The following is a 115,343-nucleotide window of genomic DNA, read 5'->3' on the forward strand; positions in this document are numbered from 1 at the left end:
TGTGGTTGCTTTTCAAGAAGTCGATGACGTCAATGCCATTCAACGCATCGCTGGCGATCAATATGAAATCTTGATGTCTGATCGTTCATTGCCCAAAAACAGTAACCGACAATTCAAAGAAGTGAACCAATATACGGGCTTCGCGGTTCGTAAAGGAATCGCTCTCACTGACTACGCTGACTTTCCTCTAGAAACGAGTGCTAACAGCAAGCTTAGGTTTGCCAGCTATATGGTTGTAGAAACGGACACAAAACCAATTCATATGTTGTCAGTGCATTTAAAGGCGGGTTGCAGCGGCGCGTATAAGTCTAATCGCGACTGTTCAAGGCTCAAAGACCAAGCTCAACAACTGAATAAGTGGATACAGCAAAGAGAACGTAAAGGCGAAGACTACGCGATTCTGGGCGACTTTAACCATAACCTCTCCTATTCAAGAGATTGGATGTGGAAAGATATGACGCAAAATACCGATGCTCAGTTGGCAACACGAAAAACTCGAGCAGATTGTAAGGTACGCTCAAACCGCAATAATCACCGTACACATCAGTTTCGTTCAGTGATTGATCATATTGTGGTGAGCAAGTCCTTGAATGCTTCTCCTGCGAAACAAAAGGTATTTGAAACGCAAGATGTGCTGGACTACAAACTCAGTGACCACTGCCCAGTTTCAACGACTATTAAATAGTAGATTTTAGATAACAGCAGATTGTAGATAACTGAAAATAATAGAAACAGTAAATATAGAAAGAGGCTGAATGACTTTCGTGCTGAAAGCGAGTCAACCTCTATGCTTGGTCAGCTCAGAACGGATAACGTCAAAGCCAATGTAATCAGCTATAAGCTTGCTACTAACAGGTTTTGTTCATACGATCCGCCAGCCACATTCCCACCAGCATGCTTATCATAAACACCCACACCGTCGGGTTGCCGCCACTTAGGCTGGTTACCGCAGGGCCTGGGCAAAAGCCTGCAATCCCCCAGCCTAAGCCAAACGCTGTAGATCCAAGAATCAGCTTTCTGTCTATCAACGGATTGTTACGGCTATCTAACGGCTCGCCATTGATGGCTTTAGCGCGCTTTTTAATGACCAGATGATAAAACGGTGCAAAGACCAATAGCGCGCCACCCATGACGAATGCCAAACTAATGTCCCAGTTACCGGTAATGTCTAAGAAGCCGAGTACCTTCTCAGGATCAGCCATCCCTGAGATGATCATGCCAGAGCCAAAAAGAATACCTGCGACCAAACCGATAACGATAGTAAATGCAGCGTTTTTCATTATGCCCCCAAGCCAGTCAGATTCTTGATAAACACGGTTACGATTGCCACACCCATAAATACACAGGTCGCAACAATAGAACGTTTAGATAAACGAGCCATTCCGACAATGCCATGCCCGCTAGTACAACCGTTCGCTGTTTTAGTACCAAAGCCCACCAGAAGGCCAGCAATAATCACTAAAGCGAGATTCATCTCTTCTAACTGCGGAAGTTGGTAGCCCGTCGGAATTAATAGCCAACCACTTGCGACCATTCCCACAACAAAGGCGATACGCCAGTGTTTTTCGGTGTTTGCTGTATCCGCATCTTTACGTTCTTTGTTGCTGGTGCCAGTTGGCAATAATCGGCTGACAATGCCACTAATGCCAGCAACTCGACCAATCCCCAACATTAAAACAATGGCCGACACGCCTAACAACATGCCGCCGAAAAAAGCATCCCAAGGAATCAAACTAAGCACAAACCTCTCCTATCCACAAACATCATAAACTCATAACAACCTATAAATTAGAGTTTACTAATAAATATAAATTAGTCAATGCTAATGTACTGCGAGTATGTGCCGTTTTGTAAGTCTGGAATTAACAAGCGCCCTGCATGAAAAAAGCCCCTAGGCGTTAACCTAAGGGCTTATGATTTAATTCGGTTGTATTGGTTGTATTATGTAAGCTACTTAGTCTTGTTCTTTTCAGCTATCCACTGGGACATATACTTCGTGCTCGCCATGCTGTGGTGTTTGAGCATCGAACCAAAGAAGTTATCCAGTCGATGAGATTCAAGATCCGACTCTAACGCAATCAATCGCTCAATCAATGTGTCGCCCAGTTTATTCTGCTCGTAGTGCGCTTCAAGGATTGAATGACATCGGCTCTGTGCCTTAAGCCACTTCTCTTCATCTTTATAAAGGGCAACTGCAGCTTCAACAAATTCGTCGACATCATCAGCAACCGCACCTGGCCATTGCAGTTCTCCTTGTGGCAACATGCCTTCGCTGCCGATTTCACTGGTCACGTTCGGAGTCTGTAGCTTCATCGCATCAAGTAACTTGCCTTTAATGCCTGCGCCAAATCGTAAAGGTGCAACACACACACGAGCCTGCTCCATCACTTCTTGAGCGTCTTTCGCCCAACCTTTGATATGGAAGCCAGTTTTAGGGTTATGCAAAGCCGTCGCTTTCGGTGGCGGGTAAGATCCATAAATATGAAGTTCAGTGTCTGGCAACTGCTTGCGAATCTTCGGCCAAATCTTCTGTAACTGAAGTACGGCATCCCAGTTCGGTGCGTGTCTAAAGTTACCTATCGTCATGAAATGCTTACGTTCTTCAAAGCTTTTCGTGCTTTCAGGTAGACTGTTGAGAGCAACCATGAACGGCAAGTGATGAAGCAGTTTTGGATCGATATTGAACTCAGCTTGAAGCAGTTCCATCTCGTAGCTAGAAATGATCAACGAAAGATCACAACGCAGAATCGCAGCAATTTCACGTTTCGCTAAGTCACTGTACAAATGCGCTTTGGTCAGTTCAGTCTCTTTCTTAACCGCTTCGTGTCGAGCATTACGTAAGAACTGTAAATCTTCCGTATCCAGTAACTTAAAGGCATTCGGGCATACCTTTTCCACGCGCCAACCAAACTGCTCTTCCATCATGAAACGGTCAAACATCACGACATCGGGTTGCAGCTCTTCGATGTACTGGTCAAAGCTATCGCAATTCAACTGTATAGATTGGCTTGTGATGTCCTCTTCAGAGAGATCAATCATGTGCTCGGTTTCTTGAGCTGGCGTTGCAAATTCAACTGACCAACCTTGTCTCTTGAACAATCGTAAAAGTGACATCATATGGCTGCCAGCCGCCGATGAATTCGGTTCAGGCCAAACGTAGCCAATTGCTAAAACTTTCTTCAAAACACTTCCTAAGAAATAACAAAAGGGACTAGATTAGTCCCTAATTAAACGTTTATCGATGACGGTCGGTTTGTACCGCTGATTATAATTGGTTCTAAGAACTCAGCGATCAGATCCGCTCACCCACATTGCGAGCTATCATAAGCACTTCGTCAGCAGAGTACAGGTTTGAAATCGTGGTTTCGACCTCTGCTCCCAATGTCGACTGATACAGCTTCAGCGCAAAGTTATCCGCTCTGGTGGTCACTAAAACATGCTTTAGTGTTGAGCCTTGCTCCGCCAAATGCTGTTTTACCTGCGGCAGGGAATCTAGAATCAGCTTTTTGCCCAATCCTTTACCCTGTGCGCTTGGTAATACCGCAAGTTGTTCTAACTCTAATACAGCTTCAGGTCTAAACCCACTCTTCTGAACCCAGATGATGTAACCCACGATCTCACCTTCACTCTCTGCAACAAAGTTAAGAAAGCGTGGCGCGGCATTTAAGTTACATTGTAACCAATCTTTTGAGTTCTGTTGTCGAACAAACGTTGCTTGGTGGACTAAAGCCGCCCCATCTAGGTCGGCTTTAGTCATAAGACGTACTTTGGTTACTGTATCCATCAGCGTTATTCGCTCGCTGAATTCGGGTGTGTTTTACAGTGTAAAATGGCTCTTTCTAAAAGCTCTAACGCAGATTTGTCGGCTTCTGGAAGCTTAGCATCTGATTGACCTAGTGGTTCAACACGGCTACCCCATTTAATGTGGCCAGCACCCCACGTTAAACCCGCTCCAAATGCCGCAACAAGAATGTTGTCGTTAGGCTTAACGAAACCTTGTTCTAGCGATTCACACAATGCGATTGGCACAGTCGCTGCGGATGTGTTGCCGTAGTTTTGGATATTAACAAACGCTTTCTCGCGATCGATACCCGCCATATCACACAGAGTTTGAATGATTCGGATGTTCGCTTGGTGCGGAATCACAACGTCAATGTTGTCGGTTGAGATACCTGTGCGGCTCAATACTGTGTGTGCCGCTGCGCCCATGCCTTTCACTGCACGTTTAAAGATCTCTTTACCAACGAAATCAAAGTCCCAGTAGCCGTTATCAGCCGCAAAGCGGTCCATAGAAGTACCGAATTTTGGTACCGCTAGAATATCACGGCCTTCAGCATCACAACCGATCTGAGCTTCTTGTAAGCCAACTTGCTCTTCAGTGCGAGATAGAACCACTGCACCAGCGCCATCACCGAACAGAACTGCAGTATCACGCTTGGTCCAGTCGATGAAGAATGACAGACGCTCAGCACCGACAACGATAGCATTGCGGTAGTTACCCGCTTGAATAAGTCGAGTCGCGGTTTCAACACCGTAAATGAAGCCAGTACACGCTGCGTTAAGGTCGAAAGCCGCTGCACTTTTAATACCTAGGTTCTGTTGAACCTTAGACGCAGTATTTGGAATAAGAGAATCTGGGCTGCACGTCGCGATGATAACAAGATCGATATCTTCAGCGGTTAGGCCAGCACACGCCATTGCATGTTTCGCTGCAACAGTCGCAAGTTCAGAGGTATTTACATGACTGATACGGCGGTTTTCGATACCAGTTCGAGTTCGAATCCACTCGTCAGACGTATCAATGAAAGTGCTTAGATCATCATTGGACAGCACGGCTGGTGGCAGACACTTTCCCCAGCCAGTAATTTCGGCGTAAAATTTTGTCATCATTTACCTGTTTATTGTTTGTTTTTATTTAAGTATCGTATTCTTGTTTTAAACAGTATAAGCGTTCCGTGCGCGATTCGTAAATCGCGTTAGACACGGAGTTGCAATAAAAAGAGAAAGTTATGTCTACATTCAACACACGTTGCCCTTCTTGTAATGGCGTAAACCGCGTTCCTTCAGAAAGAATTTCAGAAAGCCCAACCTGCGGCAAATGCAAAACAGCATTGCTCGATGGTGCTCCTATCGAGGGAACGTCACTTAATTTCCAATCTATCTTGAACAGTTCACAGCCTGTGGTTGTCGATTTCTGGGCGACATGGTGCAACCCATGTGTGGGCTTTGCGCCAGTGTTCAGTGACGTCGCAAAAGAGCGTTCGGGAGATGTTCGATTCGTTAAGATTGATACTGAAGCTCAGCAACAACTTGCCGCGATGTACCAAATCAGAAGTATTCCCACGGTGATGGTGTTTAAAGACGGTAAACGTGTCGATACGATTAACGGTGCGTTACCAAAAGGCCAATTTGATCAATGGCTTAATCAAGCTCTGGCCAAATAGACCCGTATTTATATCGCTTTTAATTTAGCTTGTGCTTGAAGAAAGCGCCAAAAAATAGGTTAGAGAGCCTTGCGAAAATAAGACTCCCTAACCTACTGTAAAACAATCAGTTATATCTGTTTCTGTTAATTATACAACCATCTCGTCTTCTGCCTGTTCATTGTCTTGTTGCTTGCTAAACCCATACTGTTCTTTGATCTGATCTGCTATTTTTTCGGCAATCATAATGGTTGGTGCATTGGTATTCGCCCCCACTAATGTTGGCATCACAGAAGCATCAATGACTCTTAAGTTATCCAATCCATAGACTTTAAGATTGTTATCTACCACGGCCAGAGAATCATCATCGGTTCCCATTTTGCAGGTTCCGACTGGGTGATACTGAGTATCCGCACGATTTCGAATATCTTGCTCAATAGCCTTGTCATCATTGGCATCGACCGGATAAAAAGCATTGCCACGGATATCATCGAACGCCGAGCTCTCTAGCATTTGATACTGCTTCTTCCAGCCTTTAATCATCACGTCCATGTCTTCAGGGTGACTGAAAAATGCAGGGTCGATCTTAGGCGGATCATAGGGATCACTACTATTGAGCGTTACCGTGCCTATACTTTTCGGTCGTAGCAAGGTGACATGAGACGTAAATCCATGACTGGTATGTATTTTTCGGGCATGGTCATCAACCACAGCGACCACAAATACAAACTCTAAATCTGGCACGGCGATATGATCTTCGGAACAAAGAAAGCCTATCCCTTCTGCAAAATTGCTGCTCATCTTACCGCGGCGTTCTTTATGCCATAGCGGTAAGGCTTTGGTCATTTCAGAGGCCATTTGTAGCGAGATACCAAAAGTTTCACGCTTTTCACTGCATTTGTACGAATGGACTAAGTCGATATGGTCTTGAAGGTTCTTACCCACTCCAGACAATTCATGAACCTGTTCGATGCCATGCGTCTCTAGTTCACCTTTAGCGCCGACACCCGACAGTAACAGCAATTGGGGGGAACCAAAGGCACCAGCGGATAGAATCACTTCTTTGTTGCATTGGATCTCATAACGCTGCCCGTTAGAGCCATATTCAACGCCGACCGCATTCTTGCCTTCAAACAAGACCTTATGTGTGGTGGCTTTAGTAACGACCGTGAGATTCGATCGTGAAAGGTTTGGCGTTAAGTAAGCCTTGGCAGCACTGCATCGTTCGCCATTTAGCTGTGTTACCTGCGTCGGCATCGCCCCAAACTGAGCAGCGCCGTTAATATCCTCATTGCGACGCACACCTATCGATTCACACGCCGTTAAATAACGTTCCAACATCGGGCTTGGCGATCGAAGGTTCGCCACATTCAAAGGACCACCTTGGCCATGGTACTCATCTTGGTGAACTTCGTTATTTTCCGCTTTCTTAAAGTAAGGCAAACACGATTCATAATTCCAGCCAGTGTTACCCAAGCTTTCCCATGTGTCATAGTCGTAACGGTGCCCACGAGCATACATCATGGCATTGATAGAGCTAGAACCGCCCAGTGTCTTACCTCTCGGTTGGTAACCTTTACGACCATTCAAACCCGGTTGTTCAACGGTTTCAAAGGCCCAGTTGTTGAGTTTGGTTGGCATCATTGCCACCACGCCAACCGGAGTATGAATGAACGGGCTGCTGTCTTTACCACCCGCTTCTAATAAGCAAACCGTGATATTCGGGTCTTCAGACAGCCGCGAAGCCATGACACAACCCGCAGAACCACCGCCAACAATAATAAAATCATAACTATCCATTGGTTGCCTCCGCTATTTCTAGTGGGTGTAACTCTCGCTTCAAAATCTTGCCTGTCGCCGTCATTGGTAGCGCTTTACGAATAAACACCTTACGAGGGTATTTGTAATCCGCTAATTGCTCACGACACCAAGCTATCAGCGCCTTGCTATCAGGTTGTGTATGTTCATGAAGCACAACATGGGCATGAATTTCTTCGCCTAGACGATCATGATGTTCACCCACCACCGCGACCATTTCGACATCGGGATGACACATCAATACTTCTTCGATTTCACGCGGATACACGTTGTAACCACCACGGATGATCATGTCTTTAACGCGATCGACAATGAACAAGTTGCCGTGCTCATCGTTGCGTCCAATATCTCCGGTTAGGAACCAACCGTCTCTGATGGCTTCTGACGTGGCTTCTGGCTTTTGATAATAGCCTTTCATAACACTTGGACTCTTGATGCAGACTTCGCCCAATTCGCCCATGGCGACTGAGTTACCTTGGATGTCTGTAATCTTAATAAGGTGACCACACAAGGGTTGACCCACACTGCCAGACAAGCGGTCACCATCAATATGGTTAAAGGTCGCAACTGGCGCAGTTTCAGACAGACCATAACCTTCCAATACCGGAAGTTCGAATCGGGATTCAAATTGTCGGATAACCTCAAGAGGCATAGACGCACCACCAGACACACCAAGCCTTAAGCTATGTTTAACCTGTTCAGATCGTTTGCTTATTTCTAAACTACTAGAGGACTTTTCTCCCGCTTTTAGAAGCGCAATATACATAGTAGGAACACCCGCAAATACGCTTACTTTATGGTTAATGATCTGTTCGATCACCAGTGAAGGTTCGAAACGCGGAATCAACACCATGGTCGACCCCGTTAACACACTCGCATTCATCATCACTGTCTGGCCGAAGCTATGGAACAGAGGAAGCGTGGCCATTGTGGTGTCGCTGTACTCCAGTCGCATGAGATACTGTGACGACATCGCATTAGTTTGCATGTTGGTGTGGGAAAGCTCTGCTCCTTTTGGCTGACCTGTCGTACCTGACGTATAAAGAATCACAGCGGTATCATCACCATGGCAAGCCATAGACTCAAAAGGAATCAAAGGTTGTTCTAACCAGTCAGCGATTGATTCATGCTGCTCGTTTCTTACTGAAGTCGTGTCTGCGCCGGTTGGGATGGGCATCTCGACAAAGTGTTCACAATGGTTTGCCTGTTCGAAACCTTGTAAGCCATAGCGACCGATGGGCAGCTCTTCACTACCCTCAAAGCATAAATAGGCTTTCGCATCCGAGTCATTAAGGTGGTAAGCGATCTCTCTTGCTTTAAATAACACGTTCAAAGGCACCACGACGCAGCCTGCTTTCAGAATCCCATAATAGGCAATCGGGAAATACGTGACATTCGGACACGACAACGCGACCTTATCGCCTTTCTTGAGCTCCAGCCTCTTTAAATTAGCGGCGACGTTTCCAGAAAGTTGTTCCAACTGAGAAAAGCTGACTTCTTCCGTCCCCATTCGCAGTGCGACTTTATTTGGGAAAAGCGAAGCGCTGCGCTCCAAGTTAACAGCAAGATTGTGCATCCATGATCTCCTTATTCGGCTAAACCTAACGGTCAGATTCGCCTTAGCCGTTTTAATCGTTGTAATAAGCTTTGTCTTTATTGCTATCAGAGCCTGCACATTGGTGTGTCATGTAGATAAGAGTAGTTATTGAGCAAAATGTTTGTGACGATCCAATGTTCAGCCCACTAAATTACAACATTTTGATAACATTTCGAACAGGTTTCAAAAAGACAAAAACCGGTGATATTCGGACACGTATCTATAAGGCCTTGTAAAACCTTGCAAACATAAACCAAAAGTTTGAACAAGCTTGGGAAAGTGAGAACAAGCAACAGGCGTAAATGTAAAAAGTTCGGTTAAGATAACGATATTCAACAAGAGGCAGCTTATGGAATACACCGCAGTCTACGAACCCGATATGCAAGCATTCGGTATTCTTGATCTTCAATTGCTTCATCGTTACATGTCGCCCGCTCTCAGTATCGAAGAACTGCTAGAAGGCAGTAACATCAATGATCTTCAACTCAACACGCCAGACACGCACATTACCTTGGCGCAAAAGTTAGCGGTATTCAGCAATGCGTTAGCAAATACCAACGAAGAAGGTCTCGGGCTCAGAGTCGGCCAACAAGCACGTTTCAGTGATTTCGGTGTTTTGGGTTATGCGGTATTCAGTAGTGAAACGCTTTTAGATGCTTTGCTGATTGGATTTAAATATCTGCAGCTTGCTGGCCCTGTACTTAGAAAAACGATGTCAGTAGAAGATAACGTTGGATACTTTAGAGCCGAGCAGCTGATCGACTTGGATTCGCTGCTGCCTTTTTGCTGTGAATACTGGTTCACCGCAATTCAAAGTCTGTGTGAAGAAGTGCTGCAACAACCCTTCCCCTCACAAGTGATTCGCTTCCCTTACCCAAAACCTGAATACGGCGACCTCTACACAGAGATTTTCCGTTGCCCCGTTGAATTCAATAGTGATCGCCTTGAATGGCAGTTTGATGCAACAAGTTTGTACTCGCCTCTTCCTACCGCCAATACCATCACGCTGCAGATGTGCCTGAAATCATGTGACGACATGTTGGCAAAAGTCAGTGCCTCAACAAGCCTAAAAGAAAAAGTCTCTCAAATGCTATTAGAGAGACCCGGATGCTCCCCTTCGATAGAATCTATTTCATCAGAATTGGGGATGTCTTCTCGAACACTGCGCCGACACCTCAAAGCCGTCGATACGAGTTACCAGAAGATACTTGACCACGTTCGTTTTCACCTTTCTCGACACTACCTTTCTTCAACTCAAATGAGCATTGAAGAGATATCTGAGCGCGTTGGGTTTTCAGACAGCGCTAACTTTCGACATGCCTTTCGTAAGTGGAGTGGAAGCTCGCCCAGACAATACCGAAAAGAAGTGGTCTAACACGATTAAACGCCCTAAATTAAAATCTGATGAATACAACGAACCTCTCTCCGTCTTTCAAATTAAATAGTCGTTTGAACAACGCTTTATCGGCTATTTAACCGCAGAAAATATCGCGAAAACATGAAATATGACAACGGTATTTTAGCCAACAAACACGATAAATTTCTTTTATCTTCACGACCATTTTTATTCGTTTTACCCAATTCAGTTTCTCCCCCATAGTCGCGGAAAATTCATCGTTTCTTTCACTATTTAGAGGCTCCTGCATTGGACAACATCCAACCAACAACTCGCATAACTGTTCCTGTTATTGCATTGTCTTTTTACGCGATCGCTTCAGGCTACTTAATGAGTTCATTACCATTAATGCTGTCTGAGTATGGCTTAGACAGTAACCTATCGAGTTGGTTGGCGAGTGCCTTTTATGCAGGTCTTTTGGCGGGAACGTTATTAATTGAGCGTGCAATCGCGCGTGTCGGTCACAGAGACGCGTTCGTTATCGCACTGACCATTTTTATCGCAACGATCCTTGTATTACCGTTGGCACCACATCAATCCGTTTGGCTGTTGGCTCGTTTCGTGGCGGGTGTGTCTGTCGCAGGGATCTTTGTGATTGTAGAGTCTTGGCTAATGAGCGGGGACGAATCCCAACGTGCGAAACGTTTAGGGGTTTACATGTGTTCGCTATACGGCGGTTCTGCCGTTGGTCAGCTTGGTATTGGATACCTTGGAATTACAGGTGGCGTGCCGTTCATTGCAATGTTCACTCTTTTATTCGGTGCGGTCATTGTATTAATGTACGGCCAAGCGACACCTCCACAGATCCACGATGCAAAGTCTTTGTCTTTAAAACAGATCAGCAAATTGAGCCACAGCGCTTTAATTGGTTGCATCGTATCAGGGCTTACTCTAGGTGCTATTTACGGTTTGATGCCAGTAGAATTAGCGCAGCGTAACATTGCGCACGAAGACATCGGAGGTTTGATGGCTTTGGTAATCATGGGTGGCATGGCTGTACAGCCAATGGTGACTTGGTTATCTCACCACATCGGACAAGTATTATTGATGGCTTTGTTCTGCTTGCTAGGAGTAGCAAGTATTGCAGTGCTAACTTTGAATCGTGATTTCTACGTATTAGGTATGAGCCTATTCGTTTTGGGCATGGCAACATTTGCACTGTACCCTATTGCGATTAACTTAGGCTGTCGTAACTTAGATCCAAGCTACTTGGTTTCCGTAACTCAAATCATGCTGCTTTGCTACAGCATCGGTTCTGTTGCTGGCCCATTGATTGCTGACACCTTCATGAGTTCACAAGCAGGGTTATTCACTTATCTATTTGCGTCTCTGTTAGCGACAACAATTTACATGTTAATTGCGAGCCTAAAGCGTTCTCCACTTCAGATCGCAGGAGAGTAACCCCTGTATATAAGAAATAAAATCGACAACTCGGTATGAAAAAACATCGTTGATTAACAGTGAAATTTGGGGCTCTGAGTTATGACTTTTCGTCTAAACTAAGGGCCCTTTGTCGTTGGTCATCTGGAGGAAAGATCGACTACCAAGATCATAAAATAGAACAAAGTTAAGGTTGGAATACGTATCCTTCACCTGTAATCGTAATGATCAAACCGTCTCCGAATAACGATCTAATTTCTGATATTGCGACAATCACAGACGAGTTAGTCACTTTTTCGTTCTCCCAACCAATCTTTTTTAATTGGCCAACGCTGAATAATTCACCACGATGTCGATTCATAAATAGAATAATTTTTCGATAGGCTAACGGCAGCGTTGCTAACACATATCCATTTTCTACGTTTCGAATGAGCTTGGTGTGGAGTTCAACTATCTTACCATTGAGTTCAATTACTACGTTATTTTCAGAGTGGTTCGTTTCTAATGCAGGATAAGAGTCCATTTTTATATAATTCCCTTACTATATAGCCAGCGACAAAGTCAGATTCAGTATTTTTAATATAACGTCGCTTATAAGTGGACGTTTTAAAAATGACGATAATCAATGGAACTCGTACGGTAAAGAGATTAAATTTTTATTATTAAAATATTAACAGGATATCAATAGAGGATTATTTCTTTGCTCCATAACATAACCTTCATTTGAAACAGTTTGAATGCAGCGACAATCGAGAATCCTTCTGATCTCATAAATAGCGACAAGCACTGAGGCAGACGTGACAGCTTTACCAGCCCAACCAACACTCTTCAAAATTTGCTTGCTGACCACTTGCCCTTTATTTTGGTATAGATAGAACAATACTTTACGGTGAGGTTCTGAGAGCGTCCCAATAATCGACCCGCAACCCTGTTTTCTAACAATCTTAGTACCTGATTGAAACTCTCTATTATTTAAAACAAGTTTGGACGGCAGCACAAAATCACCTAATTCGTTGGTAAGTTGTTCCATATATACCTCGTATTGCATAAGTAGACGTATTCTTCAATGTTTACGATATTACATAATAGAGTAAAAATACTAAACTGATAAACATCTCAATACCGTACTTTTACTGCTTAGATCAATTATTACACGCTGATACTGAACATCGTCTTATATCCTCGGGTAAAATAGTAGTCGCACAAATGTCTGATTTAGATTCCAAGACCCGAAACTGCAGACCAAAGGTCTAATCCGAGGTTTGATTACGCTTGCGATATTGACTTGGCGATAAACCAAAGTGCTTTTTAAAACGATGTGAGAAGTTGTAGGGATCTTTATAACCTAAACGGTTGGCAATCATAGATACCGACCAATCTTGCTGTTTCAACAAACTGGTCGCTTTGTCCATTCTTAACTGAATCAATTTGCTGCGAGGAGAAACGTTAAACAGCGACTTGGTCACTCGATTTAGCTGTTCTTCACTGATAAACACGCGCGATGCCATACCAGAAACAGTCCACGGCAGGTGCAGACTACTTTCAATCTCATTATAGAGCGCTTGAACACGTGCTGTGGTGCTAGTCGACTTAGGTTCAAAGCCAGTCAAAGTTCGAATAATCTCGCTCATCAGCAATTTTCTAAAACTGCCTCGACCTCCAATTTCAAAATGAACTAAATTCATCAAGGACCAAATTTGTTCACACTCTCCGAAAGGTACAATACTCTGCCCTAAGCTCGCAATATGTTGCCATTGCGAGGTATCGGGCGTCAGCATCCAAGCCATTTTCCAATAGTTGTACTGAGGGTCAAGCTCGAAACGAAATGGCGTTTCCGCAGGAAGAACCACCAGCGTGCATGGCGTAATCGCTTGTACGAAGGTTTCGGTCGTCAATATACCGCCCCCTTCTTGAGTAAAAATCAGCGTATGGACATTCACAGATTCGCGTTCAACCCAATACGCGTCATACAGCTTCGCCATACCACCCATGTAGACACCACAACTTTTCATCTCTGGGATTTCTTCAACGGTCAAAAAACGTTCTTTGCAATGCTCTGCGAGAAAAACATCATCTTGCCACGTTGATTTTGGATTCATTGAATCAATGACAGATTCGCACAGGTTTTGTTGTTTTTTAAACATGTTGTTACGTCACTCAAATCACTATAGTTCTGCCATAAATCGGAGAGCTTATGACAACTAACATCAACCCTAACGCATCTATGAATAACAAGCCAGAGAGCATCTTACCTCGAATCATCAAACTTGGTTTGCCTGTTGCTTTGCAAAGTGCGCTTGTTGCTATTCTTGCCCTTGCTGACGTCTTAATGGTCAGCGATTTTGGCATGGAAGCAGCTGCTGCTGTGGGAATTGCATCAAAATGGCACTTCGTCGCTATTATGATTATGGCAGGGTTGGCCTCAGCAAACGGAACACTAGTCGCTCAATACTGGGGAAAGAATGACCCTAAAAGCGCGCGCACAGTATCATCCATCGCGATGGTATTTGGCTTAAAAGTTCTGCTGCCAGTTACTGCAATCATCACTCTTGGTTCTCAATTTTTAATGATGTTGCAAACCAGCGATCACACCGTGATTGAGCTTGGTGCTACGTACTTGTGGTATGGATTCCCTGTTCTACTTCTCACTCATATAGTCGTGGTGGTAGAAGCGAGCATGCGTTCCTCTGGTGACACAGTAACTCCGCTGTTGCTTGGTGGTGTGACTATTGCCCTCAATATTGCACTTAATTTTGTTCTCATTAAGGGTGCATTTGGTATTCCAGCAATGGGCGTTGCTGGTGCTGCACTAGCAACAACTTTAGCGCGATTGATTCAAGTGGGTTTGATGTATAGCTACATGCGTATACGTAAGCACTGGTTATTAACTACGCCAAGCTCACCACATCGTCCGTCGCTGTGGCTGTCTTACCGTCGTATTGCGTTACCCCTAACGATGAATGCCGTGCTGTGGGCAATGGGTACCATGGCATACCAAATGATCTTCGGTCACATGGGCACAACGGAACTTGCCGTGTTCTCAATGCTCGCACCGTTTGAGTCGCTGTGTTACTCAATATTCTTTGGTATATCGGTCGCGTGTTCTGTGCTGCTTGGTCACTCACTCGGTCGTGATGAGTTTGATGACGCTATGAGTATGGGACTAACATTCATTAAAGCCGTCATTGGCTTCGGCGCAGTTGTCGGATTACTACTGTTTATTAGTAAAGAGCATGTTCTAACATGGCTGAACCTTTCTACAGATGCGCTCTACCCGCTCGCTTCACCTGCAATGATGATCATGTGCTTTGCTGTCGTGATTCGCATGCTGAACATGGTGATCATCAACGGTATCATTCGCGCTGGTGGCGATAATGCGTTCTGCTTGCGTATGGATTTCATCGCGATGTGGATGGTGGGCATTCCAGTATGTGTTTACGGCGCGTTTGTCGCTGGATGGGATTTCAAATACATCTATGGTTTGATGTTGGTGGAAGAAGTGGTGAAACTGACAATTTGTTCCCATCGTTACCTAAGCCGACGCTGGATCAACAACCTGACGGTGACCTACGACGAGCCGCAAGCAGCGTAAGTTACAGTTACCTAGCTATATTGAAGCTTATACAGAAACGTATCTACATCAAAAAAGGTCTGATAAATCAGACCTTTTTTCGTTTCTTTCGAACTTACTTTTAAGCGCCAGTTACTTCTTATTCATACGAATATGGCGATTCGACACATTCGGCAGCGGCTTCTCTGGCAATTTTCGTTTTTCATGAATCAGATGTCGAATAGCTAAAATAGGATGCTTAAGTAGCATTCTTGGCCCGGCATAACGCATTACTAAACGCATTTGCTCTTTCGGATGCGGTTTATAACAATGAATTGGACACTTGTTACAGGTCGGTTTTGCTTCGCCATAAGGGCATCTATCGAGTCGTGTTTCGGCATAACGTAACAACTGCGCACACTCTTCACATAACGCGTTATTCTGACGAAGTGCACTGTGATGATTTTTACAGTAGATGTGTACCATCGCAATAACAGTTTTGTACTCCGTCGCGAGCTCACCTCTTAGAATGTTGTTATGTTTGAACATGTTTAATTACCCAGTGACAAACCGTACAGATTGAGATTAACACTTTCACTTAATACGTCTTCGACTCGCTCGAACAAAAAACCTAATTTAGTCAGCAATGCGATACTTCGAATATTATCAGAGGTAGTGATGGCAACTAAATGATCAATATCAGCATTATGCTTGGCTTCTTCAATTATCGCTTGTGCCGCTTCCAATGCAAAACCTTGCCCATAGACTTCAGGGACAAAACCATAACCAATATCATGTGACTCTAGCGTATCTCGCTTAATTAATCCGCATACACCAATTGGCGTTAAGAAGTCCTTAATTTCGACAATCAATAGACAAACACCTTTCTCTTTATGCATCTTAAGAATGTTGTTTTCGATGTATTCAACGGCCTTGGCTGGATCGCTGATCTCCTTGTCTCCAATGTAACGCAGGAAATCTTCTGAGCTATATAATCGTTGAATGAACGCCGCATCTTGAGGCGTGATCATTCTTAATCGTAAACGTCGGGTCTCGATAGCCTGCATAGTGATATTTTCCTTGCTGAGTACCATGTAAATATTGAGTTCTAGAGCTAAAATGATTATCCTCCACCGCCTAAACTAAATACAAGGCTATGCAGCAATGAACCGTAAGAAAAAAATCAATCAAATTCTAAAGAAGAAGCAAAAACAGGCGAATTCAAAACTGCATGGTAGCAACAAGCCTCGCTATATTTCTAAAGCTGACCGCGCAAAAATGGAAGCTGAAGAACAAGCTAAAGGTGCAGTCGAAGCAACTGTTGAAGCTGAAGAGACAAAAGCTGCAGAGTAAGTTAAAACTCGCAGTCCTCCTGTCTAGCTCACCAAACAGAGACAATGGACAAGAACAAAAAAAGCAGCCTCAAATTGGGCTGCTTTTTTGATCCTACCATTTTAATCGCGCTGATTAGCCTTTAAATGGCTGTACTTCCCAACGGGCAAACGGCGCTTTTGGGTTAATCCCAGCTCTACCCCAACGATCAACAGAATCAACCACTAAGATACGCTCACTCGGTACCAGCGACTTAATCAAGTTAGTTGGCTTCTTTGCGGTCACTAACCAGAGAGCATCGTCTTCCGAAAACATCGCTTTGAGCTTCGCTTTGTCTTGCTCTGTCCATTCGAGCTCTGCCTTGAACATCCGTTCTTCAACAAACAGCTGGCTACCCGAAGCAAAATCTTCCAAGCTTTCTGAAAGCAATAACACTGAATCTACATCATTATCCAGTAATACCGCCTGTTGCTTGTTAATCAGTTCTCGAACATCAAGCATCACACGCTGTAAGTTGCTATCAATCGTATCTGCTTGCGCCGGCCACAATAACTTAAAGTCATCAGCCACAATTGCCGCCATACGCGTTAGGTTAGTCGGGTTTAACCAGGCATATTTAGACACTTCACCATTCGATAACGTCAGCGCTGCAACACCTTGCGCGCGCGGTGTAATCGCTTGAGCGACATCAACCTCAACCAAGCGGATGTTACCTTGTCTCGCGTATACGAACGTAGGATCAGCTTGCCAAATCGATGTCAGCGTCAATGCAACTGTCGCCTTCTCTCCTGACTTAAGGACTATGCTTTCGCCCTTCGTTCCAAACCAGTTAGGCAAGCGATCAATACCGTATCGTTTTGGTGGAAGGTATTCAGTCGTAATGTCGGTGCCTTTGGTTAGCTCTGTCGCCAATGCATAAGTCACAGGTGTACTGGTTAGAATATCTTCTGCATTCACGTTCAGTGACAGCACAGAACCAGCCATTAACACACTACCAAGCACACTCAATTGAGCCGTTGCTTTTATTGATCTAGCGATACGATTCAGTAAACAAGTCATGATTACGCCTTTCTTACAATTCGGTATAGCGTTGCTGCTAGGAAAAACGTTGCAGAAACGATGATGATTGACGCGCCCGATGGCACTGGCAATTTAAGTTCCATTGGCAACACGGTTCCAACCAAACATGCGATGGTTGCAAGTAATGCCGAAAGCAATACAAAACTTCCCATACTTTTGGTCAGCAATCGAGCTGTCGCACCTGGGATAAGCAATAACGCACCGACTAAAACCGCGCCCACGATCTTTACGGCTGCAATTGTCACTAAGGTGATCATCATAACAAACAAGTAATCGTAAAAGCTGGTGTTGTAACCACGAACCTTGGCAATATCAGGGCTGATACAAGTTAGCAGAATACGGTTAAACGTTGGTATCAAGAGCAAAATGATGAGTGCGCAGCTGCCTGCGAGAATTGCTAAATCTTGGTCTGTTACCGTGAGAATCGAGCCAAACAGAACGTTCTCAAGCATATGAATATTAATTTTACGTGCCACGTACATCAGCAATGCCGCACCAACCGCTAAAGCGAGCGCAAGGAAAACGCCCACTAATGTATCGTATGGCACGTTGGTTCTGTTTCTTACAAAGTGAAGTAGCAAAGCAAAGATCATACAGAAGCTGAACAGACCAATGATTGGGTTCTCTGGTGGTTCGCCAAGTAAAACACCAATAGCAATACCGGTCAAAGCCGCGTGACCAACTGCTTCAGAGAAGAAAGCCAGACGCTTTGCAATGACCAAAGTACCCAGGCCACCTAGCAAAGGGCCAAGCAATAGTGCCGCGACCAAAGCATTCACCATGAATGCGTACATGAAACTGTCTGATAACCAACCCGCTTCAACGCCACTTATGGCAAGTTGTCGTAACCAATCCATTACGCAACCTCCTTCGATTTGTTCATCGCTGAACCACTACTGTAATGTTGGAATAAGCTTTCAATTTGACTTGGGTGCAGTACTTGTTCGTGCGGGCCACTATCAACCAAGAATCGATTCACAACATGTACATTGGCTTCAAGACGGCGCACTGCAGTGACATCGTGATGTACCGCAAGAATCGTACGGCCTTCATCAACACATTCACGAATGAGCGATTCAAGATAACGAACACCCTGATCGTCCATACCGGTAGTCGGTTCATCCAACACCAATAGGCTTGGGTTATCCAACAACGCTTGAGCAAACAACACACGTTGCTGCTCACCGCCCGATAACTGCCCCATACGGCGATCGCTACGAGTCGCCATCCCCACACGATCCAATTGCGCTAATGCAAGATCCAGCTGTTTGGATTTACGACGCCAAAATAGAGGAATTCGAGTTTGGTTAAGCAACACGAAATCCATTACCGTTAGAGGTAAGCTTGATTCGAAGGTCGCTTTTTGAGGAACGTAACCAATACTTGGCTTTTCAGGCCAATGAATATCGATTTGCCCAGAAAAAGGGGTAAGGCCAAGTACAGAGCGTAATAATGAAGTTTTTCCACCACCGTTTGGTCCCATGATCACATGGCAGTCACCTGCTTTAAGTTCTAGCGAAATATCATCAAGAATGACGTTATTGTCGTATTGCAGACCGAGATTATTAATTGAGATTGATGGACCTAGCATTATGCATTCCCGCTTTCAGCTTGGTTAGCCGCCGCAAATTTCATCGCTTCGATTAACGTTTCTAGGTTTTTCTTCATTTCTACTTCCACCTTGTCGTCTTCATACTCGCCGTGCGTCATGTGGGAAAATCGGTAAAGCTGTACACCTGTTTCAGCTTCAATGGTGTCAACGAAACGGTTTGGCATGTTTAGCTCGTAGAAAAGAATATCGATATCCGATGCGCGGATTTTTTCGATCGTCTCTTGCAGTTGGCTAGCACTTGGTTCAACGCCGTGTGCTGGCTCGATTACTGCCGCCACATCAACACCAAACTCTTGAAGAATGTAACCATAAGCATTGTGCGTGGTCGCCACTTTCATACCTGATGTATCGAGTTCGCCTAATGACAACATCGCATCACGCTTCATAAAGCGGAATTTTTTTGCATATTTACGAGCATTTTTACGATAAAACGCCGCGTTGTCTGGGTCGAGCTTAGATACTTCACTCGCGATGGTGTAAACCTTTTGGATGGTTGTAGAAAGTCCAACAAACGTGTGCGGGTTCACGGCGCCTTGACCCACAGACTGTCCTAATGCGGGAAGTAAAGGCACTTCTTTGTTCGCTTCGATCACCACTAAGTCATCACGTTGCGCGGCTGAGATTACTTTTAGTGCGAAGTCGTCATGGCCAATACCGTTTACCACGATCGCATCCATCTGGCTCAATCGCTTCAAATCATTGGGTTGCGGTAAGTAGTTATGCGGATTAAACCCAGCATCAACCAATGGAAGAATGTTCACTTTGTCACCCACTACTGCTTTTACATAGCTGTAGTAGGGTTGTAGGGTAATACCAACCGTCAGCTTCTCGCTGTCGACTGTGTACTCTTTTGCCAATGCATTGGGTGTTGATAGCACCGCCATTAACGACATGAACAGAGTCATAATTCGCATAGTCAATCTCTTATTATTAGTGAGCGTTTTTATAAGCCGGATTGCTTAATGAGAAGAAACATCGTGCTGAACAGTAATTTCTGATTCATTCACAACCAGTTTCCAACCTGTTGATTCTAGAGTTTGTTCATCAAACTGAGTCGGCTGGCTTGTTACACCTCCAAGAAAAATCCAGATTTCCGGAGAGACGCTGTTTGCATTCAAAATAAACGAGTCTGCAAAGCCATGTTCACTTGATGCATCGTATTCGCTTGGCGTAGAAAAGTAGTAACCACGTTCGTCCAATAACCAAGCATGAGAACCTTTTCGCTTCCAACTCTGGTCTTCAACAAAAGGCGCGACCCATTCATCTTTAAGTGACACAACACTGGGCCATTCACCATCTGAGTCCATACGCAGGTCGCGAATCTCTTCATGAGCCAAACGTAGCTCTGACAACATCGCCAAGTTTTCTTGCTCAACATCCGTCACCAAAATTTGATGATCAAGTACCGTTTTTACGTGGGATTCTGCCTGATGAAACGGGATAGTGACCGTGGCAAAGCTCAGAATGAAAACAATGATCAGCCCTACCCATTTTCCTTCTCTGCCACCCGTGTCAGCACGTACGCCTTGAATCATCATTTATCGCTGATCTCAACAACGTCGACTTCAACCGGAAACTCATGGCCTGAATCAAATACAAGGTAAAACTCAGTGTCAGGATTGGGAAATTCAACGATAGAACGTTTATCTGTCATCTCTTTTGCAATCAAGTTGTCTTCGTAATCGTACATCTCAACCGCGTAATCAATCGCTTTACTACCATCAGAGTAACCCGCTTCACAGGCCACGGTTTTGCCTTCGAACCAGCAGCTCATCAGTGGAAAGTGTGCTTGCGCAGGTAATGCAGCGAAACCAAGCGCCAATGCCAAGCATGGAGTAATTATTAATTTTAGTTTTGTTTTTATTGTCATGGTTCGTACCCTAGCCACAGTGCAAATCCTCAGAAGTAAACTGAGCGATAAAGGGCTCAAATGAGCCCTTAAGTATTTGATTGCTTAATCAGGGAGCTAGCCCCCGATATCACAGATTATTGAAGCAGAGCTTCGAACGTTAGGTGAACGTTCGCACTTGCTCTATCTGCCAATGGGTTGTCAATCAACTCACCTTTGTAGTTCGCTTTCATTACATAACGACCTGCAACCGTTGGAGTGAAAGTGATTTCGCCGTTTTCATTGCTCACAACATCAATCTGTTCTTGATGGTTACGGTAAAGCGTGCCTTCACGAGTGATCTCCGCTTTTACGTCTTTCTGAATTTCACCGTTGTAGAAAAATTGGAATGTTACTGGTTCACCCTCAATAATGTCCGAAGGGTGTGTTACTGGCTTCATTTCAAGAAGTTTGCCTTCGATTTTGAACACTGAATCCGATGGTTTACCAACAGTGATGTAGCTCTCTGCACGAGTGAAACTGGTTCGAGTTACCACGTCACGTGATTCTTTAGGAAGTACAGAGTCACGTTCAGCCTTGTTCGCTTTAATCCACTTCACGGTATCACGACGGCCAGCTTTGTATTGCGTGTAGTAAGAAGGCTCGTTGTTAATCGCAACTTTGTGCGTACCTTCTTCTTCAAAATAGAAATCGAAGATTGAACGACGCTTCCCGCGAATAACAAAGTTAGGACGCTCGCTGCGACCATCAGGCATGATGACATGAGCATTTTCGCTACCAGCAGGCTTATCAAAAACAAACGTACCATGAGACGCAGTAACGTCGAACGTTAGCCAATCACCACCTTCTTTAGATACAGTGAAGTGAGATGGCAAAATCCAACGTGGGTGAGCTTGTGCCGTTGTCGTTGCTGCTAGGCCGAATGCCATCACACCCGCTAGAGCAAGTGCTTTGATTTTTGTCTGTTTCATCATGTTCAATTCCATTATTTATAATTGTTAGCCGTGTCGCTCTATCTGAGCCTACGATGACGACTGTTTATTCTGTTCAGCTTGGTTTACTGTTCGCACTTACTAGTTAGCGATGTAGTTCAGAGTAATTTCACCCGTCTCTTCTGTAGCCTTTAACTGATAAGAAGCGTTTGAATCCGTTAGCGATACTTTTTGACGAAGATAATTACGACCACCGTGTTCACGAACAACTTCGATATGAACCGTGTAATCACCTTGTTCTAAAACTTGACCGTCATCGCTTTTACCATCCCAAGCAAAACGATATTTGCCAGCAGGACGCGTTGCCGAAGTCACAGCATCAACCAATTCACGGTCATAACGACCAACCTTTCGCCACCAGCTGCGTAAATCTTTAAGCCATTCGTCTTTACCGATCCAAAGCTCAATAGTTTTCACTGACTTTCGTTCACTGTTCTCTACCCAAACCGCCACATAAGGGCGTGCGTACATAGAGGTATCGATCTTTGGAAGTTCGAAGCTCACATCAAGTTTTGCCGTATCAGGAATCGCTTGTGCCATACCGAGACTTGGCAAAAGAGATAAAGCAAGAAGCGCCTTGCTCCAGTTCATTTTTTTCATGTTTAACAACCTTTTAAATCCGTTTAACCTTTCATTCGTTGCTCAATCCAATCCATCAATTGAATCAAGCGATTAAGGTACGGCGACAAAATAGATAGCAAGTGAGATTGCAGAGCCAAATACCGTCCATTTGATGGAGGTGTTGAGTGTTTTTTTCTTAGGTAACAATAAGCACACGCCAGTAAGCACAAAGAAGATCATCAACAGTGCAGTGATATCGATGAACCACTTCCATACTTCACCGCTGTTGCGTCCCTTGTGTAGGTCGTTCAACAGTGCGATAACGCCGTAATTGGTGATTTCGATTTCTACCATTTCAGACGTCACGTCAACGAACACAGAGGCGTTGTAGCCTGGTCCTTTGAAGTCCATAGACACTTCGCCGATGAGCAACTCACCGTCTTCAATCTCTGCGTAGATATCTAAACCTGAAGGAACGCCAGATAAGTTGGCTTCTTTAAACAGAAACGTTTCAAAGGCCGTTTCATCGGCTTTTAATCGTCCTTCTTGTATCATGAATAAATTAGTAGGAAGCGTTAACGTCGATCGTTGGATATTGGTTTGCGTTGATTCAAATAACTCAGGCCGGTTCAGGGTGATACCTGTCACTGAAAAGAAAAGAACAACGAACAGAAGCGCCATTGAAATATAAACATGAAGTCGACGAGCCCATGATTGAACCGCCCTACTTTTTAACGACATACAAACCAATACCTATAAATTTTATGGCGACAATTTAGTTGATAATCATTCGTATTGGCATTCAATTTACATTGTTTACGTTTACCGAGCGGTAGAAGAAAATTTACATAACATTACACGGGAAGTAATCGAACTGTATGCATATTCTTGCTAACTTGTATTCATGGTGCTTAGTCGCCGTTTAAAGTTCGACAAAAGCTGAAGGTCAACAAGAGCTAAACAGGTGGATTGAGCAACTTTAAGACAAAGGACGCAGTGTGCATGGATGAGTACTTACGAGGTTTTGCACTGAGATCACTATAGACATCATTGAGGTGTGTATGTGTTCAGCGATTGATGTGATGCGGTTTAGAGTAGATTAAACTTATTGATTATAAATTAGGTACAGTTACACAAGTTTAAAAGGATTTTAAAATGCGTATTATTATTTTAGCTTTTGCCATGTTGGTGACGGCTTGTACCAGCCAAATAGCAAGCAAGCAAGACCGCCTCCAAAAACACATCGGCTCAAACATAACCGATATACAAGCACTGTACCTAACTGAACGTTCGCGCCCTATCAGTTTTTGGGAATCGCGAAACTATGCTTGGGTTGAGACTAAAAAGCCTTTAGATAATGGCAATACTTTGCACGCCTTTAAAGACCCGTATCGTGATTGCACTATAAACTGGATCGCTGATAAAAGTGGTGTGATTCAAAGTGCAATTCCAATCGGTACGATGTGCAATCCTTGAGCTTAGAATGCTCACGCTTAGAACTTAGTTTTCGCTGTTTGCCCTCCCGGACAGTCAAGCGCGCAAAAGTTTAACGCAAGATATCAAAAAGGGTGCCATTTGAACGTTCAAATGGCACCCTTTTGCTTTTCTCATTTTTATGTACTATCTCTTATCTTCTGTTTACAGCTATTAGACATTTCCATTGTCGGTTACTGTTCGTAGTTGAGTTAGATATTTAATCCAACCTTTTGCTTCAGAAGAGGGTTCAATGTTATTCGCACGCTTAGCTTGAGCGAGTGCGTTATCTAAGTTTTTCAACTTATACCAAGAACGCACTTTTGCCAATGCTACGTCGGCCTGTTTATTTTTGTCTTTCACTTTGTCTAAAACAACCAACGCTCGATCATAATAACCCTGCTGAACCAAAAGCTGAGCTACATTCCAGTGGTATCGAGTGTCTTTTTTAGACGCTAACGTCCACACTTCAATCGCGTTGTCCCACTCTTTCGCTAGCTGCCAGTAAGTTGCTTGCTCCGCCAGAAGTTGAACATCACTGTTCGCACCATCTAACTTAGCGATCTCTTGAGCAGCACGCTCAGGAATGCCTCGTTTCGCATATAATTGAGCAAGCAGCCTGCGGTCTGAATCTTTTAGCTCAACACCATGCAGATCAGCCAACGCCAGCGTATTCAATGCATCACGATTACGCTCCAGTCTTAACTGGATACCAACAAGCTGACGCCACCAGTTATCTTTCTCTGGTTGAAGTTCAATGAGGCTTTCTAGTGTTGGAATAGACTGTTTCCACTGTTTTAACTGAAGCTGCGCGCCCAACTTCAACGATAGAGATGACAACTCTACTTTCGAATTGAATTTGTCTCGATTACCAATTGCAACTAGGGTTTTTGACCAGTTTTCAATTTGGTATTCAGCTTGGGCAATTCGCATCCACAGTGTGCCTTTCTTTTCCTTTTCTGGCGCTGTTTTCACTAACTCGTAATAGTGCGGAAGTGCTTGTTTGAACTGCTGATCATTCAGCAACAAATCAGCAAGCATACGCTTCGTTACCCAAGCTTGTTCATCCACCAGTAAATTAGTATCGACGGCATAAGTCAGCTGCTGAATCGCCTTATCAGTTTTACCATCTTGCCAATAAAACACCCCCAGCATGCGAGCTACATATGCTTTGTCGTATCCTTTAGAAAGCTCTAAACCTGCAAGTACTTCAATCGCCTGTTTAACCTGTTCATCTTGAGCAAGCTTATGCGCTTTTTGAACACGAATAGCAGTATATTGGGATAGCTCTTGCGCCTGTGTCGTAAGGGGCAATAATAACAAGCCCATTAATATCCATATCTGTTTCATCATTTATCCAACTTGAATTCAAAGGTAAATGTTTGACCAAATTGAGGGGTTGATTTTCCATCCACAACCTTAGGCTGATACTTGTATTTTTTCAGTGCACGTATCGCTTCACGTTCAAACATGCGACGTGGGTTGGCTTCAATCACTTCAATATCGATTGGGCGTCCTGTTTCATCTATGGTAAACGACAAACTGACAAAACCTTCAGCGCCGCGCTTCAACGCTTTAGCTGGGTAACGAGGTTCTACTCGATACAGAGGCATTGCCTGTTGGTTCGACCCAAAATCAGAAAATGTCGGTGCGTTAATCGCTAGGCCGTCAATCGATGTATTCAAATCCAATGAAGGCAGCGAAGACATCGAATTCAGAGGCGTAACTTCAGCCTGTGACTGAGACGTTTGCGCTTCCGGTGGTGGCTCTGGCATTTCTGGTTTTTCAGGGATTGCGCGTTGTCGTCTTTGGACTTCTTGTTCTTGTTCCACCATTACCATGTTGAAACTTAACGTCTCGCTATCGTCTGGTGAACGTTGATGGCCATTGTCGACCATCCAGGCCATAAAAGAAAACAGAGCTAAGCCCAATGCACCCGCTAACGGTAAAGCAAGAAATAGGCGAATCATTTATGAAGATCCTCCAAGATCATCGCTTATCAGCAGCAAGCGCAATGTTTTTAACACCTGCACCTTTCGCGGCATCCATCACTTTAACAACAGTACCGTTGTAAGCGTGTTCATCCGCTTGAATAACCAAAGAAGCATCAGGTTGTTCTAGCAACAAGTGCTCTAACGTCGCTTGTACACGTTCAACATCAACGACACGCTTATCAATGAAAATGTCATTTGCAGATGTAATCGCGACAAAGATGCCCGCATCCTTTTGGCTAACTACGTTAGAAGCTTGTGGGCGATTGACTTCTACCCCTGATTCACGAACAAATGAACTGGTCACAATAAAGAAAATAAGCATGATAAAGACAATATCAAGCATCGAAGTAAGGTCTATTTGAGCCTCTTCGTTTTTAGAATGACGTCGACCGAGTCTCATCGTTGACTCCTTAAAGATTTTTCTAATTTTAATTCTAAGCGGTTACACACTTTCGCTAAACGTGCATGGACAAACATGCCCGCTAATGCAGCAACCATACCTGCCATGGTTGGCAGCGTTGCTAACGAGATACCTGAAGCCATCAATTTAGGGTCACTGCTGCCTTGTGTCGCCATAACATCAAAAACAGAGATCATACCGGTTACAGTGCCTAGCAAACCCAACATTGGACAAATAGCGACTAACAGCTTAATAAAATTCAAGTTTTGGTTAAGCAAGATACTCGCTTGCCCTAACCAACCTTCACGAATGGCTTTGGCATGCCAAGAAGAGTGATCTTCTCTTTCATGCCATTTCGCTATCCAAGCTTGGCGTTGCTTAGGAAAGTAGAACGCAAGATAAAGCACACGTTCAACCACAAGCACCCAATACACTAGGACAACAGCCGCTAGCCACCACAAGACGAAACCGCCCTGCTCCATAAAGCTTGATAAAGACAGCAGCCAGTCACTCGTTAACCAACTCGCTGGTAATAGAGAACCCGACAAAATATCCATTACGCAGCAGTCCCAACTGGTGAAACAACAGCGTTTGATTCAACGGTCTTTTCAGCCTGCTCAGCAACAAGACCAATACCTTGTTTCTCAAGAATATTACGAATGTTTTCCGCTTGACTGCTAAGAATGTTGTGTGCCAATAGAAGAGGCATTGCAGCAACCAGACCAAGTACCGTAGTTACAAGCGCCATCGAAATACCACCCGCCATTACTTTAGGGTCGCCATTACCAAACTGTGTGATCACTTGGAATGTTTCGATCATACCCGTTACTGTACCTAGAAGGCCCAACATTGGTGCTAATGCTGCCAATAGTTTAAGCATTGATAGGCCTTTCTCTAAATGAGTCTGCTCATCAACAACCGCTTCTAAAAGTCGCAACTCTAACGCTTCTACCGTTTGGTTTTGCTCTTTGTTGTAAACTGCAAGAACACGACCTAGAGGGTTGTCACCCGCTTGCTCTGGGTTCTTAAGTTGAGCGCGAATTTTCTGGCGAGCGATAACCAAAGAAATACCTCGAACCAATGCGATGATTAAACCAATTGCCAGCAGGCCAAGAATCACTTTACCAACCACACCACCCGCTTGTAGACGGTCAGTTAGGCTTGGCGTCAGTGCTAATTGCTCGAGCATGAACCCGCGAGAAGGATCGACAACGACATTAGATATGTCACCATTCGCAAGTGAAGAAAGTGATGCTAACGTTGGACCATTTGATGGCTGTTTCAGATACGCAATTGCATCTTCACGCTGAGTGTTCCAGCTAACATAGCCTTGGTCTGTCACTAAGCCAATTGAACCTAAACGATAAGCGTCGACAGACTGTGTGTTGCCTTCGCCATTGATGAATGCAATTTGAGATTTGCTAAGCTCTGAGCTTGCTTGGATCTGTTCCACCATGCTCATCCACAAACCAGAAAGTTGTGGCATTGATGGCAGGGATTTAGCATCGATAATTTGGTCAACGGTCGCTGTGTGCTCAGCGCGATCAACGCTATTTACTGTTGAACTAAGCTCTGCACCTAGTTCTTTCGCGTTTTGACGAACGACACCGAACAACTCACCAAGGCTACCCGTTTCTAAACGCAATTTTTCTTCTAAACGAGCAAGCTTGTTTTCGTTGTCGCTGAAGGTTTGAGTAAGAACGTCTGTCGCATTTTGAACCGATGTACGTTTCGCTTCAAGCTCCGCTTTGATCGCTTTAAGTTCTTGTTCAGTCTTTTTAAAGTCAGCTTCACGAACTACGTTGTGAGAAGCTTGAGTACGGTTCTCTGATTTTGCTTTGTTAACGAGCTGAGCCGTTGAGTCGGAAGCTGAGAAAGCAGAAAATGAAAGTGACGTAATGCAAAGCAATGCTGCTAATGGTTTTAAGTTCATTACTTAACCTCCGCAACAGTTAAAGAAACAGGTAAAGTAATCAAGCTTGGGGCTGCTTGTTGGCTAGCAATATCATACGCTTTATCGAGCTCAGATTTCATAGAAGAATCAAGTTCTTGCCACTGAGCATCTGTTTGATTCCAAGCCCAGTACTGGCTGCCATTTAGGTTACGAGCAACCAAAGAGATACGACCTAAGTGCAGAACATCTGCCTCGATCGTTTTATCACTCGCCAATGCGACACGACCTTGGTACACACCAAGCTTGATGCCGTAGTCCATCTCGATTTGGTATGCCTCTAGGATGCGACGGTATTTCTCTGCATCACTGACATCAGCACGAGTCATCATTGCTTGTAGCTTTTCAACTCTTTCTAGACGCTGCTCTTTCTTAATCGGAATATCTTGCTCGACTAACTGTTGAAGGCCATCGATCATTTGATACATCAAAGGTACAACACCTTGACGTGTGTATTTGATTTCGTCGATCTGCGCTTCAATGCTCTGAGCTTCTTTGTTTTGGCTATCAACCAATGCTGCAAGATGGTCGTGATAGATTTCTAGATTCTTCACTTCTTCTTGCAGACGCTCAATCTCAGCTTGCAGCATCAAGGTCGCTTGCGAACTTTTATCAATAACCTTTTGGCTCGAAGCCGACGCGTTATTGGTCTTATTTTGAATTGATTGAGCTTGATCCAAGCTGTTTGCCATAGAAGACGTTGCAACCAAACTGATGGCAAGTGCTAGGCTAGTTTTTAAAAGATTCATAATTGTAGTCATTTACTATAGAAGAAGGTCAAATGAGTTTTATTGATAAGCAGTCTCATTATCATTAAAAGTCACTCACATTACTAGGGATATTTTACGAAATAGCAGAATCACGAAAGGGGAAAGTAGAAACCCTCCCCTTAATATTTAGGCTAACAATAGTACCCTACTAACAAATTAGTATTTTACCTGTAACGTTGCCATGTAGTTGCGGCCTTCGCCAATAACTACGTCCTCAGCAAATTGGTGACTTGAAGAAGTAGAACCACCACCCGCTAGGTATTCTTTATCAAATACGTTCTCTACTGTTAGACGCGCTACGAAATCAAGAGAGTCGTCGTACTTAAGTGTGTATGCTGCGCCCATATCAACACGAGCGTAACCATCTTTCTTGAAAGTATTCGCATCATCACCGTAACGAGAGCCTTCATAGATAAGACCAAGGTTTACATCAACTTCATTTGTTGCGGCATAAGTAGACCAAACACTTGCTGCAAATTCAGGTACATCTACTGGACGATTGCCCGCGTATGTTTCATGATTAGCAATTTCCGCATCTAAGTACATTGCAGAACCAGACATTGAGAAGCGCTCTGAAATAAAGCCTTGTGCAGCTAGTTCAGCACCACGGTGAAGTTGTTCGCCGCCTTGTGTCTTAGTCCAATCACCTGATGCAGTGTCTTCTACATCCATCGAGATGTTTTCTTGCGTAATATCGAATACTGCGCCGGATACGAATAGACGCTCATCCATTAGCTCCCACTTAGTACCTACTTCATATGATACACCTGTTGCTGCATCAAGAAGTTGACCATCGTTGGTGTAGTTACGGTTTCCGCTAGAAACAACACCTTGTGGTTCGAAGCTTTCAGAATATGAAGCGTAGATGCTACCGTTTGATACTGGGTGGTAAATCACGCCAAGCTTAGGTGCTACGTTTTCTTCTGCAACGCCAGAACTTACTTTACGATCGAAACGGGCGCCTGCAAGAACTTGCCATTCGTCGTTGATAGTAATTAGATCTTGAATGTAGAAGCCCCAAGTATCGTAAGTGCTCATCTTACCTAGCGATGTTGCTCCTACTGAAGGTACTGGTACTGTTGCATCTGGTGCATATTCACCACTGCTGAAGCGATCCATACCACGGTAGTAGCTGTAACCTAACCAGTTAGCACCGAATAGTAATTGGTGTTCTGTGCCCGCAAGATCGGCGGTTGTCGTTAGATCTACGTAAGCCGTTCTAAAACGCCATTTGTCATGACGGTAGTTACCGCCTTGAGTAACGGTACCCGTACCGTCAGGGTTCATATTTGAAAAGCTTGGGTAGCTTTCCATATCGATACGTTCGAAATCTTGGTAGTTGAAACCTGTTTTCACTGACCATGTATCAGTTAGATTAGCAGCAATATCAAAACCTACGTTTTCAACATCATTTTCAATCTGTGACCACTGCGCATCCCAGATCTGTTTATCGTTACCAACTCGGTTACCATCCAGTGTGTATAGTGCACCAGAATCTACGCTACCTTCGTCGTTCGTCTTATCGTAATGAACGGAAACCGTTACGTCTTCAGTAACATCGTAATCAACATATACACCACCAACAAAACGTTCTGTTTGTGGCTCAGTACCATCTCCGTACTTTCTCCAAGAACCGTAACTTTCTTTAGATAGAATTGCGCGGCCGCGTAACGTTTCAGCATCGTTTAATGCGCCACTTACATCTAGAGTCGTGCGAGTGTGATCATTAGAACCGATGTCTTGGCTAAGACTTACTTGTGTATCGTAAGTTGGCTTCTTGCTTACCATGTTGATCAAACCACCTGGCGCAGAAATACCGTAAAGAAGGCCAGATGGTCCTTTAAGTACTTCAACACGCTCTAACAGTTCGATTGGTTGGCGGTAGTGAGACCAGTGTTGTTGGCCATTTTTCAGGAAGCCTGAAGAGCTCTCTACCGAGAAACCACGCAGAGAAAAACGCTCACGGTTACGACTAGTACCACCAGCACTGACACTCGCGTCATTCTTAAGAACGTCACCTAAGGTTGTTGCACGCTGTTCATCGATGATTTGCTCATCAATTACTGAAACTTGTCCCGGAGTCTCTAATTGAGTCGCCTCCATGCGCATTGCTGTTGTGTTCGTGTCGGCTTTGTAGCCGTAATCTCGACCTTCAACAACCATATGTTCATCTGTTTTTACTGTTTCTGCCAGTACTGCCGGTGAAGCTAGTACCGCGCCGATCACTAAAGCCAATGGGCTCTTTGAAAACATGTCCTTTACTCCGATTTATTCTTTTATTCGAACACTTTTTATTTTGTTGTGTCCGTTGTTGTCCCGTTTCCGGTACCACTGAGTCATTTCGGAGGTGAATATAAGTGATAATTATTACCATTTGCATTAAATTTACATTCTTTGCATTCGTAAAGTTTTGTAAAGCGCTTAGAAAGACTTTGTCCTCTCCACCAGAAATTGTCGTTCAACACATCATTTAATCCTCTGACTTAATGATTCATTCACAAATAAGTGCACAACACTTTATTACAAGGTTATTTGCTCCATCAACCCAATCCCAAAACCGATAAGAAAACCTTCTATCTTATTTACTACCTTTGAAACGATGTTTTATGTATAAAAGCCTCGATAAATGTAAATAAATAGTGAATAAATTTAATTACACTTGTTTATTTTACAAATTTATCAGTGATTTTGATCACATCTATAATGCCTAAGCAATTTTTTGTTTTTCGATTTAATCAACCGACTGCTAATCTCCTGCTCACTTTGAAAAGGTGTCAAAGTTATAAATAATAAGGAGTGTTCTAAATGAATACCAAGAAACCTATGTCTCTGACTGGACGAGTTATCCTCGGTATGGTCATAGGTATATTTACGGGATTTGCCATTCAATCTCTTTTTACAGACAGCGGATTTGTTAACAACTACATCGTTAACGGACTCTTTGAAGTAGGCGGACAAATCTTTGTCGCCAGTTTGAAAATGCTTGTTGTTCCACTAGTCTTCGTTTCACTAGTGTGTGGTACAAGCTCACTGAAAGACCTATCAACTCTTGGTCGTATGGGCGGTAAGACGTTAGCACTTTATATCGGTACGACTGCCGTTGCTATCACACTGGCTCTGACTATCGGTAACTTATTCCAGCCAGGCGCAGGTGCAGATCTTACTGCTGCAAGCTCTTTCAAGTCAGCGGACGCACCATCTTTGGGTCAAGTCATCATCGACATGTTCCCTACTAACCCTATCCAGGCGATGGCTGAAGGAAAAACACTGCAAGTTATCGTTTTTGCCGTGTTGTTTGGTATTGCTATTAGTGCTGCAGGTAAGCCAGGCGAACGTATCGCTGCGGTTTTCTCAGATCTGAATGAAGTTATCATGAAGCTAGTAGCGCTACTAATGAACCTAGCTCCTTACGGTGTGTTCTTCTTAATGGCAAAACTGTTTTCAGGTCTTGGCTTAGGTGCAATTTGGAACTTAGCAGAATACTTCTTAGTGCTTGCTGGTACCCTACTTCTGCACGGTTTGGTTACCTACAGTGCGATGTTGAAAGGTTTCACCGGTTTAAGTCCTATTACGTTCTTACGTAAGATGGAAGATGCAATCATGTTTGCATTCTCAACGGCTTCTTCGAACGCAACCATTCCAGTAACAATGGAAACAGCTAAGAACCGCATGGGTGTAGACAATAAAGTAGCATCATTCACTGTACCCCTAGGTGCAACTGTGAACATGGATGGTACGGCTATCATGCAAGGTGTTGCGACAGCGTTTATCGCACAGGCATACAACATTGACCTTACTATGGGTGACTACCTGATGGTTATCCTAACGGCGACATTAGCGTCTGTTGGTACAGCGGGTGTTCCAGGTGTTGGCCTTGTTATGCTGGCGATGGTATTGAACCAAGTAGGCCTACCGCTTGAAGGTATCGCGCTTATCATGGGTGTTGACCGTCTTCTTGACATGATTCGTACAGCAGTAAACATCACAGGTGATAGTGCCGTAACGATCATCGTTGCGAAGTCTGAAGGTTCTTTCGACGAAGCTCGCTTTAACGACCCAGCAGCTGGCGAGAAAGAAGAAGAAGTTAAACTAGCACGCCAACAGGCATAATCTAGCTTCTTTGATGCTCTTGCTTTTAAGTTAAGGCGTAATTAATGGCTATGCCTTAGCTGATAAAAATAAAACGCCACTGCATCTGCAGTGGCGTTTTTTATTGTGTATTGTTTTACAGGGACGGGCAGCTAATCGGCGATTGGGAACATCAGGTTTACTCTAAGGCCTCCACTGTCTCTATTCTCAGCAGTAACGTGCCCATTCATCACGCCCATTGCTTCTTTAACAATCGCAAGGCCTAAGCCGTAACCACCGGATTGTTTATCTCTGGCTGACTCTATCCGTGTAAACGGGTCAAAAATGCCTGAAATCTTGCTATGAGGAATGCCTTCACCATCATCTTCTACACATATGACACTGTAACTTTTATCGATAACGAGTTCGCGCGTTGATATAACGATATGAGCATTCTCGCCAGCGTACTTAATAGCATTACCAACCAAATTTCCAATAACTCTTAAAAGCAGTCGCTCATCAACGTTAACCATCGGCGTAGGCATCGTTAGATCACTAACCAAAGTTTGATTCGGTTTTAAGTCGTTTTGCATCTGCGCGATCAACATCGAGCAATAGTGCTCGAGGTGCATCAGGCTAAATTTGGAATCATAACGAGAGGTTTCTAAGCGGCTAAACTCGAGTATTTCGCCCACCAGCTTATTCATCTCTTCTGTTTCGCTTTCCATACGATCTAGTAAGCCTATACTCTTCTCATCAACTTTATTACGCAATAAGTGCAATGCGAGGTTCTGCCTTGCTAATGGAGTCCTGAGTTCATGAGAGACATCTCGTATTAATCGACGCTGCTTCTCTGCGAGAGATTTGATCTCAAACGTCATGTGATCAAAATCCACTGCTAATTCATTAAATTCTCGTGTATTTGATTTCAATTCAGAGACGACTTGTACCGAGAAGTCACCTTCCGCTAAACGTCGACTCGCTTCTCGCAAACGATCCAAAGGTTGTTGTAGCCTACGCGCCATAATTAAAGAGAACAAAGACAGGATGATGAAAGCGATAAAGACCTTCATTAAGGACGAGTACAAACCAAACGACTTAGCGGGATGGAACCGGTGCGGTAATTGGATAACTAGGCTTTTACCGTCATTTAAAGGTAGGCCAAATATCGGCCGATTCACAACGGCATCCAATTGATGATCTAACGTTCTTAAGAAACGCAACTTGAATTCAAAGTGTGGGAGCATGTGCCTATGTGTGATCGGGTGATTGTCTTTTCCCAAAACAAATAGGTAATACTGCTGAGCGTTTGCCCAGTCGGCAAGTTCATCCATGTCCCCTTCTTCGATTAACACATTAGCTTGATATGCGAGGTCTAGCATCTCGTGCTTCACAGAGTCTGGGACTTTTAGTAATGCCTTCATCAAGGCCTTCTCAGCTACAGCTTGGAAAATAAAAATGCTGATAATGATAATCGTCAGGTACGAGAAAAGTTGGAATGTTAAACCATCTTTACGCTTGGCGATAAAGTCAGGACAACGCAGCAGTTTTTTACTCATGCTCCTAACGACTCTAGGTAACTGTAACCTTTACCACGAACAGTTTTAATATGTTGTTTTGACAAGCCCGCCTGCACAAGCTTTCGGCGTATATTGCTGATATGCATGTCCAAATTACGATCAAAAGGACACAGTTCTTTCTTAAGTACATGGATTTGGAGATCAGATTTGGAGACAACGATGCCATCATTTTTAACGAGATAATCGAGCAAGTCTTTTTCAGTACCGGTTAACGGTAAACGAGCCAACTGCTCGCCTAATCCCTGATTGGATGAAGCCAAAGATTGCCTCTGACGTTCAAATCCTACTCTTCGTAAGATAACCTTAATGCGAGTCAACAACTCAGGAACGTTGAAAGGTTTGGCTATGTATTGGTCTGCGCCAGCTTGATAACCATCTAACATTGAAGCGTCATCATTAAGAGCCGTCAACATGAGAATGGGCGTTGCGAAACGCTGACAAATGCGTCTTGCCACTTGTATCCCACTGAGGTTAGGTAGCATTACATCAAGCAAGACTAAATCAACGGGATGAGATTGGATAAACTCAAGCGCAGACTCACCACAATGAACGGTATCGACGTGATACCCTTCATTCTCCAACACTTCACCCAACAATTCACATAACTGAATATCATCATCAACAACTAAAACGCGCGACATCATACAAACCGATAAATAATAATAGTTTGCATTCTAATTATCGTTATTATTGATTTCAATTATAAAATGCGAGATTTCTCTTATAGTAAGAAATCTTTTTCAATCGGTACAAATTTTGAGGCAGAATCGATAAGATTTTGAGCCGTTAATCCGGGAACGCCGTATACTTCAACAGGTTTACCAAAGCGCTCTTTAATTCGTTCAACCAAGATTTCGAAATCACCATCACCTGATACCAAAACAATTGTATCAACCGTCTCGGCAAGTTCTATCGCATCTAACGCAATGCCTACATCCCAATCCCCTTTTGCGCTGCCGTCTCGGCGCTGGATAAACGGTTTTAACTTCACATTAAAGCCAACACCGCGAAGAATATGGTGAAATTGACGCTGTTTAGGATCTTGACTAGAGATAGCGTAGGCATTGGCTGCAATTACGTTACGTCCTTCCGTGGCAACATACCAAAACTGGTTATAGTCGAAGTTAGAACGGTATTTATCGCGTGTCGTATAGTAAACGTTCTGAACGTCGACCAAAATTGCTATATTTTCCATAAATTCATACCTTTAGATTTTCCGTATACCCTATTCTATTCAATTGTGAAATGCGAGTCGCTTTATTTAATAAAATGAACCTGTTGGCTATCGTTAACGTAAGTTCACCTATACCAAAGCGATCTATGCTCGATGTTCCCCGATAGAATTGGAATGTAGTGGTGTTGGATTCTACACTTTATAGAGAGAGTTGTTAGTTCGCTCTTGAGCAAAGGCTTATTAAATGGAGTTTGGCTATGCAACAACGACAGATACTCAAATCATTCTCAAACATCGTCCTACCAAGCCGATGGCGAGGAACAAGCGATTCATACAACACAAGTTGGTGGTTTTCGCTACTAACACTACTGACTATCAGTACGGTATTAATTATGAGCTTAACGATCAACTCGGCCTTTGCTTATCCTGCCTACTCTCATTCAAAAGTTTTACCACATCGAAGTGTGATTTATTTTGCTCCCACTGAAGACTCAGTGGTTAAAGACTTTTTAAACGAAGTTCTAATTAATAATTGTCAATTGGACGAGCGAGATGTCGTCGTCATGGTAATTGCAGAAAGTGGTTACACCGTTCCGACTTGGCTAAATGAAGAGTTCAATCTAAAGGCCGTTACCAACAGCTATCAGATCCCTAAAGGGTCACATACGGCTGTTTTAATAGGAAAAGACGGAAAAGAAAAACATAGATGGAATGGAAAAACAGATTGGAATTTGCTTACCAACCTCATTGACGAGATGCCAATGAGACAGCAAGAAATGCAGCGACAAAATAGCCGCTGCAGTATTTAATCCGCTTTTAGTCAACCTGAGAGCAAGTCGGCTATCTATTAACTTAATTAAGGATTGAGCCAGTTACCAGTTACCAGTTACCAGTTACCAGTTACACGCTAAACTTGTTCTTTAAACCAAGCTAGCTTTTCATGAAGTTGAGCGACACTGCCTACAACAATCAAAGCTGGGCTTTTTGCCTGACTAGCTAAATTCGCCAAGTCACTTAGCCCACCGCGAAACACCTTCTGTTCCTTACGTGTACCATTTTCAATAATGGCAACAGGCATATCAGCACGCATACCATTCTCAAACAGATTCTTTTGAATATTAGGGCTCTCTTTTAAGCCCATGTAAAACACGATGGTGTGGTTGTGTTGAGCAAGTGAACGCCAGTCAATATCTTCGCCATCCTTCTTCAGGTGGCCCGTAATAAACTGAACGCTTTGCGCATGATCTCGATGCGTCAGTGGAATACCAGCATAGGCAGTGGCACCAGCTGCAGCGGTAATGCCAGGAATGACTTCAAATTTTACGTCATTTTCGGCAAGTGTTTCACACTCCTCACCACCACGCCCAAAGATAAACGAATCTCCACCTTTAAGGCGCACTACGTGCTTATTTTCTTGCGCTTTAGTAACAAGTAGTTGGTTGATCTGATCTTGTGGTACACAGTGGTGATCTAGCTTTTTGCCCACATACAGCATTTCTGCCTCTGAGTTTGCCATAGCCAAGATATCTTTTGATACCAAACGGTCGTAAACCAAAACATCGGCTTGTTGAATAACACGCGCCGCTTTAACCGTTAATAAATCGGGATCACCTGGACCCGCACCCACTAATGAAACAAATCCTTTGTTTCCTGTATTAACATTCGATGGCGATACTTCTGACATGCTTTGCTCCGAAAGTTAGCTTGTTATATTTCAAGCTTAATTCTGTTTAGCCACCCACAGTAAAATTCTATGAGTTACCAATATCCCTACCTCTAGACTACCAGTTGTTTCGATAAAACTTCACGATTAATTCTAAACAAGATAGAAGTTTATATAACAAAACAATCTATTACGGCCCAAATAGATCATCGATTCCCTTAACATCGATGGTTATTAGGCCTCCCAATAGGCTAAGTCTTAACTTCGAAATACGATCAAAAAAGCCCCAAACATGATGCGAGGGGCTGATTAATTTTGTTTTAACTGCTAGCTCTATTCAACAGAGGTAGTCAATTACTTAGCACCTAGAGAAGGAGCAGTTCTAGCGTGTGTTAGGAACAAAGGAACACATGCTAAGAAAAGACCACCAACGATGTTACCTAGGATGGTTGGGATAAGGTTGAAGTTCAACCAAGTTGCGATACCGAAGTCAGCGCCAAGAATCATACCTAGTGGGAATAGGAACATATTTACTACTGTGTGCTCAAAGACTAGTGCGAAGAAGATGAAGATTGGGAACCACATCATCGCTACACGGCCAGACACTGTGCGCGCAGTCATGTTACCGATCACACCTAGGCATACCATTAGGTTACAGAAGATGCCGCGCACGAAACACGTGATCCACCCGTCCATGCCCATGTTTTCAAAACCTAAGCTACGACCAGTAGAAACAGCAATGAACTTTTGAGCAACTGCGTTTGGTTCAAGGGAGAAATTACCCGTTAGTGATACTGCAACAAGGAAAGCGACAATTAGAGAACCGATTAGGTTCCCAAGGCCAACAAGGCCCCAACAACGTAAAACACGACCCCAAGTAATGCCAGGGCGATTGTCGAATTTCGCTAGAGGTGCCAAGCCAAATACGCCAGTAACCAAGTCGTAACCCATCACACTTAAAATAACAAATCCGACTGGGAACACTAGTGCGCCAACAATACCAATACCTGTTTGTACGATAGTTGTAATAGCAACAACAACAGCAAGAGAAAGAATGATACCTGCCATTGTACTTCGAATCAGAAGATCACGCGTACTTGTCTTTGTTTTAGCTTCACCCACATCGATCATCGTTTGAACGAATTCAGCTGGTTTGAAATCAGGAGACATAAGGTTGTCCTTAAAAAAGTTAAAAGTAAAAATTGGATAGGAAAAGGTTCTAGTTGCCGAATTAAGGCAATACCGGGAACTAGAACCCTTGATCTATCGAATCTTGCGATTTAACTGACTAGGTCGATGTTAAACTAAGCAGCGATTTCAACCGCACCTTTAGTTACGCGAGCTTTGTACGCTTTTACGCTGAAGCTCTCATCTTCCATACACACACCAGTCGTGAGATTAAAGCGTTGCTTCTTAAGTGGGCTCGCCACCCAAAGCTCACCTTTGTGCTCAACCGTTAAACCACGAGATAAAACGTTTGATTGGAAAAACGGGTCAGTATTACTAATAGCAAACACTTCTTCGGCTTTAGTTGGGCGGAAAATAGCAACTTGCTCACCACCAACCAATGCACAAACACCGGTACCTGGAATAATATCTTCGATCTTACAAACTTTGGTAAATGCCATGATGTCGTCTCCCAATTAAACCAGTTCAACGTGAAGGATGTCGCCCTTCGCTTCTGGGTGTTTTTCTGTGAATGTTGCTGGGCGGTGTTGTTCACGGCCATCATCAACGAATACAACGTTCTCATCACGGTCATCGGCATTGATGAAGTGGGCAAAGCGCTTAAGTTGAGCTTCGTCGTTGATAGTATCAGTCCACTCACAAGCAAAGTTATCAACTAGGCCAGCGATGTCAGCTTCAAGTTGATCTTTAAGGCCAAGTTTGTCGTCAACAATGACTTCACGTAAATATTCAACACCACCTTCTAGGTTATCCATCCATACCGAAGTACGTTGCAGTGGCGCAGCCGTGCGGATGTAGAACATCATGAAACGATCGATGTATTTGATCAGCGTTTCTTGGTCTAGGTCGCTTGCTAGTAGGTCTGCGTGACGAGGCTTCATACCACCGTTACCACATACATACATGTTCCAACCAGCATCCGTTGCGATGATACCTAAGTCTTTACCTTGCGCTTCGGCACACTCACGAGTACAGCCAGATACACCAAACTTCATCTTATGAGGCGTACGGATACCTTTGTAACGGTTCTCGATCATCACGCCTAGGCCAACTGAATCTTGAACGCCGTAACGACACCAAGTTGAACCGACACATGTCTTAGCCATACGAAGTGCTTTTGCGTAAGCTTGACCCGTTTCGTAACCGGCTGCGATTAACTTCTTCCAGATTGCTGGTAAGTCATCTTTCTGAGCACCGAATAGACCGATACGTTGTGCACCAGTGATCTTCGTATATAGGTTGTATTCAGCCGCAACATCCGCAAGAACGCTTAGAGCTTGAGGCGTTACTTCGCCACCCGCCATGCGAGGGATAACCGAGTAAGTACCATCTTTCTGAATGTTACCTAAGAAGTTGTCGTTGGTATCGTGCAGTTTTACTAGCTCAGGCTTAAGGATGTGCTCACCCCAGCAAGAAGCAAGGATAGAACCCGCTAGAGGCTTACAGATTTCACAGCCGTAGCCTTTACCGTACTTCTCAAGTAGCTCGTCGAATGTTTTGATTTCTTCGATGCGGATTAGGTGGAAAAGCTCTTGGCGAGAGTAAGCAAAGTGCTCACAAACGTCATTTTTTACTTCAACACCTGCTTTAGCAAGCTCAGCATTTAGTACTGAAGTTACTAACGGGATACAACCACCACAGCCAGTACCTGCGCCTGTTACTGCTTTAATATCACCAATTGTGTGATGACCTTCAGCAACCGCTTGTGCAATCTTGCCTTTGGTTACATCGAAACAAGAACAGATAACTGCAGTTTCAGGTAGAGAATCCGCGCCAAGGGTTGGTTTTTCTGCACCCGCATGAGCAGGAAGAATCAATGCATCTGGGTGTTCTGGTAGATCGATTTCGTTCAACATAAGTTGAAGAAGATCACCATAATCAGAAGTATCCCCTACCATTACTGCACCAAGAAGCTTCTTGTTGTCTTCAGAAACGATTAGGCGTTTGTAAATTTCCTGCTCTTCGTTTTGATAAACGTAGCTCTTACAACCTGGAGTTCGACCATTTGCATCGCCGATTGAACCTACTTTTACGCCCAGAAGCTTAAGCTTCGCAGACATGTCAGCACCTTCAAATGTGCTTTCGTTACCTACAATGTGATCGACTGCAACAGTCGCCATTTTGTAACCTGGAGCCACTAGGCCATAGAAAGTTTGGTTCCAAGACGCACACTCGCCGATGGCATAGATATCTTTATCCGTTGTTTGACAGTGATCGTTGATCTCGATACCGCCACGAGGTGCAATACCCAAACCCATTTGACGAGCAAGTTTGTCCTGTGGACGAATACCAGCAGAAAATACGATGAAATCTGTTTCAAGTTCTGTTCCGTCAGCAAAACGCATTACGTTACGAGCTTCAGTGCCTTCAGGAGCAATTTCAAGCGTGTTCTTGCTTGTATGTACGTTTACGCCCATACGTTCGATTTTTTGACGAAGTTGGTTACCACCAGCTAGGTCAAGTTGCTCAGCCATCAACTTAGGAGCAAACTCAACCACATGTGTTGTCACGCCAAGTGCTTTTAGAGCGCCTGCTGCTTCAAGACCAAGTAAACCACCACCAACAACAACACCAGATTTTGAATTCTTAGCGGTTGCTTCAATAGCTTTCAGATCTTCGATGGTACGGTAAACAAAGCAGTCTTTACCTTCGTTGCCTTTAATTGGCGGAACGAAAGGGAAAGAGCCAGTAGCAAGAACAAGTTTGTCGTATTGAATTTCACGGCCAGTGCTCGAGTAAACTGTTCTTTTCTCACGATTAACGTTAATTGCACGCTCACCGATCAGCATGTTAATGCCGTGTTTCTCGTAGAAACCTTCTTTAACTAAAGAAAGTTCATCCGCAGTATGGTGTGAAAAATAAGAAGAAAGGTGTACACGATCGTACGCAACACGTGGCTCTTCACAGAACACAGTAATGTCCATGTTCGCAACATCTGTCTTCTCGACTAAATCTTCGATATAGCGATGACCTACCATCCCGTTACCGATTACGACTAGCTTCATCTTGCTCATAAGAATTCCTGAAGGTTATATATTTCTTAACTAACCGAATAATGAATTATGAAAGAAAATGAAAATATGATGTAAATCAATTACGAAATCGAACTACCCGAAAGGGGTAGAACAAAAGAGGTAGATGTGCTTAATTTTAACGCAAAGCAAACGAATAACCGTAGTTTCGATAGGGTTTAGCGGGGTTTTATATACACTTTAGTGCATCAATCATTGTGTTGTAAATTTTCACAATAGATTAGCAACAACATAATTGAATGACAATCATTTTCATTTAATTGCACAAGAAGTGTAATATGGTATGAAAGGGTTACAGCTTCATGATCAACTATGTATAAATATGAATAACTTAATGATTCGAATCACAACCGCTGTTTTCCAACACTCCCCCCACTCCATTTACATACATCTCGGTCAGTTAACAGGTGTATTTGTTTGCTTAGTAACCGTAGACATTGAGAAGAGACATTTTACAACTCAAGACGCATCACAAGGTTCTGAAACAACGAATCAAACTTGCCGTGATCTAGGTCAGTTGCCTATTTCCAAAGATGTAATGAGTCGCTTCAAACTAAGCTTGATCTGGTCTAAATCACGTACTCAGATACTGCCTTCCCTGAGTTATACACAATTTGTGACAGTGCAAACCCTCATGTATAGGTAAAGAAAACTATTCGATCTTCCTAGAAGAATGAAACAGGGAGCCGCGTGCTCGATTTCTTATTTAATAGTTCGGACATGTTATTGATTAAATTAAGCTTTCTAGATTCGGCCTTCGCCACCGATCAGGTATTTTATCTACGACATAACGTTTGAAAGCCTAACCAATTGATGTTAAACATGCAGTTTACAAAATAACAACAAGATCTTTCAATGGATCTGCCCCATTGCCTGCTGGCTAGGTACCTCTATGACAAAAAATACTCAACACCTTCAACGCTCCTCGACTGAGTTACACGAGTTTACACGTATCGACGTCTGGAACGGCTTCACACAGCTTCTTCCTCTTTCTATGTTTGTGATCGTATTTGGCCTCGCATTCGGTGTTGCTGCTGTACAGACTGGACTAGATGCATTTCCAACTATGTTAATGAGCACACTTGTTTTTGCAGGTGCTTCACAGTTTGCTACGTTGGATATGTGGGGAGCAGAAGTACCCCTTATTCCAGTTCTTATTACCGTATTCGCGATCAATGCTCGTCATCTTTTGATGGGGGCGACACTATATCCTTGGTTACGTCAACTTCCTCCGACAAAACGATATGGTGTGATGTTGATAGCTTCGGACGCAAACTGGGCAATGGCACTCCATACATTTGGGAGGAAGGAGCCCGGTTTTGGATTGCTCGTTGGTGGTGGTTTAGCACTTTGGTCGTTTTGGATCATTGGCACTTGGGTTGGCATATACTTTGGTAGCGCAATCCAAGATCCTGTCGGCCTTGGTCTCGATATGGTTATGGGTTGTTTTTTACTTTCCATGGTCGTCGTTGGACCTAAAAGTTTAAGAATTTTTACTATTTGGACCTCAGCAGCAGCATCTTCAATGTTGGCATATTGGTATTTACCTGAAAACAGCCATGTTGTAGTTGGTGCTATCTCAGGTGGAATCTTGGGAGCTTGTTGGAAGGAGAAGAAATCATGAATATCGAAACAAATGTTGGTGGTACATTATTGATAATCATTGCAATGGCATTAGTCACATTAGCAACACGCTGGGGTGGTGTGTATGTCATGTCATTTGTTCCAATTAGCGAGCGTGTTCAACGTTTTATTACAGCGATGTCAGGTTCTGTATTAGTCGCCCTTCTAACACCTCTTGCCGTAGAAGGTGACAACGGAGCTAGAGCGGCACTATTTTCTACAGCACTCGTCATGTTCGTCGTCAAAAAACCTCTACCAGCAATCGCAGCAGGAATCATTGCCGCAGCGGCAGTACGATCTTTTTAGCTGTTATCAATACTACGACACTCCCTCAAATAGCTAAGCCTTGATAACATATTTCGATGCTATCAAGGCTAGCCCCATACCTAAAAGTGACTGATATAACCCATTGAAGATAGAAAGATTAATAAACTTATCAATTTTCAGATACAAAAAAACCAGCTTTCGCTGGTTTTGAGTTGATGCTTTTTACACTGAGATATCGTAATTACCATATCTGAATAATTTGGAGCGATACATCGGGTTCGAACCGATGACCTCAACCTTGGCAAGGTTGCGCTCTACCAACTGAGCTAGTATCGCATTGTCATTCTTCTACTCTTCCCTTTGCCTAGACAAAAAGAAGAAAGAGAATGGAGGCGCCTCCCGGAGTCGAACCGAGGTCCACGGATTTGCAATCCGCTGCATAGCCACTCTGCCAAGGCGCCTTCAATGAGTGTTTTAAGAGAACTACTCTGTTGATCTCTACCAAAAGTAGCAATCAAATAGATGGTGCCCCGGGCCGGACTTGAACCGGCACAGCGCGAACGCCGAGGGATTTTAAATCCCTTGTGTCTACCAATTCCACCACCAGGGCACGCAATTCTTTATTGCGATGCCGATTACTGAAAAGTAAAACACCATCTTAATGTCAAAATGAATCAACATTACAAAATTTGGAGCGATACATCGGGTTCGAACCGATGACCTCAACCTTGGCAAGGTTGCGCTCTACCAACTGAGCTAGTATCGCATTGTCATTATTCTAATCATCCCTTTGCCTAAACAAAAAGAAGAAAGAAAATGGAGGCGCCTCCCGGAGTCGAACCGAGGTCCACGGATTTGCAATCCGCTGCATAGCCACTCTGCCAAGGCGCCTTATCAACATAAAAATATATTGAAGTGTTTAAAGAGAACCACTCTTTGTTCATCACTCTACTCTCAAGTAGAAACTAAATAGATGGTGCCCCGGGCCGGACTTGAACCGGCACAGCGCGAACGCCGAGGGATTTTAAATCCCTTGTGTCTACCAATTCCACCACCAGGGCAACGCAATTAAGCAATGCTGATTACTGAAAAGTAAAACACCATCTCTCAGCGACCTAGGCCGTGAGAACGAGGTGTACTTTAACGGATGGAAAAAATTCGTCAACAATAAATTTTATCTTTTAATTCAAGTGATTAAATATCGAACTTTACAGGCTTAAATTACTGCAGCTTGTATGGTTATTATACATAGTTCTTAAGTTTCAATGGCATCACCACAGGTGGGGAATTCAATTTATAGACTGGACATTATCGTTTGAAGTCAGTTCTTCCCACTGGTTATCTGTAGCGTAAGAAAGACAACGTCGTTTTCATGCACGTTTCACATTCAACCTCTAGAGTTTTAAGTAACTCTTATTACGAAGTGAAAATGTGAAACCACTAAAACGATACCAATATGAGCGTTATGCCGTCCTATGTAACCTCGCTTACCCTAGAGTTTTTAAACAAACTCGTTACGGGTTTGACCCTAATGGACAACGCATCATAAAGAATCAGTTTGGTAAAACCATGATTCGAGTTTTATGGAGCAGCAACAAAGATGAGGTAGTCGTGGTTATCAAGGGATCACACAGTATTTCTGACTGGCTACTCACCTTCGCATTATGGACCAGAAGCTGTAGAAGGATTGGACTGAACTATCGTGTTCATGCTGGTTTCTATCATCTCATGTTTCAAGAAAGCCAACCAAGTCGTAACGAAGATAAGCTAGGGCAAACCGTTATAGAACGTTTAGAAGCCACGCTCATACCTTTGTTAAAAGAAGGAAAAAAAATTTCCATCACCGGCCACTCATCTGGCGGCGCTATTGGTTGTGTATTTGCTGACTACCTAGACCAAAAGTATCCCGGTTGCATCAAACGAGTCGTCACGTTTGGCCAGCCTGCAATTGGTGATTGGAGCTTTAAAAAGAACTACCGTTTAAGCAAGAAAACTTACCGCATCTGTTGTGACATAGACATTGTAACCTTCATGCCGCCATTACCTTTAATGTATTGGCATACAGGAAAAGTGCTTTGGCTCTACAACGGTAGAATCTATGAAAACACCCCAACACTCATTCGCCTTGGTCGCTCTATCTTTAGTTGGTTGATTCGGCCTTTCTCTTATCACCTTATGAGTAAGTATATCCGTAATAAAGATTTCTTCGATAAACACTGAGACAGCAAATCAAGTTGACGCTAGCTGCTTAAAAAAGAGCACAAGCTTGTAACGACTTGTGCTCTGTATGGTTGTAACTGGACTTATAATTTAAATCTAGAGAGTTCCTGTTTGAGATCGTTAGCTAAGTGACTGAGTTGGTCGGCTTGCGAGACTGCATCTGACGCATCAAGCGCCATCACGTCACTTACTTCACGCACCGACTCAGTATTGGCGTTGATTTCCGCGGTCACTAAAGATTGCTCTTCTGCGGCTGAGGCAATTTGAGTCGCCATGTCGCTGATCATCTGAATCGCTTCGCGTATTTGAGCCAAGCTTTCTCCGGCCATATCCACATCGTGTACGCTAGTTTTTGCCATATCGTGACTTTGTGTCATTACTTTAACAGCACCGCTAGTCGCTTGTTGTAAACGCTTGATCTTGTCTTCAATCTCTTCCGTTGAAGCATGAGTACGTTGTGACAATACTCGTACTTCGTCAGCAACCACCGCAAAACCACGACCTTGCTCTCCGGCCCTCGCTGCTTCAATTGCCGCATTGAGTGCAAGCAAATTAGTTTGCTCTGCGATCTCACGTATTGTCGCTAAGATTGACGCGATTTGTTGACCGTGTTCTTCAAGCTCACTAATGATAGAGACTGCGCTGGTTAACTCAATAGACAGCTCATTGATTGATGATTGACTCTTCGCCATTTGTTGGAAGCCTTGTTCGCTTAACTCAACAGAATGACTTGCACTTTTTGCTGTATTGTCTGCATTAGACGCGATTTCAGAGGTTGCTGTCGCCATTTCGGTTACAGCTGTTGCTACCATAGTGATCTCGTCTTGTTGTCGGCTTACGCTATCGCTACGTTTCAATGCGCTTGTGTTCGCATGTTCTGCACCGTTATTCATGGCAGTTGAAACTTGGGTAACATTTTTCATCATCTCATGTAGCCTATCGACAAACACATTGAACTTATCGGCAAGTTGCCCGACTTCATCTTGACTCGATACTTGGAGGCGTTGTGTTAAATCTCCTTCCCCTTCAGCAATATCAGCTAAAGCTTCGCTCACTCGTCCTAATTCCACCAATTGACGAGCGACAAACCACGACGTTGCCGCAGCCATAACGATCAATACGATCAATCCTGTCGTTACCTGACTGATCAGCATATCGAACAACGGTTGTTCTAATACGTCTTTGTCCATTTCAATCACAAGAAGCCAGTCGGTGCCTTTAATAGGCTCAGCCATGATGACGCGCTCATAACCATCAACTTTTGTAAAAATTGTCGTTAAGTTTTGTGCGGCACTATTTAATCCAGCAACACTTAATTCTGGTGCTATCTCTTTGACTTGCTTAAGGATGAAATCTTTATTCTTATGGGCAACGACCGTACCTTGCTTATCTATTAGGATCGCTCGCCCATTACCTGGAACCTGAATGGCCAAGACATCGTCAATAAGCTTGTCTAATGCGAGATTTGACGCCACCACACCAATAATCGAACCATTTTCGGTCACAGGATCAGTTAAGGTCACCACTAAGGTTTGCATAGTGACGCTTACATATGGCTTAGTAGTGACCGCGCGATTTTCTGCTAAAGTTTGTTTGTACCAACCTCGAGCTCTAGGGTCATAGCCCGCTTTATTTAATGAAGGATCGTGGCGAAACATCTCACCTTGTTTGTTACCGTAGTAACTCAACCCAAACCCACCAGACACAAGGGTTTGACGTAAGTGTGGCACTATATCTAATGACGGGTTAAGTTGAACTTGTTGTTTTAGTCCGTGTACTGCTTGTTTCTTATCATAAAACCAATCGCTGATGCCCTTTGCATGCGCTTGGAGTGTGTTTCGACTCTCACTCTCTATTGATTGCCAACTGTTACTTTGAAAAGTCTTATAACCCATAAAAAGAAGGATGGCAGATGTAACAGCAATCGCTAAAACTACAGAGAAAACCATTTTTCTCTTTAGACTAAATTGCATATTAAGAACCTCTTATAGAACAATTAAAGAAATATAAAGTTCTATGCTCTCACCTATATATATGAATTAAAGAGAGTTAACACTCATATAAATGAAACAAATTGAGTACAGTAATAATTTGTGACTTCTGTTTATTTACATATTACTCAGCCGACAAACTCAAAGTAACGCAGAGCAATGGTAAATAATGGCACAAGTGCGAAACAGGTGACATGAATAATGATTGAGTTGTTAAATAAGTGGGCTAGAAGGCAGGTTGTTCGGTGGTATATCTGAAACGAAAAAACCAGCCACTAGGACTGGTTTTTTCTGAAGATTGGAGGCGCCTCCCGGAGTCGAACCGAGGTCCACGGATTTGCAATCCGCTGCATAGCCACTCTGCCAAGGCGCCTTCAATGAGTGTTTTAAGAGAACTACTCTGTGATTTCTACCAAAAGTAGCAATCAAATAGATGGTGCCCCGGGCCGGACTTGAACCGGCACAGCGCGAACGCCGAGGGATTTTAAATCCCTTGTGTCTACCAATTCCACCACCAGGGCACGCAATTCTTTATTGCGATGCCGATTACTGAAAAGTAAAACACCATCTTAATGTCAAATGAATCAACATTACAAAATTTGGAGCGATACATCGGGTTCGAACCGATGACCTCAACCTTGGCAAGGTTGCGCTCTACCAACTGAGCTAGTATCGCATTGTCATTCTTCTGCTCATCCCTTTGTCTAAACAAAAAGAAGAAGAGAATGGAGGCGCCTCCCGGAGTCGAACCGAGGTCCACGGATTTGCAATCCGCTGCATAGCCACTCTGCCAAGGCGCCTTCTTACATCAACACTTTAGGGAGTTAAATAAGCTACCCCTGTGTTCGGGTGCTTACTTTACGGATTGAGGGAAGATAGTCAAACAAAAAAGTGAATTTAAATTCCGTTTGCTGACATTTAAATCAAATTGCTGCATGTTCGATCTCTTGAGTCAAAAAACACACAGCAAAAGGGATTTAATTGGAGTGATCGAACGCTACCACTTTTTCATAAAACGGCCAACAAGGCTTGGGTGGTAAGCCCAACAATGGTCAAACATGGTCATAAGTTGTGGGTTGCCGTACTTAGATAGGCTTACCGCGTGGAAACGGTTTTTGTGCTCTTTCAATTTTTCGACTTGAGCAATCATTTCGTCAGATTGTTTTGGTGCAATAAAATCAGAAAGCACAATCAAATCTGCGTTCTTGTATTTATCTCCGGTCATCAAATCAATTGACTTCATCAAAACAGGTTCTAGATCAGTACCACCGTGGAATGAGTAGCTTAAGAAGTCACTCGCTTCACGTAAACCATCTTGTTTTGTTAACTCATAGGTAATCTGCTCAGAAGAAAACAGAATCACGTAACAGTCTCGCTCTTCCGCGAGAGCGATTTGCATCAGGGCATAAGCCATTGCTTTGGCAGATTGCTCTGGAAATCCACTCATTGAACCTGAAGCATCCACACAAACGATGAACGGTCCTTTTTCAATATCGATATTCTTACTATCTGGCTTTTGCGCTTTCACTTTGCGTAAAGTACGAGATTTACCTTGAGATCGATAACTCAGTAAGCGCTTGTCCGCCAGATGTTTATAAAAGATAACTTCGAGCTCAGGATAAGCTAAGAACATAGTTTCGTTTGGTAGCATCTTGTTCAAGTCATCACTCTCGTGAATCCCGACAATATCATCTACCGCTTCATCGCTTTTCTCTTCAACCATCTGTAGCTCTTCTACAGGGGCTTTGTGTAGCGAAGGATCGTCTTCCTCACCCGCCATACGGCCGAGTTTTTCAGCTATTTCTTGCAGGCCTTTATGTTTATTTAAGAACTCTGCATGACGCTTCATTACGGTTAGGTCAGTTTTACTCAACTTAGCTGAAGCCATATCCCACAAGCGCCCTACGCTGCCTTCATCACCTGACTCAGTCACTTTGTCCATGTTCTTCATGGTTTCCATGCGCTGATAAAGATCCGCTAAGACTTTTTCTTTGCTTGTTTCAAGTTCGGTTACTTGAGCTTGCTTAATGGCTTCAGATAACGACTGATACCATTGATCACAAAAGTAATGTGGAAACATAGCGTTATAAACGCCTTTGTTGTTTTCCATTAAACGTCGTGCTTGTAGATAGAACGCAGAGTGCCACTCCAACTTTTTGATGACTCCGTCTATGTCATCAAAAAACTGGCCTTCATTCCAATAAATCACTTCTTGATAAAGTGCTATTTCCTCTTGGAAGCGGTCGGTCTCACACACTTTGGTCACGCGTTTTTTCACTTTTCCGCGCCATTTAACTAAATGGTTTTTTACCGATGTTTTGACGCCTTTGTTCTCAGCAGCCATCATAACTTGAGAACGAGCGATGAGATCATTCATCGCCGTATCAATGATGCCCGAATCAGCAACCATCAAAGCAAGGTTTAAGCCATCTGCTCCTAACATACTTGTCTCCCCTTACTCGAAGTACTGACTCATGAACTTGATGCGTTGAGCGATCTTACTGCTCTTCACTTTTGTCGTTTCAAGGTCTTGAGTTACTGCTTGTAAGCTTGATTCCATCGCTTTTGGTAGCTCTGGATCAATGTAGTTATGAGGTAATGCGTCGTGGAACTCGGTGCGGACTCTCTTTAACTTGAACTCAGCTTCAGTCAACTGTTCTAGTGCTCTCTCAGCGCCACTTAACCATTTGTTATACAATTCTTGATCTAACCCATCAGTCGTTACAACGCTAACCAACACAGAGCGGTTCGCAATATCTTTGATAACGAGCTGATTAGAGGCATCAAGATCCAACTTTAGACGACATAGATTTTTGTTTTCGTTGACGTAGCCGTAAATATCACCGTGCCCTTCTTTAAGAACACGGTCAAAATCATCTTTCGCCACGTATACCCAGCGGCTGTCACCTTTCTCTGATTCAGATACCGACATGTTGCTTTGCAGTAAGACCAGTTTCACTAAATTGTAAGCACTACCTACGCTGTACATCTTCGCGTTCTTAATATCATGTTGATACACGTCTTTACGTAACAAGCCACTGGTTGATTCCATCGATAACGAAACCGACAACGTCGATTCAACATCATCTTGAATTTCTTCTAGCTCTTCACGAGACATTTCGATTTGAGCTTTCGACTCTTGTTGGTCAAATGCTCGGTTAAGTGCGAAATCTTTTACAACACTACGAACCACATCACGCGACTCTGGGCTATGCCATAAGCAATCTTGCAGGAGCATGATATCTAATGGATTCACGCTATCTCTGCCACTGAAGAACGCACTCGCTTTCAACAGTTTGACGGCTTTCTTCCAGCGTCTGTCTGACACATACAGATCTGATTCTGAAGAGGAGCCTTGTTTCTTAACTGTCTCCTCAAGCATGGTTTTTAGTTCAAACAGCTTGTTGAAGGAATTATCTGTCAATTCCAACTTATCGAGTTCTTTCTGCCATTGGTGGTATTCAATGTCGGTAATCGCTAAACCTTTTGGAATCACGGCTTCTTGAGATGTACCAGTCGTCAGCATTGATTTGAAATTTTGCTTGTTTTGAATACGGTTTACAAACACACGGACTAGCATCCGGTCATACAGCGCTTCTAAGCCACTATCTTCATCTGGAAGTTCGTTGGATGCCGAGACTAATAAACGCATCGGCACACGTTCAATGTCACTGCCGTTTTTGAATGTTTTCTCATTAACTACTGTAAGTAACGTATTTAGGATGGCAGGACCAGCTTTCCAGATCTCATCAAGAAATACGACTTGCGCGGTTGGCAAGTAACCCTCAGTCAGTCTTACGTAACGTCCGTTGTCTTTTAATTCTTGGATACTTAGCGGGCCAAACACTTCCTCTGGAGTAGAGAAACGCGTCATCAGATATTCGAAGTAGCTGCTGTTGTCAAAAGCCTGTATGAGACGCTTAGCGATAAGGCTTTTTGCGATACCCGGAGGACCGAGTAAAAACACACTTTCACCCGCTAAAGCAGCCAGTAAACAAAGCTTAATCGTGTCTTCTCTTTCATAGACACCGTCAGACAGAGCTTGCGCTAATTTATTGATTCTTTCAGAGAGTAGCGCCTTGTCAGCATGTGAAGAAATAGAAGGGTTCATGCGTTACTCCGAAAATCTTTGAACAATTGAGAGTGTAGATATGTTTTTATACATTTGTTAGCACTTTGTTACAAGTGTATTTTATTATTGAGTTGCATTTATATCAGATGGTTACGGTCGTAATTTTGGCGCAATCATAAATTCCAAATATGAGAGTAACCTCACGAACGGTGTGAAACTAAATCGGTAACTGAGCCTAAATTTTCTTTTATTTTCGACACCATAGACGTTAAGGTGGTGCACGTCTTCAGTAACGCGATAAATTGACAAGGAATGTGGCAAGACTGCATGAGTAAAGTTATCCATCAATGGAAAAGTATTTCTCTAGTAGAAGAGAACGTGACGCTCCCTACGAACGTCGTGGTAAAGCATACAACAATACACCACCCTGGCGCGGCTGTTATTCTACCTATTACGTCGTCTGGAAAGATTATCCTCATTAACCAGTTTCGTCCTTCACTCAAAAAATGGCTATTAGAACTACCAGCTGGAACGATGGAAGTTAATGAGACACCACTTGAATGTGCACAACGCGAGCTCGAAGAAGAAACAGGCTACAGTGCCAAATCATTCCAAAGCTTAGGGCAAGTTACCCCACTTGCAGGGTTCTGTGATGAGATACAACACCTATTCGTCGCAAAAGACCTCAATCATACGACTCGCTTTGAGTGTGATGAAGATGAAGTAATAGAGGTCATCGAACTTAGCTTAAAAGAACTGCACGATAAAATTCGCTGCGATCAAATTACCGATACCAAAACCATCGCTTGTTTGAGCAAAGCACAACTATGTGGCTATTTATAAAACTCTAGGAGAGAAACATGGACTTTCGTTCTGATACCGTAACCAAACCTTCACAAGCTATGCGTGATGCAATGGCAAACGCAGATGTAGGTGACGATGTCTACGGAGATGACCCTACCGTAAATGAACTAGAGCAATGGGCCGCAACTGAAACAGGCTTTGAAGCTGCAATGTTCACTTCTTCGGGTACTCAAGCCAACCTTCTCGGTTTAATGGCGCACTGTGAGCGTGGTGACGAGTATCTGTGTGGCCAACAAGCTCACAACTACAAATACGAAGCTGGCGGCGCTGCAGTATTAGGCTCTATTCAACCTCAACCAATAGAGAACAACCCGGACGGCACATTAGATTTTAAAAAGCTTGCTTCTGCGATTAAGCCAGACGACAGTCATTTTGCGCGCACTAAACTTCTGAGCCTAGAAAATACGATCAATGGTAAAGTGCTGCCAATGTCATATTTAGCTAACGCTCGTGAGTTCGTAAACCAATATGGTTTACAAATGCACTTGGATGGCGCTCGTGTATACAACGCGGCAGCCGCTTTAAATGTCCACGTGAAAGAAATCGCACAGCACTTCGACTCGATGACGATTTGTTTATCAAAAGGTTTAGGCGCTCCGATCGGCTCACTGCTATTGGGCAACAAAGAGTACATCGCTAAAGCACGTCGTCTGCGTAAGATGGTTGGTGGGGGTATGCGTCAAGCCGGTATTCTTGCCGCTGCAGGCAAAATGGCACTAACAGAAAATGTTGCTCAACTAAAAGTCGATCACGAGAACGCAAAAAATCTAGCGATTGGTCTAAGCAAGCTAGAAGGCTTCTCTGTCAATCCTGACTTCATTCAAACCAACATCGTGTTTGCTAAATTAGATGAGTCTGTTGATATTAACCGCATCGCAAGTGAGCTGAGTGAACAAGGCATTACAATGTCGCCAGGCAACCCTGTTCGCTTTGTCACCCATAGAGATATTAGCGCAGAAGATATCGTGACTTTCTTACAAAAATTGGAAAATGTACTTTAACTTTAGGTTAATTTGTCATCGATAAACTATTAATGATGAAGCTTCTCTTCAAAGGGGAGCCTTTTTTCGTCTTAAAAAGAGTCATCAACCGTTCCTATAAGGAAAATAACACCTTTACACCAGCCTCAATGTCTTAAAAAACACCACATTAACGCCAACAAAACTAAATCTCGTTTTGTCCTATATAAATATCTTTAATAAATCATCCAAACATAGCAGGGTGACCTTTCCTCCCAAATTCAAGCGATATCCCGTGCGTTAAATAGAGTTAGGCTGGTGATGAAAAAAACCAAAATATGCATTCAGAACAACTTCGCTATATTTAATTGTCATTCGTACGGTAATTAGCGGTTAACATATTGCATTTATAAGATGTATTTTAAGGTGTTAATTTAAATAGAAAATAATTTTCAATTTCTAATAATTCATCATCCTTCATTGCTATTTCACTTCGCTCCATTGGATTTATCTACAAACATTTTAGACGTTGTATTTATTTTTTAGGACCATCACGTTAATAGAGTTATTTAGGTAAAGTCACCATAATCTAAGACTTTAAACAAACGCGTAGACCATAGTTTAAATTTTATCAATTCAATAAAAATTCTCAATCAAACTGGTACTTAGGTAAATTCTATGTATCTAATTGAATATGAAATTGTTATCTAAATTTTTGTATCACTCTTCCAACTCAAAATCATACGAAATCTCATACTTCTGAATAATAATCAACTTTTTTTACTACTTCGCCATTTTTTGTAGCTCTTATAGTTTTGTTAACCAAGCAACACGTTACATTCGATTAGGGAGAGGTGAGCTTATGTACAAAGTATGTTGGTTTCTTCATAGCCTCACTCTCTCCACGTTAATTTTGGGGTTGTCACTTTCATTTAATGTCAGCGCCAATACTTTAACGTTAGGAATTAACGACAAGATCAAAGATCGATGCGAAATAAATTTTTTCTCTGGCAACGTTATGAAATTTACCGAACATCTCGATGTTCAATCGTTACCTTTTAATGTGTATTGTAACCGCCCATTGGGTATAACGATTAACTCCAAATACGGTGGCCTAAAATATCAACAACAAGGCGTTGATATTATTGAAACTTATAATTTGTCATTACAAATAGATGAGCTTCGTCTTAACGAAAGTCGACACAGCAGTCAACTCTTATCACCTGTAATGATAGACAGTTCTGGTGTAATTCCTTTCTCTCAACAAGGGAGCCTTAGGGTTGCACTTGAAAATAGCTTGCACTTCGCAGGTTATTATAAAGACGTGATTGAAATCGAAGTTTATCCCTCGATTCATAGCGTGACAAAGTAAGACCTCTGCAATGTATCTGCAGAATAACAAATGCTCAGCAGTATTTGAGCCAATCATTTAAGATAAAGGAATTTCTAATGAAAAAGCTAACAATCTACGCAGCAACAGCCACTGCTATTTTTGGTGCTCAAGTTCAAGCCGCTCCTGGTGACGTCCAGTTAGTTGGTTTTGTTTCACCTGTATGTGAAGTTACCGGCCTTTCAACACAACTCATGGACTTTGGTAACGTGTCTCAAATTCAAAACATTTCTGTTGGCGGTCTGAACATGAAGTGTAATGACGTCGATGGTGCAACTGTGACACTAACAAGTGCTGAAGGTGGTCTAGAGTCAGACGATAGCGAAGACTACGCTCTTACCTACGATGCAACATTTAGCCCTTCGGGCCTAGCTCCTTTCACACTTAATGCTCCTGGGGGCCCAGGTCAAAATGATGTTTCAGTGAGTAACTCTTATGGTGGTTCTGGTGCATTAGCTACTGGTGTTGCCGCGACCATTGATATTGTTACGACAGAAACCTCGCCATGGGCAGGTGGCTACTCAGATACATTAACCGTAAATATTACCTCAAATTAGAGGTCAGTAAGTCGGAGGCCACTAGTTGGCCTCCGACTTAATCTGAATCTTAAACCTTACCGACATAAGTTTAGTTTGGAGCTCCTCGATATGTATAAATGGATCATGCAGAAATGGATTGTTCTTCTTTTATTGTCATTTACGTGTTTATCTGCCCATGCGTTCAAGGTAGAGCCGATGTCTATGGAAATGACACCGCTTGGTAAAAGGGCTCAAATGACAATGAGAGTGGATAATTCATCTACCGAACCACTAACAGTGGAATTGTCTCCAGTATTTATGACGATGAACGAATACGGGAAAGAAACTACGACGCCTGCAGATGACGAGCTATTAGTAATTCCGGTGACCGCGATTATTGAGCCTGGACGATCGCAATCAATTATGGTGCGATATTTAGGTGATCCTTCCATCACAGAATCAAAAGCGTATCGTATCGCTGTTAAACAGGTGAAGGTAGAGAGAGCGAGTAGCAACCAAGGACAAGTAAGTCTCTTGCTTCAGTTTAATACGCTGATCAACGTACGACCACAAAACACGACTTCTCAGTTAGAGATAAAAAGTATCGAGCAAAATGACAAGAACAACAAATGGGTTCTAGAAGTGCTTAACAGTGGTAATAGTTATGGTCGATTAACGAATACAACATGGAAAGTATCAGACGGTACACACTCAACGTATTTGAAAGGCGTAGAAATCGCCAAGCGCATTCCAGGAACTTTAGTGCTTCCGTATTCCACGCGTTTTTTTGAAATGATGCCACTTAAAAATTATGACTTTAAGACCCTATCGATTGAAATAGAACAGGATCAGTAGTGATGAGACGTTGTATTTTCGGAGGGCTCGTTTATTGCTTTTTATGTGCACAGACGTTTGGCATAACACTATTTCCAACCGTCATTGAGCTCAACACTGATCATAGAGCAACATCACAGCTGGTTGTGACTAATAATTCGACACAGACTCTCCCTCTTGAAGCCAACGTTCGCCGTTTGAATTTTTTATCCGATGGCACATTTGAAACATCGGAACTGTCGAATGAAGAAATGTTTGTGTTTCCTCCGGCTGCAATGCTAGCACCTGGGGAGCGTCAAGTATTCCGTATACAATGGTTGGGCAATAGATTACTCAAAACGTCTCAGAGTTACTTCATTCGCTTTAGTACCGCGAATATTAGCCAGAACAACGCCAAATTTGATATGCCGACAGGTTTAGCTACGGGTATCAACTTACAAGTTCATTACAATGCGCTATTGCATATTCACTCTTCTTCGCTTGAGCCAGACGTGAAATTGCACATAGGTGAAAAAGGGCAACTCACATTGACCAATACAGGGACGCGGTTTACCTACACATCGTTACTTAATTTTACAGGGCTTGAATCTCAAAACCAAAAAGTACACGAAGCTTTAGGTGAACAATTTGTCCCACCGCGCTCAACTATAACTTTGCCTTCTTCTTTAAATCACTTACCAGTGGGCACTTACCATGGGTATGAAAACTAGAACCTATCACAAGACATGGCATTTTTTGTATATCTTGGTATTGATACTTTTTTATTTTGCCGCCTTCATTCCTAACGTTTGGAGTCAAAAAATGGTATTGAATCCGACAGGGCGAGACATTCAACTCACCTCGTTACTAAGAATAAGTGACACTATATTGGGTGAAGCGGATATTATCATTACCGCTAACAATGAGATATTGCTGCCTAAAGAAAGCACTCTCACTCTCCTTTCTTCAGTGGTGACTCAAGAAGGTATCAATAAACTGAGTAACACGACAGATAACGAGATGTTGTCTCAACATCAATTTGAACTCGTAGGGTTAGGTCTTAGTTTCGACTTTTCGTCATTAGAATGTATCGTGACGGTACCGCCTGAATTTAGCTTAACACAGCAACTGTCGATGAATGGCGCGAATGATTTTTATAATTATGCAGAGCCAAGTATGTTCAGTGGGTACATTAACTTGGCCCTCTCCGCGAACGAGAGTCAATATATCGATCAAAACTCCTCAAGACAGGATCTTTATCGTAGCCAATTCGACTCCGCTCTTAACATTGGCTTTCTAAATTTTGAGTATGAATCCTATTTAGAAAACGGCTCATCGCAAGAATCGAGATACATAAGAGAAGGCTCTCGCCTAAACATTGATTTTGCCGAACAAGGTACACGACTGGTACTAGGCGATATGTACAACAGCGGTCAATCTTTTCAAGATAGCACCGACATTCTTGGTATTGGCTTAACTCGAGATTTCACCCTTATTCCAACTAGAAACGCGCGTCCAAGAGCTAATCAATCATTCACACTACAAAGAGCATCTAATGTCGATGTCTATATTGATGGGATCGCAGTTCAACGGTTAACCCTAGGGGCCGGTAGCTATAACCTTAGTGATATCCCTCTTGCGCAAGGTAGTAATGATATTGTGCTGGTCATCACCGATCGTTCGGGTAATGAAGAACGCATCGAGTTTTCGATTGCGACAGGTAACGACTTGCTCAATAGCGGCGAGTTCGAATATAGCATTATGTATGGAGCACCATCTGAATTACAGAATGGGCAAATCGAGTATCTAACCGACGAACGCATTTTGCATGGTTATATCGATGTGGGTATTAACCCTTGGTTAACTTTAGGCACTAATTTCCAATCCCGTGAAGATCTATACCAATATGGTGCCACCGCTTTAGTTGCTTCTACATGGGGTGTCACTGAATTCAATGCTTCACGTAGCGAACACCCTACATTTGGAACTGGCGATGCTTATAAATTTGCTTTCGATGCAGAGTTTTCCAGTGCAAATACGCTGACCCCACAACTAAGTGTAAGTTACGAATATCTAACCAATAACTTTACGGGTGTGACAGGATTTGATGCTTCCAATGTCGATATAAACTTAACCACCCATTTTGCCTCAGCATTCGGCTCCATTTATCTAGGCCAGTCTTTACGCGCGGCTATGACCCTCAACTACCGAACAGGAGTCGATGAAGAGAACGATTATTGGTTGATCAGTCCGAGCCTATCAGCAGGGCTATTTGATACTCCCGCTACATGGAGTGCACGCTTGAGCTATCAACATAACGCAACCGAAGACGATGACATTAGTACCACAGTCACAATAAGTTGGCCTCTTAGCCGACAAACTCGCGTAGTCGGTCGTTACACAACAGAGCTCAACGAAGCAGCATTAGATTACAGTTATCAAAATAATATTGGTAACACCGGCGGTATATCAGGCTTTGCAAGTATTGTAACTAACGAAGAAACAGATGCAGATATGGATGCCGGTATTAACTATACGGCCAACCGTTATGAATTGAATGCGACTCACGCTTCACGGCTTGAAGATATTAGTGGTGAAACACGAAACCATAGTACAGACGTGACGATCAGCAGCGCACTTGCTTTTGCAGGTTCATCTGTGACGATCGGCAGACCAGTTCGTGAAGCATTTGCGATTGTTAGCAAACATAAAAGCCTTAAAGAGAATGATCTGGCTATCGACCCGACAAAAGATGCTGAGTACGCACGTGTCTATCTTAGAGGAGATGGCAATGCTATGGTCCCTGATCTTGTTGCTTATAATGGCCAAGTGATCGGTTACGAAGTCGATAACTTACCGCCTGGGTATGACTTAGGTGATGGTGCGTTCTGGGTTAAGCCTGGTTATAAACAGGGCTACCAACTACAGATAGGCTCCGATGCTGTCTTAACCGTTATTGGCAAGCTATTCGATCGTCAAAGTAACAACCCTATTTCACTTGTCGCAGGCGTAGCACATTACCTTGGTGAAGCAAAACAATTACCGATTGATTTCTTTACTAATCGTAACGGAATTTTTGCAATCTCTGGATTAAAGCCAGGTAAATATCAATTGGTACTCGACACCAAAGGACAGGAATCAGTCATCATCACCCTCAGTGAACGCAGTGACAACTTGATAAGACTAGGAGATGTGTATGTGGAATAAACAACTTCTTTGTGGAGCATTAAGCCTCATCGCCATAAGCCATGTTTCTTCTGCATTTGCGTGTGAAGCTAGTGCATTGGCTATTCAACCCGTCTCCTCACAATCACAGTATGACGTTTTCAGCGCAGGGAATTTTGCGACAATAAATACTTACCGTATAGATGCAAACATAATCGGCGAACCCTGTGAGTTGAGCCTGATTTTACAACTTAGCGATACAAGTCGGTCGTTAAAAGGGTCAAACCAAGACAGGCTCAACTTTGAATGGAGTGGGTTCGTTGGCATGCCTGTGGCTAATCAGTGGCATCTGTCATTAACCGACAGTCAACAATCCGCAACGATACAAATGCGCTTTCCAAGCAAACAATGGTTAGAGTCAGGAACCTATCGAGGACTTTTAGAGGTCTCGCCTTCTTATACTTCAGACAACAAACAAATAGAAATCAGCCCAAGCTCACTGCCTGTTTCAGTTAACGTCCCACCCGCTGCAAAAATTCACTTTTATGGGCTAACCCAACAACACTATGACCTTGATCTCGGTACATTATATTCAAATAAAGTGATTCGTTCTGCACCTAACTTGTGGGTTCAAAGTAATACAGGCTATACCATTGTTTTGGAATCAGCTTATCAAGGAAAGTTACGCCATGAATCAAATGACACTAAATGGGACATCCCATATCAACTCTCCCTAGATAATGACAGAGTAAACCTTGATCAGTTGGATGCACGAATCCAACGTCTTGCTTCGACAATTGGTCAGCCTATTCCTTTGAGTTTTGTCATTGGAGAAACAGAGAATAAACCAGGAGGGCAATATGACGACACATTACAAATTTCTATTGAACCTCGCCTTTCACAACAACCGTAAATATGTAATTATATAAAAAATGAGACATTGCACCCAATTATATAAAATCCAACATCATAAAATTAAAAATCAATTGTTAGTTGCGGAGTAAGTTATGTATGACCATAAGAATAATTTAAAACACATACTCCTAATTGGTGACAACGGTATTAACAACCAGTTTATCCAACGAGAAATAGAAAAATACAGTGATTTCTCCTTTAATAGGGAATGTATTTTAGATATTGAACGTTCACTTAATCATAAAGAATTTGATGTCGTTATCATTAGCTATTTATTGTTGACCGATATAAAAGATATCAACGTCACTCTATCAAACCTAGAGTCCAGTAAGTGGGTGGTCTATGACGTTCCTGAAGATATCACAGGACAAAGCATTACCGTAATGCAATTATTCAATTTATTTAATTTAAAAGGGGTAATCTATCAAGATGCGCCTATCGATCACCTTACACGTTGTTTGAAAACAGTATGTGACGATGATTTATGGTTACCGAGAAAGCTGATGTCACATATTTTGTCCAATGCACGCTCGTATACTGTCAAGTCGGAGGTAATACTGTCCAGCCTAACAAAAAGAGAAATTCAAATATTTAAACGAGTCATTAGAGGTGATTCAAATTTAGAAATATCAAGCGACCTGTTTATTTCAGAAAGCACGGTAAAAACACATGTATACAACATATATAAGAAAATCAATGTTACTAATCGAAAAGAAGCAATAAAAAAAGCAAATTTTATCAATAGTTTAGAATCTATTATACAACCAGATGTAAAATTCAAGGCATGACTATAGATATAAAAATCAATTGAAGCCTTAATCTTCCAATTCATCAGACGCTTCACTATTTTACCTTAAACAAGCATTCCTCAGAAAGTTTGCTAGAAAGGATTAAAAACCGCTAACTCACAAATTCATACGTTGACGTAATGAAGGTTCGACTAAGTCAAAGTTGGACAAAATTTAAAGATGTTGCTGTTACTTAAGCGTCACAACAGACATGAATTCATCTTTACCTCACCTCCCTACTAAGAATTAATTCTAGAGTCGATTGTAACGATTTTTTGAAACCAAACATCTAAAAACAACTAAATCCTCTCTAAATATGTGTAATCCCACCGACCCTACAAAAGTGACATTTAATAATAATTATTAAATATCAATAACTTAATTAAAAACCATAAAGTCATTTTTTGTCATTAGCCTTATTTTCCGGTTCCATGAATAATTCACCTCTCATTCATGAGTTCAAGCCAATACGTCGAACTCTCTAATGTGATGTCGATACCAGCAATCCAATCACCTCAGGTCGAATCGCATGTTTTTGAATTGATTTAATAGAACGGATTTCTAACCATACGACAAGGAAAGTTGAAGGTAAGCCTAATATTGAGATTGTTATGAACGCGACAAAAATGTCTTTAATTGCCCTGACAGCTATACTTACAGCCTCGGTAACAGCGACTGTACATGCGGTAGAGTGGGATCAACTCAGCGGCGAAATACTCTTCGCTACTCTCTACACACACTCAGATTCAAATCTCTACACCGAGGGCAACCCAAATTTAGGTAAAAAATCAAACCGCGGCGACTATGGTGACAAGGCCATTTTTACTCCTCTGGGAAATTTGAATTTTGATTTCGGTGCAGATCGAACTCACCGTTTATATGTGGGTACATCTCGTGATGATTTATCGGTCGGTACGCTGGCATTCGAGTTTGGTTACCAAAAACAATTAGACTCGGGCACAACCGTTGATGTGGCCTACTTGCCAACCGTAATTCCAGGCGAAGTATGGACTAACCCATATGAAATCGACGAAAGCCGCACGAAAACCGATGTTGATGGCGGTGCTGTACGCATGAAATTAAGTAACCTTTCACAAACGAATATTTCGCTAGATATGGCATACGCCTACGCAGACGTAGAGGAAGACAATGTCCCTAGTCAGCTTCTAGAGCGAGATAGCCAGGCGTACTTCATTAAAGCTCAGTACCTTTCGATGTTAAGCCGTCAATCGGGCATCAATTACGGTTTAAGCTACACGTTCCATGATGCTTATGGCAAAGCAAATCAACACAACAGATATGGTATTGAAGCATCGTACTTCTTTGTATCTTCATCGTATGCTGTAGCTATCACAGGTAACTACGCTCACAGCGATTACCGTGCAGATAATCCAATATTCGATCAAAGCAGAACCGACAATAGTTATAGATTATTCATCGCTTATGAGTACAAAGATCTTGGAAGTTGGGAAAATTGGAGCATCGCGACGTTTACCGGAACTCGAAAGAACCACTCAAACATAGACTTCTTTACACATCGAGAATGGTTAGTGTCAGCTTCTTTAAACTACGCCTTCTGATCGGTTTCACAAGTTGGTTCACTTATCAGTTAGTATCACGATCGCCTTAGCGAAATACTGACTGGTACTAAAACCTATAAATTTGATGACGATATGACGACTAAAGTGCCATAATTAAATAAGTTTCTATTCCGCAATTTGCCCACTTATTATTAATTTATGACCAAACTCACTTTAGAGCCACCTGTGTACCTTATTGGTGAATACTTGTACTCATCAACCTCAGGAGTTTTATCCAAAAACCAAGTTCTGACTCAATTAAGAGCAAAAGAATCGGCTTTGTTGAATGCGTTGATCAAACGAGTTCCTGATGTACTATCTAGAGAAAACATAGTTAAGGAACTTTACGAAAACACGTATGCCACAGACGTAACGATCAACCAATTGGTCAAACGATTAAGAACTGCTCTGGGTGATGATAAACGTTCATTGATTCGTACGATCCCCAAGACAGGGTATTTGTTGGCTATCGAACCGAAATTAGTCAAAAACAACACTGAGACTTGCTCAGTGGAAGCAGCATTCATAGCTCCCGTTGCCAACCACTTACCATTGGAAGTTCAAGCAGAAGAATCCAAGCCTTTAGAGTCGCATAAAATCGTACAGCAAGACGAAATCCGTTTACAACGTTTTGGAGCCCTTGTCGTGATTGGTTGTTTACTAGCGATTGCGATTGGCTACCGGTTAGCTTCTTTGCTTACCCCACCAATACGATATCTAGAACGAGTTTCTATAATCGAAGCAGAAAACCAGCACATCGATACCCTATCCCAAACGCCTACAATAGTAATAGATGAAAACCGCCAGGTTGAGGCTATATATTTAAAAGACGATGAAGTAACCGTTCATTGCACTTATCAAGAGCAAGTTACCTTATGCGATTAAAATCCAAACATCATAAAGTTCTCGTAATCTGGACCGTTTGTGTGGTCGTTGGTTTTCTCTTATTCCAACTCAGCTACACACCAACGAAACCATTTACTGGCTTTTGGAGCGGACACTCGGTCGTTAATTATGGCGAACGCTCTCTGCTTATCAACACACAACTGATCATCGATAGCCCTGAATCAGAAAGTGCTCGCTTAATTACCACATTCGAACCCAAATCCGATGTTACTACGCCTTTTCAAACCAGCGTTACCAGCAACATACAAGTGCAAAGACGAGTCGACTCAAAAGTCACCTTCTCATTAACTGAACTGAATTACACCAATAAGGAAGCGCTTGAAATTTACTTAAACCGTGAGTTACCGCAGACGGGCAGCTTAGTTTCAGGTGAGTCATGGGCGGTCGATGACGATGAAATATTCATGTATTTAACCCTCGCATTCGGCGAGAAGATGGGCGTAATTCTCAAGCGTCATCAATAGTTGTTGGAAAAATGAAGACTTACCCATGCATATCAACCCGAGTGAAGCTAGCATCGACTGAAATCATTGTGAGGTGGCGATAAGTTCATATCTTTATCATCACTATATAGATATGGCTTTACACGCCCTATCGAACCCTTACAATGTGCAGCAAATATATTTATCAAGGTTTATCTCTATGTCTATTCAATGGTTTCCGGGTCACATGCATAAAGCCCGCAAAGAAATCGAAGAAGTTATCCCACAGGTTGATGTGATCATCGAAGTATTGGACGCTCGTATTCCGTTCAGTAGCGAAAACCCAATGATCTCTTCACTGCGCGGCGATAAGCCTTGTGTCAAAGTCTTAAACAAACGCGACCTTGCCGATCCGGAACTCACTCAACTTTGGATTGAGCACTTTGAGAAAGAACAAGGCGTTAAAGCGATTGCAATTACCACTAGCGTAAAAGAAGAAGTAAATCACGTAATGGAGCTAGTGCGTAAGCTAGCACCTCACCGTGAACAGATGGGCAAAAACATCCGAACTATGATTATGGGTATCCCAAATGTAGGTAAGTCGACCATCATCAACTGCTTAGCTGGGCGTACAATTGCGGTAACGGGTAACCAACCGGCAGTAACTCGTCGCCAACAACGTATCAACCTACAAAATGGCGTAATCCTTTCTGATACTCCTGGAATCCTTTGGCCTAAAGTGGAAAACCCACATAGTGGTTTTCGCCTAGCAGCAACTGGTGCAGTTAAAGACACAGCAATGGAATACGACGAAGTTGCTTTTTATACAGTTGAATACTTAGCGAAACAGTACCCTAACCTACTTAAAGAACGCTACCAAATTGAAGAGCTACCAGAGTCTGACATTGAATTAATGGAAGCGATTGGTCGCAAGCGTGGAGCACTTCGAGCTGGTGGTCATATCGATATTCATAAATGTTCTGAAATCTTACTTCACGAACTTCGTAGCGGCACTTTAGGTAAAGTAACGCTTGAGCTGCCAGAAATGATCACAAAAGAGCTGATCGAAGTTGAAGCTGCGGCTGCGCTAAAAGCAGAACAACAAATTAAGAAGAAAGAAGAACGTCGTAAGCGTTACTTAAAAAACAAACGCTAATCGCTGTTCTTCACTTTTACTCCTGCCGCTAAGCTATTCACGTTCTATTTCAGTAGAACGTGAATGTTTTCGCTCTACGTTTTTTGATCTAGCTAACATACTGACGAATCAATAGAAACTGCCGTTTACAATCTGAAACACTGTGACATACTACGCAAATTATTGTGTATCAATTTCGGCTAACTTCTTAATGCGCGCTTATTCTGGGTTCAAAAATCAGAGATTTAAAACCTATTTCGATAATGAAATTTATTTGCCGTACGTAAAATCCATCTACATTCCAATCACAATATTTTTTGCGTTTATGATCACCGATTTCATACACTTCGGTGCTGAATGTATCATCCCAGCTCTACTAAGAGCCATAATCGTTATTGCCATGTGGTTTACTGCATCTTACTGCATTAAATACAAGCCCAGCTCGTTACAACAATTAGAAGCGGCTTTCTTAATAATCAGTGCTCTATTTCTAGTTTATGTTGGTCGTTTCGCTATTGAGCTTGGGGATTTTGATTACCAAGGTGGCATCATCATTGTGATGATCTATGTCGGAACCTTCTCAAGGTTGTCAGCGAGTTACAGTATAACCGCGCTCACCTTCATATTTTTAAGCTACATTATTGGTTTATCCCCTTATCTGTACGCGGCTGAACCTAACCATGAAATTGAAACGATTTCTGTTTACATATCCGCCTACATCCTTATAGCGGCGGCGTGCTTAAGACGAGATTTTGAAGTACATAAACGCTTTATTCAATCGGAACAACTGCGAAAACAAGCCATCCAACTGCGTAAACAATCTAGCCAATACGAAGCGCTTTCATATAGAGATGCGCTAACAGGTTGTTATAACCGTCTATATCTTCATCAAGTCATAGAACCCAGTATTAACCGTCAGTTATCCATTACATCAATCATGATCGATATAGACCATTTCAAGTCGATTAACGACACTTACGGACATCAAATGGGTGATATGGTTATCAAAGAATTGGCGAACGAGATTAAACAAAGACTACCGAGCAGCAGTAACTGTTTTAGGTATGGCGGTGAAGAGTTCTTGATCATGGTGCAAGGCGAAACCGAAGCCTCAATCAGATCATTAGTTGGTTCTCTTTTAGAGTCGCCCTCTGACCTTAGATTGGAAGTTACCATCTCAATTGGTGTGAAACATTCGCCTCAAGCTCTTGGGTCTGTTGAGCAACTCATCAACGACGCCGATCAAGCGCTATACATTTCGAAGAAAAACGGTAGAAACCAGATCACTTGGTGCGACTAAACGCACAATCATTAGAAACATCTACCCTAATCAAAAAAGCCCCGAACAATCTAATGCTCGGGGCTTTTATTTTTATTCTTAAGCTTTAAAGGAGCTTTGGTTGAACTTTATTATTTAGTAAGGAACAATTTCACAACGAGAAGCGACTAAGAATACACAGCACTCGCTGTCTTCTGCTCAAGTTCTACGGGAGATTCCCAAGAGATTACTTTCTCGGTCACTTGACTTCCACATGGTGCATTCCAAACCTGTTCCAGTTCTTCTTTTCCACCAATCGCTTGATAAAAAGCAATAGCTTGGTGATTTTCAGACATCACTTCTAGATAAAGTCCCGAATCCGAATAATATTGTTGCAACCACTTAGATAGTTCAGACAACAAGCGCTTGCCTACACCACGGCCACGATAGGCATTATCCACATGTAAAGCATCAATGAACGTACCACGCTCAAAGTTGTGATTGCCAAACGCACAGACAAAACCAACCAGTAAACCACCCTCTTCAAGCAATAATACATGTTGGTTAAAAGGAGGATTAATCAAACGAGTCTGCCAAATAACAGATCTGTCCTCCAAAACATCATTTTCCAAGTAATCATCAGCGAGAATCCCACGGTAATATAGCTTCCAGCTATCCGCATGTAATTGGGCAATCCGCTCATAATCTTTATATTCAGCTACCTTAATTTCCATTTATTAGCCCTTAGTACTTCCATTTCTGACTTGCTACTACATTTCATACTACCTTTATACAATATTTAAGCAAAACATACTAATACACGTTTACACTTTCAATATTGACTTACACGTGTACGCTGATATTCTAGCGTACAGATGTAAGCCCAATGGAAATTTGCTAATGAATAGTGCCGACAAATCATCAACAAAAAAGCCGCCATTAATCTGGCTCAATATTTTTGTATTCTCTTTTAGTATGCTGCTTGCTGTTGTCGCAGCTCCCATTTATGGCTACTTTTTTGGCTATGGTATGGAGCACTGGATATGGCTAGCGATCTGTTTTACTTTCTGCAATCTGTCAATCACTACAGGTTACCACCGCCTCTGGTCACATAAAGCGTTTGAAGCGCATTCAAGCCTCAGGTTTCTATTTGCCTTGGGTGGTGCATTTGCTCTCCAAAATAGCGCACTGCATTGGTCTTCTGATCACCGTGTGCACCACAAACATGTCGACAATAACGACAAAGACCCTTATTCAGCCAAGCGCGGTTTTTGGTACTCACACATCGGTTGGATGATTCGGAACTACAACACTGCGATGTACACCGATTACGAAAACTGTCGTGACCTTAAAAAAGATAAAATCGTGATGTGGCAACATAAGCACTACGTGTTACTTGCTCTTCTCATGAACTTTGGAGTCCCTATCGCATTAGGTGTGATTTACGGCGATGTGATTGGCATGTTGTTAATAGTGGGTGCGGTACGCTTAGTGCTTAACCATCACACAACCTTCTTTATTAACTCACTTGCTCATATCTGGGGTAGCCAACCTTTCACAGATAAAAATACAGCACGTGATAACGGTGTGTTAGCGGTTCTTACTTTTGGAGAAGGCTACCATAACTTCCATCATATCTTTGAAAACGACTACCGTAACGGCATTTACTGGTGGCAATACGATCCCACTAAATGGTTGATTAAAAGCGCTTCATTGATGGGTCTAGCAAGTAAACTTAAGAAAACGCCTCAAGCTCGTATTGAAAAAGCGGAAGCATCAATGCTATTGAAACGCACGCAGCAAAAGATCATGCACCGTGCCGACAAGCAACAAATAGCAGACAAGCTTCAGGAAGAGTTCGATGCACTTGTATCAAATATGAATGAGTACTATGAAGTTAAAAAGCAGCTACTTGAAAGCAAACGTGAAGACGTCGTGAAAAAGTACGAGCATTCAGTACTTAAAGTTCGATACCAGCAGATCAAAATGAATTTTGAACAACAAAAGAGAAATTGGGCAATGACAGTGGAGCAATATGCTTAGTAAAACAATACGCTTAACACCCCAATAACAACGTTGTTTAGTTCTAACTCAAGAGCCCTCATATTACTATGAGGGCTTTTTAATTTACGCTTCTAATTAAATATATGAAATTTTTGTCTTTACTAAAATAACAAAGGTTAGTTCCAAATATCACACTTTCAATGCAACACCATGTCGATCATCAACTTTCATTGTGACAGCTATCACTTACAGAACGATATTCATTCCATAACATTTGCATCCCACAATTCTTTCATGCAATTAGCGGATCCATTTTATGAAATTGTTAAAAACATCTATCGCTTTCGCCATTTCTTCAGCTCTTTTAATTGGTTGCAGCAGCGACACTGATTATGTTCAACCTGAAGAAGTCAAAATCGCAACTTACAACCTGTCTTTTGACCGAACAACCTTTGAAGCTCTTGTAACAGAAATGCAAATCGAACCAAGTGTTCAGGCAACGCTAGTATCCGATTATTTGGATAACACGATTGGTGCTGCAGACAAAGAGACAGCGGCCAAAGTGATTCAGATCCGTAATGTAGCAGCCGTGATTCAAAAGAATCGTCCTGACGTACTTATGATGGCTGAGTTTAACAATGACGGTACTGGCACCGACAAATCGGCGCTAGAAGGCTTCCAGAAAAACTACCTTTCTGTCGCTCAAAGTATTGAAGGTGCAGGCGGCGATGCTAACCTAGAGCCAATCTCATACCCATACTTTGAAAGCTACTCAACCAACACCGGCTTATTGAACGAATTTGGCTTTGATTTAGACAATGATGGTACTCCTGGGACACTACCCGGAGATGCGTGGGGTTTCGGTTTCTACCATGGTCAATACGCGTTTGCTTTGATGTCTAAATACGAAATCGACACGGCAAACACTCGTACATTTCAAGAATTTAAATGGAAAGATCTTGAAGGTTCAACCATCCCAATAATCACAGTGTGTGATGATCCTAGTAAGTTCCCTGTCGGTATGGGTTGTGGCGAAGAGTGGTACACAACTGCTGAGTGGGAAGAAGTTCGTCTATCATCAAAAAACCACGTTGATGCACCGATCCTAATTCCAACTAAAAACGGGACAGAAACCGTTCACTTGCTGATGTCTCACCCTACTCCTCCGGCTTTTGATGTGGGTAAGAACATTGAGCAAAACGCAGCAGAAGTCGACTTCTGGCACCAATACATTCAAAATAAATCGTTCATCTATGATGATTCTGGAAAAACGGGAGGCCTAGAACAAGGCAAGCACTTTGTCATGATGGGTGATCAAAACCTAGACCCAGTAGATGGAGACGGTATTAGTTCTGTAATGCAAGACTTGCACAACGATGCACTGGTTAATCAAGAAGTCACCAATGGTCATTTATACCCGACCAGTTATGGTGCAGCTGAACATGCCGTGGATAAATCGTCATCTCACCCACAACCAAACCGTATCACTTCAACATTTGGACTTGCGGTTGATTACGCTCTTCCATCAGCCACATTAAGTATTATTGAATCTGGTGTTTATTGGTCAGCTTCATATGAAGAAGGACGTCAGTTATTCAATGACTCACGAATTGGTGATTATGGTAACGGTAAAGATGTTTCATCTGACCACCGTATGATCTGGGTAAAAGTAGGCTTTTCAAAGTAGCTGCGTACCACCCCTAAGCTAAAATCATTACTCGATTTTAACTAGCAACAAAAAAGCCCATAGGTCAGAGAACCTATGGGCAAATCAGAGAACATAAACTCTGAGATTTACCAATAAAGCGTTACATTAATGCGCTAATGTCGGGGGGACTAATTAAACGCACGAGCCAATGTGCCGCTCCCTTGATATTGGTAACTGGTTGCGCTGTGGCAAACGAACGCAGACTCACCGGCTTTCAATTTCACGGCTTTCTCTCCGCACATAATTGATACTTCACCTGTCATGCAGAATAAGATTTCTGCACTTCGAACAAACTGCGAACGGCTTTCTCCTTCAACACACTCAAGTACTTCAAAACCAAAGTCGTCGACTGGGATTGCGTAACCTAACTTACCGTCCATTTTAGTCGGCGCCAAACGTAAGTCTTCATGATTGATAGACTCAAATTTGGTGTTATCAATCAGCTCAACCACATCCATGTGCTTAGGTGTTAAACCCGCGCGAAGTACGTTATCTGAGTTCGCCATGATCTCTAAGCCAGTGCCTTGTACATACGCGTGTGGCGTCTCAGCATGCAAGAACATCGCCTCACCCGGCTCTAACTCGATCACGTTAAGAATCAATGGTGAGAACAAGCCGATGTCATCTGAATATTCGTCAACGAAGCTCTTAATCAGATCAAAGGCTTCACGTGCTTTTGCTGTGCGTGGACGTTGTTCCATTGCGATTTTTAGCTCGTTTAACGCGGTTGTTTTCTTTTCTCCAGAAAGGCTCATCACCACAGTAAAGAACTGTTTCAAACCTTGGGATGTTGGGAGAGCTTTAAGCGCGTCTAGATCTTCGTTAAGCGTTACAATGTTCGCCTGTTCAAATAAAGAAATAATTTCTGCAACAGGTCTGAATCCGTTCATCGCTTTGTAGAAAGTCAGCGCGTAAACCAACTCTGGCTTATGGTTGTCGTCGCGGTAGTTTCGGTTCGAAGCACCTAATTCAATACCTAAGTCATTCTCTTTTGAGAAGCCAATCTGTGCTTTATCTCTACGAGGGTGAACCTGTACCGACAGTGCTTTATCTGCTGCCAAAACTTTGAACAAGTAAGGAAGATTACCAAAGCGCTGAACGGTGTAATCACCCAACACTGAGATAGGATCTTTCTTGATCAAATCAGAAAGCAATTCGCCATTCTCAGCAATTTTTGAGCAACCATTTGGGTGAGCACCCATCCAAATTTCAGCTTGTGGCTCGTTGTTTGGATTTTCGATACCAAACAGATCATTCATCGCCACTTGGCTGCCCCAAACATAGTTTTGAATAACGTTATCAAGCTTGAATAGATTAGTTTGCATAGTAATTCTCACTGTTGTCTTTTATTGCTAACTGATCGCCTTTACTTTGCATGGGCGTTGGAGTAGATAAAATTTGTTGGCCTAATTGCAGAGTCGCTGCGACGTTTCGAGAGGTACGAATCAGGTTTTGTTCCGATTCACCAAGCACTTGAGACAAAGACTGAGGAGAACGTACGGTTCCAAACAAGCTAGACATTGAGCCGTAAAGCTTTTCAACCTCTTTACCCAAAGAGCCTGCAATACCAATGGTTGGAATATTCAGTTTTTGAGCGCGCTGAGCTATACCAAAAGGAGTTTTACCTTGCAGGGTTTGGTTGTCCATCTGTCCCTCTCCGGTCACGACCAATGAAGCACCTTCAAGAACCTTATCTGCATCCAAAGCATCTAGTACCATCTCAATACCCGCTTTAATTTGGATATTGAATGCCAGACTTAACCCCAAAGGTGTACCGCCAGCCGCACCAAAACCAGCGGTGTCGCAGTGATTAGTACCCGTATGTGTTTGAGCGATATCGGCAAAGTGATCGATCGCAGTATCAAGTTGTTCAACTTGAGCTTGTGAAGCCCCTTTTTGTGGACCAAACACGGCACTTGCTCCGCTTTCGCCACACAGTGGATTATTCACATCACATGCGACCACGAACGTCACTTCTTTGCATCTAGGGTGCAGTCCATCAAGATCGATGCTTGCTAACTGGCTTAACTCGGCGCCGCCACCAGATAGCTCGTTGCCTTTTTTGTCGAATAACTTGCCTCCCAACGCTTGTAAGATGCCAGCACCCGCGTCATTAGTTGCGCTGCCGCCCAGACCAATGATGATTTGTTCAACACCTTGATCTAATGCATCTTTGATCAATAACCCGGTACCAAACGAAGATGCGATTAGCGGTGCTCTTTCTTCTACTGTTAATCGGTCTAAACCCGATGCTTGAGCAAATTCCACCAAAGCAGTTTTTACGTTGTCGCCATCAACTGTCTGTTCTAAAGATGCCCAGTAAGCCGAGCAATGCCGTCCGATTGGATCCGTCGTTAGCAACTGCTGCTTCTTGCCATTGAGCGCCGCTAACAACACATCTACGGTGCCTTCTCCACCATCGGCGAGTGGCATTTTCACAAACTCTGCGTGAGGGAAAACGTCAGCAAATCCGCGCTCAATACAAGACGCTACTTGATGGGCGTCGAGTGATTCTTTAAATGAATCGGGGGCAATTACAATTTTCATTGTCGTTCACCATTCCCGCCCACTAAGGTGAGCGGGTCATTGAAATTAGAATTTGATTTGGAGTGTTTTCGCTTGGCAAGATGCCAATTCACCAAAAGATAATTCGCCAAAAGACAAGTCACCAAAGGTTTCAATTGCTACATCACCTTCACGAACGCGCTCGTCCATACTTGTCTCTTTCCAGCTTGAAACCGCTTGAGTGAAAGAGATTGAGTCAGATACTGAACCACTTTCTGCTGGGTTGTAGACACGCATGATCAACGCATCTTCGTCTTCAGCTTTCTTAAGCACACTTAATACCGCACCTGCTTGTTGCTTCGATAGCAAGCTGAAGCTCATTGGTAGGTTTTGTTCGCCCACATTCAGCTTCATCGCGTTGTAAGGGATCTTGTTGTAGCATTCGATTTGAGTGACATTGTCACGTGCTTGCGCCATGATGTTCGCGTCAATGTGGTTACCCGAGAAGCCACACAGTGTGAATTTACACACTAACTTGCCGCGCACTTGTGAATCTGGGGTCGGGATCTTGATACCAGAAGGACGCCCCGGACGAAGCAATAGCTCTTCTTTACCCAACACGCCAATACCACGGAATAGTGTCAGTGCGAAGGTATCTCTATTTTCGTCACCTTTAGATGCAATCACTTCAAATTCACGCAGACCATTCGACATAATAGCCATACCCGCTTTGCCGTTTTCTAGCGCAGCAAAGTTCATTAACTGATACACAGGAACCGGTGCTTCTTTCCACTTCTCTTCTTCCCAAACCGCCATTGCAGGGTCATTGGTTGGTCGAGTAATACAACCGAACTGGTTATCTGCTACCACAGTTTCAGAAATAAATGGCGTAGGTACTAATACACGTACACGGTGGTCGTCGGCTTGGTTGTCCAATTCCATACGGACTTCGATGCGGCGAGAACCTTGCTTCAATACCACTTGGCATTGCGCTTCAACGAATCCATTTTGACCCGTGCGTTCTTCACGCTCTGTAAGGTTTGCTGGCACGTTCATGCGGAAAGCGATGTTTGCTACCGATTGGAAACCTTGGTGGTCAATTGATGTTTCTACCGGGAATTCATCAGAGTACAACAGCCACTCTTGACGAGATGGAGAGTAATCGTACTCATCGCCGTCATCAGAACCATCTTCTAAACGAAGTGCTTGGTCGAATACTTGCTCTGTCTCTTTATCGAAAATAGTCAGAGTACCGTTGTCGTTTACATTAATTCGGTAGTATTCGTTCTCTAGCAAGTAGTCTTTCTGCTCTGCGACTTTAACTGCGCCCTTCTCATTACCTTGGATGTGTAACGTGGTGAAACCCATCGCTGGCACAGTGCGTTTGATTTGAATATCAAACTCCATGAAAGGGTCGTAGTTGCCGTAGTGAACGATTTGACGATCTACTTTACCTGGGTCGATTTGGCGCTTGTCTTGGATGAAGTATTCAACTGGGTTTTCGTTTTCATCAAAGATAGAAAATTCTTGAGCACGGATAGTGATGGTTGTGTTCACCACTTCTTCACGCTCATACGGAGAAAGGTTAAACATCGCCAGTTTGTCGCAACCTTCGCGATCCGGCATATGGTCAACGATTTTACGTTTATAGAAGTGGATTAGGTTTGTCGCCATGTCGTCCGCAAGGATGTAACGGTTTAGGATTTCAGCGTGTACCTTGTCTGAACAACAGCAACCAATAGAGTCATGAGCATGGTTCTTCATGCTCTCTTTCCACATTTTCTCAATCAAACCGTGGTGATATTCGAAACCTAATGTCCAAGCGATAGACGCTAGAGGTTCTAGGATGTTTACAATCTTGTTTTCGATTTCCGCATGGATCAGTTTGATGTCCATACGTGTTGACGAAATCGTGCGGTGAACACGCATGTATTTACCGTCGTTGAATTCGCCTTTGATTGTGTCGAGTTGGTCGCGCGCTGCTTCTACTTTCTCGAATACTTCTTCAAAGCGACTCATTGAGAACTCGCGATCTGGGTAGATTTCGCGAAGCTTGTCCATTACTTCAAAGATATCTTTTTGAATCGGCATTTGATCGTGGCCGTTCGGTAGCAAGATATCTTTAGTCACCGATGGCTTTTCTAGCACTGGGAAGTACTTATCTAAACGAGCACGCAAGCCTTCTTCGTCTTGTGGAAGGTATTTACCAATCGCGTAACCTAGCGGAAGCACTTGTGCCACCACTTCACTGCCGTCATTAGACTGCCATAAGAATTCTGTTTTGTTTGTGCCATGACGCTCTGAACAACCACGCCAGAACATTGCACGCGTGATGTCGAAGCCGTTGTAGATCATTGGCAGCTGTGAGCTCATGCTGAATGAATCTGGTAGGTAACCAATCTTCATTGCATCGCCAAACTTCATGCAGTCACGAATACCATACATCATGTTACGTACAATTGACTCACCAGAAACTTGCATTGTGTCGGTTTGAGAATACCAAGGGCCAATAATTAACTTGCCCGCTTCAACCAATGCTTTTACGCGCTCTGTGTTTTCTGGTTTGATTGCAAAGTAATCTTCTAGAACGGCGGTTTGACCATCTAGAACGTAATATTTGTATTCTGGATCGCTCTCCAGACGGTTCATGATTTCTTCCATGTTGTTCACAAGAAGAATACGAGACTCTTCTGTTGTGAAATACCATTCACGATCCCAGTGCATGTGAGGAGTAATGTGTACGCGTGATGTAGTCATAATCATTTACCTAAATGTGTCGCTTCGAGTAAAACTAAAGTTCGAACCCAAACACGACTAAATTAAAGTTTTTCAAGGGGTTAAAATTGGCTGCCACTAAATTTAGGGTGCAGAAAACCACGCCCAGAATCTGTGTGAATAAAACCGTTAGGAGCACAGGCATTTAGGACAGCCAAGTTGTTCGTTATTTTTTATACGGTGTTTTAATTGCGAGCTAGAAGCTAGCTCAAAATTCAGTTAGTTCTGTGTTGCAGTACTTGCTTCAAACTTACCCTTTTTTACAGCGTGACCACGCCACATCAGAAGAGTAACAGTTGAAATCACTGTGCCGACAATCGCAGCACCGAACCAGATTGCAGCAGCAGAGAATGCGCCCAAACCTGAATCGTGTAACAAGAAGATAGAGAAGATACCTGCACCCGGAGTCGATAGACCAATACCTGCCGCGCCAACCATCGCACCTGTAACCACTGATCCTAGTAAGAATGAGCCGATTACACGGATTGGATCTTCAATCGCCATTGGGATTGCACCTTCGGTAATACCCGCAAGGCCAAGTAGCCATGTCGATTTACCGGTTTCAATCTCAAAGTCTTTGAATAGGCGTGGAGCAATCATGGTTGAAGCCGTTACAGTGAACGCCGATACCATTTTTACTGAACCAAAGATTGCGTAAGGGCCATAAACACCGTTCGCCATCGCACCTAAACAGAATGCGTAAGCGGCTTTGTTTACCGGACCACCTAAATCGAATGACACAAACAGACCAAGAATCGCACCCAATAACAGCGCATTGGTGCCTGACATACCGTTCAACCAATCCGTTAGACCTTGGTTTAGGAACGCTACCGGTTTACCGATAACAAATAGCATCAAGCTACCCGCTACCAAAGTACCAATCACAGGGTAAAGGTAGAAAGTAAGGAATCCGTTAAACGCAGGACCTAAGCGAACATGCTCTTTTACCCAACGCATCACATAACCAGCAATCAAACCACCAACAACACCGCCTAGGAAACCAGAGCCAATGATGTTTGCTGCAATACCTGCGGCAAAACCAGGGCCAAGTGCGGGCTTGTCTGCTAGTGAATAAGCTGTGTAAGCCGCCAGTACTGGCACCATCAATGTACCCAGTAGGCCGCCACCTAGTTTGCGATACATCCATAGCCAAGAATCTTTTGTTGCGTAAAGATCTTGCAGGTCAAAAATTTGTGCGATAAGAACAGCAACCGCAAGAACAGTACCACCAGCAACGATAAGAGGAACCGCGTAAGAAATACCAGAAAGCAGTGCTTGTTTAAGCTCAGTTTTCAGTGGCAACTTTTTAGGCTTGTTGTCAGTAGCCACTGTGCGTTCTGCACCATTACCTTTTTTCGACTCTTCAATCGCTTCATTAAGAATGCGCTCACCGTGTTTAATCGGTTCTGCAACTGGTGTTTCAACACGAGGAATGCCGTTAAAGCGCTCAGATTCTTTAATCGCAACTTCAGCAGCAAAAACACACGCCACAGCATTGTTAAGTTGTTCCGCAGTTAAGCGATCTTCAATACCGTTTGCGCCCTGCTTTTCAACATGAACCTTGTAGCCAAGCTTTTTTCCCGCTTTTTCTAGGTACTCAGCCGCCATATAGGTGTGAGCAATGCCTGCTGGGCAAGCAGTAACACATACAATTGTCGGCGCATTTGTATCTAATTTGTCTTGTTTTTCTTCTTGTTGATTGTCGCCATCAAGAAGCGCAAAGATTTCTTCAGCGGTTGTCGCTTTTAATACAGCTTCGCGAACATCGTCATCAACCAATGTAGTTGTCAATGCAGTAAGCAGATGCATGTGGGTAGAACCCGCTTCTGCATTTGGAATCGCAATTAGGAAGATAAGATTTACATCTTCGTCTTCATCCAAGCCTTTCCATTTCATGTCTTCTTTAAGAGTTGCTACAGCGAAGCCAGCTTCTTTAACCGCGTCAGCCTTACCATGCGGTACTGCTAAGCCTTCGCCAAGCGCTGTCGGGCCTTGCTCTTCACGAGCAAATACTGCATCAAGGTACTCTTGCTTGTTATGCAGTTTGCCTTGCTGATCCAGTTGGTCAGCAAGTGCGTAAATCGCTTCTTCTCGACTGCTAAACGTAGTTTGCAGATTTACGAGCGACTTATTCGTTAGAGTAGTAAGTTTCATAACCTTTGTCCCATAGTCACGGATTAGTACGACAGTCGTCCCTGCCGACGATAGTGATAATACAACTTCAAGACATTTAATCCGTGATCACGATCTCACCAATACATATTTGTATTTAATTTGTATTTAAATCGTATTGGTAAATCCTTTAAGAAAGCTTGTTATGTATCGTTTAATTTGTATTATATGTACTACAAAACGCCGATACGACGCTCACACTAACCTTTAAAACAAGGCTTATATAGAGCAAATTTACGTATTTAAGGTACAGGTTGTTAATCAAAGTCTAGTTGTTCTAGCGCACAAACGAGGCAAAAATGGCAAGACTCCCGATGTATCGCCAAATCGCAGATGCAATAAGAGAAAAGATCAGTTCTGGTGAGTATAAGGTTGGAGAAGCACTCCCAACAGAAGCGCAACTGCGTGAAGTTTTTTCTGTAAGCCGTGTAACGGTTAGACAAGCGCTCAAGCTCCTGATCGAAAATGATGAACTCGAAAGCGTTCAAGGCAGCGGCACTTATGTCAAAGAGAACAAAATCAATTACGACATTTACAAACAGTCGAGCTTTCAAGAAAAGTGGGCGCATTTGGATGTGGTTACACACAGTGATGTTCTAGCCTTTGAAATGAAGCCCTGTTCTTTGGCGATGTCTGAACATCTAGATATTAAAGAAGGCGAATTAGTTTTCTACGTAAAGCGTGTTCGCTTCATAGACAACAATCCAATCACGGTTGAAGAAACTTGGTTACCTGTTGCCCTATTCCCAGATCTCACCTATCAAGTGATGCAGACATCAAAGTACGACTTTATTGAGAACACCAAAGGCATGGTGATTGATAGAAGTGAGCAAGAACTGGTGCCGATTCTTCCGCCTGAAGACGTTGCTAAACAGTTAGGGATTGACCCAACTCAGCCTATCATTGAAAAACGTACTCGAGGTTACCTCGCCAATAACACGGTGTTCGAGTACAGCCGTAACTACTTCACATCTAACGATTACAGATTTACTTTGGTCGCAAGACGCCAGAGATAATACTCATCAGCAAGTTTCTATAACAGTAGATGACCAACACAGAGAGCGCCTTGTTCTCTGTGTTTCTGTGCTGTTATCTCAATCATAAACCTAACTTTCTCCCCAAAATATTCCTAAACCAATATCAAGCAACCTCACGAAAGATCATTCACGTTCATTTAAATACTGTTCGCGCACTTTGAACATAAACTAAGCGCCAAATGACAAGAACAACAGTCGACAGGAATGTAGATGAATACCAAACAACTTGAGGACGCTGTAAGTGAAGTGACCTTGTTCAACCAGCACCTGCACTTAATCCAATCCGTGCATACCATTCCGACCCCAAAAATGAATTGGGAGTCGATTGCGATAGAACCTGCACCAGTAATGCCAACAGTTCGATTCGATCATAAAGTCAAAGCCATAGAAGCGCTTGATGAATACAAACCATACTGGCTAGATATTCTGTTGGGTAACAAGTCTAAGTTTCACACCCTCACAAGCAATGTCGAGCGAGCAGCAGAAAAAGACATAGAGCAATATAAAACGGAATTTGTACATTGGGTTCAGAACTACAGCTACTGGGTAAAAAGTAATCAGTTATCGAAAGGCGTTTTGAATAACGATAGCCAAGCAAAGTTGTCTGCCCTTTCTAAAGCTCAGCAAAACCTGATGAACGTAGCGGTGGTCGACACCAAACTGATTAACCATAACTTCAATACCTATAAGAATGGTCACCTGTTAGAAATCAACATTCAGGTTAATAAGCACAACGTGATCCCTAAAGAAAAAAAGGTATTGTGCCAAGGCGAAGTAAAGCTTGAAACGATGTCTCTTTATGAAAGCAATACCTTATATCGTGAGTACGTGTGCAGCTGTATTCTTAAATGTGCGCAAGATGCTTTCAATGTCTTACCCGAGACGAGCGTCTTGGTCAACGTTGAACAGATTTCAGCAGATCAATCGAGCGAAACCATCGTTTCATGCCATGTAGAACAAGGACTACTCGAGTTCTTATTAATCGAAGACGATAAACCCTCTGAGACACTTGAATTCTTTGTCCACATTGAAGATTTTAATCCTCATCGAGGTAATGGGTTCTCAGCGATAAAAACGATCTTTTCGCCTTTGCCTATTGCGTCGTAACTCACTCGCATTTTCGATTCAATCATTGACGACTCTTCACGACTAACCTTGCGTTCATCGTGTTCAATCACCTTATATACCAAACCATTATGTCGACACACGCTATCTCACAAACAACGCGCCCATTAACCAACACAGTTTCATACACACGATCCTTAATAAAGCTACCTTTAGTTCTAATCGCTATCTCTATGCCCGTATTTGCCGAAGAAGTTGAAGAAGTAGAACTCGAGGGCGACATCGTATTAAGCGAAGGTTCTGACTTACAAGAAGAAGCTCAAGCATCCCCTTTTACAACCCTGACTAAACTCGGGTTTATCTACTCACAAAACACCAGCTCATCTTTGTCGATCAACTCTGGAATCTCTGTTGGATACAAAAAAGAGAACTGGGGCCAACGAGTTCAGTTTGATACCTACTATACCGATGCTGAAAACGATGAAGACGGCACCAATCGCTATACCACCAACTATGGCATCAGCTATGACTTGAACGAAGTCACCTATTTGGTCGCGACAACACGTTTTGAACACGACCACTTTGGTACTTATCGTAAGCAATTTATAACGGCTACAGGATTGGGTCGCCACTTTTATGATACTGAAAGAATCAAACTTCAAGGCTCTGCTGGTCCGGGTTACCGAATCAGTCAACGCCAATCCTCCGATGAAGAGTTCCCGAACAAAGAGAACTATGAACTGATCGTGAATGCCAGTGTTGATGGCTCTTTGACGATCACAGAAACGTTTTCTATGGGGGCAACGGCTAACATGGCTTACGGTGAAGAGAACACCAATTACAACCTCAAAGGCTATCTAAAGAACATATTGATGGGCAATTTAGCTCTGACTTTTGATACCGAATACATCTACAACACCACTGTCGCATCAGACCAAAGTAACGCCGAAATCTACAGCTCAATGAACCTCAACTACGATTTCTAAATTACGCTTCCCCATCGAACATGCAAAAGGATTTGCATGATCGTTCAGAGAATCATTACTAAGCCGTATACGAAAACCAACCTCATTGACTCTAGCTCTAGCTCCATAACTAGAAAAATTGTATTGAGATGTGTTTTTGGGATCGGTAGCTCAAAGCTCTGTCAACAAAATGTAAAACCGCTCTTTAGCCAATGAAAACCTCATGGTTTATCGATAAAGTTTGCTCACCTTTTGTATTACAAATTATTTTTATGTTCAACTATCAACAACCTTTAAAATACCTCAAAGTTGCTGCGTTTATCTCTAGTGGATTATTACTCGCTGGCTGTGAAGCTAATGCTAAAAGCGAACAAGCAGAGCTTAAAACATGCACAGATTGCAATTGGAACATCGAGCAATGGAAAATCACCCTTCCAGTTAGTGGTGACGATTACTACAACAATGGCCGTAGCAGCGCAGCCGAGCTCATTCCCCAAGAATGTAATGGTAAAGAGTACTTAACCAACGACACTCATCTTCCTTGGTTCTCTCGTGAGTCTGTTAATGGCGAAGAACGTCTAAAATTCACCGTTGATCTTGGTGGTCAAGTTTCAACTACAGCAAACACAAAATACGCTCGTTCGGAACTTCGTGAATTGTATAAGTTCAATACCGAAAATCGATGCAGCACTAAAGACCAAAACTGGGCGGTAACAGGGACACATGAACTTAAAGCGACAGTGAGCGTTGATCAGTTCCCGAATAAAGACGTGACAGGCAGTGACCCAAAAGTCGTTCTCGGCCAAATTCATGGTAAAGACATTAAACAAGCGCTAGTGAAATTGCAGTGGGATGGTGAAAATAAGCCGGTACGTGTTGTTCTGAACGATTCATTTCTACCAGGAAACAAAATGTGTAGCGACTGTCAGCCATTCAGTGTCAACCTAGGAGTCGCACCTGCAAACCTGGATTGGGATTACACGATTCGCCTCGATGAGCAAGGTATTTACCTTTCAACACTCATTAATGACGAATTATCAGAGCGCTTCTTACCTTGGGGCATCGAAACAGAAGATCGTGATGGTAACAAGGTTACGTTGTCAAAAGCATGGTTAAAGGAAGAGTACTACTTTAAAGCCGGTCTTTACGCCCAAATAAAGCCTTCAAGAGAGTTTGCTGGTCAAGTATTCTCGGTTAGCTTTTCGAAGATCAATATTGATCATAGATAGAATGTCACCCCATCAGTTGTGTCTAAAATCACTACTGATACTTGAAAACGGCGTGTGGGTATCTCATCCATACGCTGTTTTATCACTGATACGCCCACGACATCGCAACTCGCTAAGTTAAACTTGCGTTCAAATGACCTCGCCTAAGCAAGGACTGAAAGCTTCTTAAAGTAACCCCTCCTTCACGCTGATTATATAGAAAACGTTAATTCTGTTTTGCCCAGCGGCCCGTTTATCTACAAACCTTGGTGTAATAGATTGGTTGCAAGCAAACAAAAGGAGCGAACACATTATGTTATCTAATCAACTAGAGCGCGCACGTGCCATCGATTTACCAACACGAGAAGCGATGCTTCAACGAGCTCCTTCTGTACAACAGTTTTGGGACAACAATAAGGGCTTGTTCAGCGAGGCTTGGAAAGAATGGGAAGCAAGCGCGGAAGGCAGTCAATTGGGTTTCGACGATTCGCTGTTAGATGCCCGCCTGCGTGAAGCTGTTAGAGAAGCTTGGCAAGATCCAGAGAAAGAAATCGCGGTAAAAGACTTACTCGAAGAGATCTCTCCTGGGGTGTTTAAGTTTCAGTTCTTTGATGCTGAACGTCTCGCTGAGTTGCGTGATTACTTGGAAGCGGTCTCTAACGCTCAAATCCCGCTGCGCCCACCATACGGCATAGTGCTTAACCGTGGTGGAGCAATGTTAGACAGCCGATCTGAAGGTTATTTAGCCGCGCCAAGTTTCCAAGCGTTTTACCGAGATTTACTCGACAGTTACATGCGCCCTATCGCTCGCTTATTGTTCCCTGAAATCATGGGTTACGATACGCAAACTTTTGGGTTCTCGATTCAGTATCAAGCGAACAAAGATACCTCTTTACGCCTGCATACTGATGCGTCTTCTGTCACGCTCAACATTAATATAAATATGCCAGATGAAGAGTTTTCAGGGTCAGAACTTAACTTTTATGATCCTGCTACGGGTAAGATGAACGAAACGACATTCACACCCGGTGTCGCTATGATTCATAGAGGAAACGTTGCCCATGCGGCACTGCCGATAACAAGTGGTGAACGTTCGAACTTGGTATTGTGGTTGTATGGCGACCGTGGACAGATTCCACAGCACAACTCAGGGTTGGAATCGGTAGACGCTCATCAGCGTTGGACTGTCCCTACGATTGTGCCTGATAACTTTGCTCCATTCTAGATAAGTACGCTCTGTTTTAATCGGTTCGATTAGGATTAGCTTATTCAGACGGCTAATACAGTAAATAACAAAGCGCCCACCATAATATTGGTGGACGCTTTTTTGTATCTTCAATTACGTTAATCGTAATCGATTAGCCAGATTAGGCTGGTTTAGTTCTCAATCGAGTCAACAAATCCATTTGCTTTAGGTTCGCCATACCGACATACGCGACAGGCACTAAAAACAATGAGAAGAAAGTTCCGACCGATAAGCCACCGACCAACACCAAACCAATATTGATGCGACCCAATGAACCCGGGCCATCCGCCAATGCCAATGGCAATGAACCGAGGATCATCGTCAGTGAGGTCATCAAAATTGGACGTAACCTTGAACGCGCACTGCTGATCGCCGCTTCTTTCGCACTCGCGCCAGATTTACGTTTCTCGTTGGCAAACTCCACCAGCAAAATACCGTGTTTGGTCACGAGACCAACCAGTGTCAGCAATCCTATCTTCGAGTAAATATTGAGGCTTTGACCAAATACCGAAAGCGTCAAAATCGCGCCCACAATACACAATGGAACCGTCAGCAAGATGATCATCGGGTCAACAAAGCTTTCAAACTGCGCCGCCAAGATCAAGAAGATGAAAATCAACGCCAATACGAACAGCACTTGTGCGCCCGCGGTTGAATCAACCAGATCTTTAACTACGCCATTGAACTCGTAGCTCTGAGCAGGTTTCAACAGGCTTGGTACCGTGTCATCAATGTATGCCTTCACGTCGCTCGCCGTATATCCGGGCATCAAGTCCGCGGTGATTTCAGCGCTGTCTTTACCCATGAACGTCTTGAAGTTAGATTCCGATGTCACTTGTTTGATTGATACAAACTGAGATAAAGGAAGCCTTTGACCCGACTGTGAATCCACATACAACTTATCGAGCACCTTGAAATCACCAAGATCGATTCGGTTTACTTGAACTTGAATTGGGTATGTATAACCGTCGTCCGCTTGCAAATCTGCGGCTTTAACAGAACCAAGGAAAGTCGATAACGCATTGGTTACGTTACCGTAATCAACACCAGACAATACAATCGCATTGCGATCAATCGACAAGTCATAACGTAACTGGTCACGCAGCATTGAGTTCTTAATGTTGGTCACGCCCTCGTAATCCTCAATCGCCTTAACGACTTCGCTCGCGGTTTCAGACAACACAGTGGTATCACGGTTAACCGTCGTCAGTTGAAGGATCATGTTGGTTGCAATGTTCAAGTTATCTGCTGAGCGAACCTTGAAAGACATCCCGTAGGCAGAGACTGAGCTTTGTGCCTTAGCGATAAACTCGTTTACCAATTCATCCGCTGACTGATCACGTTCACCCCAAGGTTTCAAAAGAACGTGATTGGTCGGTGTACCTTCGATATACGACAAATTCGCTTCTACTGAACTATCACCTTTGAACACATTGTTAAGTTGCGCGTTGTTATCTAGATGGTATTGACGGCCAACACCTGTTGGTGGTGTAGAGGTCACCTCAACAAAACCGGTATCTTCCGTTGGAAGCAATACTTGAGGCATTGTCCAAACCGCTAAGGCCGATAAAGCGATCAGCACTAAAGCAATACCACTCATCAGAGCCTTACGATCAAACCATTTGCCTAGCTCTTTGGTGTATAAATCCGATAACACATTCAGTTTCGCATCAACCTTTTGATACCACTTCGCCGGAGTTGATACTGGCTTCATTAAGTAAGCACTCATCATTGGTGAGAGCGTTAACGCCACAAATCCAGAGATGATCACCGCTGCTGCAAGCGTGAACGCAAACTGCCTGAATAGATCGGCGGTTAGGCCTGCCATCAAGCCAATTGGTAAGTAAACAACCGACAAAGTTAGCGTCATCGCAATCACCGGGAAGACGATCTCTCGACACCCTTTAATTGCAGCGTTGAATGGGGTTTCACCCTCTTCGATATGACGGTAGCAGTTTTCAGCCACAACAATCGCATCATCAACCACCAAACCAATGGCGAGAATGATAGCGAGAATCGTCAGTACGTTGATACTAAACCCAAGTAAATGCATGACGGCAAATACGCCTATCACACACACTGGGATGGTGATGATCGGGATAGAAGCGACTCGAAAAGAGCCAAGGAACAGAACCACAACCGCTGAAACCAGAACAATCGCCTCAACTAAAGTCATAAACCCTTCGTCAATTGCAGCTTTAATGAAATTCGCTTGGTTGTAGACCATCTTCATCTCAATGCCTTCTGGCAACTGAGGCTGAATCACATCGATTTGTTTCTTAACTTTATTCGCTACTGTGACTGGGTTTTCACTTTTTAGCGGTAACACCTGAATCGACATTGCTAAGTTGTCATCGACTCGAAGAATACTCGGGGTTAAGCTTTCTTCTCCCATTTTAACTTCTGCAATATCGCCGACACGAATGATCTTGCCGTCATCAACACGGACCACCAAGTCTCGTACATCATCAACACTGGTCACTTGATTGACTGGGTTGATTGAGAAATCTCTTACCTGACCTTTGATGGTACCCGCTGTAAACGTCGCATTGTATGAACTTAATGTACCTACCACGTCTGATGCGCTCATATTGAGCGCCATCATGCGATCCGGTTGCAACCAAACTCGCACCGCTTTTTCGCTGCCACCATACGGTCCCCAAATGCCACCCACACCTTGAATATGCTTAAATTGAGGCACGACTTGCTGGCTAATGTAGTCGTACATATCTTGCTTAGACATCTTGCCAGTATTCACAAACGTGATGATGTTACTCGGCATACTGGTGTCAGAAGAGTCATCCGTGACCGTTGGCTTATCCGTCATGCTCGGCGGGAAATCACCAATCGCTTCGACGCTGCTGCGCAGGTTGTTCATCAAGCTGGTGTATTCGACATCATTAATGTCATCTTCAAAGATGATTTTTAGATTACACGTGCCCTCCTGACAGTCCGTCGTCATGGTTTTCACGCTGTCGAGGCCCGTTGCTGCGGTAATAAGCTTATCTGCCACATTGCGTGACATGAACTCAGCGCTCGCGCCGTTGATCGCCGCGGTTACAGTCGCCGACGGTGTTTTATGTTCTGGGAAATATTGGATCGAGAGCTTTTGAAATGACAGTAGGCCAAATAAGACAATTGCGATACTCAGAACTGATGCAAATACAGGGTGCTTAATACAAATCTCAGGAAGCTTCATTCAGATTCTCCTTCGTTACAGCTTCCTTGCTTAGTGTGTCCTTACTGTGAGTTTCGCTCGATGAATCCTCAACAGTCGCACGGGTCTCTGCTTGCTCGCTGTTTTCCTTGATCGCTTCGTCTACACCTTTCGATGCTTCCGTCCAATCAACCGAGGGTTCAATCGGATGTGGTTCATCCACCTGCGTTACGGTCTTTTCTACTTTAGGTTCAGCGATCTGTTGAGCGTTCTCTTTGCTTGTCGGTTCAGTTACTAGCTCAACGGTTTTCTGCTCAGCATTTGGGTTCATGACCTTAACTAACGACGCTTTCTTGAGGTTCTGTTGTCCCGTCACAACGACGTTATCGCCAAGCTTCAAGCCTTTCTCTACTACAACGTAACCATCGTTAGTATTCACACCTAATTCGACAATGCGTTGATCGATCTTTTCACCATTCACGACCCAAACAAAGCGCTCTGTATCTTTGGCTTGAACGGAGTTTTGAGAAACCACCATCTGCGTTGAATCTTCGCTGGTCATCTGACTTACTTTGGCAAACATACCCGGAACTAAGCGATGCTCTGGGTTAGTCACGTGCGCGTGCACCTCTACACGACCTGAGCTTTCGTCCACCGCTGGCGCAATGTAATCCACCCCGCCAGAAAACGCTTCATCAACAAATGCATCAACTTGGATGGAAACATTCTGCCCAAGCTTTGCGTTGCCCAAATCCGACTGTCCAATGGAATACTGAACTTCAACAGGATCGAGTTTGATCAAACTGACCAACGCGGTTGCGCTATCAATCTTACTGCCCACTGAGTGAGTGAAGTTAGTTAGCTGCCCATCAAATGGCGCTACCAATAAATAGTCATTCATCAGCGCTTCTTTCTGACGGAAATCAGCTGCGGCTAGGTTCGCCTGTTCGCCCAGTTCTTCCACATCTTGTTGAGACATCGAGTCAGGCTGTTTCTTTAGTAATTCTTGTACACGCTTTAATTTCGACTTTGCTAACGCTAGAGAGCTTCTTGCTTTGTCTAAATCGGCTTTCGCTTTGGTATTGTCCAACTGGGCGATCAGTTCGCCTTTTTTAACTGGATCTCCATCTTTGAAATGGATATTAAGAATTTTGTCGGAGGCACTAAATGTCAATGCAGCAGAATCCGTTGCCCTGATTTTCCCAACCTCGTTGATTGAAGAAGTGAATGCTTGTTTGTGAACTTTTTCGATAGTCACAGGAATTAAGTTTGAGTCTTGGGCAAACGATGGAGAGATATGTAAGGCAAACAGTGCCAAACAGATTGTTTTACTAAGCTTTGTAAATTTCATTTTTAATAACCATAACCGTTGAATTCGTCTGAATTAAAACGTTTTTCTAAGCAGCTATTTCTTACTTAATGAGCTTCCAGCTATTTAAATAATGCTAAAACAGCTAATAATGAGAAAAGGGCTCAACTCACTGTCGAGCCCTGCAATTTTTATATGATTCCTAAATTTTTACGTTCTGAACTCCAAAGTAAAAGTTAAAAACGATGCTGATACTGAACACCGAGTAAGAGAGCATCGGCAGTTACATCAGCAGTTATATTGGAACTCGTTCCTGGGATCATCGTCAGGCTTTCGTCAATATCTTGTGATTCTCCGATGATAAATCCGACACCAATATCCACAGAACTGGCAGCCGTGAAGTTATATGTCCCTCCGACCGTGAGCCAATGACGGTTAACATCAGGAATTGATAACGATGTAAGTTCATCAGTTGGGGAAATGTCGTACATATAACCCGCTCGTAGAACGATGTCTTTCGACATGGTGTACGTACCACCGACAGAAATATGCCCTGCATCTTTCCATTGATACTCTTTAATTGAGTCGTCATAAGAGTCAGATGTTAGCGAGTCAAATTCAGACCAGTTCACCCACTGCAGGCTGTAGTGAAAAGCCCACTGTTCGTTGAGCTGGTGCCAACCGGAAAACTCTAATGTGTCTGGTAACGGAACATTCATTTTGTCAGCCGCTACGCCTCCTTTCGTGATGTCACCTTCCACTTCGATATCTGGACTATAACGGTAGGTAATACCAAATTTATTGCGTTCATTAACTTGGTACGTTGCACCCACATTGGCACCTAAACCAAAGCCATCGGCATCAACATCGAGTAGGTTCTTACGGTGAATTTCACCTTCACCGTAGATAACATCAATACCCGCGCCTAAGTTGATTTTTTTAGACAACTCGTAAGCCACAGCGAAACCCACATTGATACTGGAAAGCGCCGTTTTTCCTCCAAACTCATCCGCTTCGAACGAGTTATCAAATTCTACGTCGGTACCAAAATTAGAGTGCACCGTCGCCCCCAGAGTGAACTTAGAGTCTTCGATTGGATGTACATAATGAATGTTCGGAACTAATGTCCCTGCGTCTAATGATTGGTCATCTAACATTTCAGTATCACCAATCATTGGTGTGTAGCTAACGCTAGACACATCAATACCACTATCGATATAGATAGCGCCGACAGAGAGTGTTGGTTGCTCGATGTAAGCCATCGCAGCGCTGTTTTTAGCAACAATTGCCGCGCTATCTGCCATCACTGCATCACCGGCGAATGCACGGCCTAACCCGGTTGCAGACTGCGCGTTAAGTTGAAAGCCAGCCGCATTAGTCAGGCAAGGGACAAGAGCAGCGGCAGTGCCCAGTAAGAATTTATTCTTCATCTTGAGGCACCTCGGTTTCGATGTGATCTTCGTTATTAATGACGACTACTGCACCGCCACTCATTACCATAGAAGCAACGGCAATTTGTTGAGTGTCCACCGCTTCACGAACGTCTGACATGTTTTCACCTGGTGTGCCCGGTAAGCCATTTTCATCAACGGGACCTTCATAGGGGAACAGATACGTACCATGCCCGCCGGTTGTGGTTCGTACTGCTCCACGCTTTTCATTAATATTTTCTGATGTGCCTGTTATTGGGTCTAAGCCAAGCGCAGTAATCAGTGGTTCAGTACCAGTACGAATGTTACCTGGCGCGGTATTGGGAATTACGCTATCTGGGACATAATCAACACCAACGTCACAAGTCTCCCCGCAATCTCCAACGGCAGCTAACAAAAGAGTTGGTTGCTCAGCAGCGACTTGGCGAGAGATAAAGCTCGCAGGGTCAGCACTATCAATTGTTGCTTGGACCCCTTGTTTAAGGTCTGTCACAACCAAATCGAAGATGTCATCCTCTAGCTGACTAACAAGCAGCGCGTTATCTGTTGAAAGTGCGACAAAATCACGAAGCGCTTCAATGCACTGCTGATTCGTTGCTTCTGTTGTACATGTATCTGGTATCACCGTTTCAGCAATGCCGCGCTGAACATCTGGGGATTTCTTAACCCCTTCTGACATTTCAGGGCCTAAGGTTTGAGAGGACAGAACCAAGTTAGTTAGCCCCTGTCCCGGAACAACAAAATTTACAGTGTTGAAAGTAAAGTCTGAGTTAGCCGTAAGTGCTCGAGACGCTTGACTGAATTCACTTACCATCACCGACATGATTCCTCCCAACGATTGCCCAATTAAGTGGACATCATCTCTTTTCACCCAATCTTCTTGGCTTAGCGCATAACGAAGACCCAGAAAGTCAGAAACAGACTGCTGGAGGTTAGAACGAAGTGCCAAAGGGGAATCAATATTAATAAAGAACGCCTTGTTTGCTCGAGCACTAATTTCTACTCCTGTTTCTTCGTCATCATTAGGGTCAGTATCAGTGTTGTCATAGCGTATTCGTTCCCCGTGATATGGCATATCGATAGCAACAACGGCGTAACCTTTTTTTGTATATTCCGCAGCCATCAAAGAGGCAGTACCGCGTTCCGCAGTAACGCCGTGAATAAAGATCGCGGTCGGTAATTGTTCACCTTTACTCCAGTCCCAGTCATTTGGAACATAGATATCAGCCGTTATTTCAAGAAATTCTATTACCTTTGGTTCTGGCATTGCAGCGGTCGGGAAACCACCTTCAGTATTGGTAATCCATTCGTATAATGGAGGGCAGTTTTCTTTAGGATCAAACTCATCGATGGTGCACTCAGATTCTCTTTCTTGAGTAAAAGGCAGATAAGACGGTATTCTTAACTTCTTAGAGTATTGGCTGTAGTCACTATTAAACTCGCGAACCTTTTCAACGCCATCTAAAAATTTAGTATGGAAATTAACGTGATTATTTCTCATTACATCCAGAGGGGAATAAGTACTCTGAGTTTTAAATTGCGCGGCATATACAGGAATACCCTTATCTGGATATAACGCATAATATGAATCAATAGCGCTCAATACTTGCTCTTGAAGCACTTCTTCTTTTTCGTTATTTAATGGAACTTCTGAATAAATCAAATCATCAAAGCTAGCATCTGCTTTTAAAGGCTCATTAAATTCAGTTTTTACCCCATCCGTTACTACAATCGAATAAGTACGACTCTCAGCTAAGCCTGATTCACATTGAATTTTAATATTGGAACCATCAGCGGATATTTGAGTGACAACTTCTTCGCCTGTTAGGTCATCAATTAATACAACATTCCCGGCTAAGGTTTCGTTACTGAGTGGATAACGTTTATCAGAATTAACACTTTTTAGAGGAATCAAAATCGGTTCTGCACAAAGTCCCCAACCGTCTAGGGCTGCGTATGAGTTGTTGTAGTCCTGATAATACGCGTCGTTAGTCGATGACATTACGACAACGTCTTCACCGACACCGGATATTGTTCCATCCTCGTCATACCCATAACCATCGTTCGGTTTTGGTAATTCATTAATGTTGTAGGGAACTAATATCAATACGGCATCTTGAGCCGAGTCTTCAGACTGACAGCCGAGTAAGGCAAGCGTAATTAGTCCACATATATACGGCTTATTGAAATCTTTCAAAACAGCTCCTTCGTAGCTTTCGCATTTAACTGGTGTGGTCATGCGATTTATCGTTATTTGAATTGCCGATTGAGTCGGAGGTAAGCTCGACTTTTATTCGTAGAGAGCAAGGCAACACAGAGTTGGAATGACACGTTGATAAAACTACGTAAGAAATTTGAGCAGTTAACCCACACCCACTAAATCAGCGTCACCCGTTAATGATCTAATAGCGACTGGCGGCAAGCACCTGAAACCACATTAAACAACCTCAAAAAGGTTTATAAGGGAATATAAAAAGAGGGATAATCAAACAAATTCAATTATTTAAACATAAAATAAGACAAAGTGAGTGAGTTTATATTTATAGTGGTATTTGTTATATTTAAGTGAGAACGCTTATAACAATGAGAACCCAGATGTCTGCTGAATTTATTATCAATGATGATATACAGGTCAATTTAGAAGAGAGTGAAATCCATCACTTTAAGACAGGTCGTACGTACCCAATAGGTTCTAACGAATCAGAGCTACTTAAGTTTTTTATCTCGAGACCCAATGAGGTGATCACGCGCCAAGTTCTTATTGAACAAGTGTGGGTGTCTAAAGGTATCTACGTTGAAGATGGCAGCCTAATGCAAACCATCTCGATTTGCCGAAAAGCGTTAGAAGATAAAAGGGGGATAATCATCGTCACTGAGCGCGGTAAAGGCTACCGATTTGCAGGACAAGTGACACAAGACAAAGAACGCGCGCTGCGTATAATTCAATCGCAACCAATACAAGAAACGAAACAACCTGAAGACAACACAGCGCCAGAAAGATCACCAACCGCGGCTAAGAAAAAAACAATTAGTGTACTAGCACTGATTGTATTATTTGTAGTGACTGCAGGTTTATCCCATTATCTGTTTTCTTATTTAGATAGAAATAGCCTAGGCGAAGATCTCGTGGGTCAACATTTTATCTCTTGTAAAATCGAATCCGACGAGTTCACTTTTAATGAATTATTCAACGTGACGCTTTACGAATATAAGGGAAGAAAAATCATCATCGATAATTCAGGAAAATCTCTGAGCTTCCCAAGTGAATTTAAAGGAGTGACTTGTGAATAAAGAAAAACAGATCTTCGTTGCAATCGCCATAATCGGTATTATGGCCGGATGGATGACAACCTTTATTCCTCAAAGTTATCTTAAAGGTCATTATTTATCCAACACAGCCTCGGTGGTCAACCCACAAGAAAAAGTCATTTATAATCAAGCTGCCGTTAATATCGAGTTTAAGAAGAATAACAGCTATGAATTGTTATATGTCTCTACGAAAGAAGCTGGCTTTGCGTCGTCAGGTACTTACGTGGTAACCCAACACGACATTTCTTTAGACGAGACTCAACATGAACAAATCATACCAAATAGAGAGCTCACATTTTACGAAAAGGTGATGATCAGTGAAGGTGCAGTGCTTTCTTCAGATGCCATGGCTTATATCCCACTAAATAATGATGAATTATTATTGGTCACTCAGCGCGGAATGATTCACTTCTGTAAAAAAGTGATATGCGCCGACCTGCCCACTTACTCGAATGCAGATCCTGAATTGAACATTAACTAATCGTTTAACTATCAACTATTTCGGTCAGTAGCTGTACTTAAGCCAATACGTTAGGAGCTATGCATTTCCACATCAATTCAACTCTCGCTGAAGCCTACTTAACTTTCCATTCCCAGTAGGCATCAGTTCATAAATTAATCCGATATCATGTAAAAATACACACTTCTTTTTAGTTCTGCACGTTAGGCTCCAAAAGTCATAGATTTATAAATCCACACCTTTGTATACAACTCCTCACTATAAAGGTGATCCAAGTTATATTCTATTGAGATAGATAATTTGTTTATTAACATCTAAACAACAGTAGTTGTTCATGATTTACAACCACAATTAACATCAAAGAAAATGTTTGTCTTAGATCATATCAACCTCAACTATGCCTCGTGCCACAGTGCAGTTTTCTGTACATTCATTGTCATATTCTGAAACACTTTCTTATATTTTTTTAAACTTTGTGGAGATTTCTATGTTAGAGCTCTTGATCGGATTAGTGATTACTATCGCTGTTGGTTACTTTATTGTGAAAGGCTATAAAGCGGCAGGTGTATTACTGACAGCTGGCCTTGCCCTACTTCTTATTACTGGCCTTATAGGTCACACAGTCTTACCCGCTAAGGTCGCTTCAACAGGTAACATGGTTACCGACTCACTAGAATTCGTTAAGTACATGCTTCAGTACCGTGGAGGCGGCCTAGGCATGCAAATCATGCTTCTTTGTGGCTTTGCTTCTTACATGACGCATATCGGCGCAAACAATGTGGTAGTAAAACAATTCTCTAAACCGCTTGCTGCTATCAAATCTCCATACGTACTTCTTGTTGCGGCTTACATCGTAGCGTGTCTAATGTCTCTAGCAGTAAGTTCTGCAACAGGCCTTGGCGTGCTATTGATGGCGACCCTATTCCCAATGATGACGGCAATGGGTATTTCTCGTCCAGCAGCGGTGGCGGTTTGTGCATCACCTGCAGCAATCATTCTTTCACCAACGTCGGGTGATGTGGTTATCGCAGCAGAAAAATCAGGTATGTCTCTTGATGTGTTTGCTGTTCAAACGGTACTGCCTGTTTCAATATGTGCAATCATTGTGATGGCTGGTGCCGCTTTCTTCTGGAACAAGTACCTAGATAAGAAAGAAAACACGCCAATGGAAAAAGTAGACGTTTCAGAAATTGAAACGAATGCGCCGGCTTTTTATGCTGCTCTTCCATTCTTACCTATTTTTGGAGTATTTCTATTCAACGGTCGTACCATTCCGGGCCTTTCACTTGATATCTACACCATCGTAGTAGGTTCAATTTTCGTGGGCGCTGTTATCGATTACGTTGTGAAGAAGTTTGACGGCGAAAAAACACTAGAAGACCTAGATTCTTGCTACCAAGGTATGGCCGAAGCATTTAAAGGCGTAGTAATGCTGTTGGTTGCGGCGGGTGTATTTGCTCAGGGCCTAATGTCTATCGGTGCAATTGATAACCTAATCGGCCTTGCTGAATCAGCTGGCGCTGGCGGTATCGCATTAATGCTTATCCTGACTGGTCTAACAGTTGCTGCTGCTATCGCGACAGGTTCTGGTAACGCGCCATTCTATGCATTCGTAGAACTGGCTCCGTCACTTGCTGCGAAAATGGGCTTGAACCCTGCGTTCCTAATCATCCCAATGCTTCAAGCGTCTAACTTAGGCCGTACAATTTCTCCTGTTTCGGGTGTAATTGTAGCGACTTCTGGCATGGGTAAAATCAGCCCGTTTGAAGTCGTTAAACGTACTTCAGTACCAGTAATCTGTGGTCTTATCACGGTGATCTTCGGTACGCTTGTTCTAGTACCAATGGCAGCTTAATTGTCAGTAAAACAGACATGATTATTTGGATATAAAATGCCCTAATAAAAAGGCGCTGAACTTAGTAAGTTCAGCGCCTTTTTTAATGTCACAGTTCAATATCATTCGAAGTATCGTGAGAGATTATCGTAATAAGCTCATGTTATTTGATCCTACATTTGAAATAAACAATACGGCTTGAAATAGTTTTACTTCAAAAGAATAAGCCCTACTTCATTTCACCATAACGTTCTAGATACAGAACCGTCGCGGCAGTACGAGAAGGCACTTGCAGCTTTTTAAGAAGGCTCTTCATATGTACCTTAACTGTCGATTCAGAAATAAACAGATGGTCTGCGATCTGCTTGTTACGATAACCTTTCGCAACTTCTTGAAGGATCTGCATTTCACGCTCAGTTAGTTGGTCGAAGATGTCGTTACGGCTCTCAGCATCATTTAAGTAGCGAGATACAACACTGCTGTAGGCTTTATCACCACTATGCGCTTGCTTAAGCAATTCAATGAGTTCATCTGGTTCAGTGTCTTTCAATAAGTAACCATCAGCGCCCGCTTTTACGATAGCTTCGATGTCTGCGGGGCTATCTGATACTGTTAGAATGACAATGTTAGCGCTAGAGCCATCAGTACGAAGTGCTTTCAAGGTATCTAACCCTGACATGCCCTTCATATTAAGATCAAGAAGGATCAAATCAGGTTCTTCTTCATGAGCAAGAGCAACTGCTTCAGTGCCGTTGCTCGCTTCTGCAATCACTTCGAATTCGTCTTCAAAGCTCAGTAATTGGCTTATACCTCTGCGCATCAATGGATGATCATCAACCAGCATTACTTTACAAATCGTCAACTTTAACTTCCTTCAAACTTTTATATTTCAATATGACTGTACAGCCTTCACCTTGAGCTGCTTCAATCGATAAGTCGCCATTCAGTCTTGCCGCACGCTCCTGCATAATGCTCATCCCATAGTGGTTCATTTTGGAACTACTTGAGTCAAAGCCGTCTCCATTATCTTTAATCACGACTAACACTTCACCGTCCTCATCGATACAGCATACATCTATCAAGTCAGCATTGGCGTGTTTTATGGCGTTTATTGTTGCTTCACGAATCAACTGAAGCAAATGAACCTGACTATGAGCATCAAGTTCAATGGATGAAAGATTATTGTTTAGGTTAATCTTCGCATCCGTTCTTTCACTGAGTTGTTCAAGCATGGTACTCAAAGCATCTCCAAAGTTACCCTCTTTTATCGTTAACCTGAACGTAGTGAGCAACTCTCTTAATTGAGTATAAGCACCTGCAATACCATTACCGATCTCTGACGCTATTTGTTCAGACTGCTCGCGGTGCTTTTGTTCGGGTAGTTTTCCAATAACACGCTTCAATAGCGTCACTTGGATCTTTAAATACGATAATGATTGAGCCAAGGAATCGTGTAGCTCACGAGCGATCGTCGCCCGTTCTTCCATAATAATCAGTTGCTCAGCTTTCTTTTGAGCTCGATTATAATAGATAGCTCTCGATAACAGTTGAATAAAGCTCTCAATCAATGCCTTAGTAGAATGCCCATGATGATACGAGCAATAGAGATAACCGAGAATAAGTTCGTTATCATCAAGCTTCATTTCGAACTTTTCATAGTCTTGAGTCGAGTCATATCCCTCGTCCATGACCAATGAGCGACCTGAATTATCAACAATCTCTAGCCTCAATGATTCAATGCCCTCAAGGCTAACTAGGTGCTGCAAAATCGCTCTAAAATTTTCTGGGGCGATACGCGTAACGGTCAACTCTTGTGAAGAATTATAAAGCGCCTGCAACGATTGGTTAGCGTTTTGCAGTTCTATTGTTTTCGCGTCAACAACATCCTCAAGATTTCGATAAAGAGCACCTAAATCCTTGGCCATAGAGTTAAAGGTTTTGGTCAAAATACCCAGTTCGTTGTTACTCGTAATGTTTAACTGAACCTCAAAGTCTCGGTTTTTGATTCTCTGACTTGCTCGAACCAACGCGTGTAAAGGTTTAACAACTTGTTTACGAACAAAATGAACAACAAAAAGAGATATGACCAGAATGCCACCTAGACCGATTCCCCCAGCCCACGCCAATTTTATCAATTTGTATTCTGAGTACTCTTGTAACTTGTAAACAAAGCCATCAATTTCGGCAACAAAATTTTCAACTAAAACTAAATAATGTTTTCTGTCTTCACTATTCAATACCCGCTTAAGCTCATGCCAACGACCAATAATTAAATAATAGTCTTCCGTTATGTCTGTTGGTACATCCCAGCTAACCAATTCAGCCATTGAAGGCGAATACAAAGATTTTTCAAATTCATGAATGTGAGAATCGTAATCAACTGATTCTATTTGAATATCATGCGCTAAACGGTAGCTCTGCATACGCATAGAGCCTGCCACGTTGACTGCTTCTGCATCGTTGAGACTAGACGCCAATGTGAAGATTGCAAAACCTGTAGTAGCAACCGAAAGAAGCAATATAAATAGCAGAGATTTCGCTATTGTACTTGTTACAGATGAAACCGGTTTAATAAGCAAAAGCAATGTCCTAGGTAAAGATTAGTGGCTAGCGGAAACCTATTGTCACACATCAAAAAACAGAGCTCCATTCAATATGTGACCAAACGCTTCGTAATTTATTGATCTAAGACAATATAGGATCCCATTTAGCCCTTAAGGGGTATTTATACAAATATTTCTAAAACTACACTACTTGTGAGGATAAATGACAAGATATTAACAAAACAATGATCTACAATTACAACATCTTAGCAACATTAGCAGGCAATCAGTGGTAGACCTATCGAAACGCCGCCTATTTTCTAGGCGAAAAGTAGATTCAAGCCAGATTCGTTTGCCTTGGATAAAAAGCCTAGAAAGCTTCGCAGATGATTGTACACGTTGTGGTAAATGCATCGAAAGTTGCGAGAGTCACATCATCATTGTTGGCGACGGTGGTTTTCCTACTGTCGACTTTTCTAAAGACGAATGCACGTTTTGTTATCAGTGTGCTGACGTTTGTCCTGAACCCATTTTCAAGCCCAAGGAAGAGACGCCTTGGCTGGCTAAAGCAAATATCTCTGATAAATGCTTAGCCCAACAAAATGTTGAATGCCGAAGCTGTGGTGACATGTGTGAACCTATGGCCATTCAATTTCAACTTAGAGCAGGCAGTGTTGCTCTACCAAAAATCGAGTTAAATGAGTGTAACGGTTGTGGAGCTTGCGTAGCAGTTTGCCCTACTTCAGCTATCCTTGTGAGTAATGCATAAAACAAAAATAACGAGAGCAATTTATGGCACTAAATGAAGTGCATATATCAAGTTTAGTCGTGCATGTGAGCCCAGAGCACCTAAACGAGATCAAAGCTGAAATCGAACAATTTGACAACGCCGAGATTTTCGGAGACAGCCCTGAAGGCAAGATCATCGTGGTCCTAGAAACCGAAAACCAAGGTTTTGTAACGGATACCATCGAAGCAATAAATAACATTAAGAACGTTTTAGGGACAGCTTTGGTTTACCACCAAATCGAAACTGAACTCGACGAAACGGATTTAGAAACTGGAAGCAATAATTCTCAACTTGAGGGTGAAGTATGAAAATGACAAGACGCGCGTTTGTGAAAGCAAACGCAGCTGCATCAGCGGCAGCCGTTGCAGGTGTAACACTACCAGCAACAGCAACCAATCTGATTGCTAGCTCTGATCAAACAAAAATCACGTGGGATAAAGCGCCTTGTCGTTTTTGTGGTACAGGCTGTTCAGTACTAGTAGGTACTCAAAACGGCAAAGTAGTCGCAACTCAAGGCGACCCAGAAGCACCTGTAAACAAAGGCCTTAACTGTATTAAAGGCTACTTCCTTTCAAAAATCATGTACGGTAAAGATCGTCTTGAAACTCCTCTTCTACGTATGAAAGACGGTGAATTCCATAAGGATGGTGATTTCACACCAGTATCTTGGGACAAAGCGTTCGACGTAATGGCTGAGAAATGGAAAGCTTCTCTGAAAAAGAACGGCCCTACGGGTGTTGGTATGTTCGGTTCAGGTCAATGGACAGTAATGGAAGGCTACGCAGCCGTTAAGATGATGAAAGCGGGTTTCCGTTCAAACAACATCGATCCAAACGCTCGTCACTGTATGGCTTCAGCGGTTGGTGCATTCATGCGTACTTTCGGTATTGATGAGCCAATGGGTTGTTATGATGACTTTGAACACGCAGACGCATTTGTACTGTGGGGTTCAAACATGGCAGAAATGCACCCAGTACTATGGACTCGTATTACAGACCGCCGTCTAAGCCACCCACACGTTAAAGTAAACGTACTGTCTACTTACTACCACCGTTCTTTCGAGCTTGCAGACACAGGTTACATCTTCGAACCTCAATCAGATCTTGCTATTGCTAACTTCATTGCTAACTACATCATTCAAAACGATGCAGTTAACTGGGACTTCGTGAACAAGCACACGAACTTCAAGCAAGCAACGACAGACATCGGCTACGGTCTGCGTGACGATGATCCACTACAAAAAGCAGCAGCAAACCCTAACTCAGGTGAAATGACTGCGATCTCTTTCGAAGACTACAAAGCTTCTGTTGCTGAATACACCGTTGAGAAAGCATCTGAAATGTCAGGCGTATCTCAAGAGGACCTTATCAAGTTGGCTAAGCAATACGCCGATCCAAACATCAAAGTAATGTCACTTTGGACTATGGGTATGAACCAACATACTCGTGGCGTATGGATGAACAGCCTTGTGTACAACATCCACCTTCTTACAGGTAAGATTTCTACTCCAGGTAACAGCCCATTCTCACTAACTGGCCAACCATCTGCGTGTGGTACAGCTCGTGAAGTTGGTACGTTCTCTCACCGTCTACCGGCAGATATGGTTGTTGCTAACCCTAAACACCGTAAGATTGCAGAAGACATCTGGAAACTTCCAGAAGGCACTATCCCTGCTAAACCAGGTGCTCACGCTGTTGTTCAAGACCGTATGCTTAAAGACGGTAAGATCAACGCTTACTGGGTAATGTGTAACAACAACATGCAAGCGGGTCCAAACATCAACACTGAACGTCTGCCAGGTTACCGTAACCCAGATAACTTCATTGTATGTTCTGACCCGTATCCAACGGCAACAGCTCAAGCGGCTGACCTTATCCTTCCAACAGCAATGTGGATTGAGAAAGAAGGTGCTTACGGTAACGCAGAGCGTCGTACACAAGCATGGTACCAACAAGTGAAAACCGTAGGTGAAGCTAAGTCTGACCTATGGCAAATCATGGAATTCTCTAAGCGCTTCACTATTGAAGAAGTTTGGGGTGAAGAACTGGTTGCGAAAATGCCTGAGTACCGTGGCAAAACCATGTACGACGTGCTTTACAAAAACGGCAACGTTGATGCCTTCCCACTGTCTGAAGCGCAAGAGCTTAACGACGATGCACAAGCTCAAGGTTTCTACGTTCAAAAAGGTCTATTCGAAGAATACGCAGCCTTTGGTCGCGGCCACGGTCACGATTTAGCACCATACGATCGCTACCACCAAGTTCGTGGTCTACGTTGGCCTGTTGTTGACGGTAAAGAGACACTATGGCGCTTTAAAGAAGGTTCGGATCCATACGCTAAGAAAGGCTCTGATTGGGACTTCTACGGTAAGCCAGATGGTAAAGCGCTGATCATCAATGCGCCATACGAAGCGCCACCTGAAGTACCAAACGATGAATACGATATGTGGCTATGTACAGGTCGTGTTCTTGAGCACTGGCACACAGGCACTATGACTCGTCGTGTACCAGAACTTTACAAAGCAGTACCTGATGCACTTTGTTACATCCACCCTGCTGATGCTAAAGCTCGTGGCCTTCGCCGTGGTGATGAAGTTCTTATCGAAAACAAACGTGGTGAAGTACGCGTTCGGGTTGAAACTCGTGGTCGTAACCGTCCACCACAAGGCTTGGTATTCGTACCATTCTTTGATGCAAGAATTCTGATCAACAAGTTGATCTTGGATGCAACGGATCCTCTGTCTAAACAGACGGATTATAAGAAGTGTCCAGTTAAGATCACTAAGGTTTCTTAAGAGCTAAGCGCTTTCGAACCTAGATACAAGATCTAACGTATTTAATATTGCGACTACTTTTTTCGTTACTTTTTGAAGGAAGTAGTCCACTCAAAGAATTAGCCTTTAGGCGGAGAAATTAACCATGAAAAAACTGATTACTGCCCTACTATCAGCTGGTCTTTTGCTAGCTGGTGCAGTTCAAGCTGAAGCTGAACTGGATAACCCAGGCGGCATTGGTGGCGTAGAATCTCTACGTGGTGCAAGTGAACTAGAAGCAACTCGAGCAGCAGATGACTTCAAAAAGTTCCCTCGTGACCAAGTACTTGAGAGTGACTATGTATACCAACCACCTCTAGTGCCTCATACTATTCGTAGCTATGAAGTTTCTCTTAACGCTAACAAGTGTCTTTCTTGCCACAGCTGGAAAAACGCAAAAGAAATGGGTGCTACTAAAGTGAGTGTAACTCACTACATGAACCGTGAAGATGCGGTACTTGCAGACGTATCACCTCGTCGTTACTTCTGTCTACAGTGTCACGTACCTCAAGCTAATGCTAAGCCACTAGTAGAGAACGAGTTCAAACCTGTAGATTCACTGCGTTAATCGTAGCCGGACTGTAAGAGAGGCTATACATGATAAAATTACTTAAAGCGTTTTGGAAAAGACTCGCGACACCAAGTAAAGCAGCTGTAGGCGTTGTTTTGTTCTTGGGTTTCTCGGGTGGTCTTTTGTTCTGGGGTGCATTCAACACGGGTATGGAGGCAACCAACACGGAAGAGTTCTGTTCTGGCTGTCACGCACCTATTGTTGAAGAGATCCAAGAGACGATTCACTACTCTAACCGTTCAGGCGTTCGTGCAATCTGTTCAGACTGTCACGTACCGCATGAGTGGACTGATAAAATTGTTCGTAAAGTTCAAGCATCAAAAGAGCTATATGCGCACTTTATTTCTAAGACGATTGATACGCCTGAGAAATTCAAAGAGCGTCGTCATCACTTAGCAGAGCGCGAATGGGCTCGATTGAAAAAGAACGATTCACTTGAGTGTCGTAACTGCCACCAATTCGATTACATGGACTTCTCAGAGCAAAGCCCTCGTAGTGCGAAACAACACTCGACAGCGTTAGCTTCTGGTGAGAAAACGTGTGTAGACTGTCACAAAGGTATTGCACACAAACTACCAGATATGCACGGCGTTGAAGGCTGGCAATAAGGAGCGATTGAATGAGTACTTTAGAAAGCGTAATTTGGCACATCCTAGGTTACAGCGCTATGCCAGTTATCATTCTTGGCGGCTTCGCAGGTGTTGCAGCCGTATCTCTTTGGATTTTATCTATGGGTAAAGACAAAGAAATCGATTAACAATCGAGATTACATCAACTTCTTCTAGCTATTTCTGATATGAGTTGATACGAAAAAGCCACTGATTTCAGTGGCTTTTTTATTATCTGACGTTGTATATTTCTATTATTGAATGTGACTTAACGCCCTAAGCTTCTTTTTCTGGCGCTTCTGTCTCTGCAGTCTCTTTATCCACCCGCTCTTTATCCACAATCGGCAGCACCTGTTTTACATAGTTGCCCGGCGCCTTGCCAATCACAGGGTGAAGCTCTGAGCCTTGATTGAAAGGTTCGATTTTTTCTTCAGTTTCAAAACCTTGTAACCACTGATTCCAGTGTGTCCACCAAGAACCTTCATTATGAGTAGCATTAGTTAGCCACTCGTCCGCCGAGTCGTCTAAGTTGTCATTCAGCCAGAACCCGTACTTATTCTTATCTGGATGGTTAACAATACCCGCAATATGACCAGATTCGCCAAGCACGAACGTCTTGTTGCCACCGGTATTTAAAGCACCACGGTACGTTCCCTGCCAAAGCGCGATATGATCTTCTTTGGCTGAAATGAAGTAGCTTGGTATTTTTATCTTATTGAGATCAATCCAAACACCGCCCACTTTCACACCTTTGTCTTGAACCAGTTTGTTTTCAAGATAAAGCTCTCGCAGCAAGAAGTTATGACACTTAGCTGCTACGTTTGTGCTGTCACTGTTCCAGTACAGAAGATCAAACTCCATCGGGCTGCTGCCTTTGAGGTAGTTATCAATGTAGTAGTTCCAGTACAAGCTGTTTTCACGAAGCAAACTGAACGTCACACTCAATGAGCGACCATCCATATAGCCTTTGGCGTCGTTCTGTTTCTCAATCGCGTTAATGATCGTTTCGTTGATATACGCGCCAACCTCTCCCGGCTGCGAGAAATCCAACAAGGTGGTAAAGAAGGTCGCTGTTTTGATGCGCTTTTTCATTCGTTTCGCAGCGTAATAAGCCACCGTCGAAGCCAACACCGTACCGCCAATACAGTAACCGGCTGCATTGATTTGCTCTTTACCTGTGATGTCTTCAATCGCGGTAACGGCTTTAACCACACCTTCCGTGACATAGTCACCAAACTCAGTGTCTTTCTGCGCTTCACCTGGGTTGCGCCAAGACATCATGAATACGCTATGCCCTTGCTCAAGTAACCAGCGCGCCATCGAGTTCTTCTCACGAAGATCAAGAATGTAGTACTTATTGATGAACGGCGGAACGATCAACAAAGGCGTCGCGTTAACCTGCGGTGTCTTTGGATGGTACTGAATCAGCTCAAACAGCTCGTTTTGAAAAACAACATCACCTTCGGTGTTCGCCACATCCACACCCAATCGGAAAGCGTTATTGTTGGTCATGCGGATCTTGAGTATATCGGCGCTTGCTTCAACGTCCGCTTGTAACTGCTCTAACCCATCGAGAAGGTTTTCACCATTTCGCTCAAGCGTCAGTTTCATCAACTCTGGATTCGTTGCAATAAAATTGCTTGGAGAAAGTGCATTGATTGCCTGACGAGAAAAGAACGCCACTCTCTCTTTGGTTTTTTCGTCAATACCCTCGATCGAGTTGATGGTGTCGATATAGCTTTTACTGAATAACAAATAGGATTGTTTGATAAAGCTGTAGAACGGGTCGTTTTTCCACGCTTCATCAATAAAGCGCTTGTCGCTGCGGTCTTCTGAGATAAGACTCTCGGTGTTGCCCATCAGCGCGGCACTCTGCCAGATCTTAAGTTGCTGTTCCCACCATTGAGATTGTAACTGAAGTAGAACGGCGGGTTGGTTGGCGGCTTGCTCGAAGATTTTTGATGCATCCTCAAAGTTCAATTCTTGCATCGCTTGGTTTAGGGGAGATTGCGCGGCTTCCTTGTTTTGTTCAAAGCTTTCCCACCATTGCTGGTTCGTTTGTTGAAGTTTAACAAGGTAGTCCGAAAAGAAGTGTTGAAACATAACATGACTCCAATAATCGGAAAATCGCCACCGAGCCTCACAGCAAACACTGCGCTAACTCGATGGCGATTAAATTTATGCAGGTGTAACTGTTTTCAAGTTTTCAGTTGTTAGTGTTTCAACATCTTCTTTGAACTCTTTTGCAGCAGCTTGCATTTTTGAGCTATCAGTCATCATCTGTTGAGACAATTGAGTTAGCGCTGCTAGTTGCTGGCTGTTGAAAGCCGTTAGGCTAGTCACGTCTTTGATTTCAGTCACTGCTTTCATTTGCGCAAGACCCATGTCCGTGTAAGTCTGCATTGCATTCATTTGCAGTTCAGTCATCGTTTGGACGTTCTTTGCAACCAACTTGTTGAACTTTAAGTACGGTTCAAATTGCTTTTCAGTTTGGTCAGTAATTGTTTTGAAAATATCCGTGTACATAAGTAACTCCTGATGAATACATAGTTTAATAAATTTGTGTCACTATCGTTTCAGCCAACGCTCATCGATTAACTTACGATGCTTTGAAAAGCTGATCCGATATTTTAAGCTTGCTACCGATATATCAGGCTCTAACCTTCAATACCTTTTAGCAAAACAGCGGTTCCCATTCCTCCACCCACACAGAGTGAAGCAACGCCATAAGTCATTTTCTGTTCAAGCATTTCATGGATGAGTGAAACAATAATTCGATTGCCTGACGCACCTAAAGGATGGCCAAGCGCGATTGCGCCACCATTGACATTCACCTTAGGTTTGAAGGCTTCTAGCGGTAAATCGTGTTGCTCTGAAAGCTGATACATCACACCAAGAGCTTGTGCAGCAAAAGCTTCATTTAATTCAAAAAGGTCGACTTCTTCGAGCGTCAAATCCGCTTTGTCTAGCGCTTTTGAAACAGCTTCAACCGGACCTAATCCCATGATTTTTGGGTCTAATCCAGATTGTGCGTAGCTGCCTAGTTCTACTAGTGGTGTCAGGCCATATTTCGCGACTGCAGATTCAGACGCTAAGATAATCGCACTCGCACCATCATTAATGCCTGATGCATTACCTGCGGTTACCGTTCCTTCACGGTCAAAAGCTGGGCGCAGCTTTTGCAAACCTTCAAATGTTGCATCTGACTTGGGGTACTCGTCAGTATCAAAGGTGACGGTTTGTCTGCGTTGTTTGACTCCTACAGGCACGATTTGCTGATCAAATTTTCCCGCTTCTATTGCTGATACTGCTTTCTGTTGGCTTTCTAATGCGTAGTTATCTTGAGCAAGGCGTGAAATGTTCAAAGTATTGGCGATGTTTTCAGCCGTCATGCCCATATGGTAGTGATTAAACGCGTCGGTTAGGCCATCGCCAACCAACAGATCTTTCACCGAGATATCACCCATTTTATTCCCGTTACGAATGCTAGCTGGCACAACAAAAGGAATTTGAGACATCACTTCAACACCTGCAGCAACAACAATCTCTGCGTCTTGCGCCCTAATGTGCGCCGCCGCATCCATTACAGATTTCATACCACTGCCGCAGATCATGTTGACGCCATATGCTGGTGTTTCTTCGGGAAGCCCTGCATAGATGGAAGCCTGGCGCGCAACCCCCATACCTTGACCTGCCGAAATCACGTTACCAACTATCACTTCATCAATCGCATCTAACGGAAGGTCCGTCGCCTCAAGTGCACCTTTAATCACCACCCCGGCCAACTCACCCGCAGATACGTTTTTTAGCGCCCCTGTGAACGAGCCTATGGGTGTACGCTTTGCTGCAACAATGAATACTTTTTCCATCATTTCATCTCCTCAGTTCATCCATTAGTGCATGTACAAGCCGCCATTCACAGACAGTGTTTCACCTGTAATGTACGCACCAGATTCACTGGCTAAAAAACCGACTGCATCTGCGATTTCAGTAGGCATCGCTAGGCGTCTCATTGGGATTTGGTTTTTAATTGAATCAAGCACTTCTGGCTTCATTTGTTCAACCATCGGGGTTGCTGTATAACCTGGGGCAATCACGTTTACTGTTACTCCACTACGAGCACCTTCCGCAGCCAAAGCTTTAGAGAAACCAATCATTCCAGCTTTCGCTGCAGAGTAATTGGTTTGTCCAAATTGCCCTTTCAGGCCATTCACTGATGAAATATTAATCACTCGACAATTGCCCTTTTCGCACATAGGTGCAAACAGAGGTTGAGTCACATTAAAAAGGCTGTTGAGATTAGTCTCAATCACGTCTTTCCAAGCATCGGCATCCATCTTCTTAAAGACACTGTCACGTGTAATACCCGCATTGTTGACCAATACATCGACTGTGCCTTCTTCTTCTAACTAATAAGGATTAAGCGTTGCGCAGCCAACGTTAAATCCCGAGTGTTGAACAAGCCCGAAGTCTCTTTATTAAGTAAATTGTACGATTGGATTTGAAGGGCACATCGCCTTGATACTTTTCTCAAGGCGAGCGAGGTCAAGATAAGGTTGCGATAGCAACCTTATCAACCAGTTAGCTATTTTTATGGTGTCTGCCGTTACTTCTCCTCTTATTTACTTTTGCCATTATCCTTATTATCAAATGCCTTTCGGCTACGTGGGTCGGCTCACTCCAACACACGCCATCTGATGCTGACAGCAAGGGCATACTCGTATTGCTTTAGTCCTTATTGGCGCTGTTAACGGCGGCATGAGATAGAGTAAGTTCAATAGCAGCAACTGAATGCGAACCCGTAAGGCGTGTGCCTGACCACGTAGAAAACCGTAGTCTCGTACTCGTTGTAACCCTTTGGGCAGCACGTGCTGCAAAATGAGCAGCAAGAACTTGAGGGTGGGTAAGGTGCGCATTCGCCATGCGTTGGTCTTGCTCTCTTTATAGCGGAAGGTGACCGTGTCATCGGTGACTTTGATGATATCTTCATCAGGCAGTACACCGCGATAGAGATAACGCGACAAATAGCTCAGGGCAGACTGGCCGTATCCTACTTGTCTGCAATCGACCACCCATTGCTTGGGTATGCCATTGGGCAGCCACAACCTCGGGTGTTGCTTGATGGTTTCTAGCATTCTTGCCCGCCATACTTTGGCTAAAGCAAACGCGTTAAAAAGGTAATGCTTGTTACCTTTATGCCACTCTTGCCTTGAGGCATCGTATTGGCCTGCCGCCACAATAATGTGCAGATGTGGGTGCAAGTTTCGTTGTCGACTATGAGTATGAAGCACGGCAGTGAACCCAATGTCACCTTGCTGCTGCCTGTTGGCAAAATCCTTTAAAACCCCCGATGCCACCTTAAACATACCGTTATATATCGCTTTCGGTTGATGTCTCGCTAACACTCTTAATTGATACGGTAACGTGAACGTCACCATGAAGTAGTGAACAGGTAACCGTTTTTGTTGCTGACGCTGAAGCCAATCAGTGGTGGTGCGTTGTTGGCATTGAGGGCAATGACGATGACCACAAGAAAGGGGCAATCGGTCATCATGATGGCAGTGGTGACAAAACCATTGTGACCGACCTTGTTGCTCCGTTTTACAGCGCAGCATAGCTCCAATGGCACGGTGCATATCGCCATTCATCTGCGCATGATGGTGACGTTTAAGTGCATGATGGTTTTGGCGGAGCAGTTCAATAAAAGTGCTCATTTTATGTTCCACTTTAAATCCAATGCATTGGTCAATTGGTTGATGGCAATTGCCGCATCACGTTGCTTTATCTGAGTCATTCGGGTGTAACGCGCCGTGGTATTCAGGCTTGCGTGACCCAATAGCGTTTGCAGTGAGCGCAGGTCGAGCCCTTGCTCAAGTAAATGCGTTGCAAAGCAGTGTCTCAGTGAATGAGGGCTCGCGTGCTTTTGGATGCCACACTCTTTGAGCACAAGCTTCATGGTTTTTTGAATACCGCCTCTATCCATGGGCGCATCGCAACCTTGCCCAAGGCCAGGGAACAGTAATTGAGGGTGCTTATGAGTGAGCCAATGTGCGCGAAGGGCACTGAGTGTTCGCATTGGAAGCGGCACCATTCGGTCTTTCCCGCCTTTTCCTTCCCGTATATGAACGCGCATCGTTTGGCTGTCGATATCGTGAACCATAAGATTCAGCCCTTCACCAAGGCGCAACCCCATACTATAAAGTGTTAAGAAGAAGACTTGGTAGCGGGCTTGTCGTGTGTGAGTGATGAGCGAACTGACTTGCTGCGGTGTGAGTATGTCAGGCAGTCGTTTGACTTGTGGCGGTTTGACAATATTGAGCCATTCCCATTGTTTACCCAGCGTGTATCGGTAGAAAAATTGCAAGCCATTACGATCGAGTTTAATGGTGCTCCACGAGTGGGTTTGGATGAGAGAGGCGAAAAACTGTTTAAGGTCATTGGTGGTTAACGTATCAGGAACTCGATCAAAATGGGCAGTGATCCGACGAACAGCACGAGAATAGGCATCAATGGTCGCGGGTCGTTTACCTTGCAGCTTTAGATTGGTAAGGTGTTGTTCATAAAGGGCGTTGTAGCGTTTTAAGTCGGCGGGTTTCATGGGGTAACTCCTGTGAATGACCATCAGGGTGATGGTGTTACAAGAGTATGGCTTGCGCTCACTTTACTCTGCCGCGCAGCGGCTTCGTTCAACAACTTGCTTAAGCTCAACGCACATTCAGCAGTGTTGGTCACATCTAATTCAAACAATCTCACTTGTTCTTCAGTAAATTGCTTTTCATTAAACCAATCCAATGCACATTGATGATTTCCTGTAAAATATGTCGCGATCACACGATATCCGTCTACAACTAATTTAGAGGAAATTTCTGAGCCGATGCCGCCCTTTGACCCTGTAATTAAAGCAAGCTTTTTCATTAATAGTTCCATCCCTTAAAAGCAATTAAATAACAATGAAGTTAATAAGATAATTTTCTATTCGATAATTAAAATTTCTTTCTCTTTAATTAAACACTACAGGTCAAAGTCAAAACGTATTATTACAAAATTTAATTATTTTAATCTTATCGCTAAAAATATGACCTACCTCACAAGTATTATGAAACAACTCGCTTACATGAAATTATCCAACCCATTAATCTAAAAGAGATTTTTCATAATCAGAAATATAAAAAAGCAGTAACTTATTGTTTATTAAAAACAAAAAACAATTATCAAACAATTCAAGAAAAAGGAAGAACGAGAAAACCAAGCAGTATTTGAGTGATAATCATGGGAAATAATTACCACCTAATCATTATAATTTATTTACCATACATCAAATAAAATTTCATATATAACTAGAGTCTTAACTATAAATATTATAAATATTATAAATAGGTAATAAAAAGCCCACTCTGATAGAGAGTGGGCTTGTAGTTTATATTTTCATAACCAAAGATTATAAAATAAAAATATATGAATTATTAATACATCAAACAATAATGACAAATCGGGTTTTACTTGGTAAATATTTCATCTGTATTTACATCAAGATAAATTTTATTTTCAAGAGAGAGACCACCGCAATAAATAAAATAGACGTCTCGGTCAATGTACCTTACAGACTTAACCCAACCACCTAGCTCTTCAAAGTCACTTGGATCGCATTCTCCTTCAAAGATCAACTTAGCTACCGTGCTTCGAAATTTCTCGCGATGTAGCTTCAGATCATCAGATTTAATCAAGTAAGAATCCAAAATCTCTTTCCTTTCTTGATCAGAAATAATCACTTCGTCATTAGACAGCCCAGACATTAAAATCCATTCTGCAATCTGAGGCCCGCCCTCTTTTAGAACAATGTAATCTGAAATTCTGGCCCATTCACCTTGTTTCTCAAGTACCTCAACTTTTTCACCTTTATAGAGGTAATCCGTTATCAAACCATCAATTTCCGGTTGTTCTAGTACTTCAAGTTTTCTGTCTAGAACGTAAAACTCTGTCTGATCTGGCTCAGGTTTAAGGTCCACTATAGGTACTAGATCAGATTCAGATTGTTGAGCCACATCTTCAATTGGCTCTTCGGTTTTTTCTGGTGGTGTTGAGTCTTTTTTCATAACGAGGAAATAGTAAGCTGCACCTCCTCCGCCCAACATTAGTAATATAAGTGAAGCGATCAGCGCTTTTTTCATCAAATCCACCAGCTCTTCCGTTTTAGGTATACCTCAGTGTACATCAACTCCAGTCACCACTCATCTATACTCTCTATAGTGAACATAGTAAGTAGAGGAAAGTCATGAGTTTTCGGATTAAGCTTCTAATGGTCAGTATATCTTTAAGCACAAATGTAGTTTCAGCACACCATTGTGACCAAGAAACTTGGCGAACCCTTTTGAATCGTCAAATCTCAACTGAAGATCGTTACAATCAATACACTAAAGAATTTAATCAAGCCCTCTCTAGTTATGAATCACAAACCTTACTCTCAAAACATTTCACGGAAAAGCAGGTCATTGAGCTTTGGGTAAAGTACGAAGATAGATTTAATGTGCAGCTCAAAAATCATATGAATACCGCTTATCAAGTATCTGAAGCATTACTAAAACAGGCATACGTCGTCTCTACTGAATTGGATGAAACTCAATCTTTGGTAAGTTCGTGGCAGTCTATGGCCAAGCATTGCGAACGCTCAAAGTTACCCCGACAAACTGAGAGTGCATCGTTACATGTGGTAGGTTCACAATCCCTTGCAAGAGATATAAACACGCTAAGTGGTAAGTTTCGTCAGCTATCTTCCCGATACCATAACGAAGCGACTATGATCGATGCCGCACGCCATGACAAAGTTTCAAGTGGAGATGGGTTGTAGTGAAACACTGTTTATATATCAACGTCTGCAGTTCTAAGTTAGCGCTTTAAGCATTCAGATAAATAGTAAATCAACGCCTTATCAATAAGTTGTAAACATATTGTTTTAACTATCAACAATAAAGTTCAATTTACGACCAATACAAGCGCTTATGTGAGATATTCATCACAAAATACATTTACAAACGCCAGAAAATTGTTATCATGAAACTTCATATAACTTAATAACAAGAAACATTTTGGCTAGGTAATATGCAAAAAACTATGGCTTTCAACTGCTTGAGTAACACGGAAGGAACTGCAGAGATAAGAGGTAAACTTTTATCTGTCGCTAAACACATGGAAGAGTTCGGTTCAGTAAGTGAGCTAGAGCTATGTAAGATATTTGGAGAGACAATTTGGAATGATGGTGTAGATTATCATTCACATGCTTTTTCATTCAGAATAAATATACAAACTGGGGATTGTTCAATCTCTAACTTTAAATATCACTAGTTTTGCACCTATTATATACGGAGTACCTTTAACGAGGTGCTCCGTTTTTTATTGCCCACGTGATTTCAGTTCGTAAATGGTCAGCAACGTTAAAGTTTCAATAACAAGACATTTCGTTTTCAGCTCACTTCCACCGCTATGTAAATCTAACCTCTCAGGTCTATGCAAGCTTAATCGGCGTAAATGGGAAGCGGCGCGTTGCCCTTCACTTGCCTTATTGCAAGATGGGTATGTATGTCTTTTACGTTGGAGAGTCGTTGAAGTTTTCTGGTAAATGCCTCGTAAGCCATGAGGTTTGGACTGACAACTTCTAATAGATAGTCATAAGCACCAGACACCACGTGACAACTTATCACTTCTTCCATGTCTACAATTGCACCCTCAAATTTATCAATTGAGACTTCTTGATGGTTGTTTAAACTTACTTCAACGAACACACTCATTGCAATACCAACGTGCTCTCGCGACAAGCTCACACGATAACCATCGATTATTCCTTTTTCTTCTAGTCTTTTGATACGCCTCGCGCACGGCGAAGCCGATAAACCAACCTCATCCGCCAGTTCAGCCGTCGTTAACCTGCCATCTTTTTGCAGCAACTCAAGAAGGTGTCTATCAATTCTATCCATTGTAAATGCCGATAATTAGCCAAATTCATCAATAATTACCTACATCTTAGCAGAAATCATCAAACCCAACTAAAATTCGAACGTAATTTGCCAACTAGAGGCACGAACTCTCCTCCATAATGAACCATCATCCACTTTCTGTGTTTACTATGAAGCTTGGTTATCTATCTATTACTGTCACTTTGCTCATCTGGGCGAGCTTTTTCCTTTCACTTAAAGGCGGCGCAAATTCAGAGCTAACACCAGCAGATATTGCACTGACCCGATTCCTCATTCCGGCATTGGTATTATTACCCTTAGTGTGGAAAGCGCGTTATGCAGTGGCAGCGGTGCCCAATCATTATTTAGTAGGCATGTTTGTGGGTAGTGGTTTGCCCTACTTACTCGTTGCGGGCACAGCCATGCAATTTGTACCTGTCTCACATGGTAGTGCTTTGGTTCCAGGTACGCTCCCTTTGTTCGTAACAGGGATTGCGGTGCTCTTTTTTAAGCAACCGCTTAGCCGACACCGTGTCGTTGGTTTAGGTCTTGTTTTACTCGGGATATTGTTGTTTCTAGGAAATAGCTTAAGCAGCTTCAACTTTGAATACACCAAAGGTCACTTGTTGTTTTTGTGTGGCAGCTTAATGTGGGCGACTTTTACCATCTCAGCACGTGTTGCCAATCTTAATGCGCTTGTGAGTGCGGGTTTCATTTCATTCTGTTCCATCTTGCTGTTGCTGGTCCTTATCCTTACAGGAACCCTCCCTAGCCATTTAATGAGTACACCAATTGCTCAATGGCCAGTCACAGAGCTTGCCGTGCATTCAGCGGTACAAGGCGTTGGTGCAGGTTTAATCGCGGCTTTCACTTATTTGTATGCTGTAAACACGTTAGGGGCAGAACGTTCAGCAGCATTTGGCAGTGCAACTCCAGCCATAGCAACTTTGTTGGCGATCCCACTGTTCAACGAGATTCCGGATACCATGACTTGGTTAGCACTTGGTTCAATATGTATCGGTAGCTTGGTCGCGAGCAACATTTTCATGAGAAACGACCAGTCTATGCAGTATCAACCGCCAAGCCATAGCAAAGCCTGATACTGCGTTCCAACCTAAATACAGTTCCCCTAAAAATCAATTTTAGGGCTTGTATTACACAGATAAGCCTACAAACGTAGGCTTATCTAAAATCTCCTTTTTCTGAGCTCGCTTCTCCATTAAACTGTCCGACCTTTTTGCAGATCCAAGAGAACACCATGCAACGCGATTACACTTTAACTTGCTTAAACAACATGCCTCGTGAAGAACTAGAAGAATTTAGTTTAAGAATGATTCATCGCCTTGTCCCTGAAGATGCAATGACGGAATTATTTACGTTTGAGCAGGAAGAAGTGACCAGTGAAGAGCGTATGCAATCAGCAAAATTTGATGCGATGCTTCGAATGACCGCAATCGCGCTGAGTGAGGTCAACCTTGCATTTAGCGAGTCAGATAACTCACAACAGAACATCGAGCGAATGACCCGTCTACTACTTTGGCACTTTTATGCGATGTCGTTTAATCTTGAGCAAGCCATCAGCCTTGAAACTCACTGTGAAAAAGTCGAGAAGATTTTATTGAAAGCACCGACAGAAGCGTTTGGTTGGGTGAAAGAACTAACAGAGCTACTTCACTTCTACGCCAAAGTTAATGACGACAAAGAAAACGCATAGACTCGAATATATCTCAACCAAAGGCAGACAGAACTATACCGAAGGCAAGTAAAAACTTTGCTGAAATGAGTTCTCTGCCTTTGTTGTTTCTAACACACTGTGGTGTAGCATCAATATCGACTGAGCGATTTTAGTCCCAATACCCAACGATCCATTAGGTGCTTCCAACTCAATCTCATTGTGTATAACCACTTTCACCCGTTTTGAATCAGCTTCGAGACCAACATTCATCGATACCGCCGTCCCACTTGGGCTATGCCTTAATGCATTATCTAACAAATTCAAGATCAATCTCTCAAGTAGTTCACTGTCACCAACAGCCTTAATCCCATCTGGTATCTCAATATTGAGCTGCACATTTCTCTGCAAGTATTGGCTTTGTATTGTCTCTAAGCACTCTCCCATCAACTCATTGATGTCAATTGAAGCATAATGATAAGTAGGCACGGGATTATCAAGCTTGGCACTATCTAACAGAGAATGCAGCTGTTGCGATAACTTGTTGCCGTTACGGTAAGCAACATCGATCAGTGGGTCCGATTGCGGGTTTTGAATCTTCCACGTCTCTAAATAACCAAGCACACTCGAAAGTGGTGTTTTCAAATCGTGACTGAGCTGTAATAAGCTTTGTCTACGATGCGAGGATTGGTATTCAAGCTGCAAGAATTGTTGTTGAATGTGTTTCGCCATCAATTGATAAGAGCGTGCTATGGGCACTAATTCTGGTACTTGGTGTGTGAAATTAGGTTCTAACCTAAAGTCTTGTTCAGCTTGTTGCTGCAATTTATTGGTTACCGCCTCTATTGGGTTCAATAAGCTACGTTTCACTAACAGATATGCACCAATTGCAAAGCCCAAGATAGAAACCAGCACAAGCCCTGCTAGCGCGATATATGGCGTATCAACCTGGGAATTAGTAATCACAGTATGGCGATTACTTCCAATCACCACGTACAAATAGCCGACAGTCGAGCCCAGCTCTTCAATCGCCGCCACCGAGAATACTTTAGGATAGCTTGGGTTAATCGGGTCTTCACCCAAAATGGGATAAACCCCTTCATTTAAAAACTGTTGGATAGGCGCTAGATCGATTTGGCTCGATAATTGGGTACCTTCAGGCGCAGCATGTGTGGTGATATTGCCCTGACTATCAAGAAAATAGATGTCGAAATCCGGACCTATCAACATTAAGGTGTGAAAGATTGATTTGAGCGCTTGAGGATTATAGTCAGTGCCAATCATCAGTGGATTATCGTCACGCATATGCACCGCCAGATCTTTATGTAGGCTCTGCTTGGTTCTTTGTTCAATAGTCTCTTTTTGCCAATGATAAGTGTACGCAATGACCACACTCACCAGAAGAAACCATAGACTTGTAAACAGTACTAAGCGCGATTTAAAACTC

General features: G+C 43.1%; 103 protein-coding genes, 10 tRNA genes and 2 pseudogenes (2 of these 115 running past the window's edge). 46 read left to right on the forward strand and 69 right to left on the reverse strand.

The window, feature by feature from the left end:
* Nucleotides 1-685 carry the 3' portion of an endonuclease/exonuclease/phosphatase family protein gene (locus tag OCW38_RS18245; protein WP_016789147.1) on the forward strand. The gene continues 191 nt to the left of window position 1, outside the view, so 685 of the gene's 876 nt are visible here — the last part of the coding sequence; its start codon lies off the left edge, out of view; its stop codon occupies nt 683-685.
* Between the two features lie 163 nt (nt 686-848).
* On the opposite strand, the gene OCW38_RS18250 is transcribed toward OCW38_RS18245, so the two are convergent.
* The 5 genes from OCW38_RS18250 to OCW38_RS18270 form a co-directional block, all read right to left on the reverse strand.
* Nucleotides 849-1,280, reverse strand: coding sequence for a YeeE/YedE family protein (locus tag OCW38_RS18250; RefSeq protein ID WP_102397294.1), 432 nt, complete (start codon nt 1,278-1,280; stop codon nt 849-851).
* Entirely contained in the window at nt 1,280-1,741 is a 462-nt protein-coding gene (locus OCW38_RS18255) for a YeeE/YedE family protein (protein WP_010429747.1), read from the reverse strand. Before OCW38_RS18255 ends, OCW38_RS18250 begins: the two co-directional genes overlap by 1 nt.
* A 209-nt stretch (nt 1,742-1,950) precedes the next feature.
* Entirely contained in the window at nt 1,951-3,183 is a 1,233-nt protein-coding gene (locus OCW38_RS18260) for a glycosyltransferase (protein WP_261896434.1), read from the reverse strand.
* Between the two features lie 109 nt (nt 3,184-3,292).
* Nucleotides 3,293-3,757, reverse strand: a complete 465-nt coding sequence (locus tag OCW38_RS18265) for a GNAT family N-acetyltransferase (protein WP_016785268.1) — start codon at nt 3,755-3,757, stop codon at nt 3,293-3,295.
* Nucleotides 3,758-3,789: 32 nt separating this feature from the next.
* Complete coding sequence (locus tag OCW38_RS18270; RefSeq protein WP_016785269.1) at nt 3,790-4,887, reverse strand: ketoacyl-ACP synthase III; 1,098 nt, start codon at nt 4,885-4,887, stop codon at nt 3,790-3,792.
* A gap of 122 nt (nt 4,888-5,009) precedes the next feature.
* Between OCW38_RS18270 and trxC the strand changes: the two genes are divergently transcribed.
* Nucleotides 5,010-5,444: a thioredoxin TrxC gene (gene trxC, locus OCW38_RS18275; RefSeq protein WP_016787647.1), complete on the forward strand. Its 435-nt coding sequence runs from the start codon at nt 5,010-5,012 to the stop codon at nt 5,442-5,444.
* A gap of 129 nt (nt 5,445-5,573) precedes the next feature.
* Here trxC and OCW38_RS18280 read toward each other — a convergent pair whose 3' ends face one another.
* Together OCW38_RS18280 and OCW38_RS18285 are read right to left on the reverse strand one after the other, a co-directional pair.
* Nucleotides 5,574-7,223, reverse strand: coding sequence for a GMC family oxidoreductase (locus OCW38_RS18280; RefSeq protein WP_261896436.1), 1,650 nt, complete (start codon nt 7,221-7,223; stop codon nt 5,574-5,576).
* Nucleotides 7,216-8,817, reverse strand: coding sequence for a long-chain-fatty-acid--CoA ligase (locus OCW38_RS18285; RefSeq protein ID WP_261896438.1), 1,602 nt, complete (start codon nt 8,815-8,817; stop codon nt 7,216-7,218). The genes OCW38_RS18280 and OCW38_RS18285 overlap by 8 nt, the downstream gene beginning before the upstream one ends.
* 370 nt (nt 8,818-9,187) lie before the next feature.
* On the opposite strand from OCW38_RS18285, the gene OCW38_RS18290 reads away from it, so the two are divergent.
* Both OCW38_RS18290 and OCW38_RS18295 read left to right on the forward strand, forming a co-directional pair.
* Nucleotides 9,188-10,213, forward strand: coding sequence for an AraC family transcriptional regulator (locus tag OCW38_RS18290; protein WP_261896440.1), 1,026 nt, complete (start codon nt 9,188-9,190; stop codon nt 10,211-10,213).
* A 270-nt stretch (nt 10,214-10,483) separates the two neighbouring features.
* Nucleotides 10,484-11,635, forward strand: a complete 1,152-nt coding sequence (locus tag OCW38_RS18295; protein ID WP_016767179.1) for an MFS transporter — start codon at nt 10,484-10,486, stop codon at nt 11,633-11,635.
* Nucleotides 11,636-11,801: 166 nt separating this feature from the next.
* On the opposite strand, the gene OCW38_RS18300 is transcribed toward OCW38_RS18295, so the two are convergent.
* The 3 genes from OCW38_RS18300 to OCW38_RS18310 all read right to left on the reverse strand — a co-directional run bounded on the left by OCW38_RS18300 (nt 11,802) and on the right by OCW38_RS18310 (nt 13,758).
* Nucleotides 11,802-12,137, reverse strand: a complete 336-nt coding sequence (locus OCW38_RS18300) for a winged helix-turn-helix domain-containing protein (protein ID WP_010429772.1) — start codon at nt 12,135-12,137, stop codon at nt 11,802-11,804.
* A gap of 147 nt (nt 12,138-12,284) precedes the next feature.
* Nucleotides 12,285-12,644, reverse strand: a complete 360-nt coding sequence (locus OCW38_RS18305; RefSeq protein WP_016767178.1) for a winged helix-turn-helix domain-containing protein — start codon at nt 12,642-12,644, stop codon at nt 12,285-12,287.
* A 220-nt stretch (nt 12,645-12,864) separates the two neighbouring features.
* Nucleotides 12,865-13,758 (reverse strand): helix-turn-helix transcriptional regulator, encoded by an 894-nt coding sequence (locus OCW38_RS18310; protein WP_010429778.1) that lies wholly within the window; start codon nt 13,756-13,758, stop codon nt 12,865-12,867.
* A gap of 50 nt (nt 13,759-13,808) precedes the next feature.
* Between OCW38_RS18310 and OCW38_RS18315 the strand changes: the two genes are divergently transcribed.
* The gene (locus tag OCW38_RS18315; RefSeq protein WP_010429780.1) at nt 13,809-15,206 is read left to right on the forward strand and encodes an MATE family efflux transporter; all 1,398 of its coding nucleotides are present in this window, start codon (nt 13,809-13,811) and stop codon (nt 15,204-15,206) included.
* 111 nt (nt 15,207-15,317) lie between these two features.
* On the opposite strand, the gene OCW38_RS18320 is transcribed toward OCW38_RS18315, so the two are convergent.
* Together OCW38_RS18320 and OCW38_RS18325 are read right to left on the reverse strand one after the other, a co-directional pair.
* Nucleotides 15,318-15,713, reverse strand: coding sequence for a nitrous oxide-stimulated promoter family protein (locus OCW38_RS18320; protein ID WP_010429783.1), 396 nt, complete (start codon nt 15,711-15,713; stop codon nt 15,318-15,320).
* 2 nt (nt 15,714-15,715) lie between these two features.
* Complete coding sequence (locus OCW38_RS18325) at nt 15,716-16,231, reverse strand: GNAT family N-acetyltransferase (protein WP_010429786.1); 516 nt, start codon at nt 16,229-16,231, stop codon at nt 15,716-15,718.
* Nucleotides 16,232-16,328: 97 nt separating this feature from the next.
* On the opposite strand from OCW38_RS18325, the gene OCW38_RS18330 reads away from it, so the two are divergent.
* The gene (locus OCW38_RS18330; RefSeq protein ID WP_010429789.1) at nt 16,329-16,517 is read left to right on the forward strand and encodes a DUF2986 domain-containing protein; all 189 of its coding nucleotides are present in this window, start codon (nt 16,329-16,331) and stop codon (nt 16,515-16,517) included.
* Between the two features lie 114 nt (nt 16,518-16,631).
* Here OCW38_RS18330 and OCW38_RS18335 read toward each other — a convergent pair whose 3' ends face one another.
* The 9 genes from OCW38_RS18335 to OCW38_RS18375 all read right to left on the reverse strand — a co-directional run bounded on the left by OCW38_RS18335 (nt 16,632) and on the right by OCW38_RS18375 (nt 23,331).
* Nucleotides 16,632-17,555, reverse strand: a complete 924-nt coding sequence (locus OCW38_RS18335) for a metal ABC transporter substrate-binding protein (protein ID WP_016767177.1) — start codon at nt 17,553-17,555, stop codon at nt 16,632-16,634.
* 2 nt (nt 17,556-17,557) lie between these two features.
* On the reverse strand, nt 17,558-18,433 hold the full coding sequence (locus OCW38_RS18340; RefSeq protein ID WP_261896445.1) for a metal ABC transporter permease: 876 nt from the start codon (nt 18,431-18,433) through the stop codon (nt 17,558-17,560).
* A complete protein-coding gene (locus OCW38_RS18345; protein ID WP_010429799.1) occupies nt 18,433-19,167 on the reverse strand; it encodes a metal ABC transporter ATP-binding protein in 735 nt (244 codons plus the stop codon). Before OCW38_RS18345 ends, OCW38_RS18340 begins: the two co-directional genes overlap by 1 nt.
* Entirely contained in the window at nt 19,167-20,102 is a 936-nt protein-coding gene (locus OCW38_RS18350; RefSeq protein ID WP_010429801.1) for a metal ABC transporter solute-binding protein, Zn/Mn family, read from the reverse strand. The genes OCW38_RS18345 and OCW38_RS18350 overlap by 1 nt, the downstream gene beginning before the upstream one ends.
* A gap of 45 nt (nt 20,103-20,147) precedes the next feature.
* Nucleotides 20,148-20,726, reverse strand: coding sequence for a DUF6162 family protein (locus tag OCW38_RS18355; protein ID WP_010429803.1), 579 nt, complete (start codon nt 20,724-20,726; stop codon nt 20,148-20,150).
* Complete coding sequence (locus OCW38_RS18360) at nt 20,723-21,058, reverse strand: hypothetical protein (protein WP_010429805.1); 336 nt, start codon at nt 21,056-21,058, stop codon at nt 20,723-20,725. Before OCW38_RS18360 ends, OCW38_RS18355 begins: the two co-directional genes overlap by 4 nt.
* A gap of 116 nt (nt 21,059-21,174) precedes the next feature.
* Complete coding sequence (locus tag OCW38_RS18365) at nt 21,175-22,011, reverse strand: DUF4198 domain-containing protein (RefSeq protein ID WP_016767174.1); 837 nt, start codon at nt 22,009-22,011, stop codon at nt 21,175-21,177.
* Nucleotides 22,012-22,110: 99 nt separating this feature from the next.
* Nucleotides 22,111-22,629, reverse strand: coding sequence for a DUF2271 domain-containing protein (locus OCW38_RS18370; protein ID WP_016767173.1), 519 nt, complete (start codon nt 22,627-22,629; stop codon nt 22,111-22,113).
* A gap of 72 nt (nt 22,630-22,701) precedes the next feature.
* A complete protein-coding gene (locus OCW38_RS18375; RefSeq protein ID WP_016767172.1) occupies nt 22,702-23,331 on the reverse strand; it encodes a PepSY-associated TM helix domain-containing protein in 630 nt (209 codons plus the stop codon).
* Between the two features lie 414 nt (nt 23,332-23,745).
* Between OCW38_RS18375 and OCW38_RS18380 the strand changes: the two genes are divergently transcribed.
* On the forward strand, nt 23,746-24,066 hold the full coding sequence (locus OCW38_RS18380; protein ID WP_010429815.1) for a hypothetical protein: 321 nt from the start codon (nt 23,746-23,748) through the stop codon (nt 24,064-24,066).
* Between the two features lie 171 nt (nt 24,067-24,237).
* Here the strand turns inward: OCW38_RS18380 and OCW38_RS18385 are convergent, their stop codons facing one another.
* The 7 genes from OCW38_RS18385 to OCW38_RS18415 all read right to left on the reverse strand — a co-directional run bounded on the left by OCW38_RS18385 (nt 24,238) and on the right by OCW38_RS18415 (nt 31,431).
* Nucleotides 24,238-25,392 carry a tetratricopeptide repeat protein gene (locus OCW38_RS18385; RefSeq protein ID WP_016767171.1) on the reverse strand — a complete coding sequence of 385 codons (1,155 nt, stop codon included), beginning with the start codon at nt 25,390-25,392 and terminating at the stop codon, nt 24,238-24,240.
* Nucleotides 25,393-25,412: 20 nt separating this feature from the next.
* The gene (locus OCW38_RS18390) at nt 25,413-26,033 is read right to left on the reverse strand and encodes an energy transducer TonB (RefSeq protein WP_016767170.1); all 621 of its coding nucleotides are present in this window, start codon (nt 26,031-26,033) and stop codon (nt 25,413-25,415) included.
* 19 nt (nt 26,034-26,052) lie between these two features.
* Nucleotides 26,053-26,457: an ExbD/TolR family protein gene (locus tag OCW38_RS18395; RefSeq protein WP_004739212.1), complete on the reverse strand. Its 405-nt coding sequence runs from the start codon at nt 26,455-26,457 to the stop codon at nt 26,053-26,055.
* Entirely contained in the window at nt 26,454-27,014 is a 561-nt protein-coding gene (locus tag OCW38_RS18400) for a MotA/TolQ/ExbB proton channel family protein (protein ID WP_010429842.1), read from the reverse strand. Before OCW38_RS18400 ends, OCW38_RS18395 begins: the two co-directional genes overlap by 4 nt.
* Nucleotides 27,014-28,390 (reverse strand): MotA/TolQ/ExbB proton channel family protein, encoded by a 1,377-nt coding sequence (locus OCW38_RS18405; protein WP_010429845.1) that lies wholly within the window; start codon nt 28,388-28,390, stop codon nt 27,014-27,016. The genes OCW38_RS18400 and OCW38_RS18405 overlap by 1 nt, the downstream gene beginning before the upstream one ends.
* Complete coding sequence (locus OCW38_RS18410; RefSeq protein WP_010429848.1) at nt 28,390-29,157, reverse strand: DUF3450 domain-containing protein; 768 nt, start codon at nt 29,155-29,157, stop codon at nt 28,390-28,392. Before OCW38_RS18410 ends, OCW38_RS18405 begins: the two co-directional genes overlap by 1 nt.
* A 177-nt stretch (nt 29,158-29,334) precedes the next feature.
* Nucleotides 29,335-31,431 carry a TonB-dependent siderophore receptor gene (locus OCW38_RS18415; protein WP_016785683.1) on the reverse strand — a complete coding sequence of 699 codons (2,097 nt, stop codon included), beginning with the start codon at nt 31,429-31,431 and terminating at the stop codon, nt 29,335-29,337.
* A gap of 552 nt (nt 31,432-31,983) precedes the next feature.
* Here OCW38_RS18415 and OCW38_RS18420 point away from each other — a divergent pair.
* Nucleotides 31,984-33,288, forward strand: coding sequence for a dicarboxylate/amino acid:cation symporter (locus OCW38_RS18420; protein ID WP_261896451.1), 1,305 nt, complete (start codon nt 31,984-31,986; stop codon nt 33,286-33,288).
* A 131-nt stretch (nt 33,289-33,419) separates the two neighbouring features.
* Here OCW38_RS18420 and OCW38_RS18425 read toward each other — a convergent pair whose 3' ends face one another.
* The 3 genes from OCW38_RS18425 to OCW38_RS18435 all read right to left on the reverse strand — a co-directional run bounded on the left by OCW38_RS18425 (nt 33,420) and on the right by OCW38_RS18435 (nt 36,021).
* Nucleotides 33,420-34,805 (reverse strand): sensor histidine kinase, encoded by a 1,386-nt coding sequence (locus OCW38_RS18425; RefSeq protein ID WP_261896453.1) that lies wholly within the window; start codon nt 34,803-34,805, stop codon nt 33,420-33,422.
* The gene (locus OCW38_RS18430) at nt 34,802-35,467 is read right to left on the reverse strand and encodes a response regulator transcription factor (protein WP_016785287.1); all 666 of its coding nucleotides are present in this window, start codon (nt 35,465-35,467) and stop codon (nt 34,802-34,804) included. The genes OCW38_RS18425 and OCW38_RS18430 overlap by 4 nt, the downstream gene beginning before the upstream one ends.
* An 80-nt stretch (nt 35,468-35,547) precedes the next feature.
* On the reverse strand, nt 35,548-36,021 hold the full coding sequence (locus OCW38_RS18435) for a LabA-like NYN domain-containing protein (protein WP_010429860.1): 474 nt from the start codon (nt 36,019-36,021) through the stop codon (nt 35,548-35,550).
* Nucleotides 36,022-36,257: 236 nt separating this feature from the next.
* Between OCW38_RS18435 and OCW38_RS18440 the strand changes: the two genes are divergently transcribed.
* Entirely contained in the window at nt 36,258-36,809 is a 552-nt protein-coding gene (locus OCW38_RS18440; RefSeq protein ID WP_016767165.1) for a DUF4174 domain-containing protein, read from the forward strand.
* Nucleotides 36,810-36,907: 98 nt separating this feature from the next.
* On the opposite strand, the gene cobA is transcribed toward OCW38_RS18440, so the two are convergent.
* The 4 genes from cobA to nirB all read right to left on the reverse strand — a co-directional run bounded on the left by cobA (nt 36,908) and on the right by nirB (nt 41,865).
* Nucleotides 36,908-37,684 (reverse strand): uroporphyrinogen-III C-methyltransferase, encoded by a 777-nt coding sequence (gene cobA / locus OCW38_RS18445; RefSeq protein ID WP_016767164.1) that lies wholly within the window; start codon nt 37,682-37,684, stop codon nt 36,908-36,910.
* 333 nt (nt 37,685-38,017) lie between these two features.
* Entirely contained in the window at nt 38,018-38,833 is an 816-nt protein-coding gene (locus tag OCW38_RS18450) for a formate/nitrite transporter family protein (RefSeq protein WP_010429867.1), read from the reverse strand.
* A 134-nt stretch (nt 38,834-38,967) separates the two neighbouring features.
* Nucleotides 38,968-39,291, reverse strand: coding sequence for a nitrite reductase small subunit NirD (gene nirD, locus OCW38_RS18455; RefSeq protein WP_010429871.1), 324 nt, complete (start codon nt 39,289-39,291; stop codon nt 38,968-38,970).
* Between the two features lie 15 nt (nt 39,292-39,306).
* Nucleotides 39,307-41,865 (reverse strand): nitrite reductase large subunit NirB, encoded by a 2,559-nt coding sequence (nirB, locus tag OCW38_RS18460; RefSeq protein ID WP_016767163.1) that lies wholly within the window; start codon nt 41,863-41,865, stop codon nt 39,307-39,309.
* A gap of 910 nt (nt 41,866-42,775) precedes the next feature.
* On the opposite strand from nirB, the gene OCW38_RS18465 reads away from it, so the two are divergent.
* A complete protein-coding gene (locus tag OCW38_RS18465) occupies nt 42,776-43,507 on the forward strand; it encodes an AzlC family ABC transporter permease (RefSeq protein ID WP_016767162.1) in 732 nt (243 codons plus the stop codon).
* On the forward strand, nt 43,504-43,812 hold the full coding sequence (locus OCW38_RS18470; RefSeq protein ID WP_010429877.1) for an AzlD family protein: 309 nt from the start codon (nt 43,504-43,506) through the stop codon (nt 43,810-43,812). Before OCW38_RS18465 ends, OCW38_RS18470 begins: the two co-directional genes overlap by 4 nt.
* A gap of 221 nt (nt 43,813-44,033) precedes the next feature.
* Here OCW38_RS18470 and OCW38_RS18475 read toward each other — a convergent pair.
* The 6 genes from OCW38_RS18475 to OCW38_RS18500 all read right to left on the reverse strand — a co-directional run bounded on the left by OCW38_RS18475 (nt 44,034) and on the right by OCW38_RS18500 (nt 44,834).
* Nucleotides 44,034-44,109, reverse strand: a tRNA-Gly gene (locus OCW38_RS18475).
* 51 nt (nt 44,110-44,160) lie between these two features.
* Nucleotides 44,161-44,234, reverse strand: a tRNA-Cys gene (locus OCW38_RS18480).
* 62 nt (nt 44,235-44,296) lie between these two features.
* Nucleotides 44,297-44,383, reverse strand: a tRNA-Leu gene (locus OCW38_RS18485).
* Between the two features lie 80 nt (nt 44,384-44,463).
* A tRNA-Gly gene (locus OCW38_RS18490) sits at nt 44,464-44,539 on the reverse strand.
* A gap of 51 nt (nt 44,540-44,590) precedes the next feature.
* Nucleotides 44,591-44,664 (reverse strand) — tRNA-Cys (locus OCW38_RS18495).
* 83 nt (nt 44,665-44,747) lie between these two features.
* A tRNA-Leu gene (locus OCW38_RS18500) sits at nt 44,748-44,834 on the reverse strand.
* 370 nt (nt 44,835-45,204) lie between these two features.
* Between OCW38_RS18500 and OCW38_RS18505 the strand changes: the two genes are divergently transcribed.
* Entirely contained in the window at nt 45,205-45,993 is a 789-nt protein-coding gene (locus OCW38_RS18505; RefSeq protein ID WP_010429969.1) for a lipase family protein, read from the forward strand.
* Nucleotides 45,994-46,076: 83 nt separating this feature from the next.
* Here OCW38_RS18505 and OCW38_RS18510 read toward each other — a convergent pair whose 3' ends face one another.
* The 7 genes from OCW38_RS18510 to OCW38_RS18540 form a co-directional block, all read right to left on the reverse strand.
* A complete protein-coding gene (locus OCW38_RS18510) occupies nt 46,077-47,966 on the reverse strand; it encodes a methyl-accepting chemotaxis protein (protein ID WP_010429970.1) in 1,890 nt (629 codons plus the stop codon).
* 317 nt (nt 47,967-48,283) lie between these two features.
* Nucleotides 48,284-48,357, reverse strand: a tRNA-Cys gene (locus tag OCW38_RS18515).
* 61 nt (nt 48,358-48,418) lie between these two features.
* Nucleotides 48,419-48,505: transfer RNA gene (locus OCW38_RS18520), tRNA-Leu, on the reverse strand.
* Between the two features lie 79 nt (nt 48,506-48,584).
* Nucleotides 48,585-48,660 (reverse strand) — tRNA-Gly (locus tag OCW38_RS18525).
* A gap of 50 nt (nt 48,661-48,710) precedes the next feature.
* A tRNA-Cys gene (locus tag OCW38_RS18530) sits at nt 48,711-48,784 on the reverse strand.
* A 197-nt stretch (nt 48,785-48,981) separates the two neighbouring features.
* Complete coding sequence (gene viaA, locus OCW38_RS18535; protein ID WP_010429977.1) at nt 48,982-50,427, reverse strand: ATPase RavA stimulator ViaA; 1,446 nt, start codon at nt 50,425-50,427, stop codon at nt 48,982-48,984.
* Nucleotides 50,428-50,439: 12 nt separating this feature from the next.
* Nucleotides 50,440-52,095, reverse strand: coding sequence for an ATPase RavA domain-containing protein (locus tag OCW38_RS18540; protein ID WP_010429979.1), 1,656 nt, complete (start codon nt 52,093-52,095; stop codon nt 50,440-50,442).
* Nucleotides 52,096-52,383: 288 nt separating this feature from the next.
* On the opposite strand from OCW38_RS18540, the gene OCW38_RS18545 reads away from it, so the two are divergent.
* The 14 genes from OCW38_RS18545 to OCW38_RS18610 all read left to right on the forward strand — a co-directional run bounded on the left by OCW38_RS18545 (nt 52,384) and on the right by OCW38_RS18610 (nt 66,811).
* Nucleotides 52,384-52,899, forward strand: coding sequence for an NUDIX hydrolase (locus OCW38_RS18545; protein ID WP_016768092.1), 516 nt, complete (start codon nt 52,384-52,386; stop codon nt 52,897-52,899).
* A 17-nt stretch (nt 52,900-52,916) separates the two neighbouring features.
* Nucleotides 52,917-53,921, forward strand: a complete 1,005-nt coding sequence (ltaE, locus tag OCW38_RS18550; RefSeq protein ID WP_016768093.1) for a low-specificity L-threonine aldolase — start codon at nt 52,917-52,919, stop codon at nt 53,919-53,921.
* An 820-nt stretch (nt 53,922-54,741) separates the two neighbouring features.
* A complete protein-coding gene (locus tag OCW38_RS18555; protein WP_261896461.1) occupies nt 54,742-55,251 on the forward strand; it encodes a hypothetical protein in 510 nt (169 codons plus the stop codon).
* A 77-nt stretch (nt 55,252-55,328) separates the two neighbouring features.
* The gene (locus OCW38_RS18560) at nt 55,329-55,826 is read left to right on the forward strand and encodes a hypothetical protein (protein WP_010429987.1); all 498 of its coding nucleotides are present in this window, start codon (nt 55,329-55,331) and stop codon (nt 55,824-55,826) included.
* Between the two features lie 90 nt (nt 55,827-55,916).
* A complete protein-coding gene (locus OCW38_RS18565; protein ID WP_010429989.1) occupies nt 55,917-56,642 on the forward strand; it encodes a fimbrial biogenesis chaperone in 726 nt (241 codons plus the stop codon).
* 2 nt (nt 56,643-56,644) lie between these two features.
* On the forward strand, nt 56,645-57,331 hold the full coding sequence (locus OCW38_RS18570; protein WP_010429992.1) for a fimbrial biogenesis chaperone: 687 nt from the start codon (nt 56,645-56,647) through the stop codon (nt 57,329-57,331).
* A gap of 91 nt (nt 57,332-57,422) precedes the next feature.
* A complete protein-coding gene (locus OCW38_RS18575) occupies nt 57,423-59,807 on the forward strand; it encodes a fimbria/pilus outer membrane usher protein (RefSeq protein WP_010429994.1) in 2,385 nt (794 codons plus the stop codon).
* Entirely contained in the window at nt 59,797-60,678 is an 882-nt protein-coding gene (locus OCW38_RS18580; RefSeq protein WP_010429997.1) for a hypothetical protein, read from the forward strand. Before OCW38_RS18575 ends, OCW38_RS18580 begins: the two co-directional genes overlap by 11 nt.
* A gap of 94 nt (nt 60,679-60,772) precedes the next feature.
* Nucleotides 60,773-61,468, forward strand: a complete 696-nt coding sequence (locus OCW38_RS18585) for a helix-turn-helix transcriptional regulator (RefSeq protein WP_010430000.1) — start codon at nt 60,773-60,775, stop codon at nt 61,466-61,468.
* 611 nt (nt 61,469-62,079) lie between these two features.
* Complete coding sequence (locus OCW38_RS18590) at nt 62,080-63,048, forward strand: DUF2860 family protein (RefSeq protein ID WP_010430002.1); 969 nt, start codon at nt 62,080-62,082, stop codon at nt 63,046-63,048.
* A 159-nt stretch (nt 63,049-63,207) separates the two neighbouring features.
* Nucleotides 63,208-63,933 carry a winged helix-turn-helix domain-containing protein gene (locus OCW38_RS18595; protein WP_016768095.1) on the forward strand — a complete coding sequence of 242 codons (726 nt, stop codon included), beginning with the start codon at nt 63,208-63,210 and terminating at the stop codon, nt 63,931-63,933.
* Nucleotides 63,924-64,418 (forward strand): hypothetical protein, encoded by a 495-nt coding sequence (locus tag OCW38_RS18600; RefSeq protein WP_010430006.1) that lies wholly within the window; start codon nt 63,924-63,926, stop codon nt 64,416-64,418. Before OCW38_RS18595 ends, OCW38_RS18600 begins: the two co-directional genes overlap by 10 nt.
* A gap of 178 nt (nt 64,419-64,596) precedes the next feature.
* Nucleotides 64,597-65,532, forward strand: a complete 936-nt coding sequence (gene ylqF / locus OCW38_RS18605) for a ribosome biogenesis GTPase YlqF (RefSeq protein WP_010430008.1) — start codon at nt 64,597-64,599, stop codon at nt 65,530-65,532.
* A 253-nt stretch (nt 65,533-65,785) separates the two neighbouring features.
* Nucleotides 65,786-66,811 (forward strand): GGDEF domain-containing protein, encoded by a 1,026-nt coding sequence (locus tag OCW38_RS18610; RefSeq protein WP_010430010.1) that lies wholly within the window; start codon nt 65,786-65,788, stop codon nt 66,809-66,811.
* A gap of 146 nt (nt 66,812-66,957) precedes the next feature.
* On the opposite strand, the gene OCW38_RS18615 is transcribed toward OCW38_RS18610, so the two are convergent.
* Nucleotides 66,958-67,503: a GNAT family N-acetyltransferase gene (locus OCW38_RS18615; RefSeq protein WP_010430012.1), complete on the reverse strand. Its 546-nt coding sequence runs from the start codon at nt 67,501-67,503 to the stop codon at nt 66,958-66,960.
* 166 nt (nt 67,504-67,669) lie between these two features.
* On the opposite strand from OCW38_RS18615, the gene OCW38_RS18620 reads away from it, so the two are divergent.
* Nucleotides 67,670-68,812 carry an acyl-CoA desaturase gene (locus OCW38_RS18620; protein WP_010430014.1) on the forward strand — a complete coding sequence of 381 codons (1,143 nt, stop codon included), beginning with the start codon at nt 67,670-67,672 and terminating at the stop codon, nt 68,810-68,812.
* 277 nt (nt 68,813-69,089) lie between these two features.
* Nucleotides 69,090-70,460, forward strand: a complete 1,371-nt coding sequence (locus tag OCW38_RS18625) for an endonuclease/exonuclease/phosphatase family protein (RefSeq protein ID WP_016768096.1) — start codon at nt 69,090-69,092, stop codon at nt 70,458-70,460.
* A gap of 149 nt (nt 70,461-70,609) precedes the next feature.
* Here the strand turns inward: OCW38_RS18625 and manA are convergent, their stop codons facing one another.
* The 4 genes from manA to mngA form a co-directional block, all read right to left on the reverse strand.
* Nucleotides 70,610-71,806 (reverse strand): mannose-6-phosphate isomerase, class I, encoded by a 1,197-nt coding sequence (manA, locus tag OCW38_RS18630; protein ID WP_010430016.1) that lies wholly within the window; start codon nt 71,804-71,806, stop codon nt 70,610-70,612.
* Nucleotides 71,796-73,028 (reverse strand): glycerate kinase, encoded by a 1,233-nt coding sequence (locus OCW38_RS18635; RefSeq protein WP_016768097.1) that lies wholly within the window; start codon nt 73,026-73,028, stop codon nt 71,796-71,798. The genes manA and OCW38_RS18635 overlap by 11 nt, the downstream gene beginning before the upstream one ends.
* Before the next feature lie 45 nt (nt 73,029-73,073).
* Nucleotides 73,074-75,743: a mannosylglycerate hydrolase gene (gene mngB / locus OCW38_RS18640; protein WP_016768098.1), complete on the reverse strand. Its 2,670-nt coding sequence runs from the start codon at nt 75,741-75,743 to the stop codon at nt 73,074-73,076.
* Nucleotides 75,744-75,980: 237 nt separating this feature from the next.
* A complete protein-coding gene (gene mngA, locus OCW38_RS18645) occupies nt 75,981-77,915 on the reverse strand; it encodes a PTS 2-O-a-mannosyl-D-glycerate transporter subunit IIABC (RefSeq protein ID WP_010430022.1) in 1,935 nt (644 codons plus the stop codon).
* Between the two features lie 317 nt (nt 77,916-78,232).
* On the opposite strand from mngA, the gene OCW38_RS18650 reads away from it, so the two are divergent.
* From OCW38_RS18650 to OCW38_RS18670, 5 genes are all read left to right on the forward strand, one after another.
* On the forward strand, nt 78,233-78,949 hold the full coding sequence (locus tag OCW38_RS18650) for a GntR family transcriptional regulator (RefSeq protein ID WP_010430026.1): 717 nt from the start codon (nt 78,233-78,235) through the stop codon (nt 78,947-78,949).
* A 231-nt stretch (nt 78,950-79,180) separates the two neighbouring features.
* Nucleotides 79,181-80,077, forward strand: a complete 897-nt coding sequence (locus OCW38_RS18655; protein WP_010430029.1) for a hypothetical protein — start codon at nt 79,181-79,183, stop codon at nt 80,075-80,077.
* 191 nt (nt 80,078-80,268) lie between these two features.
* Nucleotides 80,269-81,021 (forward strand): DUF481 domain-containing protein, encoded by a 753-nt coding sequence (locus OCW38_RS18660; RefSeq protein ID WP_010430032.1) that lies wholly within the window; start codon nt 80,269-80,271, stop codon nt 81,019-81,021.
* Between the two features lie 191 nt (nt 81,022-81,212).
* Nucleotides 81,213-82,229, forward strand: a complete 1,017-nt coding sequence (locus OCW38_RS18665; protein ID WP_016793384.1) for a polysaccharide lyase family 7 protein — start codon at nt 81,213-81,215, stop codon at nt 82,227-82,229.
* Between the two features lie 292 nt (nt 82,230-82,521).
* The gene (locus OCW38_RS18670; protein ID WP_016793386.1) at nt 82,522-83,433 is read left to right on the forward strand and encodes a 2OG-Fe(II) oxygenase family protein; all 912 of its coding nucleotides are present in this window, start codon (nt 82,522-82,524) and stop codon (nt 83,431-83,433) included.
* 142 nt (nt 83,434-83,575) lie between these two features.
* On the opposite strand, the gene OCW38_RS18675 is transcribed toward OCW38_RS18670, so the two are convergent.
* From OCW38_RS18675 to OCW38_RS18690, 4 genes are all read right to left on the reverse strand, one after another.
* Nucleotides 83,576-86,653 carry an efflux RND transporter permease subunit gene (locus OCW38_RS18675; protein WP_065612459.1) on the reverse strand — a complete coding sequence of 1,026 codons (3,078 nt, stop codon included), beginning with the start codon at nt 86,651-86,653 and terminating at the stop codon, nt 83,576-83,578.
* A complete protein-coding gene (locus tag OCW38_RS18680) occupies nt 86,640-87,962 on the reverse strand; it encodes an efflux RND transporter periplasmic adaptor subunit (protein ID WP_065099669.1) in 1,323 nt (440 codons plus the stop codon). Before OCW38_RS18680 ends, OCW38_RS18675 begins: the two co-directional genes overlap by 14 nt.
* A gap of 194 nt (nt 87,963-88,156) precedes the next feature.
* The gene (locus OCW38_RS18685; RefSeq protein ID WP_065612461.1) at nt 88,157-89,350 is read right to left on the reverse strand and encodes an outer membrane protein transport protein; all 1,194 of its coding nucleotides are present in this window, start codon (nt 89,348-89,350) and stop codon (nt 88,157-88,159) included.
* Nucleotides 89,340-91,589, reverse strand: a complete 2,250-nt coding sequence (locus OCW38_RS18690) for a lipase (protein ID WP_261896474.1) — start codon at nt 91,587-91,589, stop codon at nt 89,340-89,342. Before OCW38_RS18690 ends, OCW38_RS18685 begins: the two co-directional genes overlap by 11 nt.
* A 356-nt stretch (nt 91,590-91,945) precedes the next feature.
* Between OCW38_RS18690 and OCW38_RS18695 the strand changes: the two genes are divergently transcribed.
* The 3 genes from OCW38_RS18695 to dcuC all read left to right on the forward strand — a co-directional run bounded on the left by OCW38_RS18695 (nt 91,946) and on the right by dcuC (nt 94,974).
* The gene (locus OCW38_RS18695; protein WP_010430057.1) at nt 91,946-92,641 is read left to right on the forward strand and encodes a winged helix-turn-helix domain-containing protein; all 696 of its coding nucleotides are present in this window, start codon (nt 91,946-91,948) and stop codon (nt 92,639-92,641) included.
* A complete protein-coding gene (locus OCW38_RS18700; protein ID WP_010430060.1) occupies nt 92,634-93,140 on the forward strand; it encodes a hypothetical protein in 507 nt (168 codons plus the stop codon). Before OCW38_RS18695 ends, OCW38_RS18700 begins: the two co-directional genes overlap by 8 nt.
* A gap of 466 nt (nt 93,141-93,606) precedes the next feature.
* On the forward strand, nt 93,607-94,974 hold the full coding sequence (dcuC, locus tag OCW38_RS18705; protein WP_016788598.1) for an anaerobic C4-dicarboxylate transporter DcuC: 1,368 nt from the start codon (nt 93,607-93,609) through the stop codon (nt 94,972-94,974).
* Nucleotides 94,975-95,182: 208 nt separating this feature from the next.
* Here the strand turns inward: dcuC and OCW38_RS18710 are convergent, their stop codons facing one another.
* Both OCW38_RS18710 and narQ read right to left on the reverse strand, forming a co-directional pair.
* Nucleotides 95,183-95,815 (reverse strand): response regulator, encoded by a 633-nt coding sequence (locus tag OCW38_RS18710; protein ID WP_010430067.1) that lies wholly within the window; start codon nt 95,813-95,815, stop codon nt 95,183-95,185.
* Nucleotides 95,802-97,532, reverse strand: a complete 1,731-nt coding sequence (gene narQ / locus OCW38_RS18715) for a nitrate/nitrite two-component system sensor histidine kinase NarQ (RefSeq protein ID WP_010430070.1) — start codon at nt 97,530-97,532, stop codon at nt 95,802-95,804. Before narQ ends, OCW38_RS18710 begins: the two co-directional genes overlap by 14 nt.
* A gap of 253 nt (nt 97,533-97,785) precedes the next feature.
* On the opposite strand from narQ, the gene napF reads away from it, so the two are divergent.
* From napF to OCW38_RS18745, 6 genes are all read left to right on the forward strand, one after another.
* Complete coding sequence (gene napF / locus OCW38_RS18720; protein WP_010430072.1) at nt 97,786-98,265, forward strand: ferredoxin-type protein NapF; 480 nt, start codon at nt 97,786-97,788, stop codon at nt 98,263-98,265.
* A gap of 23 nt (nt 98,266-98,288) precedes the next feature.
* Nucleotides 98,289-98,594: a chaperone NapD gene (locus OCW38_RS18725; RefSeq protein ID WP_010430075.1), complete on the forward strand. Its 306-nt coding sequence runs from the start codon at nt 98,289-98,291 to the stop codon at nt 98,592-98,594.
* Nucleotides 98,591-101,080, forward strand: coding sequence for a periplasmic nitrate reductase subunit alpha (gene napA, locus OCW38_RS18730; protein WP_065612463.1), 2,490 nt, complete (start codon nt 98,591-98,593; stop codon nt 101,078-101,080). Before OCW38_RS18725 ends, napA begins: the two co-directional genes overlap by 4 nt.
* A gap of 124 nt (nt 101,081-101,204) precedes the next feature.
* Nucleotides 101,205-101,666, forward strand: coding sequence for a nitrate reductase cytochrome c-type subunit (locus OCW38_RS18735; protein WP_017062614.1), 462 nt, complete (start codon nt 101,205-101,207; stop codon nt 101,664-101,666).
* A gap of 29 nt (nt 101,667-101,695) precedes the next feature.
* The gene (locus OCW38_RS18740; protein ID WP_170964248.1) at nt 101,696-102,277 is read left to right on the forward strand and encodes a NapC/NirT family cytochrome c; all 582 of its coding nucleotides are present in this window, start codon (nt 101,696-101,698) and stop codon (nt 102,275-102,277) included.
* An 11-nt stretch (nt 102,278-102,288) separates the two neighbouring features.
* A complete protein-coding gene (locus OCW38_RS18745) occupies nt 102,289-102,426 on the forward strand; it encodes a TIGR02808 family protein (protein ID WP_010430103.1) in 138 nt (45 codons plus the stop codon).
* Between the two features lie 127 nt (nt 102,427-102,553).
* On the opposite strand, the gene phaC is transcribed toward OCW38_RS18745, so the two are convergent.
* The 8 genes and pseudogenes from phaC to OCW38_RS18785 form a co-directional block, all read right to left on the reverse strand.
* On the reverse strand, nt 102,554-104,380 hold the full coding sequence (phaC, locus tag OCW38_RS18750) for a class I poly(R)-hydroxyalkanoic acid synthase (protein WP_065612464.1): 1,827 nt from the start codon (nt 104,378-104,380) through the stop codon (nt 102,554-102,556).
* A gap of 75 nt (nt 104,381-104,455) precedes the next feature.
* Nucleotides 104,456-104,803, reverse strand: coding sequence for a phasin family protein (locus tag OCW38_RS18755; protein ID WP_017632947.1), 348 nt, complete (start codon nt 104,801-104,803; stop codon nt 104,456-104,458).
* Between the two features lie 131 nt (nt 104,804-104,934).
* Nucleotides 104,935-106,146, reverse strand: a complete 1,212-nt coding sequence (locus OCW38_RS18760) for an acetyl-CoA C-acetyltransferase (protein ID WP_065612468.1) — start codon at nt 106,144-106,146, stop codon at nt 104,935-104,937.
* A 24-nt stretch (nt 106,147-106,170) separates the two neighbouring features.
* Nucleotides 106,171-106,686: pseudogene (locus OCW38_RS18765) on the reverse strand (3-oxoacyl-ACP reductase); the annotation flags it as partial.
* A gap of 252 nt (nt 106,687-106,938) precedes the next feature.
* Entirely contained in the window at nt 106,939-107,991 is a 1,053-nt protein-coding gene (locus tag OCW38_RS18770) for an IS91 family transposase (protein ID WP_261893564.1), read from the reverse strand.
* Entirely contained in the window at nt 107,988-108,875 is an 888-nt protein-coding gene (locus OCW38_RS18775) for a site-specific integrase (RefSeq protein WP_261893566.1), read from the reverse strand. Before OCW38_RS18775 ends, OCW38_RS18770 begins: the two co-directional genes overlap by 4 nt.
* Before the next feature lie 83 nt (nt 108,876-108,958).
* Nucleotides 108,959-109,192, reverse strand: a pseudogene (locus OCW38_RS18780) (SDR family NAD(P)-dependent oxidoreductase); the annotation flags it as partial.
* Nucleotides 109,193-109,773: 581 nt separating this feature from the next.
* A complete protein-coding gene (locus OCW38_RS18785; protein WP_010430114.1) occupies nt 109,774-110,454 on the reverse strand; it encodes an SH3 domain-containing protein in 681 nt (226 codons plus the stop codon).
* A 119-nt stretch (nt 110,455-110,573) separates the two neighbouring features.
* Here OCW38_RS18785 and OCW38_RS18790 point away from each other — a divergent pair, with 119 nt between their 5' ends.
* The gene (locus OCW38_RS18790) at nt 110,574-111,122 is read left to right on the forward strand and encodes a hypothetical protein (protein WP_016768115.1); all 549 of its coding nucleotides are present in this window, start codon (nt 110,574-110,576) and stop codon (nt 111,120-111,122) included.
* 251 nt (nt 111,123-111,373) lie between these two features.
* Nucleotides 111,374-111,616, forward strand: coding sequence for a hypothetical protein (locus OCW38_RS18795; protein WP_010430121.1), 243 nt, complete (start codon nt 111,374-111,376; stop codon nt 111,614-111,616).
* A gap of 170 nt (nt 111,617-111,786) precedes the next feature.
* Here the strand turns inward: OCW38_RS18795 and OCW38_RS18800 are convergent, their stop codons facing one another.
* Nucleotides 111,787-112,245, reverse strand: a complete 459-nt coding sequence (locus tag OCW38_RS18800) for an Lrp/AsnC family transcriptional regulator (protein ID WP_010430125.1) — start codon at nt 112,243-112,245, stop codon at nt 111,787-111,789.
* Between the two features lie 149 nt (nt 112,246-112,394).
* On the opposite strand from OCW38_RS18800, the gene OCW38_RS18805 reads away from it, so the two are divergent.
* Nucleotides 112,395-113,324, forward strand: a complete 930-nt coding sequence (locus tag OCW38_RS18805) for a DMT family transporter (protein ID WP_016768117.1) — start codon at nt 112,395-112,397, stop codon at nt 113,322-113,324.
* Nucleotides 113,325-113,482: 158 nt separating this feature from the next.
* Complete coding sequence (locus tag OCW38_RS18810) at nt 113,483-113,938, forward strand: hypothetical protein (RefSeq protein ID WP_010430132.1); 456 nt, start codon at nt 113,483-113,485, stop codon at nt 113,936-113,938.
* 33 nt (nt 113,939-113,971) lie between these two features.
* On the opposite strand, the gene OCW38_RS18815 is transcribed toward OCW38_RS18810, so the two are convergent.
* Nucleotides 113,972-115,343 carry the 3' portion of a sensor histidine kinase gene (locus tag OCW38_RS18815; protein WP_016768118.1) on the reverse strand. It continues 2 nt past the right edge of the window, so only the last 1,372 of its 1,374 coding nucleotides appear in the window; only part of the start codon is in view: it crosses the right edge, with 1 base visible at nt 115,343; the stop codon is at nt 113,972-113,974.

Source organism: Vibrio cyclitrophicus, from assembly GCF_024347435.1.
Classification (GTDB): Bacteria; Pseudomonadota; Gammaproteobacteria; order Enterobacterales; family Vibrionaceae; genus Vibrio; species Vibrio cyclitrophicus.

Bases quoted from the DNA above. Each gene is read 5' to 3' on its own strand.
- OCW38_RS18540 (WP_010429979.1), bottom strand. From the start codon at position 52,095: ATGAACCCTTCTATTTCTTCACATGCTGACAAGGCGCTACTCTCTGAA.
- OCW38_RS18395 (WP_004739212.1), bottom strand. From the start codon at position 26,457: ATGAGACTCGGTCGACGTCATTCTAAAAACGAAGAGGCTCAAATAGAC.
- OCW38_RS18800 (WP_010430125.1), bottom strand. From the start codon at position 112,245: ATGGATAGAATTGATAGACACCTTCTTGAGTTGCTGCAAAAAGATGGC.
- OCW38_RS18345 (WP_010429799.1), bottom strand. From the start codon at position 19,167: ATGCTAGGTCCATCAATCTCAATTAATAATCTCGGTCTGCAATACGAC.
- OCW38_RS18735 (WP_017062614.1), top strand. From the start codon at position 101,205: ATGAAAAAACTGATTACTGCCCTACTATCAGCTGGTCTTTTGCTAGCT.
- OCW38_RS18805 (WP_016768117.1), top strand. From the start codon at position 112,395: ATGAAGCTTGGTTATCTATCTATTACTGTCACTTTGCTCATCTGGGCG.
- OCW38_RS18315 (WP_010429780.1), top strand. From the start codon at position 13,809: ATGACAACTAACATCAACCCTAACGCATCTATGAATAACAAGCCAGAG.
- OCW38_RS18795 (WP_010430121.1), top strand. From the start codon at position 111,374: ATGCAAAAAACTATGGCTTTCAACTGCTTGAGTAACACGGAAGGAACT.
- OCW38_RS18555 (WP_261896461.1), top strand. From the start codon at position 54,742: ATGTACAAAGTATGTTGGTTTCTTCATAGCCTCACTCTCTCCACGTTA.
- OCW38_RS18670 (WP_016793386.1), top strand. From the start codon at position 82,522: ATGTTATCTAATCAACTAGAGCGCGCACGTGCCATCGATTTACCAACA.
- OCW38_RS18335 (WP_016767177.1), bottom strand. From the start codon at position 17,555: ATGACTTGTTTACTGAATCGTATCGCTAGATCAATAAAAGCAACGGCT.
- OCW38_RS18390 (WP_016767170.1), bottom strand. From the start codon at position 26,033: ATGATTCGCCTATTTCTTGCTTTACCGTTAGCGGGTGCATTGGGCTTA.
- OCW38_RS18330 (WP_010429789.1), top strand. From the start codon at position 16,329: ATGAACCGTAAGAAAAAAATCAATCAAATTCTAAAGAAGAAGCAAAAA.
- OCW38_RS18570 (WP_010429992.1), top strand. From the start codon at position 56,645: ATGAGACGTTGTATTTTCGGAGGGCTCGTTTATTGCTTTTTATGTGCA.
- OCW38_RS18790 (WP_016768115.1), top strand. From the start codon at position 110,574: ATGGTCAGTATATCTTTAAGCACAAATGTAGTTTCAGCACACCATTGT.
- napA (WP_065612463.1), top strand. From the start codon at position 98,591: ATGAAAATGACAAGACGCGCGTTTGTGAAAGCAAACGCAGCTGCATCA.
- OCW38_RS18380 (WP_010429815.1), top strand. From the start codon at position 23,746: ATGCGTATTATTATTTTAGCTTTTGCCATGTTGGTGACGGCTTGTACC.
- OCW38_RS18590 (WP_010430002.1), top strand. From the start codon at position 62,080: ATGAACGCGACAAAAATGTCTTTAATTGCCCTGACAGCTATACTTACA.
- OCW38_RS18430 (WP_016785287.1), bottom strand. From the start codon at position 35,467: ATGTCGCGCGTTTTAGTTGTTGATGATGATATTCAGTTATGTGAATTG.
- OCW38_RS18340 (WP_261896445.1), bottom strand. From the start codon at position 18,433: ATGGATTGGTTACGACAACTTGCCATAAGTGGCGTTGAAGCGGGTTGG.
- OCW38_RS18740 (WP_170964248.1), top strand. From the start codon at position 101,696: ATGATAAAATTACTTAAAGCGTTTTGGAAAAGACTCGCGACACCAAGT.
- OCW38_RS18440 (WP_016767165.1), top strand. From the start codon at position 36,258: ATGCAACAACGACAGATACTCAAATCATTCTCAAACATCGTCCTACCA.
- trxC (WP_016787647.1), top strand. From the start codon at position 5,010: ATGTCTACATTCAACACACGTTGCCCTTCTTGTAATGGCGTAAACCGC.
- OCW38_RS18370 (WP_016767173.1), bottom strand. From the start codon at position 22,629: ATGAAAAAAATGAACTGGAGCAAGGCGCTTCTTGCTTTATCTCTTTTG.
- OCW38_RS18310 (WP_010429778.1), bottom strand. From the start codon at position 13,758: ATGTTTAAAAAACAACAAAACCTGTGCGAATCTGTCATTGATTCAATG.
- OCW38_RS18510 (WP_010429970.1), bottom strand. From the start codon at position 47,966: ATGCAATTTAGTCTAAAGAGAAAAATGGTTTTCTCTGTAGTTTTAGCG.
- OCW38_RS18400 (WP_010429842.1), bottom strand. From the start codon at position 27,014: ATGGATATTTTGTCGGGTTCTCTATTACCAGCGAGTTGGTTAACGAGT.
- OCW38_RS18620 (WP_010430014.1), top strand. From the start codon at position 67,670: ATGAATAGTGCCGACAAATCATCAACAAAAAAGCCGCCATTAATCTGG.
- OCW38_RS18320 (WP_010429783.1), bottom strand. From the start codon at position 15,713: ATGTTCAAACATAACAACATTCTAAGAGGTGAGCTCGCGACGGAGTAC.
- OCW38_RS18250 (WP_102397294.1), bottom strand. From the start codon at position 1,280: ATGAAAAACGCTGCATTTACTATCGTTATCGGTTTGGTCGCAGGTATT.
- OCW38_RS18685 (WP_065612461.1), bottom strand. From the start codon at position 89,350: ATGAAGAATAAATTCTTACTGGGCACTGCCGCTGCTCTTGTCCCTTGC.
- OCW38_RS18760 (WP_065612468.1), bottom strand. From the start codon at position 106,146: ATGGAAAAAGTATTCATTGTTGCAGCAAAGCGTACACCCATAGGCTCG.
- OCW38_RS18435 (WP_010429860.1), bottom strand. From the start codon at position 36,021: ATGGAAAATATAGCAATTTTGGTCGACGTTCAGAACGTTTACTATACG.
- OCW38_RS18545 (WP_016768092.1), top strand. From the start codon at position 52,384: ATGAGTAAAGTTATCCATCAATGGAAAAGTATTTCTCTAGTAGAAGAG.
- OCW38_RS18560 (WP_010429987.1), top strand. From the start codon at position 55,329: ATGAAAAAGCTAACAATCTACGCAGCAACAGCCACTGCTATTTTTGGT.
- OCW38_RS18285 (WP_261896438.1), bottom strand. From the start codon at position 8,817: ATGCACAATCTTGCTGTTAACTTGGAGCGCAGCGCTTCGCTTTTCCCA.
- nirD (WP_010429871.1), bottom strand. From the start codon at position 39,291: ATGGCATTTACCAAAGTTTGTAAGATCGAAGATATTATTCCAGGTACC.
- OCW38_RS18425 (WP_261896453.1), bottom strand. From the start codon at position 34,805: ATGAGTAAAAAACTGCTGCGTTGTCCTGACTTTATCGCCAAGCGTAAA.
- nirB (WP_016767163.1), bottom strand. From the start codon at position 41,865: ATGAGCAAGATGAAGCTAGTCGTAATCGGTAACGGGATGGTAGGTCAT.
- OCW38_RS18420 (WP_261896451.1), top strand. From the start codon at position 31,984: ATGAATACCAAGAAACCTATGTCTCTGACTGGACGAGTTATCCTCGGT.
- OCW38_RS18660 (WP_010430032.1), top strand. From the start codon at position 80,269: ATGCCCGTATTTGCCGAAGAAGTTGAAGAAGTAGAACTCGAGGGCGAC.
- OCW38_RS18410 (WP_010429848.1), bottom strand. From the start codon at position 29,157: ATGAATCTTTTAAAAACTAGCCTAGCACTTGCCATCAGTTTGGTTGCA.
- manA (WP_010430016.1), bottom strand. From the start codon at position 71,806: ATGCAAACTAATCTATTCAAGCTTGATAACGTTATTCAAAACTATGTT.
- OCW38_RS18565 (WP_010429989.1), top strand. From the start codon at position 55,917: ATGTATAAATGGATCATGCAGAAATGGATTGTTCTTCTTTTATTGTCA.
- OCW38_RS18270 (WP_016785269.1), bottom strand. From the start codon at position 4,887: ATGACAAAATTTTACGCCGAAATTACTGGCTGGGGAAAGTGTCTGCCA.
- OCW38_RS18575 (WP_010429994.1), top strand. From the start codon at position 57,423: ATGGTATTGAATCCGACAGGGCGAGACATTCAACTCACCTCGTTACTA.
- OCW38_RS18360 (WP_010429805.1), bottom strand. From the start codon at position 21,058: ATGACAATAAAAACAAAACTAAAATTAATAATTACTCCATGCTTGGCA.
- OCW38_RS18625 (WP_016768096.1), top strand. From the start codon at position 69,090: ATGAAATTGTTAAAAACATCTATCGCTTTCGCCATTTCTTCAGCTCTT.
- viaA (WP_010429977.1), bottom strand. From the start codon at position 50,427: ATGTTAGGAGCAGATGGCTTAAACCTTGCTTTGATGGTTGCTGATTCG.
- OCW38_RS18280 (WP_261896436.1), bottom strand. From the start codon at position 7,223: ATGGATAGTTATGATTTTATTATTGTTGGCGGTGGTTCTGCGGGTTGT.
- OCW38_RS18775 (WP_261893566.1), bottom strand. From the start codon at position 108,875: ATGAAACCCGCCGACTTAAAACGCTACAACGCCCTTTATGAACAACAC.
- OCW38_RS18655 (WP_010430029.1), top strand. From the start codon at position 79,181: ATGAATACCAAACAACTTGAGGACGCTGTAAGTGAAGTGACCTTGTTC.
- mngA (WP_010430022.1), bottom strand. From the start codon at position 77,915: ATGAAACTTACTACTCTAACGAATAAGTCGCTCGTAAATCTGCAAACT.
- OCW38_RS18690 (WP_261896474.1), bottom strand. From the start codon at position 91,589: ATGACCACACCAGTTAAATGCGAAAGCTACGAAGGAGCTGTTTTGAAA.
- OCW38_RS18450 (WP_010429867.1), bottom strand. From the start codon at position 38,833: ATGTCTCCTGATTTCAAACCAGCTGAATTCGTTCAAACGATGATCGAT.
- OCW38_RS18375 (WP_016767172.1), bottom strand. From the start codon at position 23,331: ATGTCGTTAAAAAGTAGGGCGGTTCAATCATGGGCTCGTCGACTTCAT.
- OCW38_RS18755 (WP_017632947.1), bottom strand. From the start codon at position 104,803: ATGTACACGGATATTTTCAAAACAATTACTGACCAAACTGAAAAGCAA.
- OCW38_RS18695 (WP_010430057.1), top strand. From the start codon at position 91,946: ATGTCTGCTGAATTTATTATCAATGATGATATACAGGTCAATTTAGAA.
- OCW38_RS18365 (WP_016767174.1), bottom strand. From the start codon at position 22,011: ATGATGAAACAGACAAAAATCAAAGCACTTGCTCTAGCGGGTGTGATG.
- OCW38_RS18595 (WP_016768095.1), top strand. From the start codon at position 63,208: ATGACCAAACTCACTTTAGAGCCACCTGTGTACCTTATTGGTGAATAC.
- OCW38_RS18265 (WP_016785268.1), bottom strand. From the start codon at position 3,757: ATGACTAAAGCCGACCTAGATGGGGCGGCTTTAGTCCACCAAGCAACG.
- OCW38_RS18810 (WP_010430132.1), top strand. From the start codon at position 113,483: ATGCAACGCGATTACACTTTAACTTGCTTAAACAACATGCCTCGTGAA.
- phaC (WP_065612464.1), bottom strand. From the start codon at position 104,380: ATGTTTCAACACTTCTTTTCGGACTACCTTGTTAAACTTCAACAAACG.
- dcuC (WP_016788598.1), top strand. From the start codon at position 93,607: ATGTTAGAGCTCTTGATCGGATTAGTGATTACTATCGCTGTTGGTTAC.
- OCW38_RS18770 (WP_261893564.1), bottom strand. From the start codon at position 107,991: ATGAGCACTTTTATTGAACTGCTCCGCCAAAACCATCATGCACTTAAA.
- OCW38_RS18385 (WP_016767171.1), bottom strand. From the start codon at position 25,392: ATGGGCTTGTTATTATTGCCCCTTACGACACAGGCGCAAGAGCTATCC.
- OCW38_RS18405 (WP_010429845.1), bottom strand. From the start codon at position 28,390: ATGAACTTAAAACCATTAGCAGCATTGCTTTGCATTACGTCACTTTCA.
- mngB (WP_016768098.1), bottom strand. From the start codon at position 75,743: ATGACTACATCACGCGTACACATTACTCCTCACATGCACTGGGATCGT.
- OCW38_RS18680 (WP_065099669.1), bottom strand. From the start codon at position 87,962: ATGAAATTTACAAAGCTTAGTAAAACAATCTGTTTGGCACTGTTTGCC.
- OCW38_RS18290 (WP_261896440.1), top strand. From the start codon at position 9,188: ATGGAATACACCGCAGTCTACGAACCCGATATGCAAGCATTCGGTATT.
- OCW38_RS18465 (WP_016767162.1), top strand. From the start codon at position 42,776: ATGACAAAAAATACTCAACACCTTCAACGCTCCTCGACTGAGTTACAC.
- OCW38_RS18745 (WP_010430103.1), top strand. From the start codon at position 102,289: ATGAGTACTTTAGAAAGCGTAATTTGGCACATCCTAGGTTACAGCGCT.
- OCW38_RS18470 (WP_010429877.1), top strand. From the start codon at position 43,504: ATGAATATCGAAACAAATGTTGGTGGTACATTATTGATAATCATTGCA.
- OCW38_RS18300 (WP_010429772.1), bottom strand. From the start codon at position 12,137: ATGGACTCTTATCCTGCATTAGAAACGAACCACTCTGAAAATAACGTA.
- OCW38_RS18580 (WP_010429997.1), top strand. From the start codon at position 59,797: ATGTGGAATAAACAACTTCTTTGTGGAGCATTAAGCCTCATCGCCATA.
- OCW38_RS18355 (WP_010429803.1), bottom strand. From the start codon at position 20,726: ATGATGATTCAAGGCGTACGTGCTGACACGGGTGGCAGAGAAGGAAAA.
- OCW38_RS18665 (WP_016793384.1), top strand. From the start codon at position 81,213: ATGAAAACCTCATGGTTTATCGATAAAGTTTGCTCACCTTTTGTATTA.
- cobA (WP_016767164.1), bottom strand. From the start codon at position 37,684: ATGTCAGAAGTATCGCCATCGAATGTTAATACAGGAAACAAAGGATTT.
- OCW38_RS18725 (WP_010430075.1), top strand. From the start codon at position 98,289: ATGGCACTAAATGAAGTGCATATATCAAGTTTAGTCGTGCATGTGAGC.
- OCW38_RS18325 (WP_010429786.1), bottom strand. From the start codon at position 16,231: ATGCAGGCTATCGAGACCCGACGTTTACGATTAAGAATGATCACGCCT.
- ylqF (WP_010430008.1), top strand. From the start codon at position 64,597: ATGTCTATTCAATGGTTTCCGGGTCACATGCATAAAGCCCGCAAAGAA.
- OCW38_RS18600 (WP_010430006.1), top strand. From the start codon at position 63,924: ATGCGATTAAAATCCAAACATCATAAAGTTCTCGTAATCTGGACCGTT.
- OCW38_RS18615 (WP_010430012.1), bottom strand. From the start codon at position 67,503: ATGGAAATTAAGGTAGCTGAATATAAAGATTATGAGCGGATTGCCCAA.
- OCW38_RS18650 (WP_010430026.1), top strand. From the start codon at position 78,233: ATGGCAAGACTCCCGATGTATCGCCAAATCGCAGATGCAATAAGAGAA.
- OCW38_RS18350 (WP_010429801.1), bottom strand. From the start codon at position 20,102: ATGCGAATTATGACTCTGTTCATGTCGTTAATGGCGGTGCTATCAACA.
- OCW38_RS18635 (WP_016768097.1), bottom strand. From the start codon at position 73,028: ATGAAAATTGTAATTGCCCCCGATTCATTTAAAGAATCACTCGACGCC.
- ltaE (WP_016768093.1), top strand. From the start codon at position 52,917: ATGGACTTTCGTTCTGATACCGTAACCAAACCTTCACAAGCTATGCGT.
- OCW38_RS18305 (WP_016767178.1), bottom strand. From the start codon at position 12,644: ATGGAACAACTTACCAACGAATTAGGTGATTTTGTGCTGCCGTCCAAA.
- OCW38_RS18675 (WP_065612459.1), bottom strand. From the start codon at position 86,653: ATGAAGCTTCCTGAGATTTGTATTAAGCACCCTGTATTTGCATCAGTT.
- OCW38_RS18585 (WP_010430000.1), top strand. From the start codon at position 60,773: ATGTATGACCATAAGAATAATTTAAAACACATACTCCTAATTGGTGAC.
- OCW38_RS18415 (WP_016785683.1), bottom strand. From the start codon at position 31,431: ATGTTTTCAAAGAGCCCATTGGCTTTAGTGATCGGCGCGGTACTAGCT.